The sequence below is a fragment of the Paenibacillus prosopidis genome, assembly GCF_003337375.1.
Classification (GTDB): domain Bacteria; phylum Bacillota; class Bacilli; order Paenibacillales; family Paenibacillaceae; genus Pristimantibacillus; species Pristimantibacillus prosopidis.
On the sequence record NZ_QPJD01000003.1, the window covers coordinates 115,344 to 230,686 of the forward strand.

The 115,343-nt window shown below is 46.9% G+C and carries 113 protein-coding genes (1 of these 113 only partly in view); 109 read left to right on the forward strand and 4 right to left on the reverse strand.

Going from position 1 to position 115,343, the window contains the following annotated elements; translation table 11 throughout:
• The first annotated feature begins 52 nt into the window (after positions 1 to 52).
• The 6 genes from lepB (at position 53) to DFP97_RS05370 (ending at position 5,005) form a co-directional block, all read left to right on the forward strand.
• Positions 53 to 679 carry a signal peptidase I gene (gene lepB, locus DFP97_RS05345; RefSeq protein ID WP_114379244.1) on the forward strand — a complete coding sequence of 209 codons (627 nt, stop codon included), beginning with the start codon at positions 53 to 55 and terminating at the stop codon, positions 677 to 679.
• 9 nt (positions 680 to 688) lie between these two features.
• Positions 689 to 1,555, forward strand: a complete 867-nt coding sequence (gene ylqF / locus DFP97_RS05350; protein WP_114378956.1) for a ribosome biogenesis GTPase YlqF — start codon at positions 689 to 691, stop codon at positions 1,553 to 1,555.
• A 90-nt stretch (positions 1,556 to 1,645) separates the two neighbouring features.
• Positions 1,646 to 2,260, forward strand: a complete 615-nt coding sequence (locus DFP97_RS05355) for a ribonuclease HII (RefSeq protein ID WP_245975923.1) — start codon at positions 1,646 to 1,648, stop codon at positions 2,258 to 2,260.
• Between the two features lie 195 nt (positions 2,261 to 2,455).
• A complete protein-coding gene (locus DFP97_RS05360; protein ID WP_114378957.1) occupies positions 2,456 to 4,321 on the forward strand; it encodes a hypothetical protein in 1,866 nt (621 codons plus the stop codon).
• Positions 4,318 to 4,629 carry an EscU/YscU/HrcU family type III secretion system export apparatus switch protein gene (locus tag DFP97_RS05365; RefSeq protein ID WP_114378958.1) on the forward strand — a complete coding sequence of 104 codons (312 nt, stop codon included), beginning with the start codon at positions 4,318 to 4,320 and terminating at the stop codon, positions 4,627 to 4,629. Before DFP97_RS05360 ends, DFP97_RS05365 begins: the two co-directional genes overlap by 4 nt.
• Positions 4,619 to 5,005 carry a YraN family protein gene (locus tag DFP97_RS05370; RefSeq protein WP_114378959.1) on the forward strand — a complete coding sequence of 129 codons (387 nt, stop codon included), beginning with the start codon at positions 4,619 to 4,621 and terminating at the stop codon, positions 5,003 to 5,005. The genes DFP97_RS05365 and DFP97_RS05370 overlap by 11 nt, the downstream gene beginning before the upstream one ends.
• Before the next feature lie 73 nt (positions 5,006 to 5,078).
• Here the strand turns inward: DFP97_RS05370 and DFP97_RS05375 are convergent, their stop codons facing one another.
• Positions 5,079 to 6,647: a YifB family Mg chelatase-like AAA ATPase gene (locus tag DFP97_RS05375; RefSeq protein ID WP_114378960.1), complete on the reverse strand. Its 1,569-nt coding sequence runs from the start codon at positions 6,645 to 6,647 to the stop codon at positions 5,079 to 5,081.
• Between the two features lie 329 nt (positions 6,648 to 6,976).
• Between DFP97_RS05375 and sucC the strand changes: the two genes are divergently transcribed.
• The 97 genes from sucC (at position 6,977) to pduL (ending at position 105,901) form a co-directional block, all read left to right on the forward strand.
• Positions 6,977 to 8,137, forward strand: a complete 1,161-nt coding sequence (gene sucC, locus DFP97_RS05380) for an ADP-forming succinate--CoA ligase subunit beta (protein WP_114378961.1) — start codon at positions 6,977 to 6,979, stop codon at positions 8,135 to 8,137.
• A 59-nt stretch (positions 8,138 to 8,196) separates the two neighbouring features.
• On the forward strand, positions 8,197 to 9,129 hold the full coding sequence (gene sucD / locus DFP97_RS05385; protein WP_114378962.1) for a succinate--CoA ligase subunit alpha: 933 nt from the start codon (positions 8,197 to 8,199) through the stop codon (positions 9,127 to 9,129).
• Positions 9,130 to 9,448: 319 nt separating this feature from the next.
• Complete coding sequence (dprA, locus tag DFP97_RS05390) at positions 9,449 to 10,582, forward strand: DNA-processing protein DprA (RefSeq protein ID WP_114378963.1); 1,134 nt, start codon at positions 9,449 to 9,451, stop codon at positions 10,580 to 10,582.
• A gap of 28 nt (positions 10,583 to 10,610) precedes the next feature.
• The gene (gene topA, locus DFP97_RS05395; RefSeq protein ID WP_114378964.1) at positions 10,611 to 12,716 is read left to right on the forward strand and encodes a type I DNA topoisomerase; all 2,106 of its coding nucleotides are present in this window, start codon (positions 10,611 to 10,613) and stop codon (positions 12,714 to 12,716) included.
• A gap of 851 nt (positions 12,717 to 13,567) precedes the next feature.
• Positions 13,568 to 14,887: an FADH(2)-oxidizing methylenetetrahydrofolate--tRNA-(uracil(54)-C(5))-methyltransferase TrmFO gene (gene trmFO, locus DFP97_RS05400; RefSeq protein ID WP_114378965.1), complete on the forward strand. Its 1,320-nt coding sequence runs from the start codon at positions 13,568 to 13,570 to the stop codon at positions 14,885 to 14,887.
• Between the two features lie 55 nt (positions 14,888 to 14,942).
• A complete protein-coding gene (gene hslV, locus DFP97_RS05405; protein ID WP_114378966.1) occupies positions 14,943 to 15,488 on the forward strand; it encodes an ATP-dependent protease subunit HslV in 546 nt (181 codons plus the stop codon).
• A gap of 77 nt (positions 15,489 to 15,565) precedes the next feature.
• Positions 15,566 to 16,966 (forward strand): ATP-dependent protease ATPase subunit HslU, encoded by a 1,401-nt coding sequence (gene hslU, locus DFP97_RS05410; protein WP_114378967.1) that lies wholly within the window; start codon positions 15,566 to 15,568, stop codon positions 16,964 to 16,966.
• Positions 16,967 to 16,993: 27 nt separating this feature from the next.
• Positions 16,994 to 17,764 (forward strand): GTP-sensing pleiotropic transcriptional regulator CodY, encoded by a 771-nt coding sequence (gene codY / locus DFP97_RS05415; protein ID WP_114378968.1) that lies wholly within the window; start codon positions 16,994 to 16,996, stop codon positions 17,762 to 17,764.
• A 214-nt stretch (positions 17,765 to 17,978) separates the two neighbouring features.
• Positions 17,979 to 18,395, forward strand: a complete 417-nt coding sequence (flgB, locus tag DFP97_RS05420) for a flagellar basal body rod protein FlgB (RefSeq protein WP_114378969.1) — start codon at positions 17,979 to 17,981, stop codon at positions 18,393 to 18,395.
• A gap of 2 nt (positions 18,396 to 18,397) precedes the next feature.
• Positions 18,398 to 18,847 carry a flagellar basal body rod protein FlgC gene (gene flgC, locus DFP97_RS05425; RefSeq protein ID WP_114378970.1) on the forward strand — a complete coding sequence of 150 codons (450 nt, stop codon included), beginning with the start codon at positions 18,398 to 18,400 and terminating at the stop codon, positions 18,845 to 18,847.
• 23 nt (positions 18,848 to 18,870) lie between these two features.
• Positions 18,871 to 19,176, forward strand: a complete 306-nt coding sequence (fliE, locus tag DFP97_RS05430) for a flagellar hook-basal body complex protein FliE (RefSeq protein ID WP_114378971.1) — start codon at positions 18,871 to 18,873, stop codon at positions 19,174 to 19,176.
• A 42-nt stretch (positions 19,177 to 19,218) separates the two neighbouring features.
• The gene (gene fliF, locus DFP97_RS05435; RefSeq protein ID WP_114378972.1) at positions 19,219 to 20,790 is read left to right on the forward strand and encodes a flagellar basal-body MS-ring/collar protein FliF; all 1,572 of its coding nucleotides are present in this window, start codon (positions 19,219 to 19,221) and stop codon (positions 20,788 to 20,790) included.
• An 11-nt stretch (positions 20,791 to 20,801) separates the two neighbouring features.
• Positions 20,802 to 21,815: a flagellar motor switch protein FliG gene (gene fliG, locus DFP97_RS05440; protein ID WP_114378973.1), complete on the forward strand. Its 1,014-nt coding sequence runs from the start codon at positions 20,802 to 20,804 to the stop codon at positions 21,813 to 21,815.
• Positions 21,808 to 22,647: a FliH/SctL family protein gene (locus tag DFP97_RS05445; RefSeq protein ID WP_114378974.1), complete on the forward strand. Its 840-nt coding sequence runs from the start codon at positions 21,808 to 21,810 to the stop codon at positions 22,645 to 22,647. The genes fliG and DFP97_RS05445 overlap by 8 nt, the downstream gene beginning before the upstream one ends.
• Positions 22,634 to 23,959 (forward strand): flagellar protein export ATPase FliI, encoded by a 1,326-nt coding sequence (fliI, locus tag DFP97_RS05450; RefSeq protein ID WP_114379246.1) that lies wholly within the window; start codon positions 22,634 to 22,636, stop codon positions 23,957 to 23,959. The genes DFP97_RS05445 and fliI overlap by 14 nt, the downstream gene beginning before the upstream one ends.
• Positions 23,960 to 23,968: 9 nt before the next feature.
• Positions 23,969 to 24,415 carry a flagellar export protein FliJ gene (gene fliJ, locus DFP97_RS05455; RefSeq protein WP_114378975.1) on the forward strand — a complete coding sequence of 149 codons (447 nt, stop codon included), beginning with the start codon at positions 23,969 to 23,971 and terminating at the stop codon, positions 24,413 to 24,415.
• A gap of 31 nt (positions 24,416 to 24,446) precedes the next feature.
• A complete protein-coding gene (locus tag DFP97_RS05460) occupies positions 24,447 to 25,358 on the forward strand; it encodes a MotE family protein (RefSeq protein ID WP_245975925.1) in 912 nt (303 codons plus the stop codon).
• Between the two features lie 49 nt (positions 25,359 to 25,407).
• On the forward strand, positions 25,408 to 26,781 hold the full coding sequence (locus DFP97_RS05465; protein ID WP_181873368.1) for a flagellar hook-length control protein FliK: 1,374 nt from the start codon (positions 25,408 to 25,410) through the stop codon (positions 26,779 to 26,781).
• 50 nt (positions 26,782 to 26,831) lie between these two features.
• Positions 26,832 to 27,335: a flagellar hook capping FlgD N-terminal domain-containing protein gene (locus tag DFP97_RS05470; protein ID WP_114378977.1), complete on the forward strand. Its 504-nt coding sequence runs from the start codon at positions 26,832 to 26,834 to the stop codon at positions 27,333 to 27,335.
• Positions 27,335 to 27,712, forward strand: coding sequence for a TIGR02530 family flagellar biosynthesis protein (locus tag DFP97_RS05475; RefSeq protein WP_114378978.1), 378 nt, complete (start codon positions 27,335 to 27,337; stop codon positions 27,710 to 27,712). Before DFP97_RS05470 ends, DFP97_RS05475 begins: the two co-directional genes overlap by 1 nt.
• A gap of 114 nt (positions 27,713 to 27,826) precedes the next feature.
• The gene (gene flgG / locus DFP97_RS05480; protein WP_114378979.1) at positions 27,827 to 28,645 is read left to right on the forward strand and encodes a flagellar basal body rod protein FlgG; all 819 of its coding nucleotides are present in this window, start codon (positions 27,827 to 27,829) and stop codon (positions 28,643 to 28,645) included.
• Between the two features lie 56 nt (positions 28,646 to 28,701).
• Entirely contained in the window at positions 28,702 to 28,929 is a 228-nt protein-coding gene (locus tag DFP97_RS05485; protein ID WP_114378980.1) for a flagellar FlbD family protein, read from the forward strand.
• A complete protein-coding gene (locus DFP97_RS05490) occupies positions 28,926 to 29,390 on the forward strand; it encodes a flagellar basal body-associated FliL family protein (RefSeq protein ID WP_114378981.1) in 465 nt (154 codons plus the stop codon). The genes DFP97_RS05485 and DFP97_RS05490 overlap by 4 nt, the downstream gene beginning before the upstream one ends.
• Before the next feature lie 37 nt (positions 29,391 to 29,427).
• Positions 29,428 to 30,429, forward strand: a complete 1,002-nt coding sequence (gene fliM / locus DFP97_RS05495; protein ID WP_114378982.1) for a flagellar motor switch protein FliM — start codon at positions 29,428 to 29,430, stop codon at positions 30,427 to 30,429.
• On the forward strand, positions 30,419 to 31,681 hold the full coding sequence (fliY, locus tag DFP97_RS05500) for a flagellar motor switch phosphatase FliY (RefSeq protein WP_114378983.1): 1,263 nt from the start codon (positions 30,419 to 30,421) through the stop codon (positions 31,679 to 31,681). The genes fliM and fliY overlap by 11 nt, the downstream gene beginning before the upstream one ends.
• Positions 31,682 to 31,701: 20 nt before the next feature.
• The gene (locus DFP97_RS05505) at positions 31,702 to 32,067 is read left to right on the forward strand and encodes a response regulator (RefSeq protein WP_114378984.1); all 366 of its coding nucleotides are present in this window, start codon (positions 31,702 to 31,704) and stop codon (positions 32,065 to 32,067) included.
• Between the two features lie 10 nt (positions 32,068 to 32,077).
• Positions 32,078 to 32,722, forward strand: a complete 645-nt coding sequence (locus DFP97_RS05510) for a flagellar biosynthetic protein FliO (protein ID WP_114378985.1) — start codon at positions 32,078 to 32,080, stop codon at positions 32,720 to 32,722.
• Between the two features lie 37 nt (positions 32,723 to 32,759).
• On the forward strand, positions 32,760 to 33,467 hold the full coding sequence (gene fliP / locus DFP97_RS05515; protein WP_425453498.1) for a flagellar type III secretion system pore protein FliP: 708 nt from the start codon (positions 32,760 to 32,762) through the stop codon (positions 33,465 to 33,467).
• Positions 33,468 to 33,488: 21 nt separating this feature from the next.
• On the forward strand, positions 33,489 to 33,758 hold the full coding sequence (fliQ, locus tag DFP97_RS05520) for a flagellar biosynthesis protein FliQ (protein ID WP_114378987.1): 270 nt from the start codon (positions 33,489 to 33,491) through the stop codon (positions 33,756 to 33,758).
• An 11-nt stretch (positions 33,759 to 33,769) separates the two neighbouring features.
• On the forward strand, positions 33,770 to 34,564 hold the full coding sequence (fliR, locus tag DFP97_RS05525; protein ID WP_114378988.1) for a flagellar biosynthetic protein FliR: 795 nt from the start codon (positions 33,770 to 33,772) through the stop codon (positions 34,562 to 34,564).
• 13 nt (positions 34,565 to 34,577) lie between these two features.
• On the forward strand, positions 34,578 to 35,675 hold the full coding sequence (flhB, locus tag DFP97_RS05530; protein ID WP_114378989.1) for a flagellar biosynthesis protein FlhB: 1,098 nt from the start codon (positions 34,578 to 34,580) through the stop codon (positions 35,673 to 35,675).
• 22 nt (positions 35,676 to 35,697) lie between these two features.
• Positions 35,698 to 37,728, forward strand: a complete 2,031-nt coding sequence (gene flhA, locus DFP97_RS05535) for a flagellar biosynthesis protein FlhA (RefSeq protein WP_114378990.1) — start codon at positions 35,698 to 35,700, stop codon at positions 37,726 to 37,728.
• Positions 37,725 to 38,927, forward strand: coding sequence for a flagellar biosynthesis GTPase FlhF (gene flhF / locus DFP97_RS05540; protein ID WP_114378991.1), 1,203 nt, complete (start codon positions 37,725 to 37,727; stop codon positions 38,925 to 38,927). Before flhA ends, flhF begins: the two co-directional genes overlap by 4 nt.
• On the forward strand, positions 38,924 to 39,793 hold the full coding sequence (locus DFP97_RS05545) for a MinD/ParA family protein (protein ID WP_114378992.1): 870 nt from the start codon (positions 38,924 to 38,926) through the stop codon (positions 39,791 to 39,793). Before flhF ends, DFP97_RS05545 begins: the two co-directional genes overlap by 4 nt.
• A gap of 27 nt (positions 39,794 to 39,820) precedes the next feature.
• Entirely contained in the window at positions 39,821 to 41,173 is a 1,353-nt protein-coding gene (locus tag DFP97_RS05550; protein WP_114378993.1) for a protein-glutamate methylesterase/protein-glutamine glutaminase, read from the forward strand.
• 44 nt (positions 41,174 to 41,217) lie between these two features.
• Complete coding sequence (locus DFP97_RS05555) at positions 41,218 to 43,308, forward strand: chemotaxis protein CheA (protein ID WP_114378994.1); 2,091 nt, start codon at positions 41,218 to 41,220, stop codon at positions 43,306 to 43,308.
• Positions 43,309 to 43,321: 13 nt separating this feature from the next.
• Positions 43,322 to 43,783 (forward strand): chemotaxis protein CheW, encoded by a 462-nt coding sequence (locus tag DFP97_RS05560; RefSeq protein WP_114378995.1) that lies wholly within the window; start codon positions 43,322 to 43,324, stop codon positions 43,781 to 43,783.
• 2 nt (positions 43,784 to 43,785) lie between these two features.
• Positions 43,786 to 44,406: a chemotaxis protein CheC gene (locus DFP97_RS05565; protein WP_114378996.1), complete on the forward strand. Its 621-nt coding sequence runs from the start codon at positions 43,786 to 43,788 to the stop codon at positions 44,404 to 44,406.
• The gene (locus DFP97_RS05570) at positions 44,403 to 44,897 is read left to right on the forward strand and encodes a chemotaxis protein CheD (protein ID WP_114378997.1); all 495 of its coding nucleotides are present in this window, start codon (positions 44,403 to 44,405) and stop codon (positions 44,895 to 44,897) included. The genes DFP97_RS05565 and DFP97_RS05570 overlap by 4 nt, the downstream gene beginning before the upstream one ends.
• A 1-nt stretch (position 44,898) precedes the next feature.
• The gene (locus DFP97_RS05575; protein WP_114378998.1) at positions 44,899 to 45,336 is read left to right on the forward strand and encodes a hypothetical protein; all 438 of its coding nucleotides are present in this window, start codon (positions 44,899 to 44,901) and stop codon (positions 45,334 to 45,336) included.
• A 4-nt stretch (positions 45,337 to 45,340) separates the two neighbouring features.
• Positions 45,341 to 46,126, forward strand: a complete 786-nt coding sequence (locus DFP97_RS05580) for a FliA/WhiG family RNA polymerase sigma factor (protein WP_114378999.1) — start codon at positions 45,341 to 45,343, stop codon at positions 46,124 to 46,126.
• Positions 46,127 to 46,141: 15 nt separating this feature from the next.
• Positions 46,142 to 47,548: a flagellar assembly protein A gene (locus DFP97_RS05585; RefSeq protein WP_114379000.1), complete on the forward strand. Its 1,407-nt coding sequence runs from the start codon at positions 46,142 to 46,144 to the stop codon at positions 47,546 to 47,548.
• 34 nt (positions 47,549 to 47,582) lie between these two features.
• Positions 47,583 to 47,909 carry a hypothetical protein gene (locus DFP97_RS05590; RefSeq protein ID WP_114379001.1) on the forward strand — a complete coding sequence of 109 codons (327 nt, stop codon included), beginning with the start codon at positions 47,583 to 47,585 and terminating at the stop codon, positions 47,907 to 47,909.
• Between the two features lie 38 nt (positions 47,910 to 47,947).
• Complete coding sequence (locus tag DFP97_RS05595) at positions 47,948 to 48,514, forward strand: hypothetical protein (RefSeq protein ID WP_114379002.1); 567 nt, start codon at positions 47,948 to 47,950, stop codon at positions 48,512 to 48,514.
• Complete coding sequence (locus DFP97_RS05600; protein ID WP_114379003.1) at positions 48,507 to 49,019, forward strand: hypothetical protein; 513 nt, start codon at positions 48,507 to 48,509, stop codon at positions 49,017 to 49,019. The genes DFP97_RS05595 and DFP97_RS05600 overlap by 8 nt, the downstream gene beginning before the upstream one ends.
• Positions 49,020 to 49,235: 216 nt before the next feature.
• Positions 49,236 to 49,934 carry a 30S ribosomal protein S2 gene (gene rpsB, locus DFP97_RS05605; protein ID WP_114379004.1) on the forward strand — a complete coding sequence of 233 codons (699 nt, stop codon included), beginning with the start codon at positions 49,236 to 49,238 and terminating at the stop codon, positions 49,932 to 49,934.
• Between the two features lie 161 nt (positions 49,935 to 50,095).
• Positions 50,096 to 50,746, forward strand: coding sequence for a translation elongation factor Ts (gene tsf / locus DFP97_RS05610; RefSeq protein WP_114379005.1), 651 nt, complete (start codon positions 50,096 to 50,098; stop codon positions 50,744 to 50,746).
• Between the two features lie 103 nt (positions 50,747 to 50,849).
• Positions 50,850 to 51,578: a UMP kinase gene (pyrH, locus tag DFP97_RS05615; protein WP_114379248.1), complete on the forward strand. Its 729-nt coding sequence runs from the start codon at positions 50,850 to 50,852 to the stop codon at positions 51,576 to 51,578.
• A complete protein-coding gene (gene frr, locus DFP97_RS05620; protein ID WP_114379006.1) occupies positions 51,578 to 52,132 on the forward strand; it encodes a ribosome recycling factor in 555 nt (184 codons plus the stop codon). Before pyrH ends, frr begins: the two co-directional genes overlap by 1 nt.
• Positions 52,133 to 52,194: 62 nt before the next feature.
• Entirely contained in the window at positions 52,195 to 52,959 is a 765-nt protein-coding gene (locus DFP97_RS05625; RefSeq protein ID WP_114379007.1) for an undecaprenyl pyrophosphate synthase, read from the forward strand.
• A 27-nt stretch (positions 52,960 to 52,986) separates the two neighbouring features.
• The gene (locus DFP97_RS05630) at positions 52,987 to 53,781 is read left to right on the forward strand and encodes a phosphatidate cytidylyltransferase (protein ID WP_114379008.1); all 795 of its coding nucleotides are present in this window, start codon (positions 52,987 to 52,989) and stop codon (positions 53,779 to 53,781) included.
• A 17-nt stretch (positions 53,782 to 53,798) separates the two neighbouring features.
• Positions 53,799 to 54,938, forward strand: coding sequence for a 1-deoxy-D-xylulose-5-phosphate reductoisomerase (locus DFP97_RS05635; RefSeq protein WP_114379009.1), 1,140 nt, complete (start codon positions 53,799 to 53,801; stop codon positions 54,936 to 54,938).
• 85 nt (positions 54,939 to 55,023) lie between these two features.
• The gene (rseP, locus tag DFP97_RS05640; RefSeq protein WP_114379010.1) at positions 55,024 to 56,286 is read left to right on the forward strand and encodes an RIP metalloprotease RseP; all 1,263 of its coding nucleotides are present in this window, start codon (positions 55,024 to 55,026) and stop codon (positions 56,284 to 56,286) included.
• A gap of 10 nt (positions 56,287 to 56,296) precedes the next feature.
• Positions 56,297 to 57,745, forward strand: a complete 1,449-nt coding sequence (proS, locus tag DFP97_RS05645) for a proline--tRNA ligase (protein WP_114379011.1) — start codon at positions 56,297 to 56,299, stop codon at positions 57,743 to 57,745.
• Positions 57,746 to 57,788: 43 nt separating this feature from the next.
• Positions 57,789 to 62,096, forward strand: a complete 4,308-nt coding sequence (locus DFP97_RS05650; protein WP_114379012.1) for a PolC-type DNA polymerase III — start codon at positions 57,789 to 57,791, stop codon at positions 62,094 to 62,096.
• Between the two features lie 168 nt (positions 62,097 to 62,264).
• Positions 62,265 to 62,726 carry a ribosome maturation factor RimP gene (gene rimP / locus DFP97_RS05655; RefSeq protein WP_114379013.1) on the forward strand — a complete coding sequence of 154 codons (462 nt, stop codon included), beginning with the start codon at positions 62,265 to 62,267 and terminating at the stop codon, positions 62,724 to 62,726.
• A gap of 137 nt (positions 62,727 to 62,863) precedes the next feature.
• Complete coding sequence (gene nusA, locus DFP97_RS05660; RefSeq protein ID WP_114379014.1) at positions 62,864 to 63,961, forward strand: transcription termination factor NusA; 1,098 nt, start codon at positions 62,864 to 62,866, stop codon at positions 63,959 to 63,961.
• Between the two features lie 44 nt (positions 63,962 to 64,005).
• The gene (gene rnpM, locus DFP97_RS05665; RefSeq protein ID WP_114379015.1) at positions 64,006 to 64,320 is read left to right on the forward strand and encodes an RNase P modulator RnpM; all 315 of its coding nucleotides are present in this window, start codon (positions 64,006 to 64,008) and stop codon (positions 64,318 to 64,320) included.
• Positions 64,307 to 64,639 carry a L7Ae/L30e/S12e/Gadd45 family ribosomal protein gene (locus DFP97_RS05670; protein WP_114379016.1) on the forward strand — a complete coding sequence of 111 codons (333 nt, stop codon included), beginning with the start codon at positions 64,307 to 64,309 and terminating at the stop codon, positions 64,637 to 64,639. The genes rnpM and DFP97_RS05670 overlap by 14 nt, the downstream gene beginning before the upstream one ends.
• A 64-nt stretch (positions 64,640 to 64,703) precedes the next feature.
• Positions 64,704 to 67,298 (forward strand): translation initiation factor IF-2, encoded by a 2,595-nt coding sequence (gene infB, locus DFP97_RS05675; protein WP_245975961.1) that lies wholly within the window; start codon positions 64,704 to 64,706, stop codon positions 67,296 to 67,298.
• Positions 67,299 to 67,305: 7 nt separating this feature from the next.
• Positions 67,306 to 67,662 carry a 30S ribosome-binding factor RbfA gene (gene rbfA, locus DFP97_RS05680; RefSeq protein WP_114379018.1) on the forward strand — a complete coding sequence of 119 codons (357 nt, stop codon included), beginning with the start codon at positions 67,306 to 67,308 and terminating at the stop codon, positions 67,660 to 67,662.
• A complete protein-coding gene (locus DFP97_RS05685) occupies positions 67,659 to 68,648 on the forward strand; it encodes a DHH family phosphoesterase (RefSeq protein ID WP_114379019.1) in 990 nt (329 codons plus the stop codon). The genes rbfA and DFP97_RS05685 overlap by 4 nt, the downstream gene beginning before the upstream one ends.
• Before the next feature lie 3 nt (positions 68,649 to 68,651).
• Positions 68,652 to 69,566: a tRNA pseudouridine(55) synthase TruB gene (truB, locus tag DFP97_RS05690; RefSeq protein ID WP_114379020.1), complete on the forward strand. Its 915-nt coding sequence runs from the start codon at positions 68,652 to 68,654 to the stop codon at positions 69,564 to 69,566.
• A gap of 44 nt (positions 69,567 to 69,610) precedes the next feature.
• Complete coding sequence (locus DFP97_RS05695) at positions 69,611 to 70,561, forward strand: bifunctional riboflavin kinase/FAD synthetase (protein WP_114379249.1); 951 nt, start codon at positions 69,611 to 69,613, stop codon at positions 70,559 to 70,561.
• 175 nt (positions 70,562 to 70,736) lie between these two features.
• Positions 70,737 to 71,006 (forward strand): 30S ribosomal protein S15, encoded by a 270-nt coding sequence (rpsO, locus tag DFP97_RS05700; RefSeq protein WP_114379021.1) that lies wholly within the window; start codon positions 70,737 to 70,739, stop codon positions 71,004 to 71,006.
• A gap of 153 nt (positions 71,007 to 71,159) precedes the next feature.
• The gene (pnp, locus tag DFP97_RS05705) at positions 71,160 to 73,259 is read left to right on the forward strand and encodes a polyribonucleotide nucleotidyltransferase (protein WP_114379022.1); all 2,100 of its coding nucleotides are present in this window, start codon (positions 71,160 to 71,162) and stop codon (positions 73,257 to 73,259) included.
• A gap of 186 nt (positions 73,260 to 73,445) precedes the next feature.
• Positions 73,446 to 74,450, forward strand: coding sequence for a polysaccharide deacetylase family protein (locus DFP97_RS05710; protein WP_114379023.1), 1,005 nt, complete (start codon positions 73,446 to 73,448; stop codon positions 74,448 to 74,450).
• Between the two features lie 36 nt (positions 74,451 to 74,486).
• Positions 74,487 to 75,755, forward strand: coding sequence for a M16 family metallopeptidase (locus DFP97_RS05715; protein WP_114379024.1), 1,269 nt, complete (start codon positions 74,487 to 74,489; stop codon positions 75,753 to 75,755).
• Between the two features lie 4 nt (positions 75,756 to 75,759).
• Positions 75,760 to 76,179 carry a dUTP diphosphatase gene (gene dut, locus DFP97_RS05720; protein ID WP_114379250.1) on the forward strand — a complete coding sequence of 140 codons (420 nt, stop codon included), beginning with the start codon at positions 75,760 to 75,762 and terminating at the stop codon, positions 76,177 to 76,179.
• Between the two features lie 129 nt (positions 76,180 to 76,308).
• Entirely contained in the window at positions 76,309 to 77,208 is a 900-nt protein-coding gene (gene dpsA / locus DFP97_RS05725; RefSeq protein WP_114379025.1) for a dipicolinate synthase subunit DpsA, read from the forward strand.
• Positions 77,205 to 77,795, forward strand: coding sequence for a dipicolinate synthase subunit B (locus DFP97_RS05730; RefSeq protein WP_114379026.1), 591 nt, complete (start codon positions 77,205 to 77,207; stop codon positions 77,793 to 77,795). The genes dpsA and DFP97_RS05730 overlap by 4 nt, the downstream gene beginning before the upstream one ends.
• Positions 77,796 to 77,824: 29 nt before the next feature.
• On the forward strand, positions 77,825 to 78,859 hold the full coding sequence (asd, locus tag DFP97_RS05735) for an aspartate-semialdehyde dehydrogenase (RefSeq protein WP_114379027.1): 1,035 nt from the start codon (positions 77,825 to 77,827) through the stop codon (positions 78,857 to 78,859).
• A 60-nt stretch (positions 78,860 to 78,919) separates the two neighbouring features.
• Positions 78,920 to 80,134: an aspartate kinase gene (gene dapG / locus DFP97_RS05740; RefSeq protein ID WP_114379028.1), complete on the forward strand. Its 1,215-nt coding sequence runs from the start codon at positions 78,920 to 78,922 to the stop codon at positions 80,132 to 80,134.
• 81 nt (positions 80,135 to 80,215) lie between these two features.
• Positions 80,216 to 81,091, forward strand: coding sequence for a 4-hydroxy-tetrahydrodipicolinate synthase (dapA, locus tag DFP97_RS05745; RefSeq protein WP_114379029.1), 876 nt, complete (start codon positions 80,216 to 80,218; stop codon positions 81,089 to 81,091).
• Between the two features lie 267 nt (positions 81,092 to 81,358).
• Complete coding sequence (locus DFP97_RS05750) at positions 81,359 to 83,038, forward strand: ribonuclease J (RefSeq protein WP_114379030.1); 1,680 nt, start codon at positions 81,359 to 81,361, stop codon at positions 83,036 to 83,038.
• A 174-nt stretch (positions 83,039 to 83,212) separates the two neighbouring features.
• Positions 83,213 to 83,962 carry a ClpP family protease gene (locus DFP97_RS05755; RefSeq protein ID WP_114379031.1) on the forward strand — a complete coding sequence of 250 codons (750 nt, stop codon included), beginning with the start codon at positions 83,213 to 83,215 and terminating at the stop codon, positions 83,960 to 83,962.
• Complete coding sequence (locus DFP97_RS05760; protein WP_114379032.1) at positions 83,959 to 84,183, forward strand: YlzJ-like family protein; 225 nt, start codon at positions 83,959 to 83,961, stop codon at positions 84,181 to 84,183. Before DFP97_RS05755 ends, DFP97_RS05760 begins: the two co-directional genes overlap by 4 nt.
• 69 nt (positions 84,184 to 84,252) lie before the next feature.
• Positions 84,253 to 86,922 (forward strand): FtsK/SpoIIIE family DNA translocase, encoded by a 2,670-nt coding sequence (locus DFP97_RS05765; protein WP_114379033.1) that lies wholly within the window; start codon positions 84,253 to 84,255, stop codon positions 86,920 to 86,922.
• A gap of 119 nt (positions 86,923 to 87,041) precedes the next feature.
• Entirely contained in the window at positions 87,042 to 87,794 is a 753-nt protein-coding gene (sleB, locus tag DFP97_RS05770) for a spore cortex-lytic enzyme (RefSeq protein WP_114379034.1), read from the forward strand.
• A 168-nt stretch (positions 87,795 to 87,962) separates the two neighbouring features.
• Positions 87,963 to 89,255, forward strand: a complete 1,293-nt coding sequence (gene yfmF, locus DFP97_RS05775) for an EF-P 5-aminopentanol modification-associated protein YfmF (protein WP_114379035.1) — start codon at positions 87,963 to 87,965, stop codon at positions 89,253 to 89,255.
• A 3-nt stretch (positions 89,256 to 89,258) separates the two neighbouring features.
• Positions 89,259 to 90,545, forward strand: coding sequence for an EF-P 5-aminopentanol modification-associated protein YfmH (gene yfmH, locus DFP97_RS05780; RefSeq protein WP_114379036.1), 1,287 nt, complete (start codon positions 89,259 to 89,261; stop codon positions 90,543 to 90,545).
• On the forward strand, positions 90,542 to 91,288 hold the full coding sequence (ymfI, locus tag DFP97_RS05785; protein ID WP_114379037.1) for an elongation factor P 5-aminopentanone reductase: 747 nt from the start codon (positions 90,542 to 90,544) through the stop codon (positions 91,286 to 91,288). The genes yfmH and ymfI overlap by 4 nt, the downstream gene beginning before the upstream one ends.
• 112 nt (positions 91,289 to 91,400) lie before the next feature.
• Positions 91,401 to 91,652 carry a DUF3243 domain-containing protein gene (locus tag DFP97_RS05790; RefSeq protein WP_114379038.1) on the forward strand — a complete coding sequence of 84 codons (252 nt, stop codon included), beginning with the start codon at positions 91,401 to 91,403 and terminating at the stop codon, positions 91,650 to 91,652.
• A gap of 190 nt (positions 91,653 to 91,842) precedes the next feature.
• Entirely contained in the window at positions 91,843 to 92,610 is a 768-nt protein-coding gene (locus DFP97_RS05795; protein ID WP_114379251.1) for a DUF3388 domain-containing protein, read from the forward strand.
• 18 nt (positions 92,611 to 92,628) lie between these two features.
• Positions 92,629 to 93,555, forward strand: a complete 927-nt coding sequence (locus DFP97_RS05800) for a helix-turn-helix domain-containing protein (protein ID WP_114379039.1) — start codon at positions 92,629 to 92,631, stop codon at positions 93,553 to 93,555.
• Between the two features lie 30 nt (positions 93,556 to 93,585).
• On the forward strand, positions 93,586 to 94,080 hold the full coding sequence (locus DFP97_RS05805; protein ID WP_114379040.1) for a YajQ family cyclic di-GMP-binding protein: 495 nt from the start codon (positions 93,586 to 93,588) through the stop codon (positions 94,078 to 94,080).
• 296 nt (positions 94,081 to 94,376) lie between these two features.
• Positions 94,377 to 94,952 (forward strand): CDP-diacylglycerol--glycerol-3-phosphate 3-phosphatidyltransferase, encoded by a 576-nt coding sequence (gene pgsA / locus DFP97_RS05810; RefSeq protein WP_114379041.1) that lies wholly within the window; start codon positions 94,377 to 94,379, stop codon positions 94,950 to 94,952.
• Between the two features lie 93 nt (positions 94,953 to 95,045).
• Positions 95,046 to 96,317, forward strand: coding sequence for a competence/damage-inducible protein A (locus DFP97_RS05815; protein WP_114379042.1), 1,272 nt, complete (start codon positions 95,046 to 95,048; stop codon positions 96,315 to 96,317).
• A gap of 234 nt (positions 96,318 to 96,551) precedes the next feature.
• On the forward strand, positions 96,552 to 97,607 hold the full coding sequence (recA, locus tag DFP97_RS05820) for a recombinase RecA (protein WP_114379043.1): 1,056 nt from the start codon (positions 96,552 to 96,554) through the stop codon (positions 97,605 to 97,607).
• Between the two features lie 80 nt (positions 97,608 to 97,687).
• Positions 97,688 to 98,392, forward strand: coding sequence for a regulatory protein RecX (locus DFP97_RS05825; RefSeq protein ID WP_245975928.1), 705 nt, complete (start codon positions 97,688 to 97,690; stop codon positions 98,390 to 98,392).
• Between the two features lie 180 nt (positions 98,393 to 98,572).
• Entirely contained in the window at positions 98,573 to 100,117 is a 1,545-nt protein-coding gene (rny, locus tag DFP97_RS05830; RefSeq protein ID WP_114379044.1) for a ribonuclease Y, read from the forward strand.
• Positions 100,118 to 100,204: 87 nt separating this feature from the next.
• Positions 100,205 to 100,999, forward strand: a complete 795-nt coding sequence (locus tag DFP97_RS05835) for a TIGR00282 family metallophosphoesterase (RefSeq protein ID WP_114379045.1) — start codon at positions 100,205 to 100,207, stop codon at positions 100,997 to 100,999.
• Between the two features lie 138 nt (positions 101,000 to 101,137).
• Positions 101,138 to 101,398, forward strand: coding sequence for a stage V sporulation protein S (locus tag DFP97_RS05840; protein WP_006036664.1), 261 nt, complete (start codon positions 101,138 to 101,140; stop codon positions 101,396 to 101,398).
• Between the two features lie 110 nt (positions 101,399 to 101,508).
• Positions 101,509 to 102,450, forward strand: coding sequence for a dipeptidase (locus tag DFP97_RS05845; RefSeq protein WP_114379046.1), 942 nt, complete (start codon positions 101,509 to 101,511; stop codon positions 102,448 to 102,450).
• Between the two features lie 184 nt (positions 102,451 to 102,634).
• Positions 102,635 to 104,392: a 2-oxoacid:acceptor oxidoreductase subunit alpha gene (locus tag DFP97_RS05850; RefSeq protein WP_114379047.1), complete on the forward strand. Its 1,758-nt coding sequence runs from the start codon at positions 102,635 to 102,637 to the stop codon at positions 104,390 to 104,392.
• Positions 104,370 to 105,236: a 2-oxoacid:ferredoxin oxidoreductase subunit beta gene (locus tag DFP97_RS05855; RefSeq protein WP_114379048.1), complete on the forward strand. Its 867-nt coding sequence runs from the start codon at positions 104,370 to 104,372 to the stop codon at positions 105,234 to 105,236. Before DFP97_RS05850 ends, DFP97_RS05855 begins: the two co-directional genes overlap by 23 nt.
• A gap of 92 nt (positions 105,237 to 105,328) precedes the next feature.
• A complete protein-coding gene (gene pduL, locus DFP97_RS05860; protein ID WP_114379253.1) occupies positions 105,329 to 105,901 on the forward strand; it encodes a phosphate propanoyltransferase in 573 nt (190 codons plus the stop codon).
• Positions 105,902 to 105,997: 96 nt separating this feature from the next.
• Here the strand turns inward: pduL and DFP97_RS05865 are convergent, their stop codons facing one another.
• Positions 105,998 to 107,488 (reverse strand): MDR family MFS transporter, encoded by a 1,491-nt coding sequence (locus tag DFP97_RS05865; RefSeq protein WP_114379049.1) that lies wholly within the window; start codon positions 107,486 to 107,488, stop codon positions 105,998 to 106,000.
• A 187-nt stretch (positions 107,489 to 107,675) separates the two neighbouring features.
• On the opposite strand from DFP97_RS05865, the gene DFP97_RS05870 reads away from it, so the two are divergent.
• The 4 genes from DFP97_RS05870 (at position 107,676) to DFP97_RS05885 (ending at position 111,738) form a co-directional block, all read left to right on the forward strand.
• The gene (locus DFP97_RS05870; RefSeq protein ID WP_114379050.1) at positions 107,676 to 108,278 is read left to right on the forward strand and encodes a TetR/AcrR family transcriptional regulator; all 603 of its coding nucleotides are present in this window, start codon (positions 107,676 to 107,678) and stop codon (positions 108,276 to 108,278) included.
• Between the two features lie 71 nt (positions 108,279 to 108,349).
• Complete coding sequence (gene miaB, locus DFP97_RS05875; protein WP_114379051.1) at positions 108,350 to 109,939, forward strand: tRNA (N6-isopentenyl adenosine(37)-C2)-methylthiotransferase MiaB; 1,590 nt, start codon at positions 108,350 to 108,352, stop codon at positions 109,937 to 109,939.
• 23 nt (positions 109,940 to 109,962) lie between these two features.
• Positions 109,963 to 110,463: a YlbF/YmcA family competence regulator gene (locus DFP97_RS05880; protein WP_114379052.1), complete on the forward strand. Its 501-nt coding sequence runs from the start codon at positions 109,963 to 109,965 to the stop codon at positions 110,461 to 110,463.
• Positions 110,464 to 110,574: 111 nt separating this feature from the next.
• On the forward strand, positions 110,575 to 111,738 hold the full coding sequence (locus DFP97_RS05885; protein ID WP_114379053.1) for an iron-containing alcohol dehydrogenase: 1,164 nt from the start codon (positions 110,575 to 110,577) through the stop codon (positions 111,736 to 111,738).
• 93 nt (positions 111,739 to 111,831) lie between these two features.
• On the opposite strand, the gene DFP97_RS05890 is transcribed toward DFP97_RS05885, so the two are convergent.
• Positions 111,832 to 112,452, reverse strand: coding sequence for a biotin transporter BioY (locus tag DFP97_RS05890; RefSeq protein ID WP_114379054.1), 621 nt, complete (start codon positions 112,450 to 112,452; stop codon positions 111,832 to 111,834).
• 121 nt (positions 112,453 to 112,573) lie between these two features.
• On the opposite strand from DFP97_RS05890, the gene DFP97_RS05895 reads away from it, so the two are divergent.
• Both DFP97_RS05895 and DFP97_RS05900 read left to right on the forward strand, forming a co-directional pair.
• Positions 112,574 to 113,425, forward strand: a complete 852-nt coding sequence (locus tag DFP97_RS05895) for an ATP-binding cassette domain-containing protein (protein ID WP_114379055.1) — start codon at positions 112,574 to 112,576, stop codon at positions 113,423 to 113,425.
• The gene (locus DFP97_RS05900; RefSeq protein ID WP_114379056.1) at positions 113,415 to 115,145 is read left to right on the forward strand and encodes an ATP-binding cassette domain-containing protein; all 1,731 of its coding nucleotides are present in this window, start codon (positions 113,415 to 113,417) and stop codon (positions 115,143 to 115,145) included. Before DFP97_RS05895 ends, DFP97_RS05900 begins: the two co-directional genes overlap by 11 nt.
• On the opposite strand, the gene DFP97_RS05905 is transcribed toward DFP97_RS05900, so the two are convergent.
• Positions 115,086 to 115,343: the final stretch of an HAD family hydrolase gene (locus tag DFP97_RS05905; RefSeq protein WP_114379057.1), read on the reverse strand. The gene runs 375 nt beyond the window's last position; the window shows 258 of its 633 coding nt (coding positions 376-633); the start codon falls outside the window, past its right edge; the stop codon is at positions 115,086 to 115,088. The two genes, DFP97_RS05900 and DFP97_RS05905, sit on opposite strands and share 60 nt — an antisense overlap.

Consider the following 115,343-nt stretch of genomic DNA (forward strand, 5'->3'; position numbering starts at 1 on the left):
CAGCGAAAATAACTCTAAGGAATTTCAACCACATGCAGACGTTCAGCAAACGATTCCGGAACGTGCAGTGACCCATGCGTCCAGCCCGGGCAAGCAGAGCGGGGCTTACAAGGAAATCGTGGAATGGATAAAGGCGTTAGTTATTGCGGTCGTTCTCGTCTTCCTCATTCGCCAGTTTTTATTTTCTCCGTTCATTGTGGACGGGCCTTCGATGCAGCCGAATTTTGAAACCGGCGAACGGTTAATTGTTAACAAAATCTTATATACCATTCGCGAACCGAAGTTTGGCGAGGTGGTCGTCTTTGATGTTCCAGAGCAGGGCAGAAAATTTATTAAACGGGTCATTGGCGTTCCCGGCGATAAAATAAAACTCGAGGGCGATGATCTGTATATTAACGATAAGAAAATCGAAGAGCCATACATAAAGGAAGCGATTGAAGCTGCCCATGCTAGTGGCAGGCTGTATAACGGAGAAGGCTCTAATTATAACTTCCCGAATGACGAAGTGCCGGAAATGACAGTTCCGGAAGGGACGATTTTTGCGCTCGGCGACAATCGCTCCGACAGTACGGACAGCCGCGTTATCGGTTTTGTATCGGACGATGAAGTAGTGGGACGAGCAGACATTATTTTTTGGCCTTTGAACAAACTAGAGTTTATTAAGCATTGGACTAAATGAGGTGTGTAAATGACCATTCAATGGTTTCCGGGACATATGACCCGGGCAAAACGGCAAATACAAGAAAAGCTGAAACTAATCGATATTGCCATAGAGCTATTGGATGCCCGCGTTCCGCTCTCGAGCCGAAATCCGATGGTAGAGGAAATTTTGAGCGGAAAGCCGCGGTTAATCGTTCTTAACAAATCGGATTTGGCTGACCCGAGAACGACGGAGCAATGGATGGCCTATTTTGCTAACGAAGGTCATGAGTGTGTGTCGGTTGATTCTTCGACAGGAACGAGGGTCGGTGATATTCCGGTTAAGGCGAAACAGATTTTACATGAGAAAATTGCGCGTCAAATTGCTAAAGGGATGAACCCTCGTGCGGTACGCGGATTAATTGTTGGTATTCCAAACGTGGGGAAATCCACGCTCATCAACCGCCTTGCCGGACGAAATATTGCGCTTACGGGTGACCGCCCGGGTGTAACTAAAGGTCAACAGTGGATTAAGGTTGGCGGAGATATGGAGCTTCTCGATACGCCGGGTATTTTGTGGCCTAAGTTTGAGGATGAGCTTGTAGGCTACCGTCTTGCCATGACAGGTGCCATTAGAGAACAAATTTTGAACGTTGATGATATCGCCTTTTTTGCTGTGCGGGAGCTTGTTGATCGTTATTGGCCGACGTTGCAGGAACGATACGAGCTTGAAACGCCGCCGACGGATTCTGCGGATTCCGATGAAATCGTACGTGTGATGGAGGATATCGGGCGCCGCAGAGGCTGTCTGATTAGCGGAGGACGCGTTGACTTGGAGAAAACGTCAGGCATTATTTTGCGTGATTTGCGTGCGGGTAAGCTAGGGCGCATTACGTTGGAAGCACCGCCTTATTAAGGAATTTGATTAACAAATCTAACCCGTTCGTGTGGTTGAATGGGCAATCGTACGAACATGGTTAGGCACGTGGAATCGGGGGAACGTAACGTGCTGGAGTATGAAAAGTCGTTATGGATTGATGGATATAAGTCGATTGCCGGTGTCGATGAGGTTGGCCGGGGCTGCTTATTCGGAGACGTTGTGGCCGCTGCTGTTATTTTACCGCCGGATGTGGTCATCGATGGGGTTAATGATTCAAAGAAGCTTTCCGAGAAAAAGCGCGACCAGCTGTATGATATTATTTTGCAGCAATGCGTAGCGTGGTCGGTTGCTCATGTTAATGCTGAGACGATCGACAGAATCAACATTAAGCAGGCTGCCAGACTAGCGATGAAGCTTGCTGTAGAATCCTTGCAGGCGTCACCGGACTATTTGCTCATTGATGCAGAGAAGGTCGACGTGCCGTCGCCACAGCTTTCCATCATCAAAGGGGATGCGACGAGCCAGTCCATTGCAGCGGCATCCATAGTGGCCAAAGTGACGCGCGACAGGATGTGTACGAACGAATGGGAGCAGCTGTATCCAGCATACGGCATTGCGGTTCACAAAGGCTACGCAACGAAGCTGCATCGGGAGCGGTTGCTTGAAAACGGACCAAGCCCGCTGCACCGCAGATCATTTCTAGGAAATTTGTTCACAGAGGAGCAAATGGTTCTCTTTTAAGCCGATCATTTCAAACGGTTGTTTGACACGCTCGATTAATGGCTCAAGGTATTGGAATGCCTTAAGCCATTAATGGGCTTTTTTTTATAGATCGTGTTTGTTTTTGGACACAAACGCTTCAGGGTTGGCTGGTTTCAGCCGATATAAGGTTTATATACGGAGGCGGCCGCAGTGGCAATGGAGGCGGATTTATAAATGAATATTAGTCATATGATGAGAAGCCTGCTCGGAGAAGCAACGAGTGGAGAATCCCGCGGAATGGAGCTAAAGGCAGGTCAAATCATACGCGGGGTTATATTGCAGGTGGCGGAGAATAACGAAGCGATCGTTCAAATCAATGGGGTACAGGTGCGGGCGAAGCTGGAGCTGCCGCTGCAAATGGGACAGTCGGCGCTGCTTCAGGTGCAGCCGCAGTCGAATGGAGCTCTCGTTGTCCTGAAGCAGGTCGAGCCAAGCGCGGTAGGGCTGCCGGAGGATACTTTCAAGGAGTGGGCGAAGCAGTTGGCATTGCCGGAACAGAAATGGGCGGTCGAGATCGTTAAAGATTTGCGGAAAGAAGGCGTTATACTTAACCGCGATGTGGCGCAATCGTTTCAGCAGGCGGCGTCCACGTTGCCGGCAGGTGCGGATACGGAGCAATGGATGCAGGCGTCTGCTGCCCTATTTAAGCGGGGGCTGCCGATGACAAGTGCTGCGATAGCCGGGATGCAGCAGGTTATGTTCGGGCGGAGTGCGCATGAACTCATTGATACGCTGAATCAACAGCTGGCTGCCTTTGCCGGCGGTGCAGATGCTGCAAACGCTCTGGCTGATCGTGACCTCGCAGAACCGAAGCCATTGCCGCAGGCGGCAGCACGCGTGCAAGCATTGCTTGCTGAAGGAGCAGCGCTGCTGCGCAGTGCTGCAGCATCCGGTGAAGCTCATCCGGCCGTTACGGCTTCAAGCTCACCTTCTGCTGCACCGCAGGCCGCGTCAGCAGCGCCGCTACCTAATCAAACGGCACGAACGGAGACTTTTACCGATGCTGGACTTAAACAAGCAGCTGAGGCTGAAAGCTCAGCTGCTCCTGGTTTACCAGAGCCGAAAGCAGGTCATGCTGCGGTAAATCAACCGAATTGGCTCGGACAAATGATGAAATGGCTAGGTGTGGAACATGAACTGCAGCTGACGAAAGCATTGACTGAAGATGCGCATCCTCAGATGGCAGCAGGTTTGCAGCCGGCAGCCTATCCAGATAATGCAGCCTCAACAGTTAATAATCGCAACGCTGCGACAGCAGCGAGTGCGCTTGTCCTACAATTGGAACCGGATTTACCACAAGCAGCGGTATCCGCGGTACAAGGTGCAGTAGATAGTTTCGAAGAACAACAGAGCACTCGGATAACGGATTTGCGACAGAACGAAGAGCGAGCGTTTGCGGCAGCAGCAAATCAATTGTCAGCTGCCGCCGATGATCTGGTACCAGATAGCCCGCAGCCCTTGCAGCAGCAGCAGGAGTCTCTCAAAAGCGCGCTGTTATCGCTCGTTGCTGCTGCGGATACGCCGCCTGCAATAAAGGAAACGGCACAGCAGCTCATCCAGCAAATAACCGGGCAGCAGCTGCTCCTTACGCCTGAGCGAAACAGCTCGGTTTTCACTCACGTCACGATGTTTATTCCGCTAAATAGTCAGGATGGTAATCAAACGGCATCGGTTCATATTCAAACGAGGCGCGGAAGAAAGGGAGAGCTCGATGCGGCTAATTGCCGGCTATTGTTCAGCCTGTCGATGAATACGCTAGGGGAAACGATGGTCGATGTAAATGTAACGGATAAGATTGTGAGCTTGAATTTGTGGAATGATCATCCGGCTATCGCAGCTCTTGCCGATTCTTCACGATCAGAAATAGCTGACAGCCTGCAGCAAGCAGGATATCAGCTGCTGTCGCTGCGGACAACGCCATTGCCAAAAGCAGGGGAGCAAGGGGCGGAAGCGGCTGCTGCAGCGGCGAAGAGCCGACAGCCGCCTGATCTGTCGCAATTTTCATCCACTCGCTACAAGGGAGTCGATTACCGGATATGAGCAGCGGCCATGAAAACAACACGCAGCAATCGCGAATAAAAAAAGCGGTGGCTCTAAAGTATGAGCCTGGCGAACGCTTAGCACCGGTGATGGTCGCCAAGGGAAAAGGGCAAATGGCGGACTTGATACTCGAAAAAGCACAGGAAAACGGCATTCCGGTGCAAGTGGACTCCTCGCTCGTCGAAGTTCTGTCGAAGCTGGACATTGATCAGGAAATTCCGCCAGAGCTTTACACGCTGGTAGCTGAGATTTTAAGCTTCGTCTATCGTTCGGACCGAAAAGCGAGGGATTGGAAGGATGAGCGATAGTCATCAAGCAGCCAATAATAGGCAGCAAACAGGTAAATGGGGCGAAGATGCGGCTTGTACATTTTTGCTAGAGGCAGGCTATTTCATTAAGGAACGCAATTGGCGCTGCCGCAGCGGTGAGATTGATATTATAGCTGAGCATAACGGCAGACTTATCTTTGTAGAAGTAAGAACGCGTAAGCTTGGAGGCAGATTCGGCACCGCAGCAGAGTCCGTCGACCGCCGTAAGCAGCAGCAGGTGAGAGAGACGGCGCAGGTTTATATGCGAAGCAGCGGGCTAGCGAATCCGTCCATTCGATTCGATGTCATCGCTGTTACCGTTAGCCGGGAGAGCAAAGCGGTCATCGAATATAAGCACTACGAAGGAGCATTTTGAAGCTTGTCCAAAGCATGAATAAAAAGGGCTTCCTCTAAGGTTATAAAGCTCGAGGGAAGCCCATTGGATGAGTTTATGACATATGGTTATCCAACCTGCGGTATTGAATGGCCTCGGCAACATGCTCGGCTTCAACGGCCTCGCTAGCCTCTACGTCTGCAATCGTACGAGCCAGCTTAAGCATTCGATCATAAGCGCGCATGCTGATGCCGAGCGCCTCAAAAGCATTTTCAAGCAAGCTTGCCGCCTCGCGATTGAGATTAACCGTTTTGCGAAGGGCCGCACCGGATAATTCGCCGTTCGCAGCAGCCCCCATCCCTGAGGTGCGTGCTTGCTGAAAGGACCTTGCGGCGAGCACCTTCCCGCGCATTTGAGCGGAGGTAAGGGAGCTTCCGGCCTTGACATTATCAAATGATATGGGGCGAGGCACCTCGAGTTGCAGATCGATACGATCCAGTAGAGGTCCAGAAATTTTAGACCGATAGCGACTAATATTCGAAGCGCTGCAGGTGCAGCGCTTTTCGCCATATTCATGACCGTAATAACCGCAAGGACACGGATTAAAGGAAGCTGCCAGCATGATGTTCGCAGGGAATTGAAAAACGGCTTTGGACCGGGAAATCGTAACGATACGATCCTCCAGCGGCTGCCGCAAAACTTCCAATACCTGCCTAGGGAATTCAGGCAGCTCATCAAGAAAGAGTACGCCTCGATGCGCCAAAGTTACTTCTCCGGGCTTCGGTATGGAGCCACCTCCAATCAGTCCGCCTGAGGATATCGTATGGTGAGGAGCGCGGAATGGCGGGTGTGTTATAAGGCCTTGCGAACCTTCGGCCAGCTTGCCGGCAACGCTGTAGATTTTCGTTACTTCAAGCGCTTCATGCTCGTTCAATATCGGCAAAATACCGGGTAAACGCCGGATCATCATCGTTTTTCCTGTTCCAGGAGGACCGTTAAGCAAGATGTTGTGCTTGCCTGCCGCGGCTATGAGCATCGCTCGTTTCGCTTGGTGCTGCCCGATTACATCGTCATAATCGCCAATTTCATCATAATTCTCATGCGAAGAATGCCAAGTATCGCTCAATCTGTCAGAAGCATTCGTACGGTCTACCCGAATATGCTCCCAACCGCTCTGTTCTTTCTTAAACAGATCAAGCTCCTTCAAGTGCGTCAAAGCAAACAGCTCCACATCTGAAATCCAAGAGGCTTCCGGAACGTTGCCGAGTGGAAGCAGAACACGTCTGATTCCGCATTGCTTCGCTTGTTCGATCATTGCTAATACGCCGGCAACTGGACGGACGCTGCCGTTCAGCGAAAGTTCGCCAATAAGCAGCGTTTGCTCAAATGGAGCAGCGTTTATTTGTCCGCTGGCCGTCAATATGCCTGCAGCAATCGCTAAATCGAACGACGTGCCTTCTTTACGTAAATCAGCGGGTGCCAGATTGACCGTTATGCGGTCCATAGGAAACGTAAAACCGCTATTTTTTAAGGCGGCCCGTACCCGCTCTACCGATTCGCGGACAGCCGGATCCGGCAATCCGACAATATTGACCTGAGGAAGCCCGCTGGCTATGTCAACCTCTACCGATATGCTTTTGCCGTCGACGCCATATACACTTGCGCTCTGAATTAGACTGAACATAACAAAAAAAGCACCCCCATCGTCTGAATGAAGGTGCTTCCTTACCATTCCGTTCCAATTGTTTTGAATTTGAAAATATCATAGTTTAGTTTGCTTAATGTTGTCAATCTTATAATGAAATCAGCGTATAAGAGAGGGTATTTGGATATATTAAATGGCGTAGTTTGTCGCAATATAGCTGTTTAATCTCAAATTGAGATGAAACCCATATCAAAAAAGCCGTATTAATCTTGTATGAAAGTAAGGTAACGAATGAGGAAAGGTGCTACAATAATAGAGGTTTGTGTACATATGACTGATTTCAGTCTGTGAAATGGAGGATTTCAACAATGAATATCCATGAGTATCAAGGGAAAGCGGTCCTTAAACAGTATGGTGTAGTCGTACCAGAAGGAAAAGTAGCCTTCTCGGTCGATGAAGCTGTTGAAGCGGCTAAAGCGCTTGGAACACCGGTTGTGGTCGTGAAAGCTCAAATTCACGCAGGCGGCCGCGGTAAAGCGGGCGGAGTTAAAGTAGCAAAAAATTTGGACGAGGTGCGCGCATACGCTGGTGAAATTCTTGGCAAAGTGCTGGTTACGCATCAAACAGGACCTGAAGGCAAAGAAGTAAAACGTCTTCTGATCGAACAAGGCTGCGATATTAAGAAGGAGTATTATATCGGCGTTGTCCTAGACCGCGGTACGGGTCGTGTCGTTATGATGGCTTCGGAAGAGGGCGGCACGGAGATTGAAGAAGTTGCCGAGCACTCCCCGGAGAAAATTTTTAAAGAGATTGTTGATCCAGCAGTTGGCTTGCAGGCTTTCCAAGCACGCAAATTGGCTTATTCTATCAACATTCCAAGCGAGCTCGTAAACAAAGCAGTTAAATTCATGATCTCCCTTTACACGGCATTCGTTGAGAAAGATGCTTCGATTGCAGAAATCAATCCGCTTGTCGTTACCGGCGACGGACAAGTTATTGCGCTTGATGCGAAGCTGAACTTCGATTCGAACGCCTTGTACCGTCACAAAGATATCGTTGAGCTGCGCGACCTTGAAGAAGAAGATGCTAAGGAAATCGAAGCATCCAAATTCGACCTTAGCTACATCGCTCTTGACGGCAACATCGGCTGCTTGGTTAACGGTGCCGGTCTTGCGATGGCTACGATGGATATCATCAAATATTACGGCGGCGACCCTGCCAACTTCCTGGACGTAGGGGGCGGTGCGACGGCAGAGAAGGTTACTGAAGCGTTCAAAATCATTTTGTCCGACGAGAAGGTTAAAGGTATTTTCGTTAACATATTCGGCGGCATCATGCGTTGCGACGTTATTGCCAACGGTGTTGTCGAAGCAGCGAAGCAAGTCGGTCTTGACCGTCCGCTCGTTGTCCGTCTTGAAGGTACGAACGTAGACCTCGGCAAAACTATTTTGAAAGAATCGGGATTGAACATCGTGGCTGCGGATTCCATGGCGGACGGCGCGCAGAAGATTGTCGCTCTCGTGAAATAAGATAACTTTGCTGTGCGGGACGCCCGCATACGAATACATTCAGGGGATGTGAGTTAAGAGTGAGCATTTTGGTCAATAAAGATACAAAAGTCATAACGCAAGGTATTACCGGCGCTACGGGCTTGTTCCATACAAAAGGCGCTTTGGAATACGGTACGCAAATGGTTGGCGGCGTAACACCTGGCAAAGGCGGCACTAACGTCGACATTACTCTTGATAACGGATCGCTTGTTTCCCTGCCTGTATTTAATACAGTTGCTCAAGCAGTAGCTGCAACCGGCGCTAACGCTTCGGTTATCTATGTACCGCCTGCATTCGCTGCGGACGCGATTATGGAAGCTGTTGACGCTGAGCTTGATCTCGTTATTTGTATTACTGAAGGCATTCCAGTGCTTGATATGGTAAAAGTAAAACGTTACATGGACGGCAGCAAAACGACCTTGATCGGTCCGAACTGTCCGGGTGTCATCACACCAGGCGAATGCAAAATCGGTATAATGCCGGGTTACATTCATACCGCTGGTCACGTTGGCGTTATATCCCGTTCCGGTACTTTGACATATGAAGCGGTTCACCAGCTGACTACCCGTGGAATTGGTCAATCGTCCGCGGTCGGTATCGGCGGCGACCCGGTTAAAGGCTCTGAGTTCATTGATATTTTAAGCAAATTCAATGATGACCCAGAAACGTATGCCGTTATCATGATCGGCGAAATCGGCGGTACAGCAGAAGAAGAAGCCGCTGAGTGGATTAAAGCGAATATGAAGAAGCCGGTTGTCGGCTTTATTGGCGGCGCTACAGCGCCTCCTGGCAAACGGATGGGACATGCAGGCGCAATCATTTCCGGAGGAAAAGGTACAGCTGCTGAAAAAATCGCCACGCTTGAGGCTTGCGGAATTAAAGTAGCTCCAACTCCTTCTGAGATGGGCTCGACGCTTGTGAGCGTTCTACAAGAGCAAGGCTTGCTCGAAAAATGTATTACCCGCAAATAATACAATAGAACCATGTAAGGTAAGCAACCTTTCAACGACCCGATAACGGGAGTTGAAAGGTTGTTTTTTTGTTTAAAAGATAAGAAAGTATAAATTTGAACCTTATACGATACTTCCATTTCACCGCGAAACTAGCTTTACCGCCAAGGCAGGCACAGAACCAAGCTGAGCACAAACGCAGCTAACGGTTCGTGCGAAGCGACAGCCGTTTACGCTTGTACGCTGCCATTATTTTATCGGTTGACTTGCATTCTTTAGCCGTGTAACGCACAATAGATAAGAATGCAAGCCAGCCCTAAAGAAGAAGGGGTTGGATATAATGATTAATACTACCGACATTCGCAGACAAATGATTATTGCTTTTCATGAAATTCCCGGCATTGGATGGCATACGATTCAGAAAGCCGTTCAGCATCAATTTTGGAATAAAAATTCATGGAGTATAGAGGATTTACTAGCAATAGGATTACGTAAAGGCCAAGCTCAATCCGCGTTCGAGCGCTATGAGCAGCGTCCTTGGATATTAACGGAGGATCCTTCCGCTGCGGTAGCGAATGCTGGAGCGGTAGCCATAACGCCTTTCGATTCGAGTTATCCGCCAATACTGAGGGAAATTGCGCAACCGCCGTGGGTATTATATGCGCGGGGAAGAGTTGAACTGCTGCAGCGTCCGGCAATAGCAGTCGTTGGGACGAGAGTTCCGACCGCATATGGCAGGCATTCAGCTGCAGCGCTTGCTCAGGAGCTCTCTGCGTCGGGCTTAACCGTTGTGAGCGGTCTCGCACGAGGCGTAGACAGCAAAGCGCATGAAGCCGCTCTCTTTGGAGCGGGAGGTACGATAGCTGTTCTGCCAACGCCTATCGATACATGCTACCCGCCTGAGAATCAATCGTTATTCAATAAAATTGCGGAGCAGGGCCTGCTCGTCTCAGAGACGCCGATCGGTACGCCGCTGCACCCTGGACAATTCCCGCAGCGCAACCGCATTATTGCCGCATTGTCTGCAGGTACTGTCGTCGTTGAGGGTGCAACACGCAGCGGTTCACTTATTACGGCGAAGCATGCATTAGAAATGTCGAGAGAAATATTCGCTATTCCAGGTCCGATCTCGTCTCCAAAGAGCGAAGGCCCTAACGAGCTTATCAAACGAGGAGAAGCGAAGCTGATTAGCGGCGTTGCAGATATTTTGGATGAACTGAAATGGCTGCCTGCAGCTATCGAAGCGCATCAACGAGCTAATGAAACAAGCGGTGCTAAACAAGCTGAAGCATCCGTTCAATTAACTCCAGAGGAGAATAAGCTGGTTGCTTTTTTGCAGGATCAGCCCTTGTCTATTAATGATTTGCACGAGCTGTCAGCCATTCCGTTTGGACATTTGAACGCACTTCTGCTAAATTTATGTATAAAACGGAAAATCGAACTGCAGCCCGGGTCAATATATATCGCATTGTAACTTGCAGTGGAGAGAGGAGGCGCCTCACATGGCAGATTCTTTAGTTATCGTCGAATCACCCGCCAAAGCGAAAACGATTGGAAAATATTTAGGAAGCAAATATATCGTAAAAGCTTCTATGGGACATATTCGCGATTTGCCCAAAAGCCAGATCGGCGTCGAGGTTGAAAATGATTTTAATCCAAAATATATAACGATACGCGGCAAAGGCAGTGTCCTAAAGGAATTGAAGGATGCCAGCAAAAAAGTGAAACACGTCTATCTGGCGGCCGATCCGGATCGCGAAGGAGAAGCGATTGCCTGGCACTTGGCTCACTACTTGGAGCTCGATGAAACAGATACATGCCGCGTTGTATTTAATGAAATAACGAAGCAAGCGGTTAAGGATGCGTTCAAAACTCCGCGTAAAATCAATATGGATTTAGTGAATGCACAACAAGCAAGGCGTATTTTGGATCGGTTGGTCGGTTATAAAATAAGCCCGTTGCTTTGGAAAAAAGTTAAAAAGGGCTTGTCGGCCGGGCGTGTGCAGTCGGTCGCTGTGAAGCTCATCATCGACCGTGAGAATGAAATCGATGCTTTCGTGCCAGAAGAGTACTGGTCGATTACGGCTAAGCTAAGCCATTCCGGTATTCCTTTCGATGCGAAATATTATTCAGTTAACGGCGAGAAGCGCGAGCTGGGCAAAGAAGCAGATGTTCAGGAAGTGCTCAGCGCGATGAAGGGAAGTCCCTTCACCGTGTCCGATGTCAGAGAGAAAGAACGTCTCCGCAATCCAGCGCCACCTTTCATAACGAGCTCTTTGCAGCAGGAGGCGGCAAGAAAGCTAGGCTTTCGGGCTTCCAAAACGATGTCAGTTGCTCAGCAGCTGTATGAGGGCGTTGAGCTCGGCAAAGAGGGTACAGTCGGTTTAATTACGTATATGAGAACCGATTCAACCCGTATATCCCCTGTAGCGCAAGAGGAAACGAACCTTTATATAACGGATAAATACGGTGCAGCCTTCGTACCGGAGCAACCCAGAGTATATACAAAGAAAAATAGTAATGCACAGGATGCGCATGAAGCGATTCGTCCGACCTCGGTTATGCGTGATCCGGAATCGATGAAGCCGTTTCTGAGCCGTGATCAGCTTCGTTTATATAAGCTTATCTGGGAGCGCTACGTATCGAGTCAAATGCAGTCAGCTGTGCTTGATACGATGACGGTGGATTTGCAGGCAGGCGATACGGTTTTTAGAGCAGCTGGCTCTAAAGTGAAGTTTGCCGGTTTCATGAAGGTGTATGTTGAAGGAAATGATGACGGTACGGTAGAGGAGCATAAGTTTTTACCGCCGCTGGCAGTAGGGGAAGTTATTAACTCTGAAGCGATTGATCCAAAGCAGCACTTTACGCAGCCGCCGCCGCGCTATACGGAAGCAAGACTCGTAAAGACACTTGAGGAGCTCGGGATAGGACGTCCAAGTACGTACGCTCCAACGCTGGAAACCGTTCAGAAACGCGGTTATGTGGCTATGGAAGAGAAAAAATTCATTCCAACAGAGCTTGGCGATCTCGTTATTCAGCTGATGGAAGAATTTTTCCCGGAAATTCTCGATGCCGAATTTACTGCCAATATGGAAGGTAATCTCGACAATGTTGAGGAAGGCACGGAGGATTGGGTAAAGGTACTTGCAACCTTTTACGAATCGTTTGAGAAGCGGCTTGAAGTAGCCGAGGATGAAATGAAGGAAATTGAAATACAAGATGAAGTATCCGATGAACTTTGCGAAAAATGCGGACTTCACCTGGTTTACAAAATGGGTAGATTCGGAAAGTTTCTTGCCTGCTCCGGTTTTCCGGATTGCCGTAATACGAAGCCTATCGTCAAAGATATTGGAGTTACATGCCCGAAATGCGCCCAAGGGAAGATTATCGAGAGACGCAGCAAAAAAGGACGTATTTTCTACGGCTGTGATCAATATCCGGGCTGTGATTATGTTTCGTGGGACAAACCGACTGGCAAGCCTTGTCCGCAATGCGATTCCATGCTCGTAGAGAAGCGAAACCGCAACGGCGTAAAGCTGCAATGTCCATCATGCGACTATTCCGAAGAGGTTCCGGACGAAGATGAGCATGATATGGAGAACGGCTAACCTACATGGAAGCAGCCGATTGCTAAGCTTATCTACCCAATTCAGCAGCATCACCCCGTCCTCCCTTTTAACAGGGAGGACACCGTTGTTATACGAGCTAGTTTATTTGATCAATCAGCATGAACGACCCTCCCGCTTCGGGAGGGTTTAACCATCGATAAGCCTGTGTCAGAAAATACGAGGCTGACGGTACAGATGGTATCCAATTACTGGAAAACATTTAATATGCATCTACAGCAAACTGATCAATCGCTCGATGATAAGGGTAACATAAGGCGTTATTTCATCAAAAAAACCAATCAATGAAAATATAACGGTATTTGCTGGTCTTATTTTGCTCCTTCAACATCGTTTTGAGTTAAATAGCCCCTATACATAAAATAAGACTACAAATTACCGTTAATTTATAAAAACAAGCTATATCCAGCCCAATAAAGCCCATCTATACCGTTATTGGTAGGTGCAGGTATAAACAGGCTGCTAATTCACCCGAATGATTGATGCATTTCAACTAATGGCTCTAAAAGCTCTAAACGCTCAAGTCGCCCAAATCAGTTGCACCAAAAGTAAAGCGTGTCCCGAAGGGACGAAAGCGCTCACCGAACCAAATGTACAGCATCGCACCTTTTTCTCTCCCACGTTCTTACGGATTCGGGTGTCCAGAGGGCAGCGACCTCCTAGGCCCTCCCTTGGAAGGGAGGTTTGGGAGGGTTCGAAAATTCTTTTGAAAGTTGGTTAAAAGCCTTTAAGGTTTGGTTAGAGTTCTTTAAAGGTTTGGATTGAATCCTTTAAAGGTTTGGATAGAACCCTTGAGGGCAGGGTGAAAAAATACAGAAGGGATTGAACCTATTTTGTCGCAACCACAAAAAGTAACAGTCATCGGAGCTGGTCTTGCAGGAAGTGAAGCCGCATGGCAAATCGCATCGCAGGGAGTTCCCGTCGTTTTATATGAAATGCGCCCGGTTACGAAAACGCCGGCTCATCATACAAATCAATTCGCAGAGCTTGTGTGCAGCAACAGCTTACGCGCAAACGGACTGACGAACGCGGTAGGTGTGTTAAAGGAAGAGATGCGTCAACTGGACTCGCTTATAATGAGCTGTGCCGACCAGCATGCTGTACCGGCAGGCGGAGCTCTTGCCGTTGACCGTGACGGATTTTCCGGTGAAGTTACACGGAAGCTGCATGACCATCCACTCGTCGAGGTTCGCAACGAAGAAGTAACGGATATTCCGGCAGACGGCATTGTCGTCATTGCAACCGGTCCATTAACAGCACCGGGCTTGTCCTCGCAAATTCGCGAGCTGCTGGGCGAAGAGTATTTTTATTTTTACGACGCTGCCGCTCCAATTGTAGAAAAAGATTCAATAGATATGAACAAAGTGTATCTGGCTTCACGCTATGATAAAGGTGAGGCTGCTTATCTGAACTGTCCGATGACGGAAGAGGAGTTCGACGTTTTCCATGAGGCGCTCACTACGGCCGAGACGGCAGAACTTAAGGAATTTGAGAAGGAAGTATATTTCGAAGGCTGCATGCCAATTGAAGTAATGGCGAGCAGAGGTAAGCAAACGGTGTTGTTTGGACCAATGAAGCCTGTAGGTCTTATTAATCCGCACACTGGCAAGCTGCCGCATGCCGTTATTCAGCTGCGTCAGGATAACGCGGCAGGGACGTTATACAATCTTGTCGGTTTTCAAACCCATCTGAAATGGGGCGAACAAAAACGAGTTTTCTCGCTGATACCAGGACTGGAAAATGCGGAATTCGTACGATACGGCGTTATGCACCGCAATACATTTATTAACTCTCCAAGGCTGCTTAAGCCTACATACCAGCTGAACAACCGGGATACGTTGTTTTTTGCCGGCCAAATGACAGGGGTAGAAGGTTATGTCGAATCGGCGGCATCGGGACTAATTGCAGGTATAAACGCGGCAAGGCTCGCACGCGGTCTCGAGCCCGTAGTGCTGCCTGAGCAAACGACATTAGGAAGCATGGCCAACTATATTACGACTGCAGATTTTAAACATTTCCAACCGATGAACGCCAATTTCGGATTATTCCCGCCGCTTGAGAAAAAGATTCGCAACAAGAAGGAAAAGAACGAAATGATTGCGAATCGCGCTTTGGAAGGCATAGAACAATTTAAACGGGAACATTTGCAGTAGCTGACCGTATTGAAATCGTATTACTTTCAATCATGAAAATAGAGGAGGCAAGGCGATGGAAATGCAATTTCACGCGACGACGATTTGCGCCGTTCGGCATGAGGGCAAAGGCGCAATTGCAGGAGACGGACAGGTGACTTTCGGGAACAGCATGGTGATGAAGCATCAAGCGAAAAAAGTAAGAAGGCTATACCGCGGTCAAGTCATTGCGGGGTTTGCCGGTTCAGTTGCTGACGCCATTACGTTATTTGAAAAGTTTGAGGCAAAGCTTGAGGAACATCATGGGAATTTACAGCGTTCGGCTGTCGAGCTTGCAAAGGATTGGCGCTCTGACCGTATTTTGCGCAGGCTAGAGGCGATGATGCTGGTTATGGACCATAGCGGACTGTTGCTTATTTCGGGTAATGGTGAGATTATAGAGCCGGATGACGGCATTTTAGCTATCGGTTCGGGAGGAAGCTTCGCATTGTCGGCTGCAAGAGCGCTCAAGCGTCACGCAACGGGAATGGAAGCAAAAGATATTGCAAGATCCGCATTGGAAATCGCTGCCGAAATTTGTGTTTTTACCAATAATAATATTATCGTAGAAGAGATCGTATAAATCGAATGAAGGTTTTTGTTAGTGTGCGAAGCTTCGGAGGGTCATATAAACGAGTATAAAGCGGAGGGGTTTTAAAAATGGGAAATGATGCACTGACGCCGCGTCAGATCGTAGCGGAGCTCGATAAGTATATTGTCGGTCAAAAGCAGGCAAAACGTTCAGTCGCGATTGCACTGCGTAATCGTTACCGCAGAAGCTTGCTTGATGAAACGCTGCGCGATGAAATCGTTCCGAAAAATATTTTGATGATCGGGCCAACCGGTGTGGGCAAAACGGAAATCGCACGCCGTTTGGCGAAGCTGGTAAAAGCGCCATTCGTTAAGCTCGAGGCAACAAAGTTTACCGAAGTAGGCTATGTCGGACGCGATGTAGAATCAATGGTAAGGGATTTGGTAGAAATATCGATTCGGATGGTGAAGACGGAAAAAACCGAAAAGGTAAAGGACAGAGCAGAGAAGCTTGCGAATGACAGAATCGTTCTGCTCCTGGCCCCTTCAGCGGCGAAAGCGAAGTCGCAAAAAAATCCGTTCGAAATGCTGTTTGGAAATCAGCAGCAGTCGCAGGAGGAAGCGGCAGAGCCTGAGGCAGATCAGGGGCTGATTCAAAAACGTTCGCAAATCAAGGAGCAGCTGGCTGCCGGCAAGCTCGAGAATGAGATCATTGAAATTGAGGTGGAGGATTCCTCCCCCAATATGATGGATATGCTCTCAGGCCAAGGTCCGGAAGGTATGGGAATGAATATGCATGAGCTATTCGGTCAGCTGATGCCGAAGAAGCCCAAAAAACGCAAGCTCCCTATAAAAGAAGCGCGCAAGGCGTTGATTTTGGAGGAAGCGAACAAATTAATCGATATGGATGATGTCATATCCGAATCGATTATTCGAGCTGAGCAGTCGGGTATTATCTTCATAGATGAAATCGATAAAATCGCAAGTCCTTCACGCGGATCAGGTCCGGATGTATCAAGGGAAGGCGTTCAGCGCGACATTTTACCTATTGTTGAAGGATCGACTGTTATGACAAAGTACGGCCCGGTTAAAACTGACTATGTTCTGTTTATAGCTGCGGGCGCTTTTCATGTTGCCAAACCTTCAGATCTAATTCCCGAGCTTCAGGGACGTTTCCCGATTCGGGTAGAGCTGACAAGTTTAAGCTTGGATGATTTTGTAAGTATTTTGAAGGAGCCCAAAAATGCTCTGACAAAGCAATATGCAGCACTGCTGGAGACTGAAGGCATACAAATTGAGTTTTCGGATGAGGCGATTCGCGAGCTGGCTTCAATTGCTGCGGACGTGAATCGCAACACTGAAAATATCGGGGCGCGCAGGCTGCATACGATTTTGGAAAAGCTGCTTGAAGATTTGTCGTTTGAAGCGCCTGAGCTGTCACTCGAGAAAATGACGATTACACCTGAATATGTTAAGGAAAAACTGGGAACCATTGCGCAAAATCGAGATTTAAGTCAATATATATTGTAGTTGTTATGAGTTTTGGGAGGCATTAGAATGACTTTACTTACAAAAACAAGAACGCTTAACCGGTTGTTGCAACGAGCGGCCGGCAAAGCGCTTAGTTTCAGAGAAATGGCGGAAGTGCTTTGTACGACCATACAAACGAATGTATTTGTCGTAAGCCGTAAAGGGAAAATACTTGGCTGTGCAGCAGTCGACGTGTATGATCATGATTTTATACGTTCGCTATCGGCTGAAGAGCTGCGCTTTCCTCAGGAAAGTAATGTTCGTTTTTTGGATATGCAGGAGTCTATGACGAATGTTAAGCCTGATTCGGGCATTTATGAGACATTTCCCCGTTTAGGCGATCAGGAAATAATGACGGTTGTTCCCATCATTGGTGGGGGGGATCGCTTAGGTACATTAGTGCTCACTCGTCAGTCCGGCGCTTTCGATGATGATGATCTCGTGCTTGCAGAGTATGGCTCGACGATCGTAGGCATGGAGATTTTACGTGAACGAACCGAAGAAATTGAGCAGGAAGTTCGAAGCCGGGCCGTCGTCGCGGTTGCAGTCGGCTCATTGTCATTTAGTGAGTTGGAAGCAGTGGAGCACATATTCGAGGAGCTGGACGGTAAGGAAGGCTTGCTCGTGGCATCGAAAATTGCTGATAGAGTTGGGATTACGCGTTCAGTAATAGTGAATGCTCTTCGCAAGTTAGAAAGCGCTGGAGTTATTGAAACTAGATCCTTAGGTATGAAGGGGACCTATATTAAAATACTAAATCACCAGTTGTTGCAGGAATTAGATAAAATAAAATCGTAAATCTGGGACGTTCAGATTATTTTTGCCCTATCTTTTATAAAAGATAGGGCTTTTTTCTTATTGTAATAAATTAGGAAATTGTTGAATATTATGATGTCGGCAAAAATCGACACACGTTCCTCATTTTTTTAATATTTAATGTCGAATGCAGCAGGAATGAGGAAAATTCTGTTGAATAGGTAAATAGAACTTCTAAGAAAAAGGGTGAAACTACATGAATTTGTTGAATGGCGCTGCATTTGGAAGAATGGAAGGTGCGCTTCAAGCAGCAGAAATGCGGCAACGCGTCATTTCCAACAATGTGGCTAACAGTGATACGCCGCATTTTAAACGTTCTGAGGTATTATTCGAAGAGTTGTTGGAGCAGTCGATGGGCGGTAATAAACCAGGACATTTGACAGGGAATAGGACCGATCAGAAGCATATTGCGATCGGAACTGGATCAGCAGTTATGCCGAAAGCCATGGTTATTACCGACGAAACAACTTCGATGAACAATAATGAAAATAATGTCGATATCGATCGTGAAATGTCATTACTTGCTAAAAATCAGTTAAGCTATAACTTGTATATCCAACAAATTAATCATGACGTAAGAATGATGCGTACGGCAATCGAGGGGAGAAGCTAACGGTGAAATTGTCAACAGGATTTGATATTAGCGCTTCTGCTTTAACTGCGCAGCGTCTGCGAATGGATGTGATTTCGTCAAATATAGCAAATGCGGAAACGACTCGCGGCAGTTTCGTAAACGGACAATTTCAACCTTACAAGCGGAAGATGGTCGTAATGGAACCGGTGCAGCAGTCGTTCTCAAGCGTACTGTCGCAGCAGTTAGAGGGTAACTCGGCCGCACAAGGTGTTAAGGTAACGAAGATTAAAGAAGATCACTCACCAACCAAGCTTGTGTATAATCCTACGCATCCAGATGCAGACACAAACGGATATGTGAATATGCCGAATGTGGATGTTACGAAGGAAATGGTGGACATGATTGCAGCAACCCGTTCCTATGAAGCGAATGTTACCGCACTCAACGCTACGAAGTCCATGTTTGTAAAAGCGCTCGAAATTGGTAAGTAAACTGAGATAACGGGGGGATTTTGATGATACAACCGATGTCGCTCAGCCAGATAGGAACGTCAAAACTAATTGAATCGAAACCGATTCAACAAGCGACTCCGGCAGAGTTAACGCAATCGTTCGGGCATTATTTACAAACTGCGATTGATAACGTGAGCGCCCAAGAACAGAACGTACATAAACTAAACGATAAATATTTGGTCGGTCAGGTAGATGTCACGAAAGTGCTAATCGCTTCAGAGCAAGCGCAGCTTAGCTTGCAGCTTACCTCACAAGTCCGCAACAAAGTAGTCGAAGCCTATCAGGAAATAATGCGGATGCAAATTTAATCGTACTTTTGACCTAGTAAAGCATTTGGGTGAGGTGACAATGTGAACGAAAGAATCGCCCAATATAGAGGAAGGCTCACACAATTTTGGGGCCAAATGGGCAGAAAACAAAAAATATGGCTGGGGGCATCAATTAGTGGGCTTTTGTTAACCATTATTTTGCTCACGATCGTGTTTTCGAGAACGGAATACGAAATTGCGTTTCAAAATTTGGATACGACCGATGCAGCAGCCATCATGACTTACTTAGACGGCAACGGAATTCCTTATGAGCTTAGCGGCAATGGAAAAAGCATCTCTGTTCCGAGCGCGGTCGCATCCCGCATTAAAGTGGATGTAGGCTCTCAAGGTCTCGTGCAAAACGGTTCGATAGGCTTTGAAGCCTTTAACGCAAGCTCATCCCAGTTTGGATCGACTGAAAATGAGTTCAACGTCAAATATTTAAATGCTTTGAACGGTGAGATTCAGCAGTTGTTAAATGGCATGAAGGGTGTAGAGAGTTCCAACGTACTAGTAAATTTGCCGGAAGAAAGCGTGTTTTTAACGCCTGAAGAAGCAGAACGCGCATCGGCATCGATTATGATGACGTTCGCTGCGGGCTATCGTCCTAGTCAGAAGGAAATAGACGGCTACTATAACTTAGTCAAAACGGCAGTGCCAAACTTGGCTATAGCTGATGTTACGATCACAAGCCCTGAAGGCGAATTGTTATCCTCAGAAGCTGGCGGAGTTACAGCAGGAAATACGGACGCAGTGGAGTCGCAATTTTTAATCCAGCGCAAATACGAAACGGAACTGAAGAAGAGCATACAGCAATTTCTTGGTCCAATTGTAGGACCTGACAATTTAGTCATTCAAGTATCAAGCAGCATGAATTTCGATAAGAAGCTGACGCAGGAAAACCTGGTTAAACCGCTTGATAACAACAATAATAACGGAATTGTTATTAGCGAAGAAATCAACAACAGCGCCTCGACGGGTCAAACGGGACAAGCAGGCGGTGTAGCAGGTACAGGAGAAACGGACGTACCCGGCTATGAAGCAGCTTCTACCAATGAAAGCTCTGCGGAAACGAGCTCGCAAATTCGCAATTATGAAGTCAATCGAATTAATAACAGTATAGAGTCCGGACCATTCGTATTAAAGGACCTCTCTATTAGTATCGGCATTGAAGAGACAGAATTGAATGACGATGCAAGTAAAGCTGCAATTATGACATATTTGACTGCATTGGTACGCGCTCAGCTGGCTGATTCCGGTCAGGATGTTAATGATGATGCGTTGATGGCTAAGAAAGTATCGCTAATTGCACGTACGTTCGCTGCAGGCAATTCCTCTCAAACAAGCGGTTTATCGATGCCTTGGATTATCGGTATCGGAGTTGCAGCACTCGCAGTAATCGGAGGACTCGTATTTTTGCTCATTCGCAGGCGTAAGCAAGAAGCAGCAGAAGAAGAGATCGAATTGGCTGCTCCTACGAAAGTGGAATACCCGTCGCTTGATTTTGATAGCGTCAGTAATGAGAGTCAAGCCCGCAAAAATCTTGAAACACTTGCCAAACGGAAACCGGATGAATTCGTTAATCTTCTTCGCACTTGGCTTGTTGATGAATAGAGGTGGTTCAATTGTCAAAAACGCTCCAAGGATTAACGGGACGTCAGAAAGCGGCCATATTGCTAATTACGCTTGGGCCTGAAGTTTCGGCACAAATATTTAAACATTTACGCGATGAAGAGATTGAGCAGCTGACATTGGAAATTGCCAATGTCCGTAAAGTTGATAACTTGGACCGTGAAACGATTTTAGGTGAGTTTCACCAAATTTGTTTAGCGCAGGAGTATATTACGCAAGGCGGTATCTCATACGCAAAAGATATTTTGGAGAAGGCGCTAGGTGAAACAAAAGCGCTAGAGGTTATCAATCGTCTAACGGCTACCTTGCAAGTAAGGCCTTTTGATTTTGCAAGAAAAGCAGAGCCTACACAAATTTTGAACTTTATTCAAAATGAGAATTCGCAGACAATTGCACTCGTATTGTCGTATTTACAATCGGAGCAATCATCGCATATTCTCTCTTCGCTTCCGCAAGATAAGCAAGCTGATGTAGCAAGAAGAATTGCTTTAATGGACAGCACCTCACCGGAAGTCATTTCACAGGTGGAGCGGGTGCTCGAGCAAAAGCTGTCTGCTACCGTTACGCAGGATTACACAAATGCCGGCGGTATCGATTCAATCGTACAAATTTTGAATGGTGTTGACCGAGGCACGGAACGTACGATTTTGGACGCACTCGAAATTCAAGATCCGGAGCTTGCAGAAGAAATCAAGAAAAGAATGTTTGTATTCGAAGATATTGTCAACATCGATAACCGTTCCATTCAGCGCATCATTCGTGATATCGAGAATGCCGATCTGCAGCTGGCGCTCAAGGTTGCGAGCGAAGAGGTGCGGGAAGCGATATTCCGCAATATGTCGAAGCGTATGGCCGAAACGTTCAAGGAAGAAATGGAATTTATGGGACCCGTTCGTCTTCGCGATGTAGAAGAAGCTCAAACCCGCATCGTTGCTACGATTCGCAGATTAGAAGAGTCTGGTGAAATCATCATCGCACGCGGCGGAGGAGATGATATCATTGTCTAATTTGATTAAATCTTCAAGTGTCGTTTCTATTGAACAACTAAAGCAATTGCAGTGGTTGCATCAACGCAATATGCAGACAGTCGCAGTAGAGGAAGAGCTTATTGATGCCGAGCCGGTTCCTGATGAAGAGACCATTACTCTGCGAGATCAAATTTTAAATGATGCTCAGCTTTTTGCCGAAGAACGGCTTCGTGAAGCCGCTCAAACAAGCGAACAGCTCATTACCGAGGCGGAGCAGCAGATTGAAGCATGGTGGCTGCAGAAGCGTTCGGAGGATGAGACTGCATTTGAAGCGTCAAGACAGGCTGGCTACGAGCTCGGGTATGCCGAAGGAGCCGCTCAATCAGAGATTGCGCTTCAAGAAAAGTGGGAGCAGAGGCTAACAGAAGCATCTGCCGTACTGAAGGCTGCTTATGAAATGCGTGAGCAAATTATACAAGAAGCAGAACCTTTTTTGGTTGACTTAAGCTGCGCGATAGCTGAGAAAATAATTGGTCAGCAGCTTACGCTTGCGCCGGAGATGGCTATTGAGCTCATTCGCAAATCACTATCAAGGCGCAGGGAGCAGGGTGTCATCACCTTGTGCGTCGCTCCGGGACAACTAGCTTTTGTTCAAGCGGCGAGAGAAGAGCTTCATTTTGCAATAGATTCGCAAGCTGAATTGCAAATATTGCCCGACTCTACGGTAATAGACAACGGATGTGTTATTCGTTCGGCTTATGGAAGCATTGACGCACGCATTGACACCCAGTTAGCTGAGATTAAACGAGAGTTAATCCACCTGGCCCATCACAGCGGGGAAGAACGAGGTCATGCTGATGCTGGTGAATAATCTTGATGTATTGAAATACATCGAACATCTGCAGCCTCTGGATCCTGTCCGGGTAAATGGTAAGGTAACGCAGGTCATCGGACTCACGGTCGAATCGGAAGGACCTGACGCAAGCATTGGCGATGTTTGCTTCATCTACCCTTCGAAAGGCGCCAAGCCGCTGAAAGCCGAGGTTGTCGGATTTCGTGATAACAAAGTCATATTGATGCCTTTGGGCGATCTCCATTCGATTAGTCCAGGCTGTGATGTTGTAGGAACAGGGAAGCCTCTAACCGTACAGGTCGGTTCCGAATTGCTTGGTAGAGTACTTGACGGATTAGGAAATCCGCTTGACGGCTCGTTCTTGCCTAGGCGTATGCCGCATTACTCAACACATAACGAGCCAAGTAATCCTTTAAAGCGACCGCGCGTCGTTGAGCCGCTTGGAATCGGCGTTCGAGCCATTGATGGTTTACTTACAGTCGGACGCGGTCAACGCGTAGGTATTTTTGCCGGTTCCGGTGTCGGTAAAAGTACGCTGTTAGGCATGATCGCTCGTAACACTTCTGCAGATGTGAATGTAATAGCCTTAATCGGCGAGCGCGGCAGAGAAGTGCTTGAATTTATCGAGAAGGATCTTGGTCCTGAAGGCCTCGCGCGTTCTGTCGTTATCGTTGCTACTTCAGATCAACCGGCATTAATACGGATGAAGGGCGCTTTGATTGCGACGTCGATTGCTGAGTATTTCCGCGATCGCGGTCTCAATGTCATGCTGATGATGGATTCCGTCACCAGATATGCAATGGCGCTGCGTGAAGTAGGTCTAGCAATAGGCGAGCCGCCGGCTACTCGCGGTTATACGCCTTCCGTATTCGCTGCCCTTCCAAAGCTGCTGGAGCGGGCAGGAACTGGTCCAACAGGCTCGATAACAGCTTTTTATACCGTACTCGTCGATGGTGACGATATGAATGAGCCGATTGCGGATGCCGTTCGCGGCATATTGGATGGCCACATTGTGCTCAGCAGACATTTAGCCCATAAGGGACATTTTCCAGCGATCGATGTGTTAGCTTCTGTTAGTCGGGTTATGAAGGAGATCATAACGGAAGAACAACAAGATGCCGCGAATGAATTAAAAAAACTGCTGTCTATACATAAAGATTCGGAAGACTTAATCAATATAGGGGCGTACCAGCGAGGTTCAAACCAAGAAATTGATTTGGCGCTTCAATATATTGATTCTATCCAGAGCTATACAAAGCAGAAAACGAATGAAAAGGTGAGTCTAGAAGAAGCGCAGCATCGTTTAATTACCGATTTCTACAGGAGTTGAACAGGGTAGATGGCATCGTTTCGCTATTCGTTTCAAAAGATAGTCGATTTGAAATCAAGTGAAAAGACACAGGCAGAATGGATCCTTTCATCCGCAATTGGAGCGCTTGCTTCGGAAGAGCAGTCGCTTGAGCAATTGCGCGAGAAGCAGCGGGAATGGGAGCAAAAGCTGCACGATGCTTCTCAATCGGCTGTGCCGCTGTCCGAGCTTCAGCTCGTCCAGCACTATTTAGACCACTTAGTAACCTGTATTATGAACAAACAGACAGATGTGAAGCATGCGCAAAAGGAAGTAGAGCAGTGCAGATTGAAGCTTTCTGACAAAATGAAGGACGAGAAGGTTTGGCTTAAAGCAAAAGATCATGCACGCGATCGGTTCCAGTATGCTTTGCAAATTAAGGAGCAGAATGAACTGGATGAGCTGACAAGCGTCCGTTTCATGCTATCAACCCCATAACGTGATGTGAGACGCCGGCTAGAGGGAGTGAATGAAATTGGCGGGTTCGGATATGGAAAAGCAAGGCTACAGTGCAATGGAACGATTAATGTTTTTGATGACGCCGATATTATTTGCAATTGTATTACTAGGCGTATTGTATACCCTCTTTAATATTGATTTTCGCAACAAAATTCTTGAAGCTGGAAATTCAGTTCCGTTCTTGAAAGACGTACTTCCTGAGCCAAATGTTGCAGACGGCGCGCTTAATGATGACGAGCTGAAAACAGCAAATATGTCAGCGAAGATCGCGGATCTTCAAGCGAAGCTAACTGCTATTCAAGGCGAGTTGGCTGCTGCTAATCAAACGAAGACGACGCTGGAGCAAGCGATCAAAGATTTGGAAAGCGATAATAACCAGCTTAAACGCGTCAATGATGAGGAATTGCTTAAGGATGAGCAGTACCAGGCGAAAATCGTAGAGTTGTCGAGTATGTTTTCCAAAATTACACCAAGTAAAGCTGCGCCGATTTTACAAAGTATGACGCTTGAGGAAATGGTGCTTGTATTTGCGAATATGCGCGCAGATGACCGGGTTCGCATTATGGAGAAAATGAATCCGCAAACGGCTGCCGACGTTGCAATGATGCTTAAAGATAATGTGACAGCAAAGGATATGCAAATTTCAGCACTACAGGCGAGGTTAAACGCACAGGAGACGAGTAACACAAAACCTGTCTCGTCCGTACTCGATCAAGAGCAACTAAGTGCAACTTTTACAGCAATGGATGCCAAGAGTGCAGGAGAGCTTCTGATTAAAATGGTTGAAGTAAGTCCAAGTAAAGTGCTTCGCATTCTTAATGCGGTAGACGATCAAACTCGTTCAGTCATAATCGCGGAAATGTCGGCAATCAATGAAACGACTACTGCTCAGCTTGTTTCCAAGCTGATGACCGGCAGCTAATTTTTTGATGGATCCTTCTGAACCCCACATTGGAAGGGAGGTGAGAAAAATGGAAATGATGATTCCGCAAATCGCGAGTGCGCAGCCGCAAGTTCAGTCAACAAACAACGCCCAGGTTGGAAAATCAGCAAACGGCGCTGCATTCCAGCAAACATTAATTCATCATATCAATGGTGAAGCAGCAGTTTCGGAAAATGTTCAACTTGTACAAGTAATAGCGAAAGCAGGAAATACAAATGCTGCTGCAAATGAAGGCGTTACAGTCGCACCAACTATCTCTGAACTTCTGACTATTATAGATGGTTTGATTGAACAACTTGAAACACCTGATGCGGAGGAAGAGGAACAACTAGTTGAAGAGGAGCAACAGCTTAAACAGCTGGAAGCGGCTCTTGACCAGATGACTGCATTGCTCGCACTTCTTGGCGCACCGGTAACAATCGTTCAACAATCGGCTTCGCTGGCGAATATCGCTGACGATAATTCGTCTTCTGATTCGGCTGTCATGAGCACAGCAAATGTTAAGAGCGATATACAGGACGTACTGCTTCAACTTCAAGCATGGCTTCAGCAAGGCAGCGTTAAACGTGTCGGGCAGCAGGAACCGAATTTTCTGGTAGGTCAGCAGCTGCAAGCTTTAACAGCGATTTTGGAAGGCGGGCCGGTGGATACATATAAGTCTCAAACGAAATCGACGTCTCTTACACAACAACTGTTTACAGCTCAGAGCGTTCCGCAAGCAGAGGTCAGTACTCTTCTGCAGCGCTTATCGCAGCAAACGGTACATCCGGCATTTCTTTCTACTACTATAAATAGCAACGAACTAGAAACTGAAGTTGAAGCTGAAGTGACAGGGCAAACGATTGAAGCAATTCCGCAAATGCAATTAGGTTCAAGCCATTCTGAGACAATCCGGGGAGCAGCCCCGCTCGTACAGAATGCAGCGACCGCAACGTCTTTCGTAGTCGCAGATGAGTTCGCACAATCGATGACAGGTTTAATTGTTCAGAAGTTTGATGTATCGACATTAAACGGGGTTTCAGAAGCCAAGCTGATGTTATACCCGGAGCATCTTGGACAAGTCGATGTGCGCATTACGATGCAAAATGGCATACTGACCGCTATTTTCCAAACGGATACTGCTTTGGCGAAGGACATGCTGGATAATCAGATGGCTCAGCTAAGGTCTGCACTGCAAGCGCAGGGCCTTATGGTAGACAAGCTTGAAGTGTCGCAAGGACAAACCGCCGCACAGCTTTCTCACCAGCAGCATGGTCAAGGCAGCAATCAACAGTCATTCACTAACCGACAGTCGTTCAAAGACGAAGACGGCTCAGTGGAATCTGCTTTTGAATCCGAAATGGTGGAACAAGCTGCAGTGCAAGGTCTCGGTTATGGCAGAGCAATTAACGTAAAAGCTTAACATTAACAATGGATGATCCTTATAGCTTGGAAGAACGGAGGTGATCAGAAATGGCAGACAGCATTTCCACCCGCACAGTTTGGCCGAACTACAGTACGTCCAACGTCCAAGCAGCAGCCTCCAAAAAAAGCTCAGACACGCTTGGCAAGGATCAGTTTCTTAGCATTCTAGTTACGCAGCTTCGTAATCAGGATCCGATGCAGCCGTTACAGGATAAAGATTTCATCGCTCAAATGGCTCAGTTTACTTCTGTCGAGCAGCTTATGAATATGTCAACTGAGCTTACGTTAATGAGACAAAACATCGGTTCAGCCTCCAGTCTTATCGGCAAATCGATTGAGTGGAATGAGTATGACGATGCAGGTGAAATCGTAACGAAGAGCGGTGTTGTCGATTCGATTATTTCGAAGGATGGCGTCTTGTATGCAGCGGTTGGCGCTACTGAGGTAGCACTTGATTATGTGACGTCCATTTCGGAAACGCGTGAAAAGACTAGCGAAACGGACAGTAATTCCTCTGATTCTGCTAATGCTGCGGAGGGGGCTGAGACCTAGTGAGTGAAGGTGTAAAAATCGGTCATCTGTTTCCGGTTAAATCAACACCGCTGCAGCCAACTAAAACAGCAGTCAGCCGTACGCCGCAATCAACTGAATTCCGGGATATGCTTGATGCTAAATTATTAAAATTTAGTCATCATGCCGAGCTTCGTATGCAGGAGCGAGGGATTCATTTACAGCCAGAATCATTAACGAAAATAATGAATGCAGTTGAAGAAGCAGCAATCAAAGGCGCGCAGGACTCGTTAATTGTATTTCGAGATATTGCTATGATTGTGAACGTTCCGAGCCGCACGGTTGTGACGGCGATGGATGGCGGACAGATGAGAAGCAACGTGTTTACTCAAATCGACAGCGCTATTATATTATCGTAAGGCTGGACCTATAAGGAAGCCTTAGCTGTGGACCGACTGAAGCAGCTAAAGATTTTGTATACGTTAGTAAAGTGAGTTTTCGTTAAATCATCTATTTAGGAGGAATTACGAACGATGCTGAGATCAATGTATTCGGGCGTTTCCGGAATGCGCGGCTTTCAAACGAAGCTTGACGTAATCGGTAACAACATTGCGAATGTCAACACGGTTGGTTTTAAAGCAGGTCGCGTCATGTTCAAGGATATACTAAGCCAGACGGTCGCGGGCGTTACAGCGCCTGAAGAAGGCGTGCGCGGCGGCGTTAATTCGAAGCAAATCGGTTTGGGCGTCTCTATTGGATCTATTGATACCGTACATACTGCCGGAAGCGCGATGACAACTAACCAAGCTACAGATTTGCGCATTGACGGCGACGGATTTTTTGTAGTTAGAGCCAGTGAAGATTCTGAAATGCTTCTGACTCGTGCAGGCAACTTTACGCTTGACGCTAACAGACAGCTTGTTACATCCGATGGTTATTTTGTATTAACCTCTGAAGGCGAAACGATTACGCTCGACGAGGCGGTGACAGCATTCTCGATCGGACAAGATGGAACCATTATGGGCGTTACCGCCGACGGTACAGAAGCGATTGCACAACTAGGTGTAGCAAAGGTCGTAAACCCTAGCGGTCTTGAGAAGCTGGGCGGCAATATGTACCGGGTAACGGCTAACGCTAATCCGGATGCTTCAATCGAAGATTTTTTGACATTCGCAGGAGATCCTGAGCTTGGCACAGGGGCCATTATTGCAGGCCAGCTTGAAATGTCCAACGTTGATCTAACGGCAGAGTTTACCGAAATGATCGTTGCGCAGCGCGGTTTCCAAGCGAATTCGCGAATTATCACGACATCGGATGAAATCTTGCAAGAGGTCGTAAACTTAAAACGATAGGTAAGTCATAACCAGCGGGAGGCTTGGAGCCTCCCCTAGGTGTGAGGGGGTAACTGATGATTACCGTAACACGTTTGAATGGAACAAAAGTTATAATAAATGCTCTGCTAATCGAAGTGATAGAAGAGTCTGCTGATACGGTTATAACGCTTACGACAGGCAAAAAGCTGGTCGTGAAGGAAAAGTCAGCTGAGCTGTTGTTGCTAAACCAGCAGTACCTTCGTACGATAGGCCTCATTGCGGCTGCCCAGAAGAGTGAGCAAACGGAGGGTCCCTCAGCATGAAAAAGATGATACCGTGGTTAATTACCATTTTATTAGCCATTACACTGATCGCTATTGTATCGATTATATTATTTAAATCATTTTTTACGGATCCGAAAGAGAGTAAGGCAGAAACAGAGACAATAGAAGTGGAAGTATTATCCGCCGATGAGCGGGTAGAAGTAACGTCTGAACTAAAGGATTTCAGAAGAAATTTGAAAGATCCTGAATATGTTGTCGTACTTAGCTTTGCTTTCCAGCTTGACAGCAAGAAAACAAAAGAAGAATTTGATAAGCTGCTTGAAATTGAAGTTAGACCGATCATTAACCGCACTTTAGCGGATATGACCGCTGATGAACTTAAAGGCTCCCAAGGCGAAGATGCGCTTGAATCCAAGCTGTTGAATTTAATAAATCCGATTATTCCAAAAGGGAAATTGGTTAAGGTTGAGATCACGAACTTTATTATTACAGAACTTTAATTGTTATTGCCGATATTCCTCGAAGGAGGTGAGATAATTGGTTGATGTTTTATCGCAAAACGAAATTGACGCGCTACTTGCCGCGTTATCTTCCGGGGAAATGGATGCTGAGGATTTAAAAAAGGAAGAGCCTACACGCAAAGTTAGTGTGTATGATTTCAAGCGCGCACTTCGTTTCTCGAAGGATCATATTCGAAGTTTGACCCGCATTCACGAAAACTTCGCGCGATATTTGACAACCTATTTCTCAGCGCAACTTCGCACTTTTGTTCAGATTAATGTCGTGGATGTAGAGCAATTGCCATACGACGAATTTATTCGTTCAATTCCGAAAATGACGATCTTGAACATTTTTGAAGCGGACCCGCTGGAAGGTCGAATGGTGCTTGAGGTTCACCCGAACGTGGCCTATGCCATGCTGGATCGAATGTTAGGCGGACAAGGAACGGCACCTTCAAAAATAAACAATTTGACTGAAATAGAAACGATCGTAATGGAGCGGATTTTCAGCAGAACGTTTGAAAGCCTGCAGGAAGCATGGAGAACGATCATCGATATATCGCCAAGGATGGAAGCATTGGAGACGAATCCGCAATTCATGCAGATCGTTTCGCCAAATGAAACCATCGCGCTTATTTCATTCAGTACAAAAATTGGCGATACGACAGGCATGATCAATTTATGTATCCCGCATGTTGTTATTGAACCGATTATGTCAAGACTATCTGTTCATCACTGGTTCGTTTCGCAGAAGAAAGCCCGCGCCCCGGAAGAGGTTGAAATATTGGAGCAGCGGGTAAGTAAAGCAAAGCTTCCGATCGTTGCCGAATTAGGAGAATCGGCTCTTACGATCAAAGAATTTCTCGGATTAAACGTAGGCGATGTCATATCATTGAATAAAACGGTCAATGAGGGGCTGAAAATTAAAGTTGGAGAAAAGCTTAAGTTCATAGGCAGTCCGGGATCTGTGAAGGACCGGCTGGCCGTTCAAGTGGACGAGATTGTCAGCGAAGGAGTGGAAGAAGACTATGACGAGTAAAGACTATTTGTCTCAGGAGGAAATTGATGCATTGCTTCGCCAATCCTCCAATGAACCGGAGCCGGTGCAATCTGCCGCAAATGGAGCGATGCTATCCGATTTCTTGTCTTCATTGGAACAAGATGCGCTAGGCGAAATCGGCAACATTACATTCGGCAGCGCAGCAACGGCACTTTCTACGCTGCTGGGCAAGAAAGTCGACATTACAACTCCTCAGGTTACTCTTGTGAGGAAGGATGAGCTGCCGGACATATTTCCTAAACCGCAAGTGGCTGTTAGCGTGCAATATGTAGACGGTTTTCAAGGCATTAATTCGCTAGTTATCAAGACGAAGGACGCACAAATTATTGCTGATTTGATGCTTGGCGGTACAGGTGATGTAACGCTAGAGGAGCTAAATGAAATACATATTAGCGCCGTGCAGGAAGCGATGAACCAAATGATGGGTTCCTCGGCAACATCGATGTCAACTATTTTCAATCGGTTTGTTAACATTTCGCCTCCAGGAATTGATATTTTAGATGTAAACAACGGAGACGGTTTGGATCATTTGCCGCCGGTAGATTTATTCATTAAAATTTCTTTCCGGTTGAGGATAGGAGATCTTATTGATTCTACAATTATGCAGCTGCTGCCTATCGCATTTGCCAAGCAAATGGTTGATATTTTAATGGGAGTGGCGGAAGAGGAACCCGTCCAACCTGCTGTGACGCCTGCAGCCGCTCCTGTGGCGCCAGCAGCACAGCAACAAGCTATGGCAATGCAGCAAACGGCAGCAGCGGCGCAGATTCATGCGATGCCGCCGCAAATGAATATGGCTCCGCCAGTTCAGCAAATGCCTTCTATGCCCTATCAAACACCTGCAGCTGGCTATGATATTCCGATGCAGCCTCCTGGGCCGCATACTTATGGTCATGCAGCTAATCGTAACGTTAATGTTCAGCCTGTCCAATTTGCTAATTTTGGCGGCGTTCCTTATGTTCAGCCTGATGAAACAAACCTCAATTTACTTCTCGACATACCGCTTAAGGTCACTGTAGAATTAGGGAGGACCCAGAAGCAAATTAAGGATATTTTGGAATTATCGCAAGGTTCCATTATCGAGTTGGACAAGCTTGCAGGCGAGCCGGTAGACATTTTGGTAAACAACAAATTAATCGCAAAAGGCGAGGTTGTTGTCATCGATGAAAACTTTGGCGTTCGCGTAACCGATATCGTAAGCCAATGGGACCGAATTCAAAATTTGCAATAACATCCTAGGAGGAAAAAAAGATGGCAAACCGCATTCTAATCGTAGACGACGCAGCATTCATGCGCATGATGATTCGCGACATTTTATCCAAGAACGGCTACGAAGTCGTCGGTGAAGCTCCAGATGGGGCGCAGGCGGTTGAGAAGTATAAGGAATTAAAACCAGACTTAACGACAATGGACATTACGATGCCAGAAATGGACGGAATCTCTGCACTGAAAGAAATTAAGAAGCTTGACGCGAATGCAAAAGTTATCATGTGTTCAGCAATGGGTCAGCAAGCAATGGTTATTGATGCGATTCAAGCAGGCGCAAAAGACTTTATTGTCAAGCCATTCCAAGCAGATCGTGTAATTGAAGCGATCAAGAAAACTCTCGGACAATAGGATAAACATTATGTTTAACATACATTCGCGCATTTCAATGATGTCTGCTCTTGGAATGGCGATTTGGCCTGGTTTTGCGGCTGCTGCCGCAACAGACGGCAGCACCGCAAACAATGAGGAACAGATTGTGTTCCAGGGATCAAACAATCTGGCGGGCAGCCTGATTTGGGTCATCATCTCGCTCGCCATCGTAATCGTACTTATCATTTTCGTTATTAAATGGTTGTCCCAGCGCAACCGGACGTGGGGAACGAATCGTTCGCTTCGTTCACTCGGCGGTGTTGCGCTTGGACAAAATAACTCGATTCAAGTTGTAGAAATTGCAGGTCGCATTTACATAGTAGGAGTTGGCGAGGACATAACGCTGATTGATAAGTATGATGATCCTGCTCAGATAAAGTCCGTTATAGCAGTGCTTGAGCGCCAACCGGAAGCAAATTGGCCGCAAAACGTCATCTCACAGCTGCTCAACAAAATTCGCAGCCATAACGAAGTTACTGGACCAGAGCCGTCAAATGAACAGTGGAATTCGGCGTCTTCCTTCCAGCATCTGTTACAAAATAAGCTTAATCAGCAAGCCGACCGCAAACAACAATTGGAATCGTTACTTCATGACTCTAAAACAAACGAACGGTTGATGGATGATGAAAAATAAGTGGTGGATAGCAATCGTTACCGTGCAGCTGCTTGCTATGTTGTTTCACAATCAAGCATTTGCGGAGCCTCTGCCCGACGTTTCCATTAACATCGGAGATGGTGGCGGCGAAGCGCCTGGAACGAGTGCGTTATCCATTCTCCTATTAATAACAGTTTTAAGCATTGCACCAGCTATTATGGTGTTGATGACAAGCTTTACCCGCATCGTCATTGTTTTGGGCTTTGTTAGAACATCGCTTGGTACGCAGCAAATGCCGCCAAACCAGGTACTCATAGGGCTTGCCATGTTTTTAACCTTTTTCATAATGGCTCCGACGTTCTCACAAGTAAACGACGTGGCTCTTCAGCCTTATTTGAAAGGTGAAATCTCACAAACCAAAGCGTTTGAACAAGCGTCGATACCAATGAAGAAGTTCATGTTTTCCCATACCAGGGAGAAGGATTTATTACTCTTCATGAACTATACAAAAACCGAGAAGCCGGCAACGTTTGAAGATATTCCGCTAACGGTACTAGTTCCCGCTTATGCGATAAGCGAGCTCAAAACAGCTTTTCAAATGGGATTTATGATCTTCATTCCGTTTCTGATCATAGATATGATCGTCGCAAGCACGTTGATGGCGATGGGGATGATGATGCTTCCGCCCGTTATGATCTCTCTACCATTTAAACTGCTGTTGTTTGTTTTAGTTGATGGATGGTATTTAATAGTAAAATCTTTACTGCTAAGCTTCAGCACGTGACAAAAGCAAGGAGGGCTGTTAATGAGTACTGATTTCATAATCGGATTGGCCAGTGAGGCCGTATTCGTCGTATTGAAAGCCAGTGCGCCGATGCTCATTCTTGCTCTGGTCGTTGGATTAATCGTCAGTATATTTCAAGCGACAACACAGATTCAAGAGCAGACGCTAGCTTTTGTTCCCAAAATTGTAGCCGTCTTCGTGTCCATTATCATTTTTGGTCCATGGATTCTAAATACGGTTATCGACTTCACTTACAATCTGCTGAACAATCTTCATAATTACATCGGTTAGGTTGTGAGTGAATGAATGCGTTCGTACAGGGGTTTCCTATTTTTTTGCTTATATTTTGTCGAATTACAGCGTTTTTCGTCGTAGTTCCTGTTTTCTCTTCACGTGGCGTACCAAATATGTTTAAAATCGGACTCGGCTTTTTCATTTCGATCATCGTGTTTTTGACATACGGAATGAAGCAGTCGATTGTTCCGGATGCTTTATATGTCCTTGTTGTTTTGCGAGAAATATTAATAGGCGTCTTGATGGGTTATGTCGTTTATTTATTCTTTTCGGTCGTCCAGACGGCAGGCGCCGTCATGGACCTTCAAGTTGGTTTTGCAATGGCTAACATTGTTGACCCTCATACAGGCACATCTGCTCCGCTTCTGGGTAACTTCAAGTACATGCTGCTCATCGTCATCTTTCTGATGATGAACGGTCATCATTTCTTGTTAACCGGTTTGATGGACAGCTATGAATGGATGCCATTATCCAATGAGTGGTTTAGCAGGCTAATGAACGGCAGTATAACCGATTTCCTGACGCGCGTCGTTGGCAATACGTTTCTGCTGGCTATTCAAATAGCCGCACCTTTAATCGTTGCCATGTTTTTGACCGATGCAGGCCTTGGTTTTTTAACGAAGACTGCGCCGCAATACAATGTATTCGTTATCGGAATTCCGCTTAAGCTTATTATTGGCATGATTTTGCTTATTTTGTTAATGCCAGGTCTTGCAAGCATATTCGAGAGATTGTTCTCCATCATGTTTCAATCGTTGGAGCAGCTTTTCGGTATTGTGCAAGGACCGCCTGGCGGGCAATAGGAGGCTGCTACCCGTGCGTACTTACCGCCTGGAGCTTGATCTTCAATTATTTAGTCAGGAGAAGACTGAACAAGCAACACCGAAGAAGCGGGATGAAGCAAGAAAAAAAGGGCAAATTGCCAGATCGGCAGACTTGCCGGGCACATTAATAATGATGTTTACTTTTTTGAGCTTCATTATGTTAGGCGGCTTTTATAAACAGCATATTCTGATGCTGTTCGGCAATCTCTTCGAGGATTGGCTGCTGATGGAGTTAACGACAGGTAATGTGATGACCTTTTTTACAGACATTACTTTAGAATTACTGTTTATCTTAGCACCGATTTTTGGGGTAGCCTTTATTATCGCGATACTAGGAAATGTCGTGCAATTTGGTTTTCTCTTAACGGGCGAGCCTCTCAAGATGAAATTTAACAAGATCAATCCTATTAATGGATTTAAACAAATTTTTTCGATGAGAACGGTTGTTGAATTTTTAAAAAGCGTTTTAAAGCTGCTAATTATAGGAATTTTAGTATTCTCGGCCATATGGAAAGAATGGGACCGCATATTGGTGCTGGCCAGCTTGCCGATTCAACAAATATTTACCTTTACCGCAGGTTTAACAGTGACTTTAGGCATTCAGATTGGAGCCGTTTTAGCTGTACTTGCGTTAGCTGATTTTTTCTATCAACGCTTTGAGCATAACAAGAGCTTAAAAATGTCTAAACAAGACATTAAGGATGAATATAAGAAATCGGAAGGGGATCCGATCATAAAAGGACGCATTCGTGAGCGGCAGCGCAGAATGGCACTGCAGCGAATGATGCAGGAAGTACCCAAAGCCGATGTCGTTATTACAAACCCTACCCACTTTGCAATTGCTCTTAAATATGATGCAACAAAGATGGAGGCGCCAAAGATCATCGCTAAAGGGATGGATCATGTCGCGCTTCGCATCAAAGAGATTGCCAAAGAGAACGGGGTCGTTACCATGGAAAATAAGCCATTAGCCAGGGCTTTATACGAGCGGGCAGAAATCGGAGATGTTATTCCGGCAGACTTGTTCCAAGCTGTGGCGGAAGTGTTGGCATACGTATATAAAATGAAGGGGCGCGTGAAATCATCATAATACTACGGGAGGAGGCGGCGTCATGAAAGCAAAAGATCTTGTTATTCTTTTTGGAGTCATCGGAATTGTGCTCATGATGATAATCCCGATCCCAGTCCTTCTACTAGACATCCTTATCATACTTAATATTTCAATGGCACTGATGATTTTGCTTATTGCAATGAATACGAGGGAAGCGTTAGACTTCTCCATTTTCCCAGCCATCCTTTTAATAACAACGTTATTTCGATTAGCTTTGAACGTCTCAACGACAAGAAATATTTTGTCTCATGCCGAAGCAGGTGAAGTGGTTGCTACTTTTGGCAGCTGGGTTGGCGGGGGAGAAATCGCTATCGGTTTTATCGTTTTCCTCATTCTCGTCGTCGTTCAGTTTATCGTTATTACAAAAGGCTCAGAACGAGTAGCAGAGGTTGCAGCGAGGTTTACGCTCGATGCGATGCCCGGTAAGCAGATGAGTATCGACGCCGACCTAAATGCAGGATTAATAAATGAAACACAGGCACGTGAACGGCGCTCCAAAATCGAACGCGAAGCAGACTTTTATGGAGCGATGGACGGTGCGAGTAAGTTTGTAAAAGGCGATGCGATCGCATCGATCATTATTCTCATCATTAATTTAGTTGGCGGCTTTATTATCGGTATGGCGATTCATGGCCTAAGCTTCGGCGAGTCGCTTTCGACATTTTCAATTCTTACGATCGGCGACGGTCTAGTCAGCCAAATACCGGCGCTGCTCATTTCTACAGCAGCAGGTCTTATCGTAACGAGAGCGGCATCGGACGGCAATTTGGCGGAGGATGTCACCTCACAGTTGTTTAAATATCCGAAGCTTCTCTTTATTGCGGCAGGGACGATTGCTCTGTTGGGGTTAACGCCTATTGGCCCTTTTAGAACGTGGCCTTTCGCCATCCTGCTTGCTTATGGCGGTTGGCGTATGCAGAAAGTGATCAACAAGCAGCAGGAGCAGGAGGAAATGCTTGTCGAAGAGCAGCAAATCGAAGAGGTACGAAGTCCGGAAAGTGTTATCAGCCTTCTGCAGGTTGATCCGATAGAATTTGAATTCGGTTATGGGCTTATCCCGTTAGCAGACACGCAGCAAGGCGGAGATTTGCTCGATCGAATCATTATGATCCGCAGACAATGCGCGTTGGAGCTTGGACTTGTCGTTCCTGTCATAAGAATACGTGACAATATTCAATTAAAGCCAAATGAGTACGTCATCAAAATTAAAGGCAACACCGTTGCCCGCGGTGATTTGCTGTTGAATCATTATCTAGCTATGAGTCCAGGGTTCGAAGATGATTCTGTAATCGGAATCGAAACGACAGAGCCCGCATTCGGTTTACCGGCTATTTGGATCGATGAGCAGATGAAGGAACGGGCGGAATTATCGGGTTATACGGTAGTCGATCCGCCGTCCGTAGTTGCTACTCATTTAACCGAAATCATTAAACGCCATGCGCATGAGCTTATTGGCCGCCAAGAAGCGAAGATGCTTGTGGAAAATGTGAAAGAATCATATCCGGCGCTCATCGATGAACTCATTCCTTCTATTTTAACAGTCGGCGATGTCCAGAAGGTGCTTGCCAAGCTTCTTCGGGAGAAGGTATCAATCCGGGATCTTGTTACTATTTTTGAATCATTGGCTGATCACGGGAACTACACAAAAGATCCGGATATTTTGACCGAATATGTTCGGCAGGCATTATCCAGACAAATTACACAGCAATTTTCATCAGGCGGAGACACACTGCGGGTCATTACAGTTGGACCTCAGCTGGAGAAGAAAATTGCTGAATCCGTTCAACAATCGGAGCAAGGCAGCTATATCGCTTTAGACCCTGTTTCAACACAGCAGATTTACCAAAAGCTGAATGAGCATGTGAATCGTCAAATTCAATCGGGGCAGCAGCCCGTTGTACTCGCATCACCGACTATTCGTATGTATTTAAGGCAAATCGTCGAGAGAACCATGCAAGATGTTCCTGTACTATCTTACAGCGAGCTCGAGCCAAACATTGAAGTTCAAAGCGTCGGGGTGGTGAACTTATGAGAGTGAAGCGATATGTTGTTAATGCGCTGCCTGAAGCTGTTTCCATGATTCGCAGCGAATTAGGCAAGGACGCTGTTATATTGAATACAAAGGAAATTCGAGTCGGCGGATTCATGGGGATGTTTAGTAAGAAAAAGATGGAAGTCATCGCAGCGATTGAATCGAATCAAGCGAATACACCCGCTCAGCCGCAGCGTAAAGCATCGCCTCAGGCGAATGAGGCACTGGAACAAATATTACATACTGTACAGCGAACGGCGTCGGCAGTCATGGAACCGCCGATCGTTACACCAGCGGAGAAGCAGACAGGGAGAGTTGAACAAGAGCAGTCCATAATCGATGAGATTCGAGACTTAAGACAATATATGGTCAAGCTCTCTAAGCAGCAGGGTGATCACACAGCATTGTCAGAACAACTTTACGAGCTTAAAGAGCATTTATTGGAACAAGAAGTGGAAATGCAGTGGGTTGAACGTTTGATCCAAGCGATTATAGACAAGCAGACGGAACAGAAGAGCGAATTTACAAAAGAGCAAATTTGGCAGCTTGCGGCTGAACAGCTGGAAGACTGGCTGCGACCATACGGCGGTATAGGAATAAGCAGCGCTGTACGTGTCGTACATTTTGTCGGTCCAACCGGTGTCGGCAAGACGACAACCATTGCAAAGCTTGCTGCAGAGCAAACGATTAAGCAAGGACGTAAGGTAGGCTTCATTACTTCCGATACCTACCGGATTGCTGCCGTCGACCAGCTTCGAACTTATGCAAACATTCTGAATGTTCCGTTAGAGGTTGTTTTCTCGCCCATGGATTTACCGAGAGCCTTTAAGCAGCTGGAAGAACGTGAATTAATTTATATGGATACTGCAGGACGCAACTTCCGAAGCGAGCTTCATGTATCCGAAGTTAATAGTTTATTACATACAAGTGAGGACAGTGAAACTGTACTCGTACTAAGCTTGACAGGCAAGACGAAGGATATGGCGGCAGTTGCGGATCATTTTAGCAAATACGGCGTTAGGAAGGTATTGTTCACGAAGCTTGATGAAACATCAGTGTACGGGGCGATTTTCAATTTGATTATGAATTTTGAGATGTATCCTACTTATTTGGCAAGCGGTCAGACCGTACCGGATGATATCGACAGATTTCAAATCGAAACGTATATTCAGCATTTGTTAGGGAGCAGCAGCCGATGAATGATCAAGCTGAAGCGTTACGCCATTTAATCAAGCAGCAAGAACTTCGGGAAGAAGGACGAACGACCCGCGTGGTTACCGTAACCAGCGGTAAAGGCGGCGTAGGAAAATCGAATTTCAGTCTTAATTTTGCATTATCGCTTCAGCGATTGGGAAAAAAAGTGCTTGTCTTTGACGCAGACATCGGTATGGCTAACATCGATGTACTAATGGGGGTTTCATCATCCTACAACCTGTACCATTTGCTGAAGCAGGAAAAAACGATTTGGGACATCGTACAGGAAGGTCCTGAAGGACTGAACTTTATTGCAGGCGGTTCCGGCTTTAAGGATCTTTTAGATTTATCGGCGGAGCAATTAGATGGCTTCGCGGGAGAAATCAATAAGCTGCACGGCAAATATGACGTCATCCTGTTCGATACGGGGGCGGGATTATCCAAGGAAACGGTTAAGTTTATTACCGCCGCCCAGGAAACGATCGTCGTTACAACGCCTGAACCCACTTCCATTACGGATGCGTACGCGCTAATCAAGATGGTTAAAGCAATGGATGTTGATGTTCATTTCAAGCTAATCGTGAATCGTGCGTCAGACTTCCGTGAAGGGAAGCAAACGGCTGACAAAATCAATCTGGTTGCGCAGCGGTTTCTTCAATCGGAATTGCCCTCACTAGGCATTGTTCCAGATGATCCCAACGTGTCCAAAGCAGTGAAGCGTCAAGTGCCGTTTACCGTTGCCTATCCAGGAAGCGAAGCGTCCGTTGCTGTCGAAAGGATTGCAAGACATTTCCTCGAGATACCTCAAAGCAATACAGTTAGCGGTGGAGTCAAAGGATTTTTGCATAAAATGTTCAGGTTCTCCAGATAATCCTTTTGAAATTGAGGAGGGAATAGCATGGCTCCTTATCGCGTACTCGTTGTTGATGATTCCGCATTTATGCGGAAGATTATAAGCGATTTAATTGTCCAAGATCCTCAGTTCACAATCGTGGCTACGGCCGGGAATGGCAAGGAGGCAGTTGAGGCAGTCGCTGAGTGGAAACCGGATGCCGTTACTTTGGATTTAGAAATGCCTCTAATGAACGGAATAGAAGCGCTTCAGCTTATTATGAAAAGCAATCCGATTCCGGTCATCATGCTTTCAGGCATTAGTGAAGATAACACGAGAGAGACGATTAAAGCCCTGCAATTCGGCGCTTTCGATTTTATTCGAAAGCCTTCAAGCGCTGTGTCTAATGATATTAACCAAGTCGGTGAAAATTTGCTGGAGAAGCTTCGGATTGCGGTATTAACGAAGCGGCATCAGCCCGTAATTACAATTAAGGAAACGGGAGCAGCGGCTGTTAATGAGATTGAACAATCGCGGCTGTCAGAAATAGAAGAGCCTCAAAAACATGAGGATAAGCCATTAGCAACGCAGGAGGCTAAAGCGAAGGAACGGAAGAAAACGATTCTGCCGCTGGTTAAAGATAAGCAGCCGATGCAGCAAATGACACCCCCTTTACATACAAAGCCAAGAGGTTACGAGTTGGAGCCGGCAGCACCAAGCAGCTCAATACCTGCAATTGTACCACGGAAGCAGGCAACCCGGGATCTACCGCGAGAGCAAACAAGGCAAGCAGCAGTACCGCTTTCTATAAGCAGCCAGAAAGCAAAAGAACCGGTAGCCTCATTTCGTCACCTAGTCGCCATCGGCACTTCAACCGGTGGACCAAGGGCCCTTCATCAGGTGATCAGCTCGCTGCCGGCAGCATTCCCTGCACCGGTGCTTGTTGTTCAACATATGCCGCCTAAATTCACAAAATCTTTAGCGCAGCGGCTTGATAGCTTTAGCGCACTTCGTGTAGTCGAAGCGGAGCAAGGTGAGAGGGTATTGGCGGGTGTTGTATATATTGCTCCTGGCGGTTACCATATGGAGCTCGTTAAGGATGCTTCCGGCTATCTCATTTCGTTAACGGAGCAGCCTCAGCGCAACGGTCACCGACCTTCCGTCGATGTATTATTTGAATCATTGATACCGTACCGGGATTTAAAAAGGCATGCGGTTATTATGACGGGAATGGGCAGTGATGGAGCAAAAGGGATGAAGCAATTGGTAGATAGCGGGATCGAATCTACGATTGCCGAGTCAGAGGAAACCTGCGTCGTTTATGGCATGCCGCGTTCCGCTATTGAAGCCGGATATGTCGATAATGTTTTACCGTTGCAACACATTGCATCACAAATAGTACATGCAGTTTTGAAATGAATAGGCTAGAGTCGCTCAACAATACTAACAGGAGGTGCTAGTAAATGGATATGAATGCCTATTTGTCGATGTTTATCGATGAATCTAATGATCACCTGCAATCATTGAACGAAAATTTACTCCGACTTGAAAGCGATCCGGAGGAGTTAAGTATTGTGCAATCGATATTTCGTTCAGCGCATACGCTGAAAGGGATGTCTGCAACGATGGGCTTTGAAGATTTGGCGGCGTTGACCCATGAGATGGAAAACGTGCTTGATCTTGTTCGAAACAGCAAGCTCAAAATGGACAGCTTTATTTTTGACACCTTGTTTAAAGGGTTGGACGCGCTTGAAGCGATGGTTCAAGATATTGTAGCTGGCGGTACAGGGAAAGCCGATGTAACTTCGATTGTCGCATCATTACAAGTCATATTGAAAAGTGATTATAGTGCAAGCAAAGCTGCTCAAGCTCCTGCAGCAACAGCAGGAAATGCTGGCGCAGCACCTTCTAATGCATCAGGGGCGATGCAGCTGGATGAATTTCAATCTTCAATATTGCAGCAATCTATTGAAAGCGGCCATAACGTCTATCATGTTCAAGTCACCATTCGTGATAATTGCTTGTTGAAAGCGGTTCGCGCTTATATGGTTTTTGATTTACTGGAACGAAACGGTGAAGTCATTAAGTCTGATCCGTCCGTGCAGGATATTGAACAAGAGAAGTTTGATTTTTCTTTCTCCGTATTTACGATTTCCAGTTTGACACAGGAAGAACTTCAGGGACAAATTTCGAATATTTCTGAAATTGAAGCTGTAGTCGTTACTGTGTTGGATGTAGAGTCGTTAGCTATCCTAAGCAATCCGTCTGCAGCAAACGCAGTTGAAACCTCTAAAGCGACAAGTGAAACAGCGGTTAGGGCAGAAGCGGTACGTGAAGTTGAGGCTGGCAAAGGGCAAACTGCAGCAGCCGCAGCGCCTGCGGTACAAGCGGCACCAGCAAACGTTTCGCGAACGATTCGTGTTGACATTGAAAGATTGGATATGTTGATGAACTTGTTTAGTGAATTGCTCATTGATCGCGTTAGACTTGAGCAGTTGTCAAGCGAAATCAAACGTACTGATTTGACTGAAACGGTTGAGCATATGGCACGTGTAAGTTCTGATTTGCAAAGTATTGTACTGAAGCTGCGGATGGTACCAGTCGACTCGGTATTTAATCGTTTCCCGCGTATGATTCGAGATCTGGCCAAGTCGCTCGACAAGAAAATCGATCTTGTTATAACGGGCGCCGATACAGAGCTTGACCGTACGGTAATTGATGAGATCGGCGATCCGCTTGTCCATTTGCTCCGCAATTCGGTAGACCATGGCATTGAAACGGTTGAAGAGCGGCTGGCGGCAGGTAAACCGGAGACAGGCACCATATATTTGCGGGCATTCCACAGCGGCAACCATGTCTTTATTGAAGTGGAAGAGGACGGTCGCGGCATTAACCACGAGCGTGTACTGAAAACAGCCATAAAAAACGGCGTGGTGACAGAAGAGCAGGCGAAGCAGCTAACTCCTGACGAAGTTAACATGCTCATTTTTGCAGCGGGCTTCAGTACGGCGGATAAAATTTCCGACATATCCGGGCGAGGCGTTGGTCTTGATGTTGTCAAGTCAAAAATTACTTCATTAGGCGGTAACGTAACGATTGACTCAGCTTTCGGAAGAGGAACTAAGTTTTCCGTACAGCTTCCGCTTACGCTATCCATTATTTCGGCAATGCTTATCAAGCTAGGTTCCGAGAAATACGCAATTCCTTTATCCTCGATCGTGGAAACGGGCATTATTCGTAAAGAGCAAATCTTACATGTTCACGGAAATAAAATGATAAAGTTCCGCAATGCCATTATTCCGCTTGTATCCCTTAGCCGCGTTCTCGAATCTCCCGATTTTAATGAAAATGAGGAGCAAGAGACCGAAATAGTTGTCGTACGCAAAGGTGAGAAGTGGGCTGCGGTTATGGTCGATGAATTTATCGGACAAAGTGAAATCGTCTTAAAATCGCTAGGGACATATTTAACGAACATCGAGGCGATCTCTGGCGCAACCATTCTTGGCGACGGTTATGTTGCATTAATCATTGATCCGAGTGCACTTATCAAATAGGGAGGTTTTTACGATGGGAGAAGAATTAAAAGTTATCGTGTTCGCACTAGGCAACGAAGAGTACGGAATTGAAGTGGATAAGGTTCGCACGATTGAAAGACTGTCTCCGATTACACGCGTCCCAAAAACAGCAGCTTTTATTAAAGGCGTTATTAACCTGCGGGGTATCGTAGTGCCTGTTATCGACTTGCGCGGCCGTTTTAACTTGTCGGAGACGACAGCTACTGAAAACTCAAGAATAATAGTTGTAGCTGTCGCTGATATGGAGGTTGGTTTTATCGTAGACTCAGCGAATGATGTTATTGATATCGATACTGACAGTATCGATATCCCGCCAGAAATTGTCGGCGGCATTAAGGCGAAATACTTACGGGGCATTGCAAAGCTTGGTGAAGGACGACTGCTCATCATGCTTAATTTATCAGAAGTTTTGAACAAAAATGAGATCATACAATTAGAGCAATTAGAGGTGTAGCAGTGAGTATATTTAGCCGCTTTGAAGCCTTTGAACTTGATGTTCTGAAAGAAGTCGGCAATATCGGAGCAGGTAATGCTGCCACAGCACTGTCACGATTGTTGGACAAGCAGGTTGATATGGCTGTTCCCAGAGTAAGCTTGCTTCCGTTCGAAGAGATTGCTGAACGGGTTGGCGGATCGGAGCAAATCGTCATAGCGGTGTTTCTTCGGGTAGAAGGAGATGCACCCGGCAACATGTTTTTTATTATTGAAGAAGAGTCCGCCAAACGGATCTTAAACCAGCTGCTGTCGATGAATATTAATCAGCAGGACGGCTACTCCGAAATGGAGCTGTCAGCGCTTTGCGAAATTGGTAATATTTTAGCCGGCTCGTACTTGTCATCGCTGGCTGATTTTACGCATTTATCGATGGCACCATCTGTTCCAGCAATTGCGGTTGACATGGCAGGCGCTATATTAAGCTATGGTTTAATGCAGTACGGAGAGATGGGTGACTCGGCCCTGTTAATTGAAACGAAATTTTTGGAAGACCACCAGTCGCTTGAAGGTCACTTCTTCCTTATTCCTGATCCGGAATCGTTCGAGAAAATTTTCAGGGCATTAGGAGTCGTCATCGAATGATACAACTAAATTTGGTCAAGGTTGGCATGGCAGACTTAAATATTGCAACAGATGGAGCAATTCTCAAAACGACCGGCTTGGGATCGTGTGTCGGGCTTACCTTGTATGACCCGATACGCAAAATTGCCGGTATGGCGCATGTCATGCTGCCGTCCTCAGAGATTGCCCGCGAGACCAAAATGAATTTGGCTAAATATGCCGATACAGCTATTCCTGAGCTGCTTGATCGAATGATTGCAGCCGGCGCATATGTAGAACGGATGAAAGCAAAAATGGCAGGCGGCGCTCAAATGTTTGCCATGTCAGGCCAATCCGATTCTCTTAGAATCGGCCCTCGCAACGTGGAATCATGCACGGAAATGCTGAGCAAATTTAAAATACCGATTATTTCACAGGATACCGGCGGAAGCTTCGGAAGAACAGTTGAGTTTGACAGCAATAGCGGTATGTTGTCGATTAGAAGTGTGCAGTTTGGTACAAAGGAGATTTGATATGCTCGGAACATGGCGATGGAATGTCGTATTTGGGTTCATCGGCACTGTACTTACGGTAGCTTTCTCAATCGGGAACAACCCGATTTCTGTTATGCTGCTCCGAAGTATGTATGCTTTCATCGCTTTTTTTGTTCTTGCGTTTGTAATGCGCGCGGTACTGACATACATCCTTCAGCCACCCTCTATAGTTGGGGAGCAGCCGGAATTGGATGAGGGCATAGGAACACAGCTTGATATGCTGACTCCTGATGAGACAGATGATTTGAACCAAATGTTAAAGTCGCAGCTGCAGGACGGGAAAACAACTCCCGTTAATGAAGGGCAGGCCAATGCTGCTGCTGCATTTCGACCGTTAAATCCTCCTCAATTGTTATCTTCAAAAAATACACAGCCTGAGGAATTGGTTAAAGCCATTCGTCACCTAACAGGAGAGTGAGTCGATGATCGAGCAGAAAACGCCTCATTTGACAAACATCCAGATGTGGCAAGCGTGGAAAGAACATGGTGATTTGGAAGCAAAAAAGCAGTTGATCGAGCAATATTTGCCGCTGGTTGATTACGTAACGAACCGTATGGCGATCGGACTTCCGAAAAATGTGATGAAGGACGATCTTGCCAGCAACGGTGTTATGGGTTTAATTGATGCGATTGAGAAGTTCGATTATTGCCGCGGGTTACAATTTGAAACATACGCTTCTTGGCGTATACGCGGTGCCATAATTGACGGACTGCGTCAAGGAGACTGGGTTCCGCGTTCCGTTCGGGAAAAAGCGAAGAGAGTAGAAGAGGCCTATCAGCATTTGGAGCAGCAATACATGCGTTCCGTTACCGATGCTGAAATAAGCTCATACCTGCAAGTGTCGGAAAAAGAATTCATAAACATGCTGCAAGATATCGCAGTTACGACTGTCTGTTCGCTTGAGGATCCGATTCGCGAAGAGGAATCCGAAACAAGAATGTCCTTGCTGGTCGATGATAAAGCCAAAAATCCGGATCATAAGGTACACGAGTTTTATTTGAAGGAATCATTAGTAAAAGGGATTGAGCGGTTGACGGAAAAGGAACGAACGGTAGTTTCACTCTTTTATTATGAGGAACTGTCTTTAAGTGAAATCGCTGAAGTTATGTCATTATCACCTTCGAGAATTTCCCAGCTTCATTCGAAAGCCATACTGCGGCTGCGAGGAGCTTTGGCTAAGCATAAAGATCAACTCATGCAGCATTAGAGAGGAGGGAGTAAGGTGGACAATCAACAATTGGAATCATTCCTGCGTATTCAGATATCAGCCGATCAGCTGTCTGCCTTCCTGACATTTAACCGAATTACGGATGAATTTGTGTGCGACAGCCAAGAGCTCGAACGTTATGTACGCAGCAAAGGGGTTGTCCATGGACTCCGGACTGAGGTGCTTGATCAAATCGGAAAAAATCCGCTCGCCTATTGTAAAGAGCAGACGTTAATTGCTCAAGGTAAACCTTCCGCACATGGTAAGGATGGATTGATTAGACTCGTTTACGATATGGAGAATACGGATCATCGTCCAGCCGAACTTGAGGACGGTAAGGTCGATTTCAAGGAAGTCGTCCAGCTCAAAAACGTTAAGCGCGGTCAATTAATTGCCGAGCGCTTCGATCCTCAGCCAGGACTAGCAGGCATAACAGTGACAGGTGAAGAGCTTCCTCCAAAATTAGGCAAGCATGTCAGGTTTAAAGTAGGAAAAAATGTCGTTGTGAACGATGAGCAAACAGCTATGTATTCAGCTATTGACGGTCTTATTACGATGACGGACAAAGATAAAATAAACGTCTTTCCCGTTTACGAAGTAAATGGCGATGTTGATTATCACATCGGCAATATCGACTTTGTAGGAACGGTCGTTATACGTGGCAATGTGCTGAGCGGCTTTCGAATTAAAGCTTCGGGAGACATTAGAGTTATTGGCGGAGTCGAGGGTGCAGAGCTTGAGTCAGAAGGATCCATTGAAGTTACCGGCGGCATTTTGGCAGGCAACAAAGGCTACGTGAAGGCTGGACGCAATGTTCGCAGCTCCTTCATTCAGGATGGCAATGTTATTGCCGGCGAAGAGGTGCTTGTCTCACAAAGTATTATGCATTCGAATGTGAAAGCCGGTAAAAACGTTATCTGCTCTGGAGCAAAGGGTTTGATTGTCGGCGGGGTAGTTCAAGCGGGCGATCTCGTTAGTGCGCGAACGATTGGTAACTCCATGTCAACGGCTACCTCAATAGAGGTTGGGGTGAAGCCGGAGTTAAGAGATGAATTGCTTGAATTAAGAGCAAAACTTAAGCAATTTATGGAAAGCCTGGACAAAACAGATAAGGCGCTTACCATTTTGGATCAACTGGCTGCAGCAGGTCAATTGTCGCCGGATAAGCTTGCCTTGCGTATTAAATTCTCCGCAACAAAACGTCAAACGTTAGTAGAGAATGAACAAACAAGGGAACGAATTCTTGAAATCGAAAGAACGCTTGAGGATACGGACCGTTCGAAGGTCGACGTTAGTAATATAGTATTTGGCGGAACTAAAATTGTAATCGGCCGCTACACAAAATTTGTGAAGGATGCTGCACAGCGTGTCTCTTTCCGCTACTCGGAGGGGGATATCGTACTTGTCCCTTTTACTTCGTAAGTGCAGAAAACTTGCCGCGTAAAGGTGTGAGCTGATGACATTCAAATCCATTGATTTGCAAATGTCTATACCACGAACGCAAGAATTCAGCGGTATGCAGAGTCAAGCTAATCATAAGCCGGTAGCCGATCAAAATACGTTGGCAGAACAAACGGCTAAACATACGGAACAGTTAAGAAGCAAAAATACAAACATCGAGCAAACGACGGGACTTCACGTTCGAAGCGAACAGGATGGACATCAGGGGCATGCATATCGAAATACCAATCGTAAACGTCAAGAGGACGAAACGATTGAAAATAGCAAGGAGCCGCCGACGGCTCACCCTTTTAAAGGGCATCATTTGGATATAAAATTGTAAATTCTGAGGAATCAATTAGCAAAGGCAGGTTATGAACGATGCAGCCATACTTGCAATATATTGTATTACTTGGAGCGGTTGTCATTGTTGGCGCCTTTATAATGCCTCGAAAGAATCAACATGCAGCGCTTCCGACTCAAACGGTGCAAAATATGGAGACCGCGCTGGAGCAGTTTATGGAGAACATGGAAAAGGATAATCAGGAGCTCGTTCAGCTAGTCGCGAAGGCGCAGCAGGAAACGAAAACTGATGCGGATCGCAAAGAGCAGCGAATAATCACTTTGGAGCGTAAATGCGCTATGCTTGCTGAACAACTCGAGCTGGCCCTTTCTCGCCCAGTTTCTCAAGATGCCAGACCGGTTCAAAGTTTTCAGGCAGTTGAGATGGAAAGCGTAATGCCTTCTATTGAAGCTGTCGTCCAGCCGGAAGTCATATTAAATGAAGCAAAGCAATTAAACAAGATTCAAGTTCGTTACTCGGAGCTATTCCAGCTGTATGAGCAAGGAAAATCAATAGAAGCCATATCCAAAAAGCTTGGCATGAGTAAAGGCGAAGTGCAGCTCATTATCCAGCTTGCCAAGCAGGAAGAGGCCGCGCATGCTTAAAAACCGTGCTTTTTTGACCGGCCTCGGTGCAGGCATTATCGTAGGCGCTTTGCTGTTCCAGCTTATGCTTCTTGGTGAGCAGAGCCGGCAGAGCCTTGAACAAATGGGTAATGAAACGAATGAGAAGCTCTACACTAGCGCTGAGGTGGATGCACTGCTGATGGCAGAACGAGATTCAGCCCAAATCGACGGGCAAACGAAACCGGATGCAGTGACGAGCGATAAGAACGCGATTAAGGATGAAGAAAAGACTGCTTCTATAGAAAAAGAAAAGGATATAACTAAGCCCGTACATCATGTCATCCGGATTGGAACGGGTTCCGGAATAACCGATACGGCGGAACTGCTTGAAAAGCATAACATTATACAAAATAAAACGGCCTTTATAAATCAGATGCAAGAATCAAAGAAACTGGTCCGTGCCGGTTATTTTTTGTTTCAAGAAGGCATGACGGTTGAAGAAGCTATTACGATCGTTACCAGTGAGCCGATTACGAAGGAATAGGGGCAAGCTTTTACCTCTAGCAGCATGTCAAACAATCTCATGTTTATTTATAATCGTTTGTTGCACCAGGCATGTATTTATGGTATATTAATTCACGGTGTTAAAAACGCACGCAGGTCAATTTTGCCAACGGTGCTTCCGCACGGCGGAAGTTTTGGCGAAAGATGCGACTGGCGGAGGAGCACTAAAAAAACCATTACAGGAGGTGTTGAAGAAATGGCGGTTATTTCCATGAAACAGCTACTAGAAGCTGGGGTACACTTCGGTCATCAGACTCGTCGTTGGAACCCGAAGATGGATCGTTATATCTTCACAGAAAGAAACGGGATTTACATTATCGACTTGCAAAAAACGGTTAAGAAAGTTGACGAAGCGTACAACTTTGTTAAATCGATCGCTGCTGACGGCGGCACTATGTTGTTCGTAGGTACGAAAAAACAAGCTCAGGATTCCGTGAAAGAAGAAGCAGAACGTTGCGGCAACTTCTACATCAACCAACGTTGGCTCGGCGGAACTTTGACTAACTTCCAAACGATTCAAAAACGTATTGACCGTTTGAAACAGCTTGAGAAGTGGGAAGAGGACGGCACTTTCGAAGTTCTTCCTAAGAAAGAAGTTATTATTCTTCGCAAAGAAAAAGACCGTTTGGAAAAATTCCTTGGCGGTATTAAAGGAATGAAAGGTTTGCCAAGCGCGTTGTTCATTATCGATCCGCGCAAAGAGCGTATCGCTGTTGCGGAAGCTCGTAAACTTGGTATTCCAATCGTTGGTATCGTCGACACGAACTGTGATCCGGACGAAATCGACTATGTTATCCCAGGTAACGACGATGCAATTCGTGCCGTTAAGCTGCTGACTGCGAAAATGGCTGATGCAATCGTTGAAGCTAACCAAGGCGAGCAAACAACGGCTTAATTTAGAATTTCCGGTAAGTCAACAAAGGGTGGTCAGATGGTGAAAAACCTCTCACTGCCCTTTTTTTGAACGAAAATGATTTGTTAAAATGATGTAAACAAACCAATAATGCATAAGAATGTGAAGCCAATATTGCTTCAAAAATTTTAGGAGGGTTTATGATGGCGGTTAGTGCTAGCGCGGTAAAGGAACTACGTGAAAGAACAGGAGCAGGAATGCTCGATTGCAAAAAAGCTTTGGATGAAACAAACAACGATATCGAAAAGGCGATTGCAGTGCTTCGTGAAAAAGGTTTGGCTGCTGCAGCAAACAAAGCTGGACGTATTGCAACTGAAGGCGTAGTTGAGTCGTATATCCATGCAGGCGGCCGTATCGGCGTTATCGTAGAAGTTAACTGCGAAACAGACTTTGTTGCAAAAACAGATCAGTTCCGTGAATTTGCAAGAGACGTTGCGATGCAAATCGCGGCTGCTAACCCGAAATTTGTTCGTCGCGAAGAGGTTCCTGGCGATGAGCTTGAAAAAGAACGCGAAATTTTGAAAGCTCAAGCACTAAACGAAGGTAAGCCTGAAAAAATCGTAGAGAAAATGGTTGAAGGCCGTATCTCTAAATACTATGAAGAATATTGCTTGTTGGAGCAATCCTTCATCAAAGACCCAGACAAAACAATCTCGGCTTTGCTAAATGAAAAAATTAACACAATCGGTGAGAATATCTCGATCCGTCGTTTCGTTCGTTACGAGCTGGGCGAAGGACTTGAGAAAAAAGTAGACAATTTCGTTGAAGAGGTTATGGCTCAAGCGAAACTTTAATCCGAACGCACAGGCGGGGCGGGGCGTCCGCCCCGCCTGCTTGTATAAATAGAACATAATTGAATGACCTCATCACTTGAGGTGCATGATGGAGGTAATAATGTTGGAACAGCCTGTGTATAAACGTATCGTTTTGAAAGTTAGCGGTGAATCATTATCCGGACAGGAAGGCTATGGCATTGAAGCAAATGTGATTGCTTCTATTGCTGAACAGGTGAAGGAAGTTATTGCGCTTGGCGTTGAAGTGGCTATCGTTGTCGGCGGAGGAAATATTTGGCGCGGGATTGCTGGTACAGCTAAGGGAATCGACCGTGCGACTGCTGACTACATGGGCATGTTGGCCACAGTTATGAATTCACTAGCTCTTCAAGACGCACTGGAACAAATCGATGTGCCAACCCGCGTACAAACGTCGATCGCTATGCAGCAAATTGCTGAGCCTTACATAAGACGTCGTGCGATTCGTCATTTGGAGAAAGGTCGCGTAGTTATTTTCGCGGCAGGAACAGGTAATCCGTTTTTCTCGACAGATACGACAGCGGCTTTGCGCGCAGCGGAAATTGAAGCGGAAGTTATTTTGATGGCGAAAAACAAAGTGGATGGCGTCTACTCGGCTGATCCATTTAAAGATAGTTCGGCTGAAAAATTTGAGGAGCTTACATACCTTGATATGCTGAACCGGAATTTAGGAGTTATGGATTCAACAGCTTCCTCGCTTTGTATGGACAACAATATTCCGCTTATCGTATTTGCGATTACTGAGAAAGGGAATATTAAACGCGTCGTCCTGGGTGAGAAAATCGGAACGATTGTGAAAGGAAGTGCGAAATAGTGCCACAAGAAGTCAAGAAAAACGCAGAAGAACGGATGGAAAAAGCAATTTCGGCGATGAAGCGCGATTTATCGTCGTTGCGCGCAGGTAAAGCAAATCCTGCATTGCTTGATCGTATTCAAGTTGAATACTATGGGGCTATGACGCCGCTTAATCAACTTGCAAACATTAATACGCCTGACTCGCGCACGTTGTTCATTCAGCCGTGGGACAAATCGTCTATGTCTGCTATTGAAAAAGCTATTATGAAATCGGATCTTGGCTTAAATCCGTCAAATGATGGAGTCTCCATTCGTATTTCGATCCCGCCGCTAACAGAAGAGCGTCGAGCCGAATTGGTGAAAACTTCTAAAAAGTTCGGTGAAGATGCAAAAGTAGCTATCCGTAACATTCGCCGCGATGCGAACGACGCTGTGAAGAAGATGGAGAAAACAACGATTTCCGAAGACGAATCGCGCGGTCATCAAGAAGATATTCAGAAAGCTACCGATAAATTCATTGCGGAAGTCGACAAAGTACTAGCAGCAAAAGAGAAAGAAATTATGGAAGTATAATGATACTCTGGGCCCCTCCGACAGGTGGGGTTTGGTTTTGATTTCGGTTGGGAGGAACGAAGATGATCGAGCGACTTTGGGCCAAATTAAGCAAATCGTCCCTTCAGCCGGCTGATCCTGGGGCCTTTGAGAATGTGCCTGAGCATGTTGCTATTATTATGGATGGGAACGGCCGCTGGGCTAAGGATCGTGGATTGCCGCGAATGGCAGGTCACCATTCCGGTATGAAAGCGGTCAAACGCATTACGATAGCAGCAGATCGACTTGGCGTCAAATATTTGACGTTATATGCGTTTTCAACAGAAAATTGGAAGCGACCGAAAGCTGAAGTGGATTTCCTCATGAAATTACCTCAGCAATTTTTGGAAATAGAACTAGATGAACTGATTGCCAACAATGTGCAGGTCAGGATGATGGGACATAAAGAGGATCTGCCTCCATTTACGATTAGCGCAGTGGAAGAGGCAATTGTTAAAACGGCAAATAATACAGGTCTTGTATTAAATTTTGCGTTAAATTACGGCAGCCGGAAGGAAATGCTGGAAGCGGTAAAGGATATTGCGGCTGATGTTCAACAAGGTCGTTTGGCTATAGAAGATATTGACGATAAGGTAATGGCCGATCGCTTGCTTACAAGCGGCCTGCCCGATCCTGATTTGCTCATACGAACAAGCGGAGAGCTGCGCCTTAGTAATTTTATGATGTGGCAGTTAGCCTATAGTGAATTGTGGTTTACGGATGTGTATTGGCCGGAGTTTACAGAAGCGCATTTTCATGAAGCGATTTTGGAATATCAGCGGCGTGCACGTCGATACGGTGGATTGTAGCTTCAAGTATCGGAGTGTGACTTTTCATTGAGACAACGAATTATTACCGGTGTTGCTGCAGGCGCGCTGTTTATAACCTTAACAGTAGTCGGAGGGTGGATATATACCGGTTTACTTGTATTGCTCGCAATTATCGGATTTACTGAATATGCTCGTATGAACGGCGTAGCATGGTCGCATCCTTCTTCATTACTCGGTTATGCGGGCGTGCTTTTGTTCGTGCTTCCTTGGTCAGACTGGGGAATTGTCATTCCTTCGGTGTTAACGATCGTGTGGATGCTTGCTTTCTTGCTGCTTGCTTTAACCGTAATTACGAAAAACCAAACCACAATAGACGGCGCTGCGCTCATGTTGCTTGGCGCTTTATATGTAGGTTACGGATTTGCCGCCATGATTGAAGTTCGTCAGGTGGAGCTGCACGGATTATTTTGGACATTTTTATCGTTCGGATGCATCTGGGCATCGGATATCGGAGCTTATTTTACAGGACGGGCATTCGGTAAAACAAAGCTTTGGCCATCCATAAGTCCAAATAAAACGATTGAAGGAGCACTTGGCGGTGTTGCGCTGTCTCTAGTAGTTTCGACAATGTTCGCGTGGTTTGCTCCCGAACTTATTGATTTACCGAAAGCACTGCTTATCGGCTTAATCGCAGCTGTTGCAGGTCAGTTCGGAGATTTAATTCAATCCGCTTATAAACGAGTGCGGGATATTAAGGATACAGGAACGCTCTTACCGGGACATGGCGGTGTTCTTGACCGATGTGACAGTTGGCTTATCGTATTTCCGCTATTGCTGCTGACGGAGCTGCTTCCCGTATAAGTCAGGAGGATTTTCGCATGAAAAAAATAAGCATTTTAGGTTCCACTGGATCAATCGGTACACAAACGTTAGATATTGTGGCTCATGATCCTGAGCGTTATAAGGTAGTTGGCTTGACCGCTGGCGCAAATGTCGAATTGGTCATTGAACAAGCCAAGCAATTTAAGCCTGCTATTGTGAGTGTTGCTTCAAAAACGGACGCGGACGCCATTCGGCCTCAATTGCCGGCAGGCACGAGAGTCGTGTACGGCGAAGAGGGACTGATCGAGGTTGCGGCAGGAACCGATGCGGATACCGTCGTCACCGCGATTGTCGGAAGCCGGGGCTTACCTGCAACTTTAGCTGCAATCAATGCAGGTAAAACGATTGGTCTCGCGAATAAAGAAACGCTCGTAACTGCGGGACATATCGTCATGGAACGTGCGAAGCAGCGAAATGTCTCGATTTTGCCAATCGACAGCGAACATTCCGCGATCTTTCAGTGCTTGAACGGTGAAAACCGACAATCGATCAAGCAGATTACGCTAACTGCGTCGGGCGGATCCTTTCGGGACCGCAGTAGAGAGCAGCTTGAAGGAGTAACTGTTGCAGAGGCCCTTAATCATCCGAATTGGGCGATGGGTGCAAAAATTACGATTGATTCTGCAACTATGGTGAACAAGGGCTTGGAAGTAATCGAAGCGAGATGGCTGTTCGATGTTACATATGATCAAATAGATGTCATTATTCATCCGGAGAGCATCATTCATTCTTATGTGGAGTTTTCCGATAATAGCATAATTGCCCAGCTCGGGCTGCCTGATATGCGCGTACCGATTCAATACGCATTATCGTATCCGGAACGAAACGCAACCCCGACTAACCGGCTGAATTTGGCTGAAATCGGCAAGCTGCATTTTCGCGAGATGGATTTCGACAGATATCCTTGCTTGCGGCTGGCATTTGAATGCGGCCGTCAGGGCCAATCGGCGCCTGCCGTGTTCAATGCGGCTAATGAGGTGGCTGTTGCACGCTTTCTAAAGGGTGAGATTACGTTTCTTGATATTGAACGGATATTGGAAACGGTAGTAAGTCGTCATCAAGCGTCGGACTTGAATGACTTACAGATGATTGCAGAAGTGGACGCGTGGGCGCGCCGGTTGGCAGAATCCGTTTAACGGACAAATACCGGTTCTCTTGTATCGGACGGGAGAATAATGATAATCTATGTACAGGCCGTAACGAACAGGAGGCTTCAACTCAATGCACATGATTCAGGTCGTTTTTTTGACCGTACTCGTTTTTTTCGTTATCGTAACGATCCATGAATGGGGTCATTACTTTTTCGCTAAACGGGCAGGTATTTTAGTTCGAGAATTTGCAATCGGCTTCGGGCCAAAACTTTTTTCCTTGAAGCGCGGGGAGACCAGATATACGCTTAGACTCATACCTGCAGGCGGCTTCGTTCGTATGGCGGGAGAGGATCCGGAAATTGTCGATGTTCAGCCAGGTCAAACGGTAGCCGTTCGTGTGAAAGATAATTTGGTCACCCGCCTTTACTTGGATCGTCTCGATGAGCGAAGCGGTGTTATTCGCGGTGAGGTTCTCTCGATTGATTTGGAAAACAAGCTTTCTATTTCATTGGACATAGAAGGTGAGACAGAAAGCTATTCGGTGCATCCTCAAGCTTTAATGATTACAAAAGGGAAAGAAACACAAATTGCACCGATTGATAGACAGTTCGGAAGCAAGACGGTAGGGCAGCGCGCGCTAGCTATTTTTGCGGGTCCGATGATGAACTTCATTCTTGCGTTTGTGCTGTTTGGCGTGTATATTCAAATGTCAGGAATTCCTGAGCATGTTCTTATCAAAGAAGTAACGCCGGGCATGCCTGCGGAACAAGCAAAGCTGCAAAACAGCGATGTTATCGATGCGATTAATGGCCAGAAAATCGGAGCTGACTTCGGTAAAATGATCGATTTGATCGGCCAATCGGTCGGCGTACCGGTTACCCTCGATATTATTCGAAACGGGGTTGTGCAGAAGGTCGTGCTCACTCCAGTCGCTGATGCCGAAGGTGTCGGCAAGGTCGGGGTAACGCCTATGTATCAGACCCGTCCGGCTACCTTTGTTGAGACCATAAAAAATTCATCTCTTCTGATGAAAAATATGACAATCAGCATTTTTGACGGATTTAAAAAACTTATTTTGGGTCAATTTAAGCTGGATGATTTAGGCGGGCCGGTACGAACGGCGGAAGTAACCAGCCAAATTGCTCAGCAGGGACTGGATAAGCTAACTTCGTGGACCGCGCTGCTCAGCTTGTATCTAGGGATATTTAATTTACTTCCGATTCCGGCATTAGACGGTAGTCGTCTCATATTCCTCGGGATTGAAGCGATTCGCCGGCGTCCGATTGATCCAAACAGGGAGAGCATGGTGCATTTCGTTGGTTTTGCGCTTATTATGCTGCTCATGCTTGTTGTGACGTATAATGATATTTTACGATTGGTAAGAGGGGAGTAGTAAGTCGCTCATGTCTAAAGACAAACAGTTTGTAACTGAAATAACGCCTCAAAGCGAAGATTTCTCCAGATGGTATATTGATGTCATCAAAAAAGCCGAGCTCATGGATTATTCACCGGTTCGCGGTTGTATCGTATTTCGTCCGGAGGGCTATGAGTTATGGGAAAATATTCAACGCGATCTTGATCGTCGTTTTAAGGAAACAGGGCATCGGAATGCATATTTCCCTTTATTTATTCCTGAGAGCTTTTTTCAGAAGGAGAAGGAGCATGTTGAAGGGTTTAACCCTGAGCTCCCATGGGTTACGGAAGCGGCCGGCGAGAAGCTGGAAGAGCGTCTCGCTATTCGTCCGACGTCGGAAACGATGTTTGGACATATGTATGCAAAGTGGATCCAATCGTATCGCGATCTGCCATTATTGATCAACCAATGGGCAAACGTTGTCCGTTGGGAGAAGCGGACGATGCCGTTTTTGCGGACGAGCGAGTTTCTATGGCAGGAAGGCCATACCGCCCATGAGACGGAAGAGGAAGCTCGTCAAGAAACGATGCAAATGCTAGATGTATATACGCAGTTTGTAGAAGAGTTTCTCGCCATTCCCGTTATTAAAGGCGAGAAGACGCCGTCGGAGCGATTTGCGGGTGCAGTCGATACTTATTCAATCGAAGCCATGATGAAGGACGGTAAAGCTGTCCAAGCAGGTACATCGCATTATCTCGGAAATAAGTTTGCCATCGCTTTCGATATTAAGTTTCTCGATCGTGAAAATTCGCTGCAGTTTGCCCATACAACTTCTTGGGGAGTAAGCACGCGACTTATAGGTGCGCTAATCATGGTTCACGGCGACGACCGCGGACTGGCTTTGCCGCCGAAGGTAGCACCGACACAAGTCATTATGATTCCAATTGGTCCGGCAAAAATGCGGGAGCAGGTTGTTGGACGCGTGGACGAGCTTTACGCTGAACTGAAGAAAGCCGGCGTTCGAGTGCGTGTCGACGACCGCGCTGACGTTAGTCCCGGCTGGAAATTTAACGAATACGAAATGCGCGGCGTTCCGCTTCGCCTTGAGCTTGGGCCTCGTGATATGGAAAATGGACAAGTCGTTCTTGTTTCCCGTATTACCGGCGAGAAGCGTGTTGTTCAGCAAGCGAACCTCATTGCTGAAGTAGAAACGATGCTGGCTGAAACACAGCGTGAAATGTTCGAGAGAGCAAAGCAGTTCCGAATCGACAACTCGCGTAACGTTGATACATTAGATGAAATGAAGAGCTTCCTCGAGGAGCAGCGCGGATTCGTAGAAGCCGGATGGTGCGGCTCAGCCTCCTGCGAGAAGCAGGTTAAAGAAGAAACAGGAGCCACTAGCCGTAATATTCCTTTTGTACCAACTGTACAAAAGAAAGCATGTCTCGTATGCGGCGATGATTCCAAGCATACTGTCGTGTTTGCACGTGCTTATTAAGAACTGAAGCTGGTTCGGTTCGGATCTTAAGGAGTGAAGTTGTATGAGCCAAACCGCGGACAAGCGGCAGCGTTTCGAGCTGCTTTTGAAGCAGACGGAACTGCCGCATGAACTTATTCAAAATTATTTTCAAGATGGTTATATCGATCAAGTTATCGTTAGCAACAGCAATCGAGAATGGACGTTTTGCATCCGCAAAACGTCCATGGTGCCTTTACAGGCCTATAATGGGCTATGTCAAGCAGCAAAGATGAAGTTTGAGCATATCGCAGCCGTATCCTTTTTGTTCATCTATGATCCTGTAGTTGAAACCGAGTCGATCGTCCTTCAATATTGGGGTTTGTTCATGGAATGGGCCCAGCGGGAAATTGCATCTGTTAATGGATGGCTTCAAAAAGCAAGTATCGAGGTAGAGGGTGACGTGCTGACGTTATCGCTTCTCGATACAACCGGCCTGGAGCTTGCGCGGAAGAAGCGTCTGGATGATGATATTGTCCGTTTTTACAGCACTTATTTTCAGCGAAATTGTAAAGTTAAAATGATTGTCAGCGAAGCAAGGCAAGAAATAATCGACGAATATGCGCTCAGGATTGTTCAAGAAGAGCGTGAATACGTACAACAGCTAATGGCCAGCTCGCAGTCTGAGGCAGAAGAAGTTGACGAGGGCGAGGTGCGCTTGGCAGTTGGCTATGATATTAAAGAAGAGCCAGTGCCGCTGATGAATATCATTGAGGAAGAGAAGAAAATTACGGTCCAGGGAGCGGTTTTCGGGCTCGATGTAAAAGAGCTTCGTAACGGCAGCACCTTGTTTACGTTCAACGTCACCGATTTCTCCGACTCGATCGCTATGAAAATGTTCGCCAAGACGAAGGACGACGTTAAAATATTGAGTCAGCTCGCTAACGGTAAATGGGTCAAAGCACGCGGCCGTGTTGAATATGACCGGTTCATGCAGGAACCTGAGCTCGTTATGATGCCAAATGATTTGCATGAGGTTAAGGCTCCTCCGGATCGTATGGACAAAGCGGAAGAAAAACGGGTAGAATTTCATCTTCATACGACGATGAGTGCAATGGATGCAGTTACGCCTGTTGATGTATACATTAAGACGGCAGCAAAGTGGGGGCACAAAGCGATAGCCGTAACCGATCACAGTAATGTGCAATGTTACCCGGATGCAAATAAAGCAGCTAAAAAACATGGCATTAAAGTGCTTTTTGGCGTAGAAGCGAATGTCGTTAATGATGCGGTGCCGATGGTACTGGAGTCAAGACCCGAACCATTAGCTACGGCTCAATACGTCGTATTCGATATTGAGACAACTGGTCTTTCCGTCATCAACAACAAAATTATCGAGCTTGCAGGCGTGAAAATGAAGGACGGCAAAGAAATAGACCGTTTTTCAACGCTTCTTAACCCGCACGAAAAAATACCTTATCACATCACGCAATTGACGAATATTAATGATGACATGGTGAAGGATGCTCCGGATCTGGAGCCTAAGCTTCGCGAGTTTATCGATTTTATTGGGGATGACGTACTCGTTGCCCACAATGCCCGGTTTGATATCGGCTTTATCCAAGCCAATTGCAAGGCGCTTGGAATGCCGGAGGTCAAAAATCCGGTGCTTGATACACTGGAGTTGGCTCGCTTCATTCACCCGTCACTCAAAAACCATCGACTCAATACGCTGGCGGACAAATATAAGATTAGTCTTGAAAATCATCACCGCGCGGTTGATGATTCGCTTGCGCTTGGAGGCATTTTATACGGACTTATTGCCGATGCGGCAGAACGTAACATTACTAATTTACATCAATTAAATGATTATGTCGGCATTGATTTATCTAATACACGTCCTTTTCATTGCAATATTTATGCCTTAAACGCAGTTGGCAAGAAAAATTTATTTAAGCTTATTTCTTTATCCCATACTGAGTATTTCAAACGGGTGGCAACGATCCCCAAAAGCAAGCTTGTAGAGCTTAGAGATGGGCTGCTCGTTATATCGGGGTGCGAGAAAAGCGAATTTTTTGAAACCGTGCTAAATAAGTCGCTTGAGGAAGCAATCGAGGTGGCTCGTTTCTACGATGTGCTTGAAATACAGCCGATTGACTTCTATATGCATCTGGTGGAGAAGGGCTTAGTCGGCAGCCGTGCCGAGATTGAACAAGCACTGCGACGCATTTGCCAAATTGGAGATGAGCTGGGCAAGCCCATTATCGCGACTGGCAACGTTCATTATTTGAATCCGCGCGACAAGATGTACCGTGATATTACGATTCACGGAATTACTGGCTTCAGCCCGCTTAAGAGCATACGCAAGCCGGACGCTCATTTCCGAACGACGGATGAGATGCTTGAAGAATTTGCTTTCCTAGGGGAAGCAAGAGCGCGTGAAGTCGTAGTGACGAATACGGCCGAGCTTGCAGATCGGTTTGAGCCTTATGACATGTTTCCGAGCGGACTCTTCGCACCTATCATCGAAGGCGCTGACGAGGAAATCCGAAATACCTGCTATGAGACAGCGAAGTCCATGTATGGAGAAGAGCTTCCGCAGGTCGTGATCGACCGGCTGGAGAAAGAACTCGTTCCTATTATTAAATATAAATTTTCGGCCAACTATCTCATATCAGAGAAGCTAGTCAAAAAGTCGAATGAGGACGGATACCTCGTAGGATCTAGGGGATCTGTAGGGTCATCGGTCGTAGCTACCTTCCTAGGCATCTCCGAGGTTAATCCGCTGCCTGCGCATTATTTGTGCAAAAATCCGGATTGCCGTCATAGCGAATGGTTTTTGGATGGCAGCGTTCCGAGCGGCTTTGACTTGCCGGACAAGCTTTGCCCGAACTGCGGCAAGCCGATGAAGGGTGAAGGACAGGATATTCCGTTCGAAACCTTCCTTGGCTTCAAAGGCGATAAGGTTCCCGATATCGATCTTAACTTTTCCGGTGATTACCAGCCGATCGCACACAACTACACGAAAGTGCTGTTCAGCGAGAAATGTGTTTTCCGTGCGGGCACGATCGGTACGGTAGCGGAGAAAACAGCATATGGCTTCGCCAAGAAATATGAAGAGGAGCATAACAAAAAATGGCGCGGCGCTGAGCTTGCGAGACTTGCAAGCGGCTGTACGGGCGTAAAGCGCAGTACAGGCCAGCATCCCGGCGGTATTGTCGTTGTTCCAGATTATATAGATGTCGAGGACATTACTCCGGTTCAATATCCTGCGGACGATGTGAACGCGGAATGGAAGACCACGCACTTCGATTATCATGCTTTTGACGAAAACCTGCTGAAGCTCGATATACTCGGTCACGATGATCCGACCATGATGCGGATGCTTCAGGACTTAACGGGCGTTGATCCAACGACCATTCCAATGAATGATCCGAAGGTTATGAGCATGTTCAACTCAACGAAAGCACTTAATGTACCTGGCGAACAGATCCGTTCCTCGGTAGCGACATATGGCGTACCTGAGATGGGAACAAAATTCGTTCGGCAGATGCTTCAAGAGACGCAGCCGTCATCGTTTGCCGATCTACTGCAAATTTCCGGATTGTCGCATGGTACGGGGGTTTGGCTTGGCAATGCGCAGGAGCTGATCAAGAATGGAACCTGCAACATTAAGACCGTTATTGGCTGCCGGGACGATATTATGCTTTATTTAATTTATAAAGCGGGCATGGATGCCGGTCTAGCTTTCAAAATTACGGAAAGCGTTCGTAAAGGTAAAGGGCTGACGCCGGAATGGATAGAAGAGATGAAGCGCTGCAAGGTCCCTCAGTGGTACATTGATTCCTGCCTGCGCATCGAATATATGTTTCCGAAGGCGCATGCGGCGGCATATGTTATATCTGCTGTTCGCACCGCTTATTTCAAGCTTTATTATCCAATCGAGTTTTATGCCACTTACTTTACGGTAAGAGCCGACGATTTCGATCTGGAGCTTCTCTGCCAAGGGTACGACGCTATTTTGCGTAAGCTGATAGAAATAGAAGCAAAAGGGTTTAACGCACTGCCGAAGGAGAAAAACATGGTTTCCCAGTTAGAAATGTCGCTCGAGATGACGGCACGCGGCTTTTCCTTTAAACCGATTGATTTGTACCGGTCAGATGCAACGAAGTTCCTGGTAGACGGAGACTCGCTTATTCCGCCGTTTGCAGCAATAGCAGGGATAGGGGATAACGCTGCGCGCAATATTGCGGCTTCAAGAGCTGATGGCGAATATTTATCGATAGAAGATTTCCAAATGAAATCGAAGGCGACAAAGACGATCATCGAGGTGCTTGGGAACATGGGCTGCTTCCGCGGATTACCGGAATCAAACCAGCTTTCGTTGTTTTAATAAGGCTAGGCTAGAAAAGATTTCTTGTCACTCTATAGCGGTTATGTTATAATTTTTCTGGCAATGATGATGATAAAGACTTTGATGCAGAAGAGTGGGGAAACCCACTCTTTACGTTTTGTAATCGGCAAAATGGCATAGTGCGTATAAACAGGAGGTCAACTGAATTTGAGTACATCCAAAATCAAAACCGCCGTTGAGGATTTGGTTCAGCCCTATCTCAGCAGCAATGGATTTGAACTGGTTGATATTGAGTACGTCAAGGAAGGCGGCAACTTTTTCCTTCGCATCTTCGTGGATAAAGAAGGCGGGATCGATATTGATGATTGCGGCCGTATCAGCGAATACGTCAGCGAGCAGCTGGATAAGAATGATCCAATTACGGACGCTTATTTTTTAGAGGTTTCTTCGCCTGGAGCAGAAAGACCGCTTAAGAAAGAAGAAGATGTCCGCAAGGCAATCGGAAAGAACGTTTTCTTAACGACATATGAACCGATTAGCGGCGCTAAAGAATTTGAAGGGCTGCTGCTTGCATTTGACGGAGAAAATGCGGTTGTCCGCACCGGCAAGAGGGAGTATACGATTCCTTACGCTAAGGTGGCAAGCGCCAGGCTTGCAATCGTGTTCTAAAATATAAGTAAGCATATGCTATATCTTTATATGATGCTTATATTTCACCGCGCGACCCGGACGGCTCTCGAGAACGTCACCTGTCTTTTATGCTTGACTGATTCGTTTTATATATTGAAAGGGGGAACTCCGTTCCAATGAGCATGGATTTTATTGAAGCATTACAGGAAATCGAAAGAGATAAGGGGATTACCAAAGATGTGCTCCTGGAAGCTATTGAGGCTGCACTAATCTCTAGTTACAAACGGAATTTTAATACGGCGCAAAACGTACGTGTTGATATTAACCGTCATACCGGCGTTATTAAAGTATATGCCCGCAAAACGGTCGTCGATGAAGTGCTTGACCCGCGCCTCGAAATTACAGTGGAGGCGTCCCGTGAAATCAATCCGCATTATCAGCTTGATGATGTAGCGGAAATTGAAGTTACGCCCCGCGACTTCGGACGAATTGCTGCTCAAACGGCAAAGCAGGTCGTAACACAGCGGATTCGTGAAGCAGAGCGCGGTCTTATTTACAATGCGTTTATCGATAAAGAAGAGGATATCGTCAACGGTATTGTTCAACGCCAGGACGTTCGCAATTTATTCGTCGATCTGGGTAAGGTTGAGGCTGTATTGCCTTTGACGGAGCTCATGCCGACGGACAAATTCAAGCACGGCGATCGTGTGAAGTCGTATATTACGAAAGTGGAGAATACGACTAAGGGGCCTCAAATTATACTATCCCGAACGCATCCGGGTCTCTTAAAACGATTGTTCGAGCTCGAGGTTCCGGAAATTTACGACGGCGTCGTTGAAATACGTTCAGTAGCACGCGAAGCTGGCTTCCGTTCGAAAATTGCAGTCCACTCCCGCAACTCCGAGGTCGATCCGGTTGGTTCATGCGTTGGTCAAAAAGGACTGCGCGTTCAGACGATCGTTAACGAGCTGAAAGGCGAGAAAATCGATATCGTTCGATGGTCCGAGAGCGTAGATGAATATGTAGCGAATGCGCTCAGCCCATCCAAGGTGCTGGAAGTAATCGTGTTCGAGCAAGAGAAGATGGCTAGAGTCATCGTTCCTGATTATCAGTTGTCGCTTGCAATTGGCATTAAAGGTCAAAACGCAAGGCTCGCTGCAAAGCTGACAGGCTGGAAAATCGATATTAAGAGCGAGACGCAGGCAGAGCAAGAATACGGCCGTCCGAAGTCGCTAACGACAGTTATGCATCAGGATTCGGTTTCCATCGATTAATAATTACGAATGCGTCAATTCAGCTAGCAGAGGAGGGGTGTGCGGTGAGACCGAGAAAAGTACCGCTTCGCAAATGTGTCGCTTGTCAGGAGATGATGCCGAAGAAGGAACTCATTCGGATTGTGCGGACACCGGCCGAAGAGGTGCAAATTGACCTGACAGGCAAGAAAGCGGGCCGTGGCGCTTATTTGTGCGGTAAAGTGAGCTGCTTCAAATTAGCGAAGAAGACTAAGGCACTAGACCGGGCGCTTAAGCAGCATGTCGGCGAGCATATTTATGATCAGCTTGAGCAGGATTTTGCAGCGGTAGAGGAGCAGTTTATCGCAGGCAAGGAGCTGGTTAGCGATGAAGCAGAATAAAAGCTTATCCCAGCTTGGAATGGCGATGCGGGCCGGTAAATTGATTACGGGCGATGAAATCGTACTGAAAGCGGTAAGACATAAACAGGCGCATCTCGTCATTCTTGCCGGAGATGCTTCAGAGAATACAAAGAAAAAATTTCGAGACAAATGCAGCACCTACGGTATACAACTCGCCGAAGCATTCGACCGTGAGCAACTAGGAAAGGCGATTGGAAAGCCGGAACGCGTTGTACTAGCGGTAACCGATGCACAATTCGGGAAAATGATTGCGAGTCATCTGAGCCATAATACGGAGGTGGATAATATTGAACAATAAAGCAGACAGCAAGGACAATAATAAAGATAAGCTGCGCGTATATGAGTACGCTAAATCTCTCAATATGAGCAGCAAAGAAATTATTACGATTCTTAAACGGCTAAATTTGCCCGTCAATAACCATATGAGTGTAATGGAAAATGAGATGGTGCATAAGGTTGAAGGCTTTTTCCGCGATATTAAATCGAATGCTGCCGCAAAACGGGCACAGGAAACGACAAGCGTATCAGTTTCTTCTGCGCAGCCTATTGCTACCCGGCCGCAATCGCAGCAGCCGCAGCAGCATGAGAGAAAACCGCAGGCGCAGCCTCAAACCACAAACAATAATTTATCTCAAGATAGACAGGGGCCTATGAATTCTATTAATACGAAAACACAAACCAACCAACAGCAGAGTGAACAACGACCAGCGCAACAATCAAGCACCAACCGACCAGCGCAACAATCAAGCAACAACCGACCAGCGCAACAATCAAGCAGCAATCGTCCGGCACAATCAAATACTGCCCGCCCAGGACAAGGTCAAGGCGGACAAGGCAATCGTCCATCCGGTTCTAACGCAAGCCGTCCAGGACAAGGTCAAGGCGGTCAAAATAATCGTCCGGCACCATCCGGCCAGAACCGCAGCAGTCAAGGCGGACAAGGAAATACGAATAACCGTCCAGGCGCACCACGTCAAGACGCAGGCAGCCGTCCTGCGCCGCAAGGACAAAATCGTGCTTTTGAATCCAGACCAGCGCAAGGGCAAGCCCGTGCAAATGACGATCAAGCGAACAGAAAAGGTAAACCAAACCAAAAACGGTTTGACGATGCTAAAGTTAGCGGCTACAAAGGCAATAACAACCGTGGACCTAAAGGACGCGGCGGGAAATTCCAACAACAGCCTCCGCGCGAGAAGATTGATAATACACCTAAGAAGATTATCGTCCGCGGCACGATGACAGTCGGCGACTTAGCCAAGTTGCTTCACAAGGACGCATCAGAAGTTATCAAAAAGCTGATCTTCCTTGGTGTTATGGCTACAATTAACCAAGAGATCGACATGGATGCGATTCATTTGATCGCTTCCGACTACGGCGTAGAAGTCGAAGTGAAAATTCCGGTTGAGGAAGATTCGTTTGAAACCGTCGAAGAGACAGACGAAGATGAAAATTTGGTAGCCCGTCCTCCGGTTGTAACGATTATGGGTCACGTTGACCATGGTAAAACAACCTTGCTCGATGCGATTCGCAAAACGAACGTAACAGGCGGAGAAGCCGGAGGCATTACGCAGCACATCGGCGCTTACCAAGTTGAGATTAATCATAAAAAGATTACGTTCTTGGATACGCCTGGTCACGAAGCGTTTACGTTAATGCGTGCACGTGGTGCACAGGTGACGGACATTACAATTATCGTTGTAGCTGCTGATGACGGCATTATGCCTCAGACAGTTGAAGCAATCAACCACGCGAAAGCGGCTGGTGTGCCGATTATCGTAGCAGTTAACAAAATCGATAAGCCAGAAGCAAACGTTGACAAAATTAAGCAAGAGATGACTGAGTATGAACTTGTACCCGAGGAGTGGGGTGGCGATACGATTTTCGTCGAAGTTTCCGCGAAACAACGTATTGGACTCGAAGGTCTTCTTGAAATGATTTTGCTCGTAGCTGAGGTTAACGACTACAAAGCCAACCCGAACAAACGGGCGCGCGCTACTGTTATCGAAGCAGAACTCGACAAAGGGAAAGGACCGGTTGCACGTATTCTCGTACAGCACGGTACGCTCAAAATCGGAGATGCTTTCGTCGCGGGTAATTGCTTCGGCCGTGTCAGGGCAATGGTTAACGACAAAGGCCGCCGCTTAAAAGAAGCAGGTCCATCGACACCAATAGAAATTACGGGCCTAACGGAAGTGCCGCAAGCCGGAGATCCGTTTATGGTATTCGAAGACGAGCGCAAAGCACGTGCTATCGCAGACCGTCGTTCCATCAAACAGCGTCAATCGGAGATGGGCGCAAATACCCGCGTTACACTGGATGATTTGTATAGTCATATAAAAGATGGTGAAATTAAAGATCTGAACGTTATTATTAAATCGGACGTTCAAGGTTCTGCCGAGGCACTGAAAGGCTCGCTTGCTAAAATTGATATCGAAGGCGTTCGCGTTAAAATCATTCATAGCGGTGTTGGCGCGATTACAGAATCGGATATTATTTTAGCGTCGGCTTCCAATGCAATCGTTATCGGTTTTAACGTTCGTCCGGATCCGCAAGCGGAAGCGACGATCGCCCAAGAAAAAGTTGATGTGCGGATGCACCGCATCATTTACAACGTCATTGATGAAATCGAGCAAGCCATGAAGGGCATGCTTGATCCGATTTTCAAAGAAGTTGTAATCGGCCATGCAGAAGTGCGTAACGTATTCAAAGTGACAAAGGTAGGTGCGATTGCCGGCTGTATGATTACTTCCGGGAAGATCACTCGCTCCGCTGAAGCGCGTCTTATCCGTGGCGGAATTGTCGTATACACGGGTAAGATCGATTCCCTCAAGCGTTTTAAAGATGATGCTAAAGAAGTTGCTCAAGGCTATGAGTGCGGCATAACGCTTGATCGTTACAACGATGTAAGAGAAGGAGACACGATCGAAGCGTTTGTCATGGAATCAGTAGAGAGGTGAGTATAGCATGGCAAAAATCCGTGTAGGACGGGTCGGCGAGCAAATTAAAAAAGAGCTGAGCCAAATTATACAAACAGAACTAAAAGATCCAAGGATCGGTTTCATTACCGTTACAGGTGTGGAAGCAACGAGTGATCTGTCACAAGCGAAAGTATATCTAAGCGTGCTTGGAAGCGATGAGCAGAAGGAAGCAACGCTTAAAGCTCTGGCAAGCGGAACAGGCTTTATCCGTTCTGAGCTGGGTAAGCGGATGCGGCTTCGTCATACACCAGTAATACTGTTCAAGTTTGACAGCAGTATAGAATACGGAAGCCGTATCGAAGCTTTGCTTGAAAACATTAACAGCGGGAATCAAACTCGATGACCATACAAGGCAGCTATTTGGAGCAGCTGGATGAAGCACTGGCGTTTATGAGGAGTGCGGAAAGCTTCCTCGTCGTATCGCATGTCCAGCCGGATGGTGATGCAATCAGTTCTACTGTAGTTGTAGGCTGGCTGCTTCAAAAGCTGGGTAAGTCGGCCGTGATGATGAACGAAGACGAGCTGCCGTCCAGACTGAGTTACTTGTACCAATTCGATTCAATCATCAATTATCAGCTTGAAGCCACTAAGCAGACGTACGACGCCATAATTGCCATAGACTGTGCTGATTTTAGGCGGATCGGAGAAGTATCGGGCAGCTTTGCCCCTGAAGCGAAGCTGCTTAATATCGATCATCATCCTACGAACAACGGCTTTGGCTCCGTTAATGTTATCCGTGCCGAAGCGGCAGCAACAGTAGAAATTTTGTTTGATTTGATCGAGCATGCAGGTATTTCACTTGACTTAGATTGCGCCACAGCCATTTATACGGGACTACTAACCGATACAGGCGGATTCCGCTATTCCAATACAAGTCCCCGCGTCATGGAGATAGCATCGCGGTTGCTTGCAGTTGGCGTATCCGGAAATGAATTGGCCGATCATTTGCTTGAGAAAATGACGATGGCTAAGTTAAAGCTGCTGCAAATCGCCTTAAACCGTTTGGAGTTTACAGATAATTTGGAGATCGGCTGGGTATTCATCGGCAAAGATGACTTGCGTGACACGGGTGCGGTATCTGAGGACCTAGAAGGCATTGTTAATTATGCGCTTAATGTTGACGGTGTCGAGGTTGGCATTTTGTTTAAAGAAACAGAAGACGGCGCTGTCAAAGCGAGTCTCCGTTCTGCAGGTAAAGCGAATGTTGCTGCTATAGCACAGTCGTTTGGCGGGGGCGGGCATGTCAGAGCAGCGGGATGCCGGCTGGAAGGTCCATTATCTGACGCAATTAGTCAGCTAGTTGAAGCAGTAAGAAAGGCGTTGGTTTAAACGATGGACGGCATTTTGGCAGTTTGGAAGCCTGAAGGCTGGACTTCTCACGATGTGGTTGCGAAAGTTAGACGTATCCTGAAGATGAAGCGTATCGGACATGCAGGAACGCTTGATCCTATGGTGACCGGTGTATTGCCGCTATGTCTCGGACGTGCCACACGAGTGGTTGAATATGTTCAAGAACGGCCCAAAGCCTATGAAGCCGTATTGCAGCTTGGCATCGCAACCGATACAGAGGATCTGACCGGAACGGTTATTGAGCAGCAATCGTCAGTAGACGTTACAGAGTTTGATGTTCGTGAGGCTCTTAAACGCTTTGAGGGAGAGATTGAACAGATACCTCCGATGTATTCCGCGGTCAAAATCGAGGGTAAGCGGCTTTACGAGCTGGCCAGAGAAGGCAAAACGGTGGAACGGAAGCCGAGATTAGTTACTATTCACAAAATAGAGCTAATTGACGCGCAGCTGGAGTTGGAACATCCCAAAATCTCTTTTTCGGTCGTATGTTCAAAGGGGACTTATATCCGCACATTATGTGTGGATATTGGCAAAGCGTTAGGGGTACCTGCTGCAATGGCTCATTTGACGCGTACGATGTCTGGCGGCATCACGAAAGAGAGCTGCTTGACGCTTGAGCAAATCGAGCAATTGCAGCAATCCGGTACGTTAAGCGAGCATTTAATTGCTGCAGATGAAGCTATTACGCATTTGGAGCGTGCAGAGGTTCCAGTATCAATCGGCAGGCTTGCGCTACAGGGGCAAAAGGTTGGTTTGGAACATGCTGGTATAAGAGCTTTAGACAGCGAAGCGGGAAAACTTATTCGTCTATATAATGACGATAATTCGTTTCTCGGGATATTTCAGATCGACACGGAGGCCGCTGTATTCAAGCCAGTCAAAGTTTTTTCTGCTTGAGCAGTCGTTAAAGAAAGTTAATAGGAAATGCAGGTGTGTCAGCGTTGGAAATAATACCATTAACTTATCCTTTAAACGGTTTGTCCACGTTAACGCTGGACAAACCGCTTTCCATAGCAATCGGTCATTTTGACGGTGTTCATCGCGGACACCAAAATGTGATTCGCCAAGCAGTAAGGGAAGCGAAGGAAGCCGATTTGCTGTCAGCGGTATTGACCTTTGATCCGCATCCAAAGGAAGTGCTCGGTCAAGGCGATCAATATTATCGCTGCCTTACGCCTTTAGAAGTTAAGACGGGATTGTTTGCGGAGCTAGGAGTCGATCTCGTATTCGTCATGAGATTTGATACCACTTTCGCATCTGTCTCCCCGGAGCGCTTCGTAGATGAAGTGCTGCGCACGCTTCGTGCAAAGCAGGTCGTTGTAGGCTTCGATTTCAATTTTGGTTACAGAGGCTCCGGAAACACGGAAGCGCTGAAGCAATTGGGCTACCCTGACATTGCTGTGCATGTTATTGAGCCGCTGTTTGAAAACGGCATAAAAGTCAGCAGCACCTATATTCGGGAATCGCTCGAGCAAGGCGACTTAGAATTGGCTGAACGCCTGCTGGGCAGACCTTATGAAATGGCTGGTATCATTGTACATGGGGATGGGAGAGGCAGAACAATAGGTTTTCCTACCGCTAACCTGCAATTCAAGCATCCTTTCGTAGCTCCGAGGCTTGGCGTTTATGCGATTACCGCACTGCTGGGCGGGAAGGCATACCCGGGCGTTTTGAATCATGGAATGAAGCCTACGTTTAATAAGCAAGAGGTTCAGCCGGTTATGGAGGCACATTTGTTTGATTTCAATAGTGACATTTATGGGGAACAAATACGTGTTCAATTCCGATCTTTTATCCGGCCGGAACAGAAATTCAATTCAGTTGATGAGCTCGTCAAACAAATTGAGTTAGACTCACAAAAGGCTAGATTTCTAACGGAAGCATATAAATAACGAAGAAAATCGCATTCGCCTCGACAACGGTCTATCTAATATGATATACTTTACAACGTTGTGATTAGACATACGTTTTATATGTTCTAACCGCATACTTAACCTTAGCTTGGGTGTCCGATCTCACCGGCGGCAGCGAGGCTAATGGCGATTATATTGAAGGAGGTGAATTAGGATGGCAATCACTCAAGAACGTAAACAAGAACTGATTGAGACGCATAAGACACATGCTACGGATACTGGTTCTCCAGAAGTTCAAGTCGCTATCCTGACTGAAAACATCGTTAACTTGACTCAACATTTGCGGGAGCACAAGAAAGATCACCATTCCCGTCGTGGTTTGCTCAAGATGGTAGGTCAGCGCCGTAAGCTGCTTGCATACCTCAAAAACAATGATGTTAGACGTTACAGCGCATTGATCGAAAAACTCGGCCTTCGCCGATAAAACATGCGTAATGAAAAGCAACCTGGCTGTCCTGCCGTCCGGGATTATCGGATATGCGGATTCGGGTTGCTTTTTGTAATATGAAAAGACTCAGAAATTGCTACCATTCGTGTAGAAATATATACGAAATGACTAACCTTTAGGAGGGATAAAATGGTTCAACGAATTGAAATGACAGTAGGCGGAAGACCGCTGTCGATCGAGACAGGCCGTCTCGCAAAGCAAGCGAACGCTGCGGTAACCGTTCAATACGGCGATACAGTCGTACTATGTACGGTAACAGCATCTGCTGGACCGAAGGATTTGGATTTTTTCCCTTTAACAGTCAATTACGAAGAGCGTTTATATGCGGTCGGTAAAATTCCAGGGGGTTTCATTAAACGTGAAGGCCGTCCTAGCGAAAAAGCAATATTGTCCAGCCGTTTAACGGACAGACCGATTCGTCCGCTGTTCCCGGAAGGTTTCCGGAATGATGTGCAAGTCATGAACATGGTCATGAGCGTCGATCAGGATTGCTCGCCTGAAATCGCTGCAATGATCGGCACGTCAGCTGCATTATCTATTTCAGACGTTCCTTTTGACGGCCCAATTGGGGGGGTAATCGTTGCCCGTGTAAACGGTCAATTTATCATTAACCCGACAGTTGAGCAGGAGCAGCAAACCGATCTTTACGTCGTCGTTGCAGGAACTAAGGACGCCATTATGATGGTAGAGGCGGAAGCGAACGAGGTTTCTGAAGATGTTATGCTCGAAGCGATTATGTTCGGTCATGACGAAATCAAGAACATTGTCGTTAAAATCGAAGAGCTGCAGGCTGTTGCCGGCAAACCGAAAATGGAAGTTAAGCTACATAGTACAAATGAACAAGTCAATGCTGATGTTCGCGCATTTGCATCTGCACAGCTTGTTGAGGCCATTAAGGTTGAAGAAAAGCATGCGCGTCAAGATGCGATTGATGCTGTGAACAGCGCTGCTGTCACTCATTTCGAAGAGCAGTATGCTGAAACGCCTGAGCTGCTTTCCGATGTGAAGGAAGTACTCTATGACATCGTGAAGGAAGAGGTTCGCCGCCTCATTTCTCATGACAAGGTTCGTCCCGACGGACGTAAGCTTGATGAAATCCGTCCTATTGATTGCGATGTAGCGCTTTTGCCGCGCACACATGGATCCGGATTGTTTACACGCGGTCAGACACAAGCGCTTAGCGTTTGTACACTTGGTGCGATGGGCGATGTTCAAATATTGGATGGCATTTCGCCTGAAGAAACAAAACGCTTCATGCACCATTACAACTTCCCTCCGTTCAGCGTAGGTGAAGCTCGCCCGCTTCGTCCGCCAGGGCGCCGCGAAATTGGTCATGGTGCGCTTGGTGAGCGTGCGCTATCGAAGGTAATTCCTTCTGAGGCAGATTTCCCTTATACAATTCGCCTCGTTTCTGAAGTGTTGGAATCGAACGGTTCTTCATCGCAAGCAAGTATTTGTGCGAGCACGCTTGCAATGATGGATGCGGGGGTACCGATTAAAGCACCTGTAGCAGGTATTGCAATGGGGCTTATCAAAGACGGCGACCACTTCGCTATTCTTTCCGATATTCAAGGTATGGAAGATCATCTTGGCGATATGGACTTTAAGGTTGCGGGTACTGCGGAAGGTGTTACAGCTATCCAAATGGACATTAAGATTGCAGGTATCAATCGTGCTATCCTGCAGCAGTCGCTTGAGCAAGCCCGCCAAGGACGTCTATTCATTTTAGACAAAATGCTTGAAAGCCTGCCGACTTCGCGAACAAGCTTGTCCAAATACGCTCCGAAAATTTTGACACTTCGCATCAATCCGGACAAAATCCGTGACGTTATTGGCGCAGGCGGCAAAATCATCAACAAAATTATTGAAGAAACAGGCGTAAAGATCGATATCGAGCAGGACGGTATGGTATTCATTGCTTCCTCTAACGAAGAAATGAACCAAAAGGCAAAATCGATTATCGAAGGCATCGTGAAGGAAGTTGTTGTTGGAGAAATTTATGTCGGTACAGTAAAGCGGGTTGAGAAATTCGGCGCTTTTGTTGAAATTTTGCCGAACAAGGATGGACTAGTCCATATTTCCCAGCTCTCGACTGAACGTGTTGCCAAAACCGAGGATGTCGTCAACATTGGCGATCAAATCAAGGTTAAGGTAACGGAAATTGACCAACAAGGCAGAATTAATTTGTCTGCTAAAGTTTTAATGACGCCGGAAGTATCTCCACAATAATGACTCGCCTAAAGCGACAATAGATATATGCGAGAAAAGAGCCAGATTTAATCTGTCTCTTTTTGTTTTTCTTATGGAATAAATGTAGCCACATAATCTCGTCCCATTTTTCATACATATGGATTAACGTGCTTATTCACTACAAAAAGTGGGGAAGCACCTAGGCCGCTTACGGGAGTGGAGATTATGATTGTGAGAAAAGCTGCAATGATCGCAGCTAGCATGCTAATTTTGCTTGTTTTTGTTAATATTAATGAAGATGTTTCCGGATTTCTCGCCTCGTTGAAATATGGCGACGCTAAGCTTGCTTCCACTGTTAAAACATATTCTGAGACGGAAAGGAAGGAGCTGTTGACGACAATTTCTGCTGAAGCTGAGAAGCGCAAAATTGCTCCAGTCAATGCGAGAATCGATCGGGTATGGAAGGCGATTCCAGGGTATAACGGATTGGAAGTAGATGTGGAAAAAACGCTTGAAGCAGCTTTGCTTGAGCCTTCATCCAGTTCGATCCGTTACATTTTTAAAGAGGTTGAGCCTAAAATTAAATTGAATGACTTAGGTCCTTATCCGATCTACCGGGGTAATCCGAATAAGAAAATGATATCATTAATGATTAATGTAGCCTGGGGAAATGAATACATAGATTCTATTTTAAAGACCCTTGAGCGGGAAAATGTGAAGGCTACTTTTTTTCTTGACGGCAGCTGGCTTAAGAAATTTCCGGATGTTGCGAAACAGATACAGGCTGGTGGCCATGAAATGTCTAATCATGCCTATACGCATCCCGATATGAAGATGTTAAGCAGAGAGGCTCAATATAATCAAATTACTAAAACGGAGTCGCTGTTGAAGTCAACCTTAAACGTAAAAAACAAATGGTTCGCGCCGCCTTCCGGTTCTTTTAATCAAGCGACAGTACAGATTGCCGAGGAACAGGGTTTAAAGATGGTGCTCTGGACGATCGATACGATCGATTGGCAGAAGCCGTCCGCGGATACGATCCTGCGTAGGATATCAGCTAAGCTTGAACCGGGAGCATTAATTCTGATGCATCCAACCTCTTCGACACGAGATGCTATAGGAGGAATCATTGCAACTGCGAAAGCAAGAGGTTATTCGCTCGGAACGGTCAGTGAAACACTATCCTCAGCACGTATACCTCCCGTTGTTGAGGGAGCGAACGGTTTCTGATATAGTAAAAACATTCATGCAGTAGGAGGACACTAGGTGAACAAATATACGCTAAGCAATGGATTACGGGTCGTCGTTGAATATATTCCGACCGTAAGATCGGTTTCATTCGGAATTTGGGTTAAGACGGGCTCACGCAACGAGACGCCGGCAAACAACGGAATTTCGCACTTTATTGAACATATGCTGTTTAAGGGAACCAGCAATCGTTCGGCGAAAGATATAGCTGATTTATTCGATGGAATTGGCGGAAATGTCAATGCTTTCACTTCCAAAGAATACACCTGTTATTTTGCCAAGGTGCTTGATGAGCATTTGCCGCTTGCCGTAGACGCACTTTCCGACATGTTCTTTAATTCGCAGCTTGATGAAGGCGAGTTAGCCAAGGAGAAAAATGTTATTCTTGAAGAAATTTCAATGTATGAGGATACACCGGACGATAAGGTTCATGACGAAGCCTCGCGTGCTTCTTTCGGGGATCATCCGCTGGCTTATTCGATTTTAGGGCTTGAAGATCGCTTAACGGCAATGAACTCGGATTCACTTCGCGGATATATGAATGACATGTATACCCTTGAAAATACAGTAATTAGTGTGGCTGGCAACGTTGAAGAGAGCAAATTGCTTGCTCTGCTCGAAAAGCACTTTGGCAGTTTTACAAACAGTAAACCGGTTGTGACGGGAGGAGATGCGCCATCCTTCCAGGGTGATTACTTGTTCTTCAAAAAGAAAACCGAACAAAATCATTTGTGCATTACCTTTCCGGGATGTTCGATCACGGACTCGAATATTTATGCGATGATTTTGCTCAACAACGCACTTGGAGGCGGGATGAGCTCGCGATTGTTCCAAGAGATAAGGGAAAAGCGCGGTCTTGCGTATTCTGTATATTCCTACCATACGTCCTATGCGGATACCGGATTATTCACCATTTATGCGGGTACGGCTCCAAAGCAGACAAAAGAAGTGCTCGATCTGACGATGGAGCAATTGAACGAGTTGTCGGTCAAGGGCTTAGGCGAGGATGAGCTTCACCGCGGCAAAGAGCAATTGAAAGGCAGCTTGATTTTGAGCTTAGAGAGCACGAGCAGCAGAATGAATAGACTCGGCAAAAACGAGCTGATGCTCGGTTACCATTATACGCTTGATGAGCTGCTTAAAAGGATTGATTCGGTAACAATGGCAGATCTGCGCGAGGTTACGCAACGTATGCTGTCTGTACCTTTTGCGGTTGCTATGGTAGGATCGAACGATAAAGCAGCTGCGCAATTGGGGAGGAATCAATTTGTTTCAAGTATTGTTTAAACGTATGGAAGGCAATGAAGATATTGCAATTCCACGCAAAATGTCAGAATGGGCCGCCGGCTTTGATCTGCAGGCCGCGGTAGGCGAGCCGGTCGTTTTGGAGCCTGGTGAACGCCAGCTGATTCCAACGGGTTTTGCGATGGCTATGCCTGGGGAGTTGGAAGCGCAAATTAGGCCGCGCAGCGGACTGGCTTACAAGCATGGCATTACATGCTTGAACTCGCCGGGAACGATTGATGCCGATTACCGCGGCGAAGTAAAGGTGCTGCTTGTTAATTTAGGGCAACAGCCGTTTACGATTACACGCGGAGAACGCATTGCGCAGATGGTGTTTCAGCAAGTGCCTGCAGTTATGATTTCGGAAGCAGAGCAATTGCCGGAAACGGTTCGCGGTGCCGGCGGCTTTGGTCATACTGGCGTGTAGGCTGATATAGGTTTATTTTAATGTAAGAAAGATCGGGGCATCCGCCACGATCTTTTTTTCTTTTTCACCCCGCTCTGGGCGGACGCATAAGATACTTTAGAGCTAGTAGCAAGAAAGGAGTGAAGCCTGATGCTAACAGGCGTTCAAGTGCTGTTGCTTGGAGGCGACGCAAGACAGCTGGAGGTCATTCGCAAGCTGACTGAACTGGATGCGTCCGTCACCGTCTCCGGCTTTGACGGCTTGCATTCGTCTTTGGACGGAGCCGTGCAAGCAGAGTTCGAGGAGCAGCTGTTTGAAGGAATCGACGCATTACTGCTGCCGGCGGTAGGGACGGACGATCAAGGTCTGATCCATGCCGTGTTCAGCGATCGTCAGATGATGCTGACAGACAGTCATTTTTCCAAGCTTCCGAAGCACTGCACAGTGTATACAGGTATGGCCAAACCATATTTGCGTCAGCTGTGTGAAAAAAATGGACTTTCGTTAGTAGAGTTGTTTGACCGCGATGACGTTGCTATATACAATTCCATTCCGACAGCGGAAGGCGCATTGATGATGGCAATTCAGAACACGGATATTACGATTCACGGATCTTCATCAATGGTGCTTGGATTCGGTAGAACGGGGTTTACAATGTCGCGCACACTTCAAGGTTTAGGATCAAAGGTTAAGGTTGGAATACGTCGTTCCGAGCAATATGCACGGGCTTCGGAAATGGGCTTTGAGCCTTTCTACATCAGTGATTTGTTGCAGCATGTAAGCAATATTGACTTGCTTTTTAATACAATTCCGACTATGATAGTCACAGCACAAATTATCGCAAATTTACCTTCGCGGGCCGTTATAATCGACCTCGCATCGAAGCCGGGCGGAACAGATTTCCGTTTTGCCGAGAAGCGGGGAATTAAAGCGATGCTTGCACCCGGACTACCCGGTATCGTCGCACCTAAAACAGCTGGTCGTATCATGGCGGAATGCTTATCACAGTTGATTTTGGACGATACGACTAAGCGGGGGAATGGGATATGAATTGGTCTGGTATTACAGTGGGCTATGCCTTGTCGGGTTCGCACTGTACGTTTGCTGAAGTTATGCCTGAAATTAAACGGTTCGTCGATGCAGGTGCAAATGTGGTGCCGATCGTTTCGAATACGCTTATGACAACGGACACGAGATTTGGTAAGTCCGAGGACTGGCAGACACAGCTCAAGGCAATTACTGGAAATGAACTTATATCAACTATTGTGCAGGCGGAGCCGCTAGGACCGTCTAAATTGCTTGATGTTCTTGTTATTGCTCCTTGTACAGGAAATACAACGAGCAGATTAGCAAATGCGATTACGGACAGCGCTGTGCTGATGGCTGCCAAAGCGCAGATGCGTAACGGCCGGCCAATCGTGCTGGCCATTTCGACAAATGATGGACTTGGTTTAAATGCCGCTAACATAGCGAAGCTGCTAGTGGCTAAACATATTTATTTTGTTCCGTTCGGCCAGGATAACCCCGTGCAGAAGCCTAATTCGCTTGTTGCCAGAATGGATTTGGTCTTGGAAGCATGCGAAGCTGCCCTTCAAGGGAAACAGCTGCAGCCGCTTCTTGTCGAACGTCATACTTGACACAGGGTATAGAGGGGAGACGACAACAGATGTCGAATCAGAAATTGTTCAATGTTGCTGTAGTAGGAGCAACAGGCGCAGTAGGAGAACAAATATTAAAATTACTTGAATCAAGAAACTTCCCGGTAAAAGAGCTTAAGTTATTATCGTCTGCTCGTTCAGCAGGCACGAAAATTTCATTCAAAGGTCAAGAGCTGACGGTTGAGGAAGCAACGCCGGAAAGCTTTAAGGGTATTGAAATTGCATTGTTCAGCGCCGGCGGAGATGTTACGAAAGCTTTAGCGCCTCACGCCGTTGAACATGGGGCCGTATGTATCGATAACACGAATGCTTATCGTATGGACCCTAATACACCGCTTGTCGTTCCAGAAGTGAACATTGAGAAGGTTAGTGAGCATCAAGGCATTATCGCTAACCCGAACTGCTCGACCATCCAAATGGTTGCGGCGCTCAAACCTCTTCAGGACCGTTACGGTATTTCACGTATAATTGTCTCTACTTATCAAGCAGTTTCCGGTGCAGGTAGCCGTGCCATAGACGAAATGCTGCGCCAGACGCAGGCTGCTTTGAATGGCGAGGAAGTGAACCCTGCTATTTTGCCAGTGGGCGCTTTGCCGGTTAAGCATCAAATTGCTTTTAATGCGATTCCGCAAATCGATAAATTCCAAGAAAATGGCTATACGCTGGAAGAAATGAAAATGGTTCGCGAAACCAAAAAAATTATGGGTGACGAGTCCATCCAGGTTACGGCTACTTGCGTACGTATTCCTGTTGTTTACGGTCACTCAGAGTCGCTGTATGTTGAGCTCAAAAACAACTACGATTTGGAAGATGTCAAGCAGCTGTTAGCAGATGCACCGGGCGTAACGCTCGTTGATGACCCTGCAAATCAGCAATACCCGCTTGCGACCGATGCTGCCGGTAAGCCGGATGTTTTTGTCGGCCGTTTGAGACGCGATCTCGGGTCAGAGCGCGGACTTAATATGTGGATCGTCTCCGATAACCTGCTCAAAGGCGCAGCATGGAACGCTGTACAAATCGCTGAACATATCGCAAAAGGTTAATTTATTAAGTAAAGGGTAATATGCTGCTTCTTCTTGGGATCGAATACGGAGGATAACCATATGCGCATCCTGATTCAAAAATTCGGGGGCACCTCTTTATCAACCGACCGTGCCAGGGAACACGTTATCCGTCACATTAGCAGAGAACGCAATAATGGTTTTGCAGTTGTCGTCGTCGTTTCAGCAATGGGTCGCAAGGGCGATCCCTATGCGACAGATACTTTGCTGCAGCTTGTCTGCGACAATGGCGATCGATTGCCGGCGCGTGAACGGGATATGCTGTTAGGCTGCGGAGAAGTGATTTCCGCAGCCGCTTTATGCAGCTTGCTAAGCGCTGCCGGAATACCGGCCGTCGTTTTAACCGGGGGACAGGCGGGGATCCTTACTGATGAACAATATGGGCATGCGCGCATTAAAGAGATTCGTCCTGACAAAGTGCTTGCCCACCTTCGTTTAGGCTCGGTCGTCATTGTAACGGGGTTTCAAGGAGTTACAGCGCAAGGTGATACGACGACTCTTGGACGCGGCGGTAGCGATACTTCTGCTACTGCGCTTGGCGCTGCGCTTCGTGCAGAGATGGTTGATATTTATACGGATGTCAATGGTATATTGACAGCGGATCCGAGAATTGTCGAGGAAGCAAAGCCGCTGCCGGTCGTCAGTTACGCAGAAATATGTAATATGGCGCGTCAAGGTGCAAAGGTTATTCACCCGAGAGCCGTAGAAATCGCCCAACAAGCCCGAATACCGCTCCGCGTACGTTCAACGTTTACGACGGACACGGGGACGCTCGTAACGGACTCCTTTGAAAAAAGAGCTGAATTATCCGTTAAGGACCGTCATGTGACAGGCATCGCTCATGTATCCGGTGTTACACAAATATCGGTGAAGGCGATCGAAGGCCGTAATGACGTGCAGCTTCAAGTCTTTCAGACAATGGCTAAACATCATATTAGCGTTGACTTTATTAATGTAACACCTAGCGGAGCTGTTTATACTGTATTTGACCGGGATGCTGAACGGGCAGTCCATGTGTTGAAGGAATGCGGTTATACTCCTTCAGCGGTAAATGGCTGTGCGAAAGTATCCGTTATAGGCGGCGGCATGAACGGAGAACCTGGCGTAATGGCGCGTATTGTGGAAGCGCTGACGGAGCAGGGTATTTCAATTATGCAATCTGCAGATTCTAACACAACGATTTGGGTGCTCGTAAAGGAAGCGGATATGGCAGTGGCATTAAGGGCCCTGCACGCTAAGTTCGAGCTTCATCTATAAACACGCGGTTTATTTATTCGGATAAGCTGGCATATTCATTCGAACTTTTTCGGCTAAGTAATGCTTTTAGGAGGAATTCAGATGGAATTTGGAAGATTAATTACCGCAATGGTGACCCCATTCGATGCTGACGGTCAAATCGATTGGCAGACAACGGGCCGCTTGATTGATTATTTAATTGAGGAGCAGCAAAGCGATAGTCTTGTCGTTTCCGGAACAACTGGCGAATCACCGACGCTGTCGGATGAAGAGAAGCTGGAATTGTTTCGTTTTGCTGTCAAGCATGCGAATGGACGTTGCAAGATTATTGCCGGTACAGGGAGCAATAACACGGCCCATTCCATCCATCTGACGAAAGATGCGGAAGCGGCTGGTGTCAACGGTATTTTGCTTGTTGCGCCATACTATAACCGTCCTAATCAAGAAGGACTATACCAGCATTTCAAGGCTGTAGCGGAAGCTACTGCGCTCCCGATTATGCTTTACAACGTAGAAGGGCGCACGGGCGTTAATATTTCTGTAGAAACGACGCTACGATTAGCCGAAATTAAAAATATCGTTGCAACAAAAGATTGCGCATCGACAGATCAATTAACGCAAATCATCAGCGCAGCTCCTACTGGCTTTAAAGTATATACCGGTGATGACAGTGCGTCACTTCCTGCTCTAGCAGTAGGTGCATACGGGACTGTAAGTGTGGCTAGTCACATCGTTGGTGCCAAAATGAAACAATTAATTACAGCATTTGTTACAGGAAACGTAGAAGAAGCTGCTAAGCTAAACGGTGAATTATTTCCTGTTTTCAAGGGGCTGTTCTATTGCCCGCATCCTGTTCCAAACCCGGTTGCCGTGAAATATGCGCTTGGCTTGACCGGACTTCCTGTAGGCGGAGTAAGGCTTCCGCTTGTTACTGTAAATGAAGCAGAAGCAGCTTTTTTACGTAAACTGATCCTATAAATAAACGTATTTGTTGATTGCAGCCGGTGCGTCCAGCATCGGTTTTATTTTTTTGGGAAGCATAATTGATAATAGCAATATCGGGTTTCACTTGTATTCCATCTTTTTCATCATGTATAATGATTTCAAGTGACTGGGTGCGGCAAATATTTGGAAATGAACAAAGCGTCAGAGCGGCATCTGACGATAACAGCACATATTTATGCAAATAGCCATGCTTTCGAAGCGATTTTTGCTTCGCAAAATTTTAAGGAGGTATAGATACACTTGTCTAAGAAGAACAACCAAGATAAGCTACTCATTTTTGCACTAGGCGGAGTAGGCGAGATCGGAAAAAATATGTATGTAATCCAGTACAATAACGACATTGTTGTTGTTGACTCGGGTTTGAAGTTTCCAGAAGAGGATATGCTCGGTATAGATATTGTTATTCCGGATATTTCTTACTTAACGGAAAATCGCGATAAGGTACGCGCTATTATTATTACACACGGACACGAGGATCACATCGGTGGTTTGCCATACGTATTGAAAAACCTAAATGTACCTATCTACGCAACAAAGCTGACACTGGGCCTTATTGAAGGTAAATTGAAGGAAGCTGGCTTGCTGGGTGAAACCAAACGAATTCTCATTAATGCGGACACAGAAATTCAATTAGGAACCATTCGAGCTTCTTTCTTCAAAACAAACCACAGTATTCCGGATTCCGTCGGCGTTTGCCTGGATACACCGGAAGGAACAGTCGTTCATACGGGCGATTTCAAATTCGATCATACGCCGGTTAATGAGCAATTTGCTGATTTACAGCGTATCGCCGAAATCGGTAAACGCGGCGTACTTGCATTATTATCTGACAGTACGAACGCAGAGCGTCCGGGCTACACACCTTCAGAGGCTCAAGTAGGCGACAATCTTGAAGATATTTTCCGTAAATCTTCACAGCGCGTTGTCGTTGCGACGTTTGCTTCGAACGTACACCGGATTCAACAAATTATTAACGCCGCGATTGCAACCCGCCGCAAAATTGCTGTTGTAGGTCGCAGTATGGTTAACGTTGTAGGCATTGCTTCCGATCTTGGATACTTAAACATTCCGGAAGGAATGATTATCGAACCGGAGGAAGTAAACAAATTGGCGGCTGACCGTGTCGTTATTTTGTGTACAGGCAGTCAAGGAGAACCGATGTCGGCGCTTACACGCATGGCGCGTTCGACACACCGTAAGGTTGATATTTTACCAGGAGATACCGTTATCATTGCCGCAACGCCAATCCCGGGCAACGAACGATATGTAGGCCGTACGGTTGATGAACTGTTCCGTTTGGGAGCTAATGTTATTTATGGACACGGATCAGTATCTGGCGTACACGTATCCGGTCATGGCAGCCAAGAAGAATTGAAGCTTATGCTTAATTTGATTAAACCTAAATACTTTATTCCTATTCACGGTGAGTACCGGATGCTTCGTCAACACGGTAAGCTAGGTGAAGCAATCGGCATCGAGCGTGAAAATATTTTCATTATCGATAACGGTGATACGGTCGAATTCCAAAACGGCAACGGCCGTAAAGGCTCGAAAGTACAAGCAGGCAATGTTTTAATCGACGGCTTAGGTGTAGGCGATGTCGGAAATATCGTACTTCGTGACCGTAAGCTTCTGTCGCAGGATGGTATTTTAGTGGTGGTAGTTACGCTAAGCAAGCAAGATGGGGCAATCATGTCCGGTCCGGATATCATTTCCCGCGGTTTCGTTTATGTGCGTGAATCGGAAGGCTTGCTGGATGAGGCTAACCGAATTGTAACATCAACGTTAACCAGATTGATGAATGATAAAGTAAATGAATGGGCATCGCTCAAAACGAATGTTAAGGATGCGCTTGGTCGCTTTTTGTACGAGCAAACACGCCGTCGCCCAATGATTTTGCCGATCATTATGGAAGTTTAATACGAATTACGATAAATAATCATGAAGAGGATCGCAAAAACGTCCCGCATTGCCGCGGCGGACGAAAGCGATCCTCTTTTTTTGTGTTCATTTATGATAACTTTTTTTGAATAATTTCCACGTCCGACTCCATACTATGACGAGCTATATTTTATATGAAGGGGATTGAAAATAATGTATCAATCAGGAATGGATTTTACATCAGAACAGCTTGAGCCTAACGCAGATGAGAAAAGAAAGACGAACACTGTCGTCGATACGATCCAGCAGCTTGGTCAAACGGCAACGCCTGCCCCTACAGAATCGAACATATTTTGTATGACGATTATAGGTCAGGTGGAAGGTCATCTCGTTCTCCCTCCGCAAAACAAAACGACGAAATATGAGCATCTTATCCCACAGTTAGTGGCAGCTGAACAAAACCAGAAAATTGAAGGCGTCTTTATCATTCTAAATACAGTTGGCGGCGATGTTGAAGCGGGGTTAGCCATTGCCGAAATGATTTCTTCCTTATCTAAGCCTACTGTTACACTCGTCTTAGGAGGCGGTCACTCCATTGGCGTGCCCATTGCCGTGGCAGGAGACATGTCGTTTATAGCAGAAACAGCTACGATGACGATACATCCTATTCGATTAAACGGGCTTATTATTGGTGTACCGCAAACGTTCGAATATTTGGATAAAATGCAGGAGCGTGTCATTCGTTTTGTGACCTCCCACTCGAATGTGAGCGAGCATATTTTTAAAGAGCTGATGTTCAAGACCGGCGAGTTGACGCGTGACATTGGAACGACTGTAATCGGAGCCGATGCGGTTAAGCATGGTTTAATCGATGCGGTCGGCGGCCTCGGAGAAGCGATCAAAGAGTTAAATCGAAGAATTGAGGCCAATAAGCTTCTCAAACAAGAGGTGAGTACCGTATGACCCTTTATACGAATATGCCGCTTGAACTCGTCCTGGAAGGAGTTAATGATGAGGTGGAGCCGCTTCAAGAGGTATGGGCAAATGGCGTAAAGATGCAAGTAACTTCGGTAGCGCCCGGAATAGGTAAAATTGTACGACTGCTGGAATGCGACTTGAATGACTATTTAAATCCAAGCTTAACGCCTGGAATGATAGTTCATTATCAACCAACTGCAAACTGACGTTCGTACCATCGTCTCATAGGAACATTTGTCCACCTATGGTATAATGTTTTACCAGAGGTGACTGATTTGGCAAAGAAAAAGAGACGAAAAAAATCAATTGGTGCAAACTTAAAATATGAAGTCTATGGCATATTGCTTATTACCATTTCCATTATCGCGCTCTCCGGAGAGGCTGCTGTCGGACGCTCATTATCCAAGCTGTTCGGACTGGTGCTCGGCAAGTTTTATTTTGTACTTGCTCTGATAGGTGTTTTTGTAGGGCTCGCCGTTATGATAAGACGAGCTTGGCCGAAAGGCTGGACGAATAAAAGGACAGGCTTATTAATACTAGTGCTGGCGTTTACGTTAATGAGCTCGATTTCGGAAATTGATCAGAAGCTGAGTCCTATAGAAGAGCTGTCTGGAGGAAAGATTTTGGAGCAGCTCAGCACCGATTTAAGAACACAATTAATTTCCGTTTCAGCTGCAAACGATCAGTCGATCAGAGAGAAAGAGATAAGCGGTGGTTATGTAGGAGCCATTCAATATTCGTTATTTTTTTCCTTATTCGGCTATTACGGCGCGAAGCTCATTATGTTTGTCATGTTTGCTATTTCGATTATGCTGATGACAGGCAAGTCATATGTAGAGCTAGGAAGAGTCATCAGCACGAAAACGGGACGGCTGCTCAAACTGCTTGGTGCTAAATGGGCGAAGCGTGCTTCCTTGCGAGCTGCAGCTGCATCAGCTAACAATAATGTAAGACAAGCCGATATCGTTGATGACGATGATGACACAATCGATGACGATTATGACAGCTATGTCGTCTCTCCTCCAAAAAAGAAGAAGTCGTTGTTTTTTTCCTGGAAGCAGGATAACGGGAAAGAGCAGATTAACACACAGGATGAAGTGCAAGATGAATGGATAATTGAACAAACCGCAAAGGGTACAAAGTCTAACGGCATACCGGCATGGCAAAGCGATTATGATCAACCATGGGAGAAATCAGGCGAGGAACAGCCTTCGGCAACCGCTAATCACCGCGTTCAAGATGATCTCGCGCCATGGGAAGAGGCTGGAACAATTTCGGTTATGAACGGGGTGCCTGCTCCCGAGGAGAATGCTGAGCAATGGACTGGAACCTGGCCGGTTAATGAACCGGGAGCTACAGAGGTTCCTAAGGATTCTGAGGATGAAGATGATTTGCCTATAGCTGATTCGTTAGTGCCGGCTGCCGAACCAACAGAAGACTCCGATGCGTTGGTGAATGAAGAAAGCTCTGTACTAGCTGCTCCTAAAAGACCTGCTTCAGAGGTAGAAGCAAGTAAGGTGAAGCCCTACTTGCTTCCGCCTTTCTCCTTGTTAACAAAGCCGAGCTTGCTGGGCAAAGGCTCGGATGCATCAGATATGTTCGATTCACGCAGGAAGCTTGAAGCGACTCTCGAAAGCTTCGGTGTTCGCGCCAAAGTGCTCGATGTTGTACGTGGACCTGCAGTGACGCGTTATGAGGTACAGCCGGCAACAGGAGTTAAGGTCAGCCGGATTGTTGGTTTAACCGATGATATCGCGCTTGCGCTGGCTGCGAAGGACATTCGGATGGAGGCGCCCATTCCAGGGAAATCGGCGATCGGTATAGAGGTTCCTAATATGGAAGTATCAGTTGTAACGATGCGCGAGGTTATGGAAACTGCGGCTTTCCAGAATGCACCTTCTAAATTGTCTATAGCATTCGGAAGAGATATATCCGGGCAGACGATTGTCGGCAATCTGGCCCGAATGCCGCATTTGCTCGTTGCAGGTGCTACCGGCTCCGGAAAATCGGTGTGTATTAATGGTATTATTACGAGCATTTTGTACAAAGCGGCACCTGATGAAGTGAAGTTCCTAATGATCGACCCGAAGATGGTTGAATTAAACGTATACAACGGCATACCGCATTTGCTTGCTCCTGTCGTAACGGATCCGCGCCGCGCTTCGCTTGCACTTAAGAAAATCGTAGTTGAGATGGAGAAGCGCTATGAAATGTTCTCGAAATCCGCGACTCGTAACATTGAAGGCTACAATACGCTTATGGCAGATAACCCGGCCGCAGTTCTTCCGTATATTGTCGTTATTGTGGACGAGCTTGCCGATTTAATGATGGTTGCAGCGAATGATGTTGAGGATTCTATCGCAAGGCTAGCCCAAATGGCTCGTGCCGCAGGTATTCATCTCATCATTGCTACTCAACGTCCTTCTGTTGATGTTATTACCGGCGTTATTAAGGCAAATATTCCATCGCGCATCGCATTTGGCGTATCCTCACAGGTCGATTCACGTACGATACTTGATATGGTCGGGGCAGAGAAGCTCTTAGGCCGGGGAGACATGCTATTCTTGCCGGTCGGGATGTCTAAGCCGATTCGGGTACAGGGCGCATTTTTATCGGATCAGGAAGTCGAAACGCTCGTTACATATGCTCGCGGACAAGCGGAAGCGGAATATAAAGAGGATCTTGTGCCTGAGGTCGAGGAAGAATCAGCTGAAGGCGACGAAATGCTTGATGAGCTTTACGATCAAGCGGTTCAAATTATTTTGGAAGCAAAGCAAGCATCAGTATCGTTATTGCAGCGCAGAATGAGGATTGGATACACAAGAGCCGCAAGACTTATCGATCAGATGGAAGCACGCTCTGTCGTTGGGCCTTATGAAGGAAGTAAACCGCGTGAGGTGCTTATTACGATGGAACAGTTCCAGGCTGGCCGGATAAGCTCATAAATCCCGTGGATTTCATGAAGCGCGGATAAAGTGCATAGAAGCCGGACAACTTTCTCATACTAGAGTTAGGTAACGCTACCTTAAGCGAACTAACTTGCAAGAGAAAGGCAGATCCCTACATGAGAAATCGTTTGATTGTGGTGACCTCGATTATCGTTCTGCTGTTGTTCGGGTCCTTTTCACTACTGCGCGGCGGGGAGAACGCTGCAACGGAAACGTTCAGCAATGCTACGCTAAAGGTTGGCTCCTCTGGCCAGGATGTATATGAATTGCAAGGACGTCTAACGCATCTTGGTTTCTTCAAAGGCAAAATTGACGGGAAATTTGGTAAGAGCACGAAAGATGCAGTTACGTGGTTTCAATGGAAGTTTGGATTGAAGTCAGATGGTGTCGTCGGTGCGAAAACAAAGCTGAAGCTTTGGGAAGCAACGAAATCATGGAGGCCGACTGCAAAGACAGCTCCTACTCCTAAAAAGAGCACCCCGGGATCCGTTGCCAAATCCAACCGGCTTGGCTTTACGGACAATGACCTGCAAATGATGGCCAACGCCGTGTATGGCGAGGCGCGCGGTGAGCCGTATGAAGGTCAGGTAGCCGTTGCGGCAGTTATTATCAACCGGGTGAAATCACCAAGCTTTCCGAATACGATTTACGGCGTCATATTCCAACCAGGTGCTTTTACGGCTGTCGCAGACGGCCAAATTTGGTTAACGCCTAATGAAAAAGCGAGAGAAGCAGTAGAAGATGCTATCAATGGCTGGGACCCATCCGGCGGATGCGAATATTACTTCAATCCTGATACCGCCACCTCGAAATGGATATGGACCCGGACGCAAATCAAAACAATCGGGAAGCATATTTTCTGTATGTAACTATACGTTGGTTATGAAAGGAAGCAGCCGTTACTGCCTAGCGCAGCAGTGGTTGCTTCTTCCATTTCCTATAGGTTAGAATGGTATAGGGATTTGTCAATTGGAATAGATTTACTCTATATCCACATGTGTTCTTAATCCGTAATAAGACGGGACATTAACGCGCCGATGAAAGGAGCAAACCGAGTGACCCAATTCGAGAGAGGGCAGCTGCAGCGGATTCGTCTGCACGTATTGCCTACTAAACGATTCAAGACGTTTGCAATTTCTTTATTTGCAGGACTTACGCTCGATGAAGCAACGGTAACGCCGGTTGCGCTCATTCCATTCGTACTTAGAAGAGGTACGGCAAACACGCCTGAAACAATTGCTTTTCGAGAGAAGCTTGACGATCTATATGGAGCGGGCTTTGGTTTCGATGTATATAAAAGAGGCGATTCTCAGATCGTCCAATTTCGGATGGATGTAATTAATGACGCGTTTGTTTCTTCCAATACATCACTGCTTGCCGCTTCGCTTCAGTTTTTGGGCGATGTGGTTACCGATCCGCTGCTGGAGAACAACAAGTTTCGTCAAAAATATGTGGATGCTGAGAAAACGACGCTTAAAAAACGTTTGGAGGCGATCGTCAACGATAAAATTCGTTATGCGGCTGAACGCTGCTTAGAAGAAATGTGCGCCGATGAACCTTACCGGCTGCATCCGTTAGGAAAGCTTGAACAAATTGACTCGATTACGCCGGAAGCTTTGTATAAGCATTATGAGCAGTGGCTTGAGAATGCGGCACTCGATTTATATGTCGTCGGTGATACATCGCTGGAAGAGGTGACGCAGCTTGTCACTGGGGCGTTCAAGCTTATAGCAGGTACGCCGTCATCTTATTCTTTGCCTAACGTTAACCAAACCGTTAAAGAAGTGAAGAAAGTGACGGAGCGGATGGATGTTAGTCAAGGCAAGCTTAATATGGGCCTTAGAACAGGGGTCGGATATGATGATGATGCTTATCCTGCCGTTCTCATGTATAACGGCATATTAGGCGGTTATCCGCATTCGAAGCTGTTTCTCAATGTACGGGAGAAGGAAAGCTTGGCCTACTATGCCGCATCACGTCTCGATGGCCACAAAGGCTTATGCACGATCCAATCCGGCATCGAGTTCGCCAATTATGAGCGGGCGGTCGCTATTATTCAAGAGCAGCTTGAAAGCATGCGGCAAGGAAATCTATCGGAACTGGAGCTTGATCAAACAAAAGCAATGATCTCGAATCATCTTCGAGAGCTGCAGGATTCCGCATACGAGATGATTGCGTATGATTTTAACAGTGTGCTCACCGGTAAGCAAAGAAGCGCCCAGCAGCTGCTGGAGCAGGTTCAAGCGGTTACTGCGGATGATATCGTTAAGGTTGCGCAGGGCGTTCAGCTGGATACGATTTACTTTTTGCGCGATCGAAAGGAGGCATAACGTATGCAAACCCTTACTTATCCAAACGTGCAGGAGACGTTATATAGGGAAGTGCTCGATAACGGTCTGGAAGTCATCGTGCTGCCCAAGGAAGGCTTCAACAAAACTTACGCGACGTTTGCAACTAAATACGGTTCCGTGGACAATCGTTTCTCGGTCGGCAACCAACCCGCTGCAAAAGTTCCGGACGGTATCGCACATTTTCTGGAACACAAAATGTTCGAAGAACCGACGGGTGATATTTTCGCCGTATTTGCATCTCAGGGAGCTTCGGCGAACGCGTTCACAAGCTTTGACAGAACGGTTTATTTGTTCTCTGCGACAGAACAGATTAATGCGAATTTAGAGACGCTCATTAATTTTGTTCAAAATCCGTATTTTACCGATGCAAACGTGGAGAAGGAAAAAGGCATTATCGAGCAGGAAATAAATATGTATCGAGACAATCCGGATTGGCGTGTATATTTCGGGCTTATTGACGCTCTTTATCATGAGCATCCCGTGCATATCGACATTGCAGGAACAGTCGAATCGATTAGACAAATCGATAAGGAAACGTTATACCGTTGCTACGAAACGTTTTATCATCCGTCAAACATGCTGCTGTTCGTAGTTGGCGGCGTGGAGGCCGAGGAAGTGTTTAAGCTCGTTCGCGATAACCAAAGCCGCAAGTCTTTTGAACCGCAGGGACCAATCGGGCGTTATTTTGAGAATGAGCCTTCCTCTGTGAAAATAGCTCGTAAAGTGACTGAGCTGCCCGTCTCACTGCCCAAATGTATGATTGGGTTCAAAGAAAAGAAGACTGACCTAACGGGTGAAGCGCTGCTTCGTCAAGAAGTAACGACTAAGCTGATGTTGGAAGCGCTAATAGGTCCTAGCTCGAAGCTGTATCAGCAGCTGTATGAAAATGACCTCATCTCGGATTCGTTCGGCCACGAATTTAATTCGAGTACCGGCTATGCCTTCTCGGTAATAGGCGGCGATACGCCTAATCCGGATGAGTTGATCGCTCAAATTCGATCAGCTGTGGAAGACACGCTGGAAAGAGGCATTGAGCCTACCGCTTTTGAACGGTCGAAACGCAAAAAAATTGGCAGCTATTTACGAATGCTGAACTCCCCAGAAGCAATTGCCGGTGAATTTACGAGATATCGGTTCCGTGACAGCAATATGTTTGATGTGCTCGACTATTATGAAAGCTGCACACTTGAAGAGATAAATGAACGGCTGCGCGAGCATTTTGATTTCGGTCAGCTTGCTGTCTCCATCGTGGAATCGCCGGCAAAATGAAGACGCTGCAGCAAATGACGGTATTAATAACCGGGGGAAGCCGCGGAATAGGGGCAGCGATTGCCAAACGTTTTGCCGCGGAAGGTGTTAATATCGTCATACATTATTTGCATTCGCATGAAACGGCGAATGAAGCAGCACGTACTTGTATGGCTCTAGGCGCGAACGTATTAACGATCTCAGCGGATTTACGCTCGAAGGAGCAGCTTGAACGGATGCGGGAAAAGCTGGAGAGTCATAACATGCTGCCGGATATATTAGTTAATAATGCCGGCATTTCACATTATGGCATGCTGACGGATGTATCGGAAGAAGAATGGGACGATGTAATGGCTGTCAATTTGAAGGGCATGTTTCTCTGCTCGCAGCTTTTCATGCCGAATATGATTGCACAGAGATATGGCCGCATTATAAATGTATCATCCATTTGGGGCATGTCAGGCGCTTCCTGCGAGGTGCTGTATTCGACAACTAAGGGCGGCATGAACGCTTTCACGAAGGCGCTGGCGAAGGAGCTGGCGCCAACCGGCGTTACTGTAAATGCAGTCGCCCCCGGCGCTGTCGACACCGATATGATGGCTGGCTTCAATGCGGAGGAGAAAGCTGCGCTGCAGCAGGAGATTCCGGTAGGCCGCTTCGGTTCGACTGATGAAATCGCTTCGCTTGTTTATTTTCTGGCGTTACCTGAATCATCGTACATTACAGGACAAGTTATCAGCCCTAACGGCGGTTGGCATACTTAGGAAGCAGACGCAACCTTTTGCCCGTCAAGTCCGTTTGTATAATTAGTGATGCTTTGATACAAAATAATGACTGTTGATGATTCTTTTCTATACCATTAGGAGGCGAAGAGGCATGTCAACTGTCCTTTCTAATTTTGCAACATGGAAACATTTTTTGGCGGACCGTGTATCGCATGCGAAAAATGCCGGAATGACGGAAGAAACCATTTCGACTTTAGCATACGAAATCGGCAGCTTTCTCGACGAGAAGGTCGATCCGAAAAATGAGGAAGAACGAGTGCTGAAGCAGCTATGGGATGTGGGCGATGAGGCAGAACGCAAAACAATCGCCCGCTTGATGGTCAAGCTCGTCCAAGTATCGTAGTTGTCTGAAGCAAACAGACGGCATTAGTCGTCAACTGAAGCAGAAGCAGGAAGCCTCCCAACAGGAGGCTTTTCTGCAATGTTTCTTTTTAGGTTGCAGGATTATGACGAAAATTGTAGAATTATGTTTCATGGTGGAACGGATACATAATTTACTATACTCGAAATGAAGGTTTAGGACGGTGACTGCTTTGGAGTCGAAACAATGGTACATGGAATACAAAATACATAAAAATCGCCCGGGTTTGCTCGGTGATATCGCCTCTTTGCTAGGGATGCTCGAGGTCAATATTATGACGATAAACGGTGTAGAGGACCGCACGCGCGGCATGCTGCTGCAAACGGACGACGATGAGAAAATCGAATTGCTCGGCAAAATGCTGCAAAAGGTCGACAATATTACGGTAAACAAGTTGAGAACGCCTACAATCGTAGACATATTAGCCGTTCGTCACGGACGATATATTGAGCGCGATTCGGATGATCGGAAAACCTTTCGTTTTACGCGTGACGAGCTCGGTATTTTAGTTGATTTTTTAGGTGAAATATTCAAGCGTGAAGGCAATCAAGTGATCGGCTTAAGAGGTATGCCGCGAGTAGGGAAAACCGAGTCCATTATTGCGGGCAGCGTATGCTCGAACAAGCGTTGGACGTTCGTGTCTTCAACACTCCTCCGTCAAACGGTTCGGAGCCAGCTGTCGGAGGATGAAATGCAGCCGAACAACATTTTTATTATTGACGGAATTGTAAGTACCATCCGTTCTAATGAAAAGCATTATGGATTGCTTCAAGAAATAATGGCGATGCCATCTACAAAGGTGATTGAACATCCAGACATATTCGTCAAGGAATCACATTATGATTACAGTCACTTCGACATTATTGTTGAGCTGCGTAATACGCCGGATGAGGAAATTACGTACGAGACATTCACTGCTAACTACTCAGACGATTTCTAAAAGGAAGGAGGCCGTCTCATGTCTGATTTAGGCGAATTGCTACGTAAGGCGAGAGACCAGCGGGGTTTAACGCTCGATGATATTCAAGAAACTACAAAAATTAGAAAAAGGTACTTGGAAGCGATTGAGAGCGGAGATCACACCATTCTCCCTGGTCCTTTCTATGTACGTGCTTTTGTGAAAAATTATTCGGAGGCTGTGGGGCTTGATCCGGATGAAGTGCTTCGTTTGTATCAGCATGAAGTTCCGGCTCCACCGGCGGAGCAAAATGCCGATCCTATAGCGGTAAGGGCACCGCGGCGGGTAAAATCGCAGTCTTCGGAGAGATTGGGTAAAATCGGATTCAATGTGATGATGTGGTCCTTTCTCATTTTGATATTCGTTGTTGTGTGGGTATACGTTATTAACAGTGATTCTGACGAACCCCAAAAGGCGGACCAGAGCACGGACATTACAGATGTATCTGAGCCTCCTGCTGTAGATAAAGACGAGGATCCTGCCGTGAATGAAGGTATTGGAGCTACACCGACACCCGAGCCTGCAGCCCCTGAACCGACCCAAGCTGTTACAACCGTGACCTTTGGCCGCAAAGTAGGCAAGGCTGACCAATATGACATCGGTCCTTCCGGTAACCATAAGGTTGAAATTAAGGTGGTCGGCGGGAAAAATTGGTTAGAAGTGCGCTCTGGAGGCGCATCGGGTGAAAAACTCTTTTACACGAACGCTGAGGATGGCGACATTAAGACATATGAGCTGACAGAACCGATCTACATTAATGTAGGGCGGGCTGATTTGGCAGAAATAACGGTCGGCGGCGTTCTGGTACCGGACGGTGACCGCGCAGGCTCAAAAAAATTATTGCTGAATCCGGTAGTGGCAGAAACGCCGGCAACTGATGAAGCTGCGGACAACGGAACTGCCGCAGATGAGGCTAAAACGGAATAAAGTTTAAAGGTAACAAAGGAGAGGTGCACAATGGCATCAGAAAATGCATTTGATATTGTTTCTAAAGTGGATATGCAGGAGCTGGCTAACGCGATAAAGCAAGCAGAGCGGGAAATTGAAACACGCTTTGATTTCAAAGGCAGCAAGAGCAGCATCGCGCTTGAGAAAGAAGATTTAATCGTTGCTTCCGAGGACGAATATAAGCTAAAAAGCGTGCTTGATATTCTATTGTCCAAAATGGTAAAACGGGGCGTACCGATAAAAAATTTGGATTACGGCAAAATTGAAGGAGCTTCGGCTGGAACCGTTCGTCAACGGATCAAGCTTAGACAAGGGATTGAGCAGGATGTTTCAAAGAAAATAAACATCTTAATCCGCGATTCGAAGCTTAAGGTAAAAAGTCAAATTCAAGGCGATCAATTGAGAGTATCGGGCAAAAGCCTTGACGATTTGCAAGCGGTTATGAAAATGCTTAGAGAAGCAGATCTGCCTGTAGAGCTGCAATTTACTAATTATCGCTCGTAATAATGAAAGCTTCGTTTCATCGGTTTTCGAGAAGCGGAGCTTTTCGTTTTGCGGTAGAGATACTGAAATGTGAGGCAACTGCCGTTTTTGACACGTCTATTGGCATGTATTATACTTGTTTAGATAGCTTTTCGGAAGGATCTGGGGGATACACCGATGATAGAACAAGAAAGAGCAGTCACTTATAGCAGCGTCAGGAAATCAACTGGTTTTGAAATGATATCATGCTCGAATCACGAACGTAGGGTTCGCAAAACGCACACCTATGAGTATGACCGATCTAAGGAGGGAACTGCGTGAATCTGGCGAACCGAATTACATTAGCCAGAATATTTTTGGTGCCGGTTATTATGTTTTTTCTGCTTATTAAAGTGGACTTGGGGTCGTTCAGCTTTTCGGACTTCTCCATTACATACAATCAAATCGCAGCGGCACTCATTTTTATTGTGGCGGCAAGCACTGACGGATTAGACGGTTACATTGCCCGCAAAAACAAAATCGTAACTAATCTTGGCAAACTGCTTGATCCTCTGGCGGACAAGCTGCTCGTTGCAGCAGTTCTTATCTCGCTGGTTGAATTGGACAAGCTAAACGCCTTGATCGCGATCGTTATCATCAGCCGTGAATTTGCTGTAACCGGATTGCGCCAGGTTGCTCTTCTCGAGGGTTCTGTAATGGCAGCGAGCATGTGGGGAAAATGGAAAACAGCGATTCAGATTACGATGATCATCGCTCTCCTGATCAACAACTTTCCGTTCGCTTTTATCGACTTTCCGTTCGATGTTATTGCAAGTTGGGTTGCTGCCGCAATTACGGTATACTCAGGCATCGATTATTTTGTTAAGAACAAGCATTTAATTCCTGTACAGTAATGAAAAAAAAGCATCTTTCCGTCAAGCGGAAAGGTGCTTTTGCATATATGTTTATTATATGAATCGAATCTCAATCCAGAAGGGAACAAATCCATGAAAGCAGAAATCATAGCAGTCGGAACAGAGCTGCTGCTCGGCCAAATCGTCAATACGAATGCACAATTTTTATCGCAAAAGCTTGCAGAGCTAGGCGTTGATGTCTACTTTCAGACAGTTGTCGGCGATAATGCGCAGCGGCTGCGTCAAGCGATCGAAATTGGTAGAGGCCGGGCTGATCTGCTTGTTTTCACAGGTGGTTTGGGACCGACCCAGGATGATCTGACCAAGGACGTGCTAGCTGATTACCTGAACAGGGGATTGATCATCCATGAGCCTTCCATGGCACAAATCGAGCATCTTTTCAGCTCGCGGGGCATTCATATGGTGGAAAGCAACCGGCGGCAGGCTTTAATGATAGAAGGCGGGGAGCCGCTTGAAAATACAACAGGTTTGGCAGTCGGCAACGGATTGTCGGCAGACGGTACCTTGTATATGCTTTTGCCGGGCCCGCCGAAAGAAATGAAGCCGATGATGGAGGGGGCGGGAGCAGCTTGGCTCCGGTCTATGTTAGGAGGGGAGCAGCCGCTGTATTCCCGTATCCTGAAGTTTGCCGGTATCGGGGAGTCAACCTTAGAGGCAAAGCTGCTTGATTTGATCGACGGACAGACGGATCCGACGATTGCGCCATACGCAAAGGAAGGCGAAGTGTCGATTCGGGTTTCGACCAAGGCTAGTTCGGAAGCAGAAGCTGATCGGAAAATCGACGACACTGTCGACAAAATTAAAGAGCGTGCCGGCGAGCACTTGTATGCGCAGGAAGACGTGCCGATCGAAGTCCAGGTTATACAGCTCCTAAGGGGTTCAAGCCGTAAGCTGGCAAGCGCAGAAAGCTGCAGCGGAGGTTTGTTTGCCGAGCTCATTACAAACGTTCCTGGGAGCAGTGGAGAGTATGTTGGCGGTGTCGTTACTTATACGAATGGGATGAAGCATCACTTGCTCAGCATTCCGATGACACAGCTTGAGGGGGAAGGTGCGCCGGGTGCCATCAGTGATTCGACAGCCGCATTAATGGCGGAGCGGGTCAGACAGATTTCGGATGCTGATTTCGGAGTATCCTTGACCGGTGTCGCTGGACCTTCAGAGTCTGAAGGCAAGCCTGTGGGACTGGTTTATTTTGCGATTGCAGAGCGTGGGAAGCCGACCAGCGTGCATTCGCTTCACTTAAGCGGAGGCAGATCAATCATTCGTTTGCGTGCGGTAAAAGCAGCCTTATATCGGCTGTGGCTTACACTGCGGGCCGAGGAAACAAGGGCAACTGAAGATTGAGTATGTCTAAGATGGTTTTGATTGTAAAAAAAATGATTGTAATTTGTCGAATCAATCGATATACTTGAAACTAGTTATCGGAAGAACCGTGGCGAAGATTACTTTGCTGCGGTTTTTTTATGTCCATTTAAGGGGGCGAAGTGAAAAAGACGAATGTATGTTCGAAAAAAATGCTTGGCAACCCGTCGGAAAAAAGGTATCATAACATTATAAATAGTGAAGGATGTGGGTTAGTTGTCAGATCGTCGCGCTGCGTTAGAAATGGCTTTACGTCAAATTGAGAAGCAATTTGGTAAAGGCTCCATCATGAAATTGGGTGAATCCACACACATGCAGGTAGAAACCGTGCCTAGCGGTTCACTTGCTCTAGATATCGCATTAGGAATTGGCGGCTTGCCGCGTGGACGAGTTATCGAAGTATACGGACCGGAATCGTCCGGTAAAACGACAGTTGCTCTACATGCAATCGCTGAAGTTCAACGCATTGGTGGACAAGCTGCGTTCATCGATGCGGAGCATGCGCTCGATCCGCTTTATGCAAGCAAGCTCGGCGTTAATATTGATGAGCTGCTGCTTTCACAGCCTGATACGGGAGAGCAAGCATTGGAAATTGCCGAAGCGCTCGTACGAAGCGGCGCTGTCGATATTATCGTAATTGACTCCGTTGCGGCTCTTGTTCCGAAGGCGGAAATCGAAGGCGACATGGGAGATTCACACGTAGGTCTACAAGCGCGTTTGATGTCACAGGCGCTTCGGAAGCTGTCTGGGGCCATTTCGAAATCGAAGACAATTGCGATCTTCATCAACCAATTGCGTGAGAAGGTAGGGGTTATGTTCGGTAACCCGGAAACAACGCCAGGCGGACGCGCATTAAAGTTTTACTCCAGCGTACGGCTTGATGTACGCCGGATTGAGACGTTGAAGCAAGGCAACGATATGGTCGGTAACCGTACCCGCATTAAAGTCGTTAAGAATAAGGTCGCTCCTCCGTTTAAGCAAGCGGAGATTGATATTATGTACGGTGAAGGCATTTCTAGAGAAGGCACTCTTGTCGATATCGGGGTAGAGATGGATATCGTTCAAAAGAGTGGTGCATGGTTCTCGTATAATGGCGAGCGGTTAGGTCAGGGACGTGAAAATGCGAAGCAGTTTTTGAAGGATCATAAGGATATTGCCGCAGTTATAGAGAAGCAGATTCGCGAAGCAAGCAATTTATCCGCCGCGGCCACTCAGGCTAATTTCAACGCAGCCGCAGATGAAGACGAGGAAGAGTTCGAGGATCTGGACTAAGCATAACCGGTTTTCATAAATGACGATGCTTCGCCGTCCCATTTGGGGCGGCGAAGCTGTGTTTAGAAAGGATATACGGGGTGGACAAGATCGATTCGAACAATAGGGAAGAATGGATGATTTTATCGGTTCGGCAAGATAAGAAGGAACGTAAGCTATATCATCTTTTCGCAGATTCGGAAGAACCGCTGCTTTCGGTGCATGAAGATATACTGATTCGCTTCCGCTTGATGAAAGGCCAGCTGTTAACAGCCGATCAGAGAGAAGAAATTCGGACGGAAGACGAGCAGTACCGGGCCTATGTGCTCGCCATCGCCTATTTGGGCGCTAAACCTAGAACGCGAAAGCAAATTGAACAATATTTGATGCGTAAACTATTCGAGGAAACAAATATTCAATATGCGCTTGACCGTTTAGAAAGGGAGCATATTGTTGATGATGAAGAATATGCTCACCAATTCGCAGCTGGCCGGCTGAGAAACAGCTTAAAAGGCCGCCTTTGGATAAAACAAGAGCTGCAGCAGCGGGGCGTGTCGAAAGAAACCGCTTCGGAAGCGACGAATGCACTCGATAGTGAGACTGAATTAATAGCAGCGAAATCTGCTGCGGCGAAAAAATGGCGCTCTTTAAAAGGCGAAACATTTGAACGAAAGCGCAAGCTGATGGGATATTTATTGCGCAGAGGGTTTCCTGGCGACATCGTGAAGGAAGCGATAAAGTCTATCGATACGAACGAAGAAGTAGATGCGTTCGAAGAGGATGATGGGCTTTTGCTTGACAATTGATTTTATGAAAAGATAAAATGAGGTTGTATTCCTTCTATTTTGAATCAATTTTCCTTCCAAAAGTTGATTCGAAACGATTATTTTCGTCAAATTAGTACATGTTGAAACGGTATTGAAGCCGGTTGAAAACCTAATATCATCCCAAGCAGTGCCTTGGTATGCAGCAAGGAGGTGAACAAGATGCTAAATGAGGTCATTTGGATCTTGATCTGTCTCTTTGTTGGCGCAATTTTCTTTGGGATTGGTTATTTTATTCGAAAGTCGATTGCCGAGGCTAAAATTTCGAGTGCTGAGCAAGCCGCTGTCCAAATCGTTGAAAATGCGAAGAAAGAAGCTGAGGCTCAGAAGAAAGAAACTGTGCTAGAGGCAAAAGATGAAGTCCACAAACTTCGTTCCGAAGCCGAGAGAGACATTCGTGAGCGACGCAACGAGGCTCAACGTCAGGAAAGACGTTTGCTCCAAAAAGAGGAGTCGTTGGATAAAAAGTTAGAAGCGCTGGAACGCAAAGAAGAGTCTGTAGCCAACAAAGAAAAACGGATCGAAGAAACGCAAGAGCAGATCGATTCCATTTACAAGCAGCAGCTTAGCGAGTTGGAACGCATCTCAAGCTTGACGACGGAAGATGCGAAATCGATTATATTATCCAATGTTGAGCAAGAAGTACGACATGAAACAGCTCAAATGATAAAAGAGATCGAGCAGCAAGCGAAAGAAGAAGCCGATAAGAAAGCACGCGACATTATTTCGCTAGCTATTCAGCGGTGTGCGGCAGATCATGTGGCTGAGACGACGGTTTCCGTCGTAACGCTGCCTAATGAAGAAATGAAAGGCCGCATTATCGGGCGTGAAGGCCGTAATATCCGTGCTTTGGAAACATTGACCGGTATCGATCTAATCATCGACGATACACCGGAAGCGGTCATTTTGTCTGGGTTCGACCCGATAAGACGCGAAATTGCCCGCACATCTTTGGAAAAGCTTGTGGCTGACGGTCGTATCCATCCTGCCCGCATTGAAGAAATGGTTGAGAAATCCCGTAAGGAAGTCGATGAGCGTATCCGTGAATACGGTGAGCAGGCTACTTTCGAGGTTGGAGTTCATGGCTTGCATCCGGATTTAATCAAGATTTTAGGACGATTGAAATATCGGACAAGCTATGGTCAGAACGTATTGAAGCACTCCATGGAGGTTGCTTACTTGACTGGCTTGATGGCCGCAGAGCTTGGCGAAGATATTACGCTGGCAAAACGCGCAGGATTGCTGCATGACATTGGTAAAGCGCTAGACCATGAAGTTGAAGGCTCACACGTAGAAATTGGCGTAGAGCTTGCGAAGAAGTACAAAGAGCATCCTGTCGTTATTAACAGTATTGCATCCCATCATGGTGATACGGAAGCAACATCAGTAATTGCAATGCTCGTAGGAGCGGCTGATGCTTTATCGGCGGCGCGCCCAGGTGCTCGTCGAGAAACGCTTGAGACTTACATTAAGCGTCTCGAGAAGCTCGAGGATATTTCGGAATCGTTTGACGGTGTTGAGAAATCGTATGCGATCCAAGCCGGTCGTGAAGTACGCGTAATGGTGCAGCCGGACAAAATCGATGATACGGAAGCATTCCGTCTCGCTCGCGATATTACGAAAAAAATCGAGAGTGAACTCGATTATCCGGGACATATCAAGGTTACGGTTATTCGTGAAACACGAGCAGTCGAATATGCGAAGTAAGCAACAAAAATCATATTCATTTCAGAAAAGTGGCTGCTTGTCAGCCACTTTTCTGTATGAAAGCGTGCAAAAAGGAAGTGTATTTACGTGAACGTTTTATTTATTGGTGATATCGTAGGCAATGTAGGAAGAAGTGCGCTTAAGCGGGTTTTGCCCGCACTGAAGAGCAAATATAATCCTCATATTATTATTGTTAACGGTGAGAACGCTGCTGCAGGCAGGGGGATTACGGCAACGATTGCGAAGGAATTTTTCGAATGGGGCATCCATGGGATAACGATGGGCAACCATACGTGGGATAATAAAGATATATTTGAATGGATTGACCAGGAGCCGCGTCTTGTCCGTCCAGCGAATTATGCAGAAGGGGCACCCGGAGAAGGGATGGCCTTCATCAAAGCAAATGGCAAGCAGCTAGCAATTATTAACCTGCAAGGGCGTACCTTTCTGCCGCCAATTGATTGTCCGTTCCGCAAAGCGGATGAGTTAATCGAAGAAGCAAATGAACATACGAAAAACATACTTGTTGATTTTCATGCGGAAGCGACATCGGAGAAGATTGCAATGGGCTGGCATCTGGATGGAAGAGCTTCGATTGTTGTTGGCACACATACGCATGTGCAGACGAATGATGATACGATATTGCCTGGAGGAACGGCTTACATAACGGATGTTGGTATGGTCGGGCCTAAGGAAGGCGTACTCGGCATGGAACGCAATGCTGTTCTGCATAAATTCATCACGCAGCTTCCCGTACGTTTTGTTGTGGATGAAGGAAAATGGCATTTGCATGCCATATCCGTTCAGCTAGATGATACAAGCGGGCAAGCCCGTAAAATCGAGAAAATTCGATTAACGGAAGATGAATGGCTCATGATGTAATGCTTTGAATCTTTGAAAAGTTCCGACAATTCAGAACAGTTTGCGAATTGAAGGGAATAAAAGCAGGAATTTTTTGACCTCTCTCGAATACTATTTAAAAGTGGAATCCATCCAACAGTCCAAGGGGAGGTTCTTTTTATGGATGTATTAAAAGTTTCAGCAAAGTCCAATCCAAATTCCGTTGCAGGTGCGCTCGCCGGTGTTCTTCGTGAACGAGGCGGCGCTGAACTGCAAGCCATTGGGGCTGGTGCGTTAAACCAAGCAATCAAGGCCGTTGCGATTGCTCGCGGATTTGTCGCTCCCAGCGGGGTGGATCTAATTTGCATTCCAGCTTTTACTGACATTGTCATTGACGGGGAGGATCGTACGGCAATCAAATTGATTGTTGAGCCTCGGTAGCAAGCAAAAGGTACGATGATGAAACAGCTGGCTGAATAACGTAATTGTTTGCCTGTTTACGTCGTAGACAGGTTTTTTGCTGTGAATTTCACGAATGGAGAGGTGCAACTATGAAAGTGGTAGATTTTCATTGCGATGTGCTCTATAAGCTGCTGCTTGATGATGAGCTAACGTTTCAAGGCAGCAAGCCTGGCATATTAGATGTTACATACGAGCGTCTGAAGGCTGCTGGAACGATTCTGCAAACATTCGCCATCTTCATCCCCCAATCGATGAACGGTCGATTAGAACCTATTTTGGAGAGTGTAGATCGATTTCACCAATTAGTATTATCTTGTGATGATATGGTATGGGTGAGAACGTCCAAAGAGTTGGATGCATGCATAAAGGATGGGAAGATTGGAGCATTATTGTCACTCGAAGGCGTTGATGGATTGCAGGGGCAAATGCCGATGCTTCGCATCTTACATCAATTAGGTGTACGAGCAGCGGGACTGACGTGGAATCATGCAAATTGGGCTGCTGACGGTGTGATGGAAACGCGAGGCGGGGGATTAACAACTAAGGGCCGCCAGTTTGTAGAAGAATGCAATAAATTGGGTATACTGTTAGATGTATCACATTTGTCCGAGAAAGCGTTTTGGGAGGTTGCTGAGCTTTCAACAAAACCGGTTATCGCTTCCCACTCTAACGCTAAAGTTATTTGCGACCATCCTCGCAACTTAACTAATGAGCAAATCAAACGGCTAATTGAGAAGCAAGGATTGATTGGCATCACGTTCGTGCCGTATTTCGTCTCAAAGGCAGAAGTTGTACAAGTAGATGACGTCCTCCGTCATATCGAGCATATGTGCGAGCTCGGAGGAGAGTCTCATATTATGTTAGGCTCTGATTTTGACGGCATTGACCGATATGTAATGGGCTTATCACATCCGGGTGAGCTATCAGCTCTGCAAGAGGCATTGCTAAAACGATATTCCGGGCGTCAAACGGAACAATTTATGTCCGGAAATGCGCTTCGATTCCTGAGTAATTTTCTTCCAAATGGGTAAAATAAGTTCAATCTATTTCCGATATGGAATCAATCGAAACAAACTATGTTTTTATTAAGCGTTTACATCTTGATTTTTCTGGATTTGCACCTTAAAATTGTTGTGACTATTATAACTTATATTATATAATTGTTTGATGATGTCGAATTTTTTGCACGTTCTAGAAAAAGAGGAGATGGGCATTTTGATCAGTCAATTGTCTTGGAAGATCGGGGGACAACAAGGGGAAGGCGTCGAGAGTACCGACCGGATCTTTTCCACGGCGCTTAACCGCTTGGGCTATTATTTATATGGATATCGGCACTTTTCTTCGAGGATCAAGGGCGGACACACAAACAATAAAATCCGCATAAGCACGAAGCCGATTCGCGCGATTTCTGATGATTTAGACATTCTTGTTGCATTTGACCAAGAGAGTATCGATTTGAATGCGAAGGAATTACGCGTCGGCGGCGTTGTCGTTGCGGATGCGAAATTCAATCCAACAATACCTGAAGGCATAGATGCAAGATTGTTCTCTGTGCCTATTACCGCTATGGCGGAAGAGCTTGGTACATCTTTGATGAAGAACATGGTTGCTTCCGGAGCATCATGGGCGCTTCTCGGATTGCCGCTTGAAGTATTTAACAAAGCGGTTGAAGAAGAGTTCGGACGTAAAGGCGCAGCTATCGTAGAGAAAAATATTGAAGCGGTTAAGCGCGGAGCTGAATTCGTTCTCGAGCAAGCGGGCGGACCGCTGGATGAGTTCAAGCTTGATGCGGCTGACGGTAAACAAAAGCTGTTCATGATCGGCAATGAAGCCATTGGTCTCGGATCTATAGCTGCCGGCTGCCGTTTGATGGCTGCTTATCCGATTACTCCGGCTTCGGAGATTATGGAATACTTAATCAAAAAGCTTCCAAAATTCGGCGGTACCGTCGTACAAACGGAAGACGAGATTGCTGCTGTAACGATGGCCATTGGCGCGAATTATGCCGGTGTGCGTACGATGACAGCATCCGCTGGTCCTGGACTGTCTCTTATGATGGAGGCAATCGGACTAGCAGGAATGACGGAAACACCGCTCGTTATTGTAAATACGCAGCGTGGAGGCCCTTCGACCGGTCTTCCGACGAAGCAAGAGCAATCTGACTTGAACGCTATGGTTTACGGAACACATGGTGAAATTCCGAAAATCGTCATCGCGCCTGCATCGATTGAAGACTGCTTCTACGATACAATCGAGTCGTTTAACCTGGCTGAGCAATACCAGGTTCCGGTCATTTTGATGACTGACTTGCAGCTGTCGCTTGGTAAGCAATCATGCGAGCCGCTTGATTACAACAAAATTGAAATTAAACGTGGCAAGCTGGTCCAAAATGTACCTGCTCTTGAAGGCCACGATTTATTTAAACGATACGAATTGACGGAAGACGGCGTTTCTCCGCGCGTATTGCCTGGTGAGAAGGGCGGACTGCATCACGTAACAGGCGTTGAGCATGATGAAGTTGGACGGCCATCCGAAAATGCGGTAAACCGTCAAAACATGATGGATAAGCGTCTAAACAAGCTGAATGATATGTACATCCGCGATGCGATCCGTGTTGACGCTCCGCACGAGACGCCAGACTTGCTGATTATCGGCATGGGCTCTACTGGCGGTACGATAGATGAAGCTAGAACCCTGCTTTCACTGGGAGGCATATCAACGAATCATATTACGATTCGCCAAATTCACCCATTCCCAACAAAATTGCTGCTGCCTTACTTGCAAAAAGCGAAACAAGTGATCGTCATCGAAAATAACGCAACCGCTCAGCTCGCATCCCAAATCAAGATGCATGCCGGCTTTGCAGAGAAAATCGAAAGCTTGCTCAAGTACGACGGCAATCCGTTCCTGCCTTCCGACGTTCACAAAGCTTGTAAGGAGTTGAGTTTAGATGGCAACGTTCAAAGAGTTTAGAAATAATGTAAAGCCTAACTGGTGTCCCGGCTGCGGAGACTTCTCCATACAAGCGGCTATTCAACGCGCTGCAGCAAATGTTGGGCTTGAGCCTGAAAACTTAGCTGTTATTTCGGGTATCGGATGCTCCGGCCGGATTTCCGGTTATATTAATGCTTACGGATTCCACGGTATTCACGGTCGTGTGCTTCCAATTGCACAAGGCGTAAAGCTAGCTAACAGGGAAATGACTGTAATTGCTTCCGGCGGTGACGGAGACGGCTTCGCGATCGGAATGGGCCACACGGTTCACGCCATTCGCCGTAACCTGAACGTGACTTATATCGTTATGGACAACCAAATTTACGGCTTGACGAAAGGTCAGACTTCTCCGCGAAGCGCGGAAGGCTTCAAAACGAAATCGACGCCTGAAGGCTCGATCGAGTCGACGCTTTCGCCGCTCGAAATCGCTTTGTCCGCAGGCGCGACATTCGTTGCTCAATCATTCTCAAGCGATTTGAAGCAGCTTACCAGCTTGATCGAGCAAGGGATTAAGCATGAAGGCTTCTCGCTCATCAACGTATTCAGCCCATGCGTAACGTTCAACAAAATCAATACGTACGATTGGTTTAAAGAAAACATCGTTAACCTGGAGCAATTCCCTGATTACGATCCAACTAACCGCGTGCTGGCGATGAACAAGATCATGGAAACGAACGGTATGCTTACTGGTCTTATTTATCAGAATACAACACGTAAATCTTATGAGGATCTGGTTACCGGCTTCAAGCAAGAGGGTTTGGCGAAGCAAGACATTATGATAACGCCGGACCAATTCGACAAGCTTGTTGCTGAATTTAAATAAGTGGTATGATAAGCATGCGGCCAATTGGCCGTATGCTTTTTTTCAACGCTTTAAGCGTAACTATCAATTCGTAGCAGGAGAGTGACAGCATGATACATAAAGAAGTACCTATAGGTGTATCCGCAAGACATATTCACTTATCAGATGAGCACGTTGAGCTTCTGTTTGGCAAAGGATATACGTTAACGGAAATGAAACCTTTATCGCAGCCGGGACAATATGCAGCCAATGAAACAGTAGCTGTTGTAGGACCGAAGGGTACGTTCGCAAAGGTGAGAATACTTGGACCAACCCGCAAGCGGACACAGCTTGAGGTATCGAGAACCGATGCTTTCGCGCTTGGCGTAAATCCTCCGGTACGCGAGTCCGGAGACATTGCGGGTTCGGCTGGCATAACGCTCCAAGGACCTGCTGGCGAGATTAAGATTGAAGAGGGCGTCATTGTTGCAGCGCGTCATATTCATTTCCATACGAGCGATGCTGAGCGGTTTGGAATTGGCGATAAGCAATCGCTGCGAGTACGTTTCAGCGGTGAGCGCGGTGTCGTGTTTGAAAATGTAATCGCACGCGTATCGGAGCAGTATGCGCTTGATATGCACATCGATACGGATGAGGCGAATGCGGCAGGTGTGAAAAATGGGGACACGGCGGAAATTGTTGATTAGGCTGCATTAAAATAGGCTGCTTCCAGGGTCGTCGAGGACGTCTGAGAAGCAGCCTTTTTTGGATTACAGTTTTCGTTTTTGACAACCTAAGTAATATTAATGACCCATCATCATCGATACTTCTGGTTTCTCGTCCGGGTTAGTGCTTAACTCCTGTTTCGGTCTGCGAAGAAGGAGGGCAACGATAGCGCCGAAGATCGAGATCGAGGCTAAGATGAAGAACGTATCTCCGTAAGCGGAATAAACAACGTTCGGTCCAGGACTTGTTGCGCCGTAGTGATCTATTCTGCTTGCCAAAATAGTCGACAAGCCGGCGATTGCAAATGAAGTCATGACCTGCTGTGCAGCAGCTGTAAGCGATGTTACCCTGCTTACGAGCTCCCTGGGAGCAGCCTGCATAATATGAGTGTTGAGCGGCATCATCGATAAGCCCATCCCGGCACCCAGCATAGCAATTGGAATCATGAGCGTCATTAAGCTGGTGTCAGAAGAAATCTGGCTGAGCAAGAAGCCTGCGATTGTAACAATCGAGAGTCCCGCAATAACGGTTGGACGTGCGCCAAAACGGTCTAACAGCTTGCCGCCGATTGGCATGAAAATACCCGCTGAAAGTGCTTGTGGAAGCAGGATCAAGCCTGTCGTGAAAGGGGAGTAGCCTTTCGCAATCTGGAGGAATACCGGAATAAGGAACAACGTACCGAACAGTGCAATTTGCACGATCCATTGCAGGACAACGCCTCTTGTGAAATTGCTTGATTTAAATATGCGCAGCTCCAGAAGCGGCTCCTTGCGGTTTAATTCTACGAAGATGAAAATGATAAGCGCAATGCCGCCGACAATCAGACCTGTCAACGTTTCTGTCGATGTCCAGCCGCTGCCTGCGCCTCCTTCGCCGCCAGCAGAGCTTACGCCGAAAGCGAGCATAGCGAATGCGAGCGGCGCGAACAGCATGCCGAGAAAATCGAGTGCCGGAACGCGCTTGCGTTCAATGTTAGGTAAAGTGCGGAGTCCGACTATAACCGCTATAACACCAATTGGCAGGTTAATGATGAAAATCCAGTGCCACGTTACATACTCAATTAACCAGCCGGCTACAACAGGGCCGAGGGCAGGGGCGAGCAGCATGGGAATCCCGATCATGCCCATTACAGCGCCTTGCTTGCCGGGAGGGCTGAGTCTGAACGTGAATGCCATAGCGATTGGGGCAACCATACCGCCGCCAAGACCTTGGATAACCCGGAATACAATAAGCTGCTCCGCAGTTGAGGCCAAGGCGCAAAGGCCCGAACCGATTGTGAACATAATGATGGAGAACAAAAAGATTTGCTTCGCTCCGAATCTGTCCGACATCCATCCCGCAAGCGGAATGACGGCTGCTTGAGCTAACGCGTAGCCGGTGATCGTCCATTGAACGAGGGTCATCGAGCTGCTGAAATCCTCCATTAAGCCCGGCATAGCGACATTCATCGCCGTACCATCCAAAATGACCATGAACATACCGACAATAATGGCGACAAGCGGTGCGAGGATGTTTTTAATCGACATTGGATCGCCTGTTGGTGCCGCATGCTTTGAAGCTGAAGACATGTCACTTCCTCCTATCCTTGTATAGGGGTCTATCCTTCCTATTGTTGACCTGCCTTGTATGTCAGGCTACAATAAAAAGATGACCGCATCAATGAGCGGACAATTGTCCGCACTACTGAATAATAAAGACGTTTTGAGCAATTGTCAATCCTTTCATTTGCGATTACGGAAAAAGGAGAAATGAACGATGACTGCACCAGACAGCAGCAGAACGAAACAAGAACTCAGCAAAGCGATTTTGCACACAGCAAACCACTTGTTTACGGAGCATGGGGTAGAATCGGTCAGCATGCACCAAATCGCCAAATCGGTTGGCATTGGACAAGGCACCCTTTACCGGCGTTATGCAAATAAAGGCGATTTGTGCATGGATATGATGAAGGAAAATTTTGATATATTCATCAAGGAGATCGATCAATACTTAGCAACGAGTGCGCAATTACCGGTTCAAGAGCGATTGAGCGGCGTCATGCGCCGGATTATTGCATTCATCGATAAAGAATCGAAGTGGCTTGGCGTCATGCAATCGTATAACAAAATAGAGGATCACAAGACCGATTTTTTTCAATCGCCGCCTTATCGTTATTTACACCATGTTCTTAGCAGCTTATTTCGGGAGGCTTCAGAGCTGAAGCTAGTACAAAACATTGATCCCGGCTATGCCGCGCATTCGTTTATTTCCGTACAGTCTCCGCACACGTATAGACAGCTACGGCATGTAATGGGATATTCGTGCGAGGAGATACAGGATCGTTTTTGCAGGACATTTATTGACCCTCTATTTCGTTAAATGGTATAATACTGAATTGGGCTATATAAAGTAGAAACTATTTGTACCGATAAGGGAGTGAATAGGCATTGATGAAGGAAAGCAACCGTATCGCTACGGACAAAAAGCCCGTCGAAACAAAGGATTACTCGAAATATTTTGATTTTAGCGACGCGAAAGTGATTGATCAGGATGAGAACTCAACGACCTACCGCATTAAAGGAAGGATCGTCAACATAAATTCGACGCCAAGTCACAAGGATGAGAAAAAACGCGGTAAAGAGGACATCGAGGTGCATTACGATTTCTCGATTCCAGAGGAGCTGCGCACGATCGGCGCAGGCAAGCATTATTTGATTCAAACGTATGGCTGCCAAATGAACGAGCATGACACCGAGGTTATGAAAGGCATGTTCGAGGAAATGGGATATACGGCGACGGAGGACCGGAAGCTCGCGGACGTTATATTGCTCAATACATGCGCCATTCGCGAGAATGCCGAGGATAAAGTATTCGGTGAGCTGGGCCATCTGAAGACATTGAAGACGGAAAAGCCTGATTTGCTGCTCGGAGTATGCGGCTGCATGTCGCAAGAGGAGTCGGTTGTCGGACGAATTTTGCAAAAGCACGCGTTTGTCGATATGATTTTTGGAACGCATAATATTCATAGACTTCCGTATTTGCTGCAAAATGCTTATTTCAGCAAAGAGCTCGTTGTCGAGGTATGGTCCAAGGAAGGCGACATCATTGAGAACATGCCGAAGAAGCGTGAAGGAATGCGGGCTTGGGTCAACATCATGTATGGCTGCGATAAGTTCTGTACCTACTGCATCGTGCCGTATACGCGGGGCAAGGAGCGCAGCCGCCGTCCAGAGGACGTTATTGCCGAAGTGCGGGACCTTGCCCGTCAAGGCTTTAAGGAGATCACACTGCTCGGTCAGAACGTGAATGCATACGGCAAGGATTTTGAGGATATCAGCTACCGGTTCGGCGATTTGATGCATGATATGTCCAAAATCGATATTCCGCGTATTCGATTCATGACGAGCCATCCGCGTGATTTCGACGATCATCTCATAGAGGTATTGGCGACGCGCGGCAATTTGGTTGAGCATATTCATTTGCCTGTCCAATCAGGCAGCACTGAAATATTGAAGCGAATGAGCCGCAAGTATTCCCGCGAAATGTATTTGGAGCTTGTCGAAAAAATTAAAAAAGCGATCCCTGATGTCATGCTAACCTCTGACATTATCGTTGGCTTCCCTGGTGAAACTGAGGAGCAGTTCGAGGATACGATGACGCTTGTGAAGGAAGTGGGCTTTGATTCCGCTTATACCTTCCTCTATTCGCCGCGTGAAGGAACGCCTGCGGCTGGGATGGAGGATAACGTACCGTTAGAGGTGAAGAAAGCGCGGCTTCAGCGTCTGAATGCCTTATTGTCTGCTAATGCAAGAGAAAAGAACGAGCAGCTGCGCGGCCAGATCGTTGAAGTGCTGGTAGAAGGCGAAAGCAAAAACAATGCGAATGTCCTATCCGGACGTACCCGCACGAATAAATTGGTTCACCTTGAAGGTCCAAAGGAATGGATCGGACAGTTCATTATGGCGAAAGTGACCGAAGCGCAAACATGGTACATCAAGGCTGAGGCGATAGAGCAGAGTGCAGAAGAAGCCGTTAGCTAACGGCAAAACAGGAGAGATGACAAATGGCAGAGCAGCAAACGACAGCAAATCATTCGGAGCAGCATCATCATGACCACGATCATGCGCACGGCGGCGGCTGTGGCATTCCCAGCTTCAACACGCGTGATTTGATTGTGAAAGAAGATATTACAAAGAAGGCGAAGGAGCTGGCCGACCTGATTTTCACGTCGGAGGAAGTTCAGCATTATCGCCGTGCGGAGCAGCAAATTAACGGCAATGAGCGTGTACAGCAATTGATCACCCAAATTAAAAAGAAACAAAAAGAAGTCGTAGCCTTCGAAACGACCTTCAAAAACGCCGACATGGTTAAAAAAATCGAAGCTGAAATGGAAGTACTCCAAGACGAGCTTGACGGTATTCCGATCGTTTCGGAGTTCCAACAAAGCCAATCGGATATAAACTATTTATTGCAGTTGGTCGTATCCATCGTCCGTGACACCGTATCGGAGAAAATAAATGTTGAAGATGCGTCTGAGCCGGATCCGGAGGAATGCATCGAGTAAGTAGTTCTAAAAGTGTAATCGTTAGATGTAATATAGAGCATAGATAAGAAGCGTTTGTCGAATATGACAAGCGCTTCTATCCTATTTTAGGGGAGAAAGCGAGGTTTTAAATTGAGAGCATTTACATATTTTAATCCGACGAGGCTTCATTTCGGGCAGCAGCAGTTGAAGCAGCTGCCTGTTGAAGCAGCCAAATATGGGAAAAGAGTGCTGCTCGTTTATGGCGGAGGCAGCATTAAAAAGAGCGGCTTATACGATCAAATAGCAGAAGCTTTAGCCGATGCGGATTGCGTCATTACGGAGCTGAGCGGGGTTGAACCGAACCCGCGTATATCGACCGTCCGCCATGGCGCGGCGCTCTGCCGCAGCGAATCGATCGATTGGGTGCTTGCAGCAGGAGGCGGAAGCACGCTCGATTGCGCCAAAGCGATAGCGGCGGCAGCCAAATATGACGGCGATTTCTGGGATATCGTCTCGAAGAAGGCGAAGGTATCGGCGGCATTGCCGCTTGGCACGGTGCTGACATTGGCGGCAACGGGATCGGAAATGAATGCGAACTCCGTCATTTCAAATGAAGAGACGCTTGAGAAGCATGGCTGGAGCAGCCCGTACGTGTACCCGGCCTTCTCGATTCTTGATCCTGTGTTTACGGTCAGCGCACCTAAGGACCATACGGTATACGGTATGGTAGACATGATGGCTCATGTATTCGAGCAATATTTCCACCATGATTCGCGTACGCCGGTTCAGGACGGCTTCTGCGAATCGATTATGCGTACGGTCGTAATGACCGCGCCTATGCTCGTCAGCGATTTGACGAACGTGCAGCATCGCGAGACGATTTTGTACTGCGGCACGATGGCGCTGAACAATACGTTGTCGATGGGTATTGTAGGGGACTGGGCGAATCACGATATGGAGCATGCCTTGTCGGCTGTCTACGATATTCCGCACGGCGGCGGATTAGCGATTTTATTCCCGAATTGGATGACGTATGTGCTTGAGGATAATATTCAGCGATTCCGTCAATTTGCGGTGCAGGTATTCAGCATACGTGAGGATGGCCGCACGGATCGTGAAATTGCTGAGCTGGGCATTTCCGCGCTGCGGAAATTTTGGACATCGCTTGGAGCGCCTTCGAGACTGGCTGACTATGGGATTGACGACAGCCGCATAGAGGAAATGGCATCTAAAGTGACGGGGGATGGCACAAGAGGCAACTTCCGAAAGCTGACGAAGGAAGACGTGCTGGCGATTTACCGAATGTCGCTGTAAGACGAAAAAGCCGTATTTGAAGTCACTCTTATAGAGGGACTGCGAATACGGCTTTTTTATGGCAGCTGTACTTAATTTTTTACAAATGAATGATTAGTTATAAACGTTAAATGTCGGATCTTCCGTGTTCTTGCTGGCGGTTGACGTTCGAATGTGGACAATGTAAGGTGTTAGGGAGACTGCCAAAAGGGTGCCAACGAGCGATTTAAGAGCATCACCGATTATGAATGGATAAAAGCCTATAGCCATTGCTTTTTGGAAAGAAAAACCGGTAATGTGCATGAGCCAAGGAATGCCGGGCACATAGGCGAACAGCGAGCTGAACAATTCGAAAATAATGAAAAAAGCGATAAAAGCAACAGCTTTATTACCTTTGGAGACATTGTTTTTCAGTAGTCGTCCAACAGCAAGGCTTACAAGTAATGCGCAAAACGGAAAAGCGAAAATAAATCCGCCAGTAGGTCCAGTCAAATGAGCAATGCCGCCTTGACCGCTGAACAAAGGCAGGCCGAATGCCGCAAGGATTATAACGACAGAGATACTGAGAAAAGCGTTGCGCGGCGTAAGGAAAAGACCAGCTAATAGAACGGCCAGCGTCTGCAGCGTAAATGGCACAAGCGAGGCGCCAAGCTTAATCGTAAGCGAGCTCATAACGATAAACAGCGCCGCGAATAAAGCAATAAAGACGAGTGACCGGATGTTGTTGGTTTGCATAGTTGAAACGACTCCTTTATGTAGTTGCATATTTAATGTTAACCAATTATATTCAGATAAAGTTAACAAATCGAATTGTAGCATAGCGAATTGTTTTGGGGAAGAGGTTGGGTGATATTTTTTGGAACAGACTTGTCAGATTGAAATCATAGATGCAACAGTTACACCGCCTGTAATGTTCGCTGCACAGAAGCCGCAGCCTATATTAAAGGGTGTAAGCGTTCGAATATACGAAGGGGAATGGATTACGCTGCTCGGTCGAAACGGAAGCGGGAAAAGCACGCTGGCGAAAGTTGTAGCAGGCTTTCGGACAGCCGGCGTTACCGGTAAAATGATTAAACATATTGAATCTGCAGCGAAAGGGAAACCGATTCCGATTGTCATGCAGCAGCCTGAGGCAGCCATGATCGGCGCTACGCCATGGGAGGACGTCGTGCTCATGCTCGAGCAAAACGAAATGGAGGCTTCGCGCATTCCGTTAGGGGCGGAAGAAGCGCTGCGAAAGGTAGGCATGGGTGACCGGATGTTTCAGCCGATTGAAACGTTATCAGGGGGGCAGAAGCAGCTGGTCGCAATAGCGGGCTGTTTAGCCGTACAATCGCCCTTGCTTGTCCTTGATGAGGTGACGGCGATGCTTGATCCCGAAGCGGCTAGCTACGTGCTTGAACAGGTCAGGGTTCTTCAGCAAAACGGCGTGACAGTTATTTGGATTACGCAAAAGCTGGAGGAGCTGCGTCAGGGCGACCGCATCGTAGCGATGAACGACGGTGCGATTGCTTTTGATGGACAAGCGGATGAATGGTTTGACCGATCCTCATATGGCGATCAAGGGAGTGTATGCGAGCAGCTGGGCTTCGAGGCGCCTTATTCAGCCCGAGTGTCGTGGGAGCTTGAACGGCAGGGCGTGAAGCTTCGCCCGTTTCCCTTTACGGCGGAAATGCTGGCAGAGGCGGTGAAACGGTATGAGCGCTGATTGGATGCTGAACGGAGTATCGGTAAGCGCTGATGGAGCTGATAAACGGCTGCTCCTAAATGACGTTAACCTGCATTTCAAGGCTGGACAAATTACGCTGCTTCTGGGGCGAAACGGAGCGGGAAAGTCGACGCTGCTCGAAACGATGGCAGGTATACGGACGCTGCAGGAGGGGACGATCGGGCTCGGAGATGATTCGTTATGGGTAAGCACTGGACATAGAAAAAAGCTTAATCGCGACGTAATGCTCAGATTCGGCATTTCGATGCAGCATGCAGAATCGCAATGGTTTGCTTCGACCGTTCGCGAAGAGCTGCTATATTCGTTGAAGCCTTACCGATTAAAGGGTGAAGAAGCGAATCGGCGAATGGAGTATGCGCTTGCTGAGGCGGGGCTGGCAACGGAGCTGCTTGAAAGAGATCCGTGGACCCTTAGCGGCGGGCAGCAGCGACGGCTTACACTCGCCTGCTTGCTGGCGTGCGAGCCGGAATGGCTGCTGCTGGATGAGCCGACGGCGGGGTTAGACGCCGACGGTGTTCGCCGCCTGTGCGCGGTGCTTGAGGCGCACAGGGCGGCAGGGCGCGGAGCGGTCGTGGCCACGCACGACCTCGACGCGCTGCTGCCGCTCGCGGACGCTGTCGCCGTCGTTAGCGGCGGCACGGTCCGCGAAGCGGCTGCTGCAGCGGCGGTAGCGCATGCTGCAGCAGCGCCGCAGGCGCTATGCGCGCTGGCGGAGCTGCGCGCGGAGGCGGCTTTGCCGCCGCTGGCACCGGCGCGGAGCGGCGGCGGGGCGCCGTGGCCGGAGCCGCGCGAGGTAGCGGCGGTGCTGGCAGCGGAGCTGATGCGACCAGGGCGCGTGCTCGGTGGTGCTGGCGCGGTCGTGAGCGGGAAAGTTGCAGATGCAAAGCTTTTAACTGGAGCTATTGTAGACGACATCGCTAATAAACAGCCCTACACTGGCCCATCGCTTGCCGCAACTGAGCTGCTTCGACCGGATCGTTTCGATCCGCGCGCACTTATCCTCGTTTATTTGGTGCTTGCAGCAAGCATATTTGCGCAGAGGACCTTGCTGGAATTATCATTGGCTGCGATTGTTACTATGATGCTGTTGGTGCCATTTCGAACGCTTATATGGCCATGGGTTCGGGTTATTCGCGCTTATGCGGTTCTTATAGCTATTCTCTGCTTTATAGGGGGTGTAACCTTTACCCCGCTTTCATTTGACTGGACTAAGGCGCTGCCGATTGTACTTCGGCTTGGAAAGCTGCTCCTCATTATGCTGCTTGGGATGCCCATGCTTAAACTAATGACACCGTTTAGATTGCAGCGTTCCATTGAGCAATCATTCGGCTGGTTAAGCCGTATAAATGTTCCCATTCATTCGTTCGCGCTGCTCGTTACGCTCATATTTCGGTTTATACCGCTGTTAACAGGGGAGTGGGAAAGATTTGCGAAGCTTGCTCATGCGAGGGGGAAGGCAGTTACGGCGCTGAGAACGGTGCCGTTCAGCATGCTGCAGTCGGTTATGATTCCATATGTTCGTTCCATTCTTCGTTTGGCGGAGCAAATGGCAGATGCGCTGGAAGCCCGCGGCTTCGGCTACACGAAGCGAAAACCAACTTACGGTTTTCGCCTTCGCTTCGGCCGCTCTGATGCCATCCTATTCATTGCAGCTGCCTTTAGCAGTGTATTGCTCTTCCTTATCGCTTCTGTTCTGTAAGAGTGGGAGCACCTTCGGGATCCATCGCCCATCCTCATCGGCAAGCAGCGTACGCCATCCAAGCGATGCTGCTTGCTTTAAATTTTTGTGCTGATCATCGACAAACAGCACAACGCCGTCTATCGCAAAGTGACTTGCCACACGTCTATAAATATCCGGATGAGGTTTCCGCAAGCCAGTCTCACTGGAAATGGTTAT

What these genes read in the sequence shown, in the direction of transcription:
- ylqF (WP_114378956.1), top strand. Translation starts at nt 689, where the DNA reads ATGACCATTCAATGGTTTCCGGGACATATGACCCGGGCAAAACGGCAA.
- DFP97_RS05360 (WP_114378957.1), top strand. Translation starts at nt 2,456, where the DNA reads ATGAATATTAGTCATATGATGAGAAGCCTGCTCGGAGAAGCAACGAGT.
- DFP97_RS05365 (WP_114378958.1), top strand. Translation starts at nt 4,318, where the DNA reads ATGAGCAGCGGCCATGAAAACAACACGCAGCAATCGCGAATAAAAAAA.
- DFP97_RS05370 (WP_114378959.1), top strand. Translation starts at nt 4,619, where the DNA reads ATGAGCGATAGTCATCAAGCAGCCAATAATAGGCAGCAAACAGGTAAA.
- DFP97_RS05375 (WP_114378960.1), bottom strand. Translation starts at nt 6,647, where the DNA reads ATGTTCAGTCTAATTCAGAGCGCAAGTGTATATGGCGTCGACGGCAAA.
- sucC (WP_114378961.1), top strand. Translation starts at nt 6,977, where the DNA reads ATGAATATCCATGAGTATCAAGGGAAAGCGGTCCTTAAACAGTATGGT.
- dprA (WP_114378963.1), top strand. Translation starts at nt 9,449, where the DNA reads ATGATTAATACTACCGACATTCGCAGACAAATGATTATTGCTTTTCAT.
- topA (WP_114378964.1), top strand. Translation starts at nt 10,611, where the DNA reads ATGGCAGATTCTTTAGTTATCGTCGAATCACCCGCCAAAGCGAAAACG.
- hslV (WP_114378966.1), top strand. Translation starts at nt 14,943, where the DNA reads ATGGAAATGCAATTTCACGCGACGACGATTTGCGCCGTTCGGCATGAG.
- hslU (WP_114378967.1), top strand. Translation starts at nt 15,566, where the DNA reads ATGGGAAATGATGCACTGACGCCGCGTCAGATCGTAGCGGAGCTCGAT.
- codY (WP_114378968.1), top strand. Translation starts at nt 16,994, where the DNA reads ATGACTTTACTTACAAAAACAAGAACGCTTAACCGGTTGTTGCAACGA.
- flgB (WP_114378969.1), top strand. Translation starts at nt 17,979, where the DNA reads ATGAATTTGTTGAATGGCGCTGCATTTGGAAGAATGGAAGGTGCGCTT.
- fliE (WP_114378971.1), top strand. Translation starts at nt 18,871, where the DNA reads ATGATACAACCGATGTCGCTCAGCCAGATAGGAACGTCAAAACTAATT.
- fliI (WP_114379246.1), top strand. Translation starts at nt 22,634, where the DNA reads ATGCTGGTGAATAATCTTGATGTATTGAAATACATCGAACATCTGCAG.
- fliJ (WP_114378975.1), top strand. Translation starts at nt 23,969, where the DNA reads ATGGCATCGTTTCGCTATTCGTTTCAAAAGATAGTCGATTTGAAATCA.
- DFP97_RS05460 (WP_245975925.1), top strand. Translation starts at nt 24,447, where the DNA reads ATGAAATTGGCGGGTTCGGATATGGAAAAGCAAGGCTACAGTGCAATG.
- DFP97_RS05465 (WP_181873368.1), top strand. Translation starts at nt 25,408, where the DNA reads ATGGAAATGATGATTCCGCAAATCGCGAGTGCGCAGCCGCAAGTTCAG.
- DFP97_RS05470 (WP_114378977.1), top strand. Translation starts at nt 26,832, where the DNA reads ATGGCAGACAGCATTTCCACCCGCACAGTTTGGCCGAACTACAGTACG.
- flgG (WP_114378979.1), top strand. Translation starts at nt 27,827, where the DNA reads ATGCTGAGATCAATGTATTCGGGCGTTTCCGGAATGCGCGGCTTTCAA.
- DFP97_RS05485 (WP_114378980.1), top strand. Translation starts at nt 28,702, where the DNA reads ATGATTACCGTAACACGTTTGAATGGAACAAAAGTTATAATAAATGCT.
- DFP97_RS05490 (WP_114378981.1), top strand. Translation starts at nt 28,926, where the DNA reads ATGAAAAAGATGATACCGTGGTTAATTACCATTTTATTAGCCATTACA.
- fliY (WP_114378983.1), top strand. Translation starts at nt 30,419, where the DNA reads ATGACGAGTAAAGACTATTTGTCTCAGGAGGAAATTGATGCATTGCTT.
- DFP97_RS05505 (WP_114378984.1), top strand. Translation starts at nt 31,702, where the DNA reads ATGGCAAACCGCATTCTAATCGTAGACGACGCAGCATTCATGCGCATG.
- DFP97_RS05510 (WP_114378985.1), top strand. Translation starts at nt 32,078, where the DNA reads ATGTTTAACATACATTCGCGCATTTCAATGATGTCTGCTCTTGGAATG.
- fliP (WP_425453498.1), top strand. Translation starts at nt 32,760, where the DNA reads ATGTTGTTTCACAATCAAGCATTTGCGGAGCCTCTGCCCGACGTTTCC.
- fliQ (WP_114378987.1), top strand. Translation starts at nt 33,489, where the DNA reads ATGAGTACTGATTTCATAATCGGATTGGCCAGTGAGGCCGTATTCGTC.
- fliR (WP_114378988.1), top strand. Translation starts at nt 33,770, where the DNA reads ATGAATGCGTTCGTACAGGGGTTTCCTATTTTTTTGCTTATATTTTGT.
- flhA (WP_114378990.1), top strand. Translation starts at nt 35,698, where the DNA reads ATGAAAGCAAAAGATCTTGTTATTCTTTTTGGAGTCATCGGAATTGTG.
- flhF (WP_114378991.1), top strand. Translation starts at nt 37,725, where the DNA reads ATGAGAGTGAAGCGATATGTTGTTAATGCGCTGCCTGAAGCTGTTTCC.
- DFP97_RS05545 (WP_114378992.1), top strand. Translation starts at nt 38,924, where the DNA reads ATGAATGATCAAGCTGAAGCGTTACGCCATTTAATCAAGCAGCAAGAA.
- DFP97_RS05550 (WP_114378993.1), top strand. Translation starts at nt 39,821, where the DNA reads ATGGCTCCTTATCGCGTACTCGTTGTTGATGATTCCGCATTTATGCGG.
- DFP97_RS05555 (WP_114378994.1), top strand. Translation starts at nt 41,218, where the DNA reads ATGGATATGAATGCCTATTTGTCGATGTTTATCGATGAATCTAATGAT.
- DFP97_RS05560 (WP_114378995.1), top strand. Translation starts at nt 43,322, where the DNA reads ATGGGAGAAGAATTAAAAGTTATCGTGTTCGCACTAGGCAACGAAGAG.
- DFP97_RS05570 (WP_114378997.1), top strand. Translation starts at nt 44,403, where the DNA reads ATGATACAACTAAATTTGGTCAAGGTTGGCATGGCAGACTTAAATATT.
- DFP97_RS05575 (WP_114378998.1), top strand. Translation starts at nt 44,899, where the DNA reads ATGCTCGGAACATGGCGATGGAATGTCGTATTTGGGTTCATCGGCACT.
- DFP97_RS05580 (WP_114378999.1), top strand. Translation starts at nt 45,341, where the DNA reads ATGATCGAGCAGAAAACGCCTCATTTGACAAACATCCAGATGTGGCAA.
- DFP97_RS05590 (WP_114379001.1), top strand. Translation starts at nt 47,583, where the DNA reads ATGACATTCAAATCCATTGATTTGCAAATGTCTATACCACGAACGCAA.
- DFP97_RS05595 (WP_114379002.1), top strand. Translation starts at nt 47,948, where the DNA reads ATGCAGCCATACTTGCAATATATTGTATTACTTGGAGCGGTTGTCATT.
- DFP97_RS05600 (WP_114379003.1), top strand. Translation starts at nt 48,507, where the DNA reads ATGCTTAAAAACCGTGCTTTTTTGACCGGCCTCGGTGCAGGCATTATC.
- rpsB (WP_114379004.1), top strand. Translation starts at nt 49,236, where the DNA reads ATGGCGGTTATTTCCATGAAACAGCTACTAGAAGCTGGGGTACACTTC.
- tsf (WP_114379005.1), top strand. Translation starts at nt 50,096, where the DNA reads ATGGCGGTTAGTGCTAGCGCGGTAAAGGAACTACGTGAAAGAACAGGA.
- DFP97_RS05625 (WP_114379007.1), top strand. Translation starts at nt 52,195, where the DNA reads ATGATCGAGCGACTTTGGGCCAAATTAAGCAAATCGTCCCTTCAGCCG.
- DFP97_RS05635 (WP_114379009.1), top strand. Translation starts at nt 53,799, where the DNA reads ATGAAAAAAATAAGCATTTTAGGTTCCACTGGATCAATCGGTACACAA.
- rseP (WP_114379010.1), top strand. Translation starts at nt 55,024, where the DNA reads ATGCACATGATTCAGGTCGTTTTTTTGACCGTACTCGTTTTTTTCGTT.
- proS (WP_114379011.1), top strand. Translation starts at nt 56,297, where the DNA reads ATGTCTAAAGACAAACAGTTTGTAACTGAAATAACGCCTCAAAGCGAA.
- DFP97_RS05650 (WP_114379012.1), top strand. Translation starts at nt 57,789, where the DNA reads ATGAGCCAAACCGCGGACAAGCGGCAGCGTTTCGAGCTGCTTTTGAAG.
- nusA (WP_114379014.1), top strand. Translation starts at nt 62,864, where the DNA reads ATGAGCATGGATTTTATTGAAGCATTACAGGAAATCGAAAGAGATAAG.
- DFP97_RS05670 (WP_114379016.1), top strand. Translation starts at nt 64,307, where the DNA reads ATGAAGCAGAATAAAAGCTTATCCCAGCTTGGAATGGCGATGCGGGCC.
- infB (WP_245975961.1), top strand. Translation starts at nt 64,704, where the DNA reads ATGAGCAGCAAAGAAATTATTACGATTCTTAAACGGCTAAATTTGCCC.
- rbfA (WP_114379018.1), top strand. Translation starts at nt 67,306, where the DNA reads ATGGCAAAAATCCGTGTAGGACGGGTCGGCGAGCAAATTAAAAAAGAG.
- DFP97_RS05685 (WP_114379019.1), top strand. Translation starts at nt 67,659, where the DNA reads ATGACCATACAAGGCAGCTATTTGGAGCAGCTGGATGAAGCACTGGCG.
- truB (WP_114379020.1), top strand. Translation starts at nt 68,652, where the DNA reads ATGGACGGCATTTTGGCAGTTTGGAAGCCTGAAGGCTGGACTTCTCAC.
- rpsO (WP_114379021.1), top strand. Translation starts at nt 70,737, where the DNA reads ATGGCAATCACTCAAGAACGTAAACAAGAACTGATTGAGACGCATAAG.
- pnp (WP_114379022.1), top strand. Translation starts at nt 71,160, where the DNA reads ATGGTTCAACGAATTGAAATGACAGTAGGCGGAAGACCGCTGTCGATC.
- DFP97_RS05710 (WP_114379023.1), top strand. Translation starts at nt 73,446, where the DNA reads ATGATTGTGAGAAAAGCTGCAATGATCGCAGCTAGCATGCTAATTTTG.
- dut (WP_114379250.1), top strand. Translation starts at nt 75,760, where the DNA reads ATGGAAGGCAATGAAGATATTGCAATTCCACGCAAAATGTCAGAATGG.
- dpsA (WP_114379025.1), top strand. Translation starts at nt 76,309, where the DNA reads ATGCTAACAGGCGTTCAAGTGCTGTTGCTTGGAGGCGACGCAAGACAG.
- DFP97_RS05730 (WP_114379026.1), top strand. Translation starts at nt 77,205, where the DNA reads ATGAATTGGTCTGGTATTACAGTGGGCTATGCCTTGTCGGGTTCGCAC.
- asd (WP_114379027.1), top strand. Translation starts at nt 77,825, where the DNA reads ATGTCGAATCAGAAATTGTTCAATGTTGCTGTAGTAGGAGCAACAGGC.
- dapG (WP_114379028.1), top strand. Translation starts at nt 78,920, where the DNA reads ATGCGCATCCTGATTCAAAAATTCGGGGGCACCTCTTTATCAACCGAC.
- dapA (WP_114379029.1), top strand. Translation starts at nt 80,216, where the DNA reads ATGGAATTTGGAAGATTAATTACCGCAATGGTGACCCCATTCGATGCT.
- DFP97_RS05755 (WP_114379031.1), top strand. Translation starts at nt 83,213, where the DNA reads ATGTATCAATCAGGAATGGATTTTACATCAGAACAGCTTGAGCCTAAC.
- DFP97_RS05760 (WP_114379032.1), top strand. Translation starts at nt 83,959, where the DNA reads ATGACCCTTTATACGAATATGCCGCTTGAACTCGTCCTGGAAGGAGTT.
- sleB (WP_114379034.1), top strand. Translation starts at nt 87,042, where the DNA reads ATGAGAAATCGTTTGATTGTGGTGACCTCGATTATCGTTCTGCTGTTG.
- yfmF (WP_114379035.1), top strand. Translation starts at nt 87,963, where the DNA reads ATGAAAGGAGCAAACCGAGTGACCCAATTCGAGAGAGGGCAGCTGCAG.
- yfmH (WP_114379036.1), top strand. Translation starts at nt 89,259, where the DNA reads ATGCAAACCCTTACTTATCCAAACGTGCAGGAGACGTTATATAGGGAA.
- ymfI (WP_114379037.1), top strand. Translation starts at nt 90,542, where the DNA reads ATGAAGACGCTGCAGCAAATGACGGTATTAATAACCGGGGGAAGCCGC.
- DFP97_RS05790 (WP_114379038.1), top strand. Translation starts at nt 91,401, where the DNA reads ATGTCAACTGTCCTTTCTAATTTTGCAACATGGAAACATTTTTTGGCG.
- DFP97_RS05800 (WP_114379039.1), top strand. Translation starts at nt 92,629, where the DNA reads ATGTCTGATTTAGGCGAATTGCTACGTAAGGCGAGAGACCAGCGGGGT.
- DFP97_RS05805 (WP_114379040.1), top strand. Translation starts at nt 93,586, where the DNA reads ATGGCATCAGAAAATGCATTTGATATTGTTTCTAAAGTGGATATGCAG.
- DFP97_RS05815 (WP_114379042.1), top strand. Translation starts at nt 95,046, where the DNA reads ATGAAAGCAGAAATCATAGCAGTCGGAACAGAGCTGCTGCTCGGCCAA.
- rny (WP_114379044.1), top strand. Translation starts at nt 98,573, where the DNA reads ATGCTAAATGAGGTCATTTGGATCTTGATCTGTCTCTTTGTTGGCGCA.
- DFP97_RS05840 (WP_006036664.1), top strand. Translation starts at nt 101,138, where the DNA reads ATGGATGTATTAAAAGTTTCAGCAAAGTCCAATCCAAATTCCGTTGCA.
- DFP97_RS05845 (WP_114379046.1), top strand. Translation starts at nt 101,509, where the DNA reads ATGAAAGTGGTAGATTTTCATTGCGATGTGCTCTATAAGCTGCTGCTT.
- DFP97_RS05855 (WP_114379048.1), top strand. Translation starts at nt 104,370, where the DNA reads ATGGCAACGTTCAAAGAGTTTAGAAATAATGTAAAGCCTAACTGGTGT.
- DFP97_RS05865 (WP_114379049.1), bottom strand. Translation starts at nt 107,488, where the DNA reads ATGTCTTCAGCTTCAAAGCATGCGGCACCAACAGGCGATCCAATGTCG.
- DFP97_RS05870 (WP_114379050.1), top strand. Translation starts at nt 107,676, where the DNA reads ATGACTGCACCAGACAGCAGCAGAACGAAACAAGAACTCAGCAAAGCG.
- miaB (WP_114379051.1), top strand. Translation starts at nt 108,350, where the DNA reads ATGAAGGAAAGCAACCGTATCGCTACGGACAAAAAGCCCGTCGAAACA.
- DFP97_RS05880 (WP_114379052.1), top strand. Translation starts at nt 109,963, where the DNA reads ATGGCAGAGCAGCAAACGACAGCAAATCATTCGGAGCAGCATCATCAT.
- DFP97_RS05890 (WP_114379054.1), bottom strand. Translation starts at nt 112,452, where the DNA reads ATGCAAACCAACAACATCCGGTCACTCGTCTTTATTGCTTTATTCGCG.
- DFP97_RS05900 (WP_114379056.1), top strand. Translation starts at nt 113,415, where the DNA reads ATGAGCGCTGATTGGATGCTGAACGGAGTATCGGTAAGCGCTGATGGA.